The sequence below is a fragment of the Agrobacterium sp. LR_9 genome, assembly GCF_041954855.1.
Classification (GTDB): domain Bacteria; phylum Pseudomonadota; class Alphaproteobacteria; order Rhizobiales; family Rhizobiaceae; genus Agrobacterium; species Agrobacterium leguminum.
This window is the reverse complement of record NZ_JAVAYA010000008.1, coordinates 114,558-211,933: the sequence shown is the minus strand read 5'-3', so window position 1 is coordinate 211,933 and position 97,376 is coordinate 114,558. Positions and strand designations below refer to the sequence as shown.

Annotated in this window: 77 protein-coding genes and 4 pseudogenes (1 of these 81 only partly in view); 45 read left to right on the top strand and 36 right to left on the bottom strand. The window is 59.2% G+C overall.

The annotated features are described in order from the left end of the window. Nucleotides 1-121: pseudogene (locus RAC79_RS12345) on the bottom strand (mannose-6-phosphate isomerase); the annotation flags it as partial. Between the two features lie 287 nt (nucleotides 122-408). Here RAC79_RS12345 and RAC79_RS12340 point away from each other — a divergent pair. Beyond that, nucleotides 409-1,194: a 2-keto-4-pentenoate hydratase gene (locus tag RAC79_RS12340; RefSeq protein ID WP_065655375.1), complete on the top strand. Its 786-nt coding sequence runs from the start codon at nucleotides 409-411 to the stop codon at nucleotides 1,192-1,194. Nucleotides 1,195-1,273: 79 nt separating this feature from the next. On the opposite strand, the gene RAC79_RS12335 is transcribed toward RAC79_RS12340, so the two are convergent. Further along, nucleotides 1,274-2,179 carry a LysR family transcriptional regulator gene (locus RAC79_RS12335; protein WP_065655307.1) on the bottom strand — a complete coding sequence of 302 codons (906 nt, stop codon included), beginning with the start codon at nucleotides 2,177-2,179 and terminating at the stop codon, nucleotides 1,274-1,276. Nucleotides 2,180-2,364: 185 nt separating this feature from the next. Here RAC79_RS12335 and RAC79_RS12330 point away from each other — a divergent pair, with 185 nt between their 5' ends. After that, nucleotides 2,365-3,420 carry an aldo/keto reductase gene (locus RAC79_RS12330; protein ID WP_080820932.1) on the top strand — a complete coding sequence of 352 codons (1,056 nt, stop codon included), beginning with the start codon at nucleotides 2,365-2,367 and terminating at the stop codon, nucleotides 3,418-3,420. A gap of 49 nt (nucleotides 3,421-3,469) precedes the next feature. Here RAC79_RS12330 and RAC79_RS12325 read toward each other — a convergent pair whose 3' ends face one another. From RAC79_RS12325 to RAC79_RS12310, 4 genes are all read right to left on the bottom strand, one after another. Beyond that, nucleotides 3,470-4,420 carry a bile acid:sodium symporter family protein gene (locus tag RAC79_RS12325; RefSeq protein ID WP_374997072.1) on the bottom strand — a complete coding sequence of 317 codons (951 nt, stop codon included), beginning with the start codon at nucleotides 4,418-4,420 and terminating at the stop codon, nucleotides 3,470-3,472. A gap of 244 nt (nucleotides 4,421-4,664) precedes the next feature. After that, nucleotides 4,665-6,329 carry a type IV secretory system conjugative DNA transfer family protein gene (locus RAC79_RS12320; RefSeq protein WP_374997071.1) on the bottom strand — a complete coding sequence of 555 codons (1,665 nt, stop codon included), beginning with the start codon at nucleotides 6,327-6,329 and terminating at the stop codon, nucleotides 4,665-4,667. After that, nucleotides 6,326-6,634, bottom strand: a complete 309-nt coding sequence (locus RAC79_RS12315; RefSeq protein ID WP_120947675.1) for a mobilization protein — start codon at nucleotides 6,632-6,634, stop codon at nucleotides 6,326-6,328. The genes RAC79_RS12320 and RAC79_RS12315 overlap by 4 nt, the downstream gene beginning before the upstream one ends. 185 nt (nucleotides 6,635-6,819) lie before the next feature. Beyond that, nucleotides 6,820-7,746: a nucleotidyltransferase and HEPN domain-containing protein gene (locus tag RAC79_RS12310; RefSeq protein ID WP_080819006.1), complete on the bottom strand. Its 927-nt coding sequence runs from the start codon at nucleotides 7,744-7,746 to the stop codon at nucleotides 6,820-6,822. Between the two features lie 409 nt (nucleotides 7,747-8,155). Between RAC79_RS12310 and traA the strand changes: the two genes are divergently transcribed. Beyond that, nucleotides 8,156-11,893, top strand: coding sequence for a Ti-type conjugative transfer relaxase TraA (traA, locus tag RAC79_RS12305; RefSeq protein WP_374997070.1), 3,738 nt, complete (start codon nucleotides 8,156-8,158; stop codon nucleotides 11,891-11,893). 155 nt (nucleotides 11,894-12,048) lie between these two features. On the opposite strand, the gene RAC79_RS12300 is transcribed toward traA, so the two are convergent. The 7 genes and pseudogenes from RAC79_RS12300 to RAC79_RS12270 form a co-directional block, all read right to left on the bottom strand. After that, complete coding sequence (locus tag RAC79_RS12300) at nucleotides 12,049-12,549, bottom strand: contact-dependent growth inhibition system immunity protein (RefSeq protein ID WP_121490448.1); 501 nt, start codon at nucleotides 12,547-12,549, stop codon at nucleotides 12,049-12,051. Between the two features lie 401 nt (nucleotides 12,550-12,950). Then, nucleotides 12,951-13,733, bottom strand: a complete 783-nt coding sequence (locus RAC79_RS12295) for an IS5 family transposase (RefSeq protein WP_374997069.1) — start codon at nucleotides 13,731-13,733, stop codon at nucleotides 12,951-12,953. An 84-nt stretch (nucleotides 13,734-13,817) separates the two neighbouring features. Then, nucleotides 13,818-14,054: a hypothetical protein gene (locus tag RAC79_RS12290; protein WP_155246237.1), complete on the bottom strand. Its 237-nt coding sequence runs from the start codon at nucleotides 14,052-14,054 to the stop codon at nucleotides 13,818-13,820. A gap of 5 nt (nucleotides 14,055-14,059) precedes the next feature. Continuing rightward, nucleotides 14,060-21,118, bottom strand: a complete 7,059-nt coding sequence (locus RAC79_RS12285) for a hemagglutinin repeat-containing protein (RefSeq protein WP_374997068.1) — start codon at nucleotides 21,116-21,118, stop codon at nucleotides 14,060-14,062. 36 nt (nucleotides 21,119-21,154) lie between these two features. Then, entirely contained in the window at nucleotides 21,155-21,559 is a 405-nt protein-coding gene (locus tag RAC79_RS12280) for a hypothetical protein (RefSeq protein WP_374997074.1), read from the bottom strand. Nucleotides 21,560-21,625: 66 nt separating this feature from the next. Further along, a complete protein-coding gene (locus RAC79_RS12275) occupies nucleotides 21,626-23,545 on the bottom strand; it encodes a ShlB/FhaC/HecB family hemolysin secretion/activation protein (RefSeq protein ID WP_080857965.1) in 1,920 nt (639 codons plus the stop codon). A 489-nt stretch (nucleotides 23,546-24,034) separates the two neighbouring features. Next, nucleotides 24,035-24,377, bottom strand: a pseudogene (locus RAC79_RS12270) (VOC family protein). 264 nt (nucleotides 24,378-24,641) lie between these two features. On the opposite strand from RAC79_RS12270, the gene RAC79_RS12265 reads away from it, so the two are divergent. The 3 genes from RAC79_RS12265 to RAC79_RS12255 all read left to right on the top strand — a co-directional run bounded on the left by RAC79_RS12265 (nucleotide 24,642) and on the right by RAC79_RS12255 (nucleotide 26,262). Continuing rightward, nucleotides 24,642-25,241: a superoxide dismutase gene (locus RAC79_RS12265; protein WP_080857964.1), complete on the top strand. Its 600-nt coding sequence runs from the start codon at nucleotides 24,642-24,644 to the stop codon at nucleotides 25,239-25,241. Nucleotides 25,242-25,345: 104 nt separating this feature from the next. Beyond that, nucleotides 25,346-25,681, top strand: a complete 336-nt coding sequence (fdxA, locus tag RAC79_RS12260) for a ferredoxin FdxA (RefSeq protein ID WP_080857963.1) — start codon at nucleotides 25,346-25,348, stop codon at nucleotides 25,679-25,681. Nucleotides 25,682-25,692: 11 nt separating this feature from the next. Further along, nucleotides 25,693-26,262 carry a flavin reductase family protein gene (locus tag RAC79_RS12255; protein ID WP_162934234.1) on the top strand — a complete coding sequence of 190 codons (570 nt, stop codon included), beginning with the start codon at nucleotides 25,693-25,695 and terminating at the stop codon, nucleotides 26,260-26,262. A gap of 60 nt (nucleotides 26,263-26,322) precedes the next feature. Here RAC79_RS12255 and RAC79_RS12250 read toward each other — a convergent pair. After that, nucleotides 26,323-26,829, bottom strand: a pseudogene (locus RAC79_RS12250) (helix-turn-helix domain-containing protein); the annotation flags it as partial. A gap of 168 nt (nucleotides 26,830-26,997) precedes the next feature. Between RAC79_RS12250 and RAC79_RS12245 the strand changes: the two are divergent. From RAC79_RS12245 to RAC79_RS12215, 7 genes and pseudogenes are all read left to right on the top strand, one after another. After that, a complete protein-coding gene (locus RAC79_RS12245; RefSeq protein WP_080857962.1) occupies nucleotides 26,998-27,645 on the top strand; it encodes a hypothetical protein in 648 nt (215 codons plus the stop codon). Next, entirely contained in the window at nucleotides 27,617-28,696 is a 1,080-nt protein-coding gene (locus RAC79_RS12240) for a hypothetical protein (protein ID WP_374997067.1), read from the top strand. Before RAC79_RS12245 ends, RAC79_RS12240 begins: the two co-directional genes overlap by 29 nt. A gap of 1,335 nt (nucleotides 28,697-30,031) precedes the next feature. Further along, nucleotides 30,032-30,478 carry a hypothetical protein gene (locus RAC79_RS12235; protein WP_162934232.1) on the top strand — a complete coding sequence of 149 codons (447 nt, stop codon included), beginning with the start codon at nucleotides 30,032-30,034 and terminating at the stop codon, nucleotides 30,476-30,478. A 111-nt stretch (nucleotides 30,479-30,589) separates the two neighbouring features. Continuing rightward, nucleotides 30,590-36,178, top strand: a complete 5,589-nt coding sequence (locus tag RAC79_RS12230; RefSeq protein ID WP_174013886.1) for an RHS repeat-associated core domain-containing protein — start codon at nucleotides 30,590-30,592, stop codon at nucleotides 36,176-36,178. Nucleotides 36,179-36,204: 26 nt separating this feature from the next. Continuing rightward, the gene (locus tag RAC79_RS12225; RefSeq protein ID WP_125146017.1) at nucleotides 36,205-36,555 is read left to right on the top strand and encodes a DUF6984 family protein; all 351 of its coding nucleotides are present in this window, start codon (nucleotides 36,205-36,207) and stop codon (nucleotides 36,553-36,555) included. Next, nucleotides 36,527-36,946, top strand: coding sequence for a hypothetical protein (locus RAC79_RS12220; protein WP_125146018.1), 420 nt, complete (start codon nucleotides 36,527-36,529; stop codon nucleotides 36,944-36,946). Before RAC79_RS12225 ends, RAC79_RS12220 begins: the two co-directional genes overlap by 29 nt. A 194-nt stretch (nucleotides 36,947-37,140) precedes the next feature. Further along, nucleotides 37,141-37,278: pseudogene (locus tag RAC79_RS12215) on the top strand (short-chain dehydrogenase/reductase); the annotation flags it as partial. A 104-nt stretch (nucleotides 37,279-37,382) separates the two neighbouring features. Here the strand turns inward: RAC79_RS12215 and RAC79_RS12210 are convergent. From RAC79_RS12210 to RAC79_RS12185, 6 genes are all read right to left on the bottom strand, one after another. Beyond that, nucleotides 37,383-38,168 (bottom strand): inositol monophosphatase family protein, encoded by a 786-nt coding sequence (locus RAC79_RS12210; protein WP_080857958.1) that lies wholly within the window; start codon nucleotides 38,166-38,168, stop codon nucleotides 37,383-37,385. Then, nucleotides 38,165-39,061, bottom strand: a complete 897-nt coding sequence (locus tag RAC79_RS12205; protein WP_080857957.1) for a glycerophosphodiester phosphodiesterase family protein — start codon at nucleotides 39,059-39,061, stop codon at nucleotides 38,165-38,167. Before RAC79_RS12205 ends, RAC79_RS12210 begins: the two co-directional genes overlap by 4 nt. Nucleotides 39,062-39,107: 46 nt before the next feature. Then, nucleotides 39,108-39,971, bottom strand: a complete 864-nt coding sequence (locus tag RAC79_RS12200; RefSeq protein WP_125146020.1) for an ABC transporter permease — start codon at nucleotides 39,969-39,971, stop codon at nucleotides 39,108-39,110. Next, complete coding sequence (locus tag RAC79_RS12195; protein WP_080857955.1) at nucleotides 39,971-40,825, bottom strand: ABC transporter permease; 855 nt, start codon at nucleotides 40,823-40,825, stop codon at nucleotides 39,971-39,973. The genes RAC79_RS12200 and RAC79_RS12195 overlap by 1 nt, the downstream gene beginning before the upstream one ends. Beyond that, a complete protein-coding gene (locus tag RAC79_RS12190; RefSeq protein WP_080857954.1) occupies nucleotides 40,825-41,865 on the bottom strand; it encodes an ABC transporter ATP-binding protein in 1,041 nt (346 codons plus the stop codon). The genes RAC79_RS12195 and RAC79_RS12190 overlap by 1 nt, the downstream gene beginning before the upstream one ends. Before the next feature lie 83 nt (nucleotides 41,866-41,948). Beyond that, entirely contained in the window at nucleotides 41,949-43,178 is a 1,230-nt protein-coding gene (locus tag RAC79_RS12185; protein ID WP_080857953.1) for an extracellular solute-binding protein, read from the bottom strand. 145 nt (nucleotides 43,179-43,323) lie between these two features. On the opposite strand from RAC79_RS12185, the gene RAC79_RS12180 reads away from it, so the two are divergent. The 5 genes from RAC79_RS12180 to RAC79_RS12160 all read left to right on the top strand — a co-directional run bounded on the left by RAC79_RS12180 (nucleotide 43,324) and on the right by RAC79_RS12160 (nucleotide 49,992). Then, nucleotides 43,324-44,472, top strand: a complete 1,149-nt coding sequence (locus tag RAC79_RS12180) for an ROK family transcriptional regulator (protein ID WP_142845176.1) — start codon at nucleotides 43,324-43,326, stop codon at nucleotides 44,470-44,472. Nucleotides 44,473-44,670: 198 nt separating this feature from the next. Continuing rightward, nucleotides 44,671-45,177 carry a sigma-70 family RNA polymerase sigma factor gene (locus RAC79_RS12175; RefSeq protein WP_142845177.1) on the top strand — a complete coding sequence of 169 codons (507 nt, stop codon included), beginning with the start codon at nucleotides 44,671-44,673 and terminating at the stop codon, nucleotides 45,175-45,177. A gap of 84 nt (nucleotides 45,178-45,261) precedes the next feature. After that, a complete protein-coding gene (locus RAC79_RS12170; RefSeq protein ID WP_374997066.1) occupies nucleotides 45,262-46,230 on the top strand; it encodes a FecR domain-containing protein in 969 nt (322 codons plus the stop codon). 109 nt (nucleotides 46,231-46,339) lie between these two features. After that, a complete protein-coding gene (locus tag RAC79_RS12165) occupies nucleotides 46,340-48,769 on the top strand; it encodes a TonB-dependent siderophore receptor (RefSeq protein WP_374997065.1) in 2,430 nt (809 codons plus the stop codon). After that, the gene (locus RAC79_RS12160) at nucleotides 48,769-49,992 is read left to right on the top strand and encodes an MFS transporter (protein ID WP_374997064.1); all 1,224 of its coding nucleotides are present in this window, start codon (nucleotides 48,769-48,771) and stop codon (nucleotides 49,990-49,992) included. Before RAC79_RS12165 ends, RAC79_RS12160 begins: the two co-directional genes overlap by 1 nt. Nucleotides 49,993-50,048: 56 nt before the next feature. Here the strand turns inward: RAC79_RS12160 and RAC79_RS12155 are convergent, their stop codons facing one another. Both RAC79_RS12155 and RAC79_RS12150 read right to left on the bottom strand, forming a co-directional pair. Then, nucleotides 50,049-52,031 carry a phosphatase PAP2 family protein gene (locus tag RAC79_RS12155; protein WP_374997063.1) on the bottom strand — a complete coding sequence of 661 codons (1,983 nt, stop codon included), beginning with the start codon at nucleotides 52,029-52,031 and terminating at the stop codon, nucleotides 50,049-50,051. Between the two features lie 253 nt (nucleotides 52,032-52,284). After that, nucleotides 52,285-53,565 (bottom strand): ABC transporter substrate-binding protein, encoded by a 1,281-nt coding sequence (locus tag RAC79_RS12150; protein WP_031233411.1) that lies wholly within the window; start codon nucleotides 53,563-53,565, stop codon nucleotides 52,285-52,287. Nucleotides 53,566-53,759: 194 nt separating this feature from the next. Here RAC79_RS12150 and RAC79_RS12145 point away from each other — a divergent pair, with 194 nt between their 5' ends. The 6 genes from RAC79_RS12145 to RAC79_RS12120 are packed head-to-tail and all read left to right on the top strand — an operon-like array spanning nucleotide 53,760 to nucleotide 61,903. Next, nucleotides 53,760-56,282 (top strand): hypothetical protein, encoded by a 2,523-nt coding sequence (locus RAC79_RS12145; RefSeq protein WP_374997062.1) that lies wholly within the window; start codon nucleotides 53,760-53,762, stop codon nucleotides 56,280-56,282. A gap of 13 nt (nucleotides 56,283-56,295) precedes the next feature. Beyond that, nucleotides 56,296-57,390 carry a glycoside hydrolase family 88 protein gene (locus tag RAC79_RS12140; protein WP_374997061.1) on the top strand — a complete coding sequence of 365 codons (1,095 nt, stop codon included), beginning with the start codon at nucleotides 56,296-56,298 and terminating at the stop codon, nucleotides 57,388-57,390. 5 nt (nucleotides 57,391-57,395) lie between these two features. Beyond that, nucleotides 57,396-58,748, top strand: a complete 1,353-nt coding sequence (locus tag RAC79_RS12135; RefSeq protein WP_374997060.1) for a glycoside hydrolase family 28 protein — start codon at nucleotides 57,396-57,398, stop codon at nucleotides 58,746-58,748. Then, entirely contained in the window at nucleotides 58,748-59,854 is a 1,107-nt protein-coding gene (locus tag RAC79_RS12130) for an ABC transporter ATP-binding protein (RefSeq protein WP_374997059.1), read from the top strand. The genes RAC79_RS12135 and RAC79_RS12130 overlap by 1 nt, the downstream gene beginning before the upstream one ends. Before the next feature lies 1 nt (nucleotide 59,855). Further along, nucleotides 59,856-60,851, top strand: a complete 996-nt coding sequence (locus RAC79_RS12125; RefSeq protein ID WP_080819041.1) for a carbohydrate ABC transporter permease — start codon at nucleotides 59,856-59,858, stop codon at nucleotides 60,849-60,851. Between the two features lie 2 nt (nucleotides 60,852-60,853). After that, nucleotides 60,854-61,903 (top strand): carbohydrate ABC transporter permease, encoded by a 1,050-nt coding sequence (locus RAC79_RS12120; protein WP_020808844.1) that lies wholly within the window; start codon nucleotides 60,854-60,856, stop codon nucleotides 61,901-61,903. A gap of 9 nt (nucleotides 61,904-61,912) precedes the next feature. Here RAC79_RS12120 and RAC79_RS12115 read toward each other — a convergent pair whose 3' ends face one another. The 10 genes from RAC79_RS12115 to RAC79_RS12070 all read right to left on the bottom strand — a co-directional run bounded on the left by RAC79_RS12115 (nucleotide 61,913) and on the right by RAC79_RS12070 (nucleotide 72,234). Further along, a complete protein-coding gene (locus RAC79_RS12115) occupies nucleotides 61,913-62,959 on the bottom strand; it encodes a LacI family DNA-binding transcriptional regulator (protein WP_338808820.1) in 1,047 nt (348 codons plus the stop codon). 206 nt (nucleotides 62,960-63,165) lie between these two features. Then, nucleotides 63,166-63,951 carry a TIM barrel protein gene (locus RAC79_RS12110; RefSeq protein ID WP_374997058.1) on the bottom strand — a complete coding sequence of 262 codons (786 nt, stop codon included), beginning with the start codon at nucleotides 63,949-63,951 and terminating at the stop codon, nucleotides 63,166-63,168. Between the two features lie 8 nt (nucleotides 63,952-63,959). Further along, nucleotides 63,960-64,970, bottom strand: coding sequence for a Gfo/Idh/MocA family protein (locus RAC79_RS12105; RefSeq protein ID WP_374997057.1), 1,011 nt, complete (start codon nucleotides 64,968-64,970; stop codon nucleotides 63,960-63,962). 10 nt (nucleotides 64,971-64,980) lie between these two features. Next, the gene (locus RAC79_RS12100) at nucleotides 64,981-65,877 is read right to left on the bottom strand and encodes a sugar phosphate isomerase/epimerase family protein (protein WP_003519788.1); all 897 of its coding nucleotides are present in this window, start codon (nucleotides 65,875-65,877) and stop codon (nucleotides 64,981-64,983) included. Nucleotides 65,878-65,923: 46 nt separating this feature from the next. After that, on the bottom strand, nucleotides 65,924-66,832 hold the full coding sequence (locus RAC79_RS12095; protein WP_065655330.1) for a sugar ABC transporter substrate-binding protein: 909 nt from the start codon (nucleotides 66,830-66,832) through the stop codon (nucleotides 65,924-65,926). Between the two features lie 137 nt (nucleotides 66,833-66,969). Continuing rightward, nucleotides 66,970-67,911: a sugar ABC transporter substrate-binding protein gene (locus RAC79_RS12090; RefSeq protein WP_374997056.1), complete on the bottom strand. Its 942-nt coding sequence runs from the start codon at nucleotides 67,909-67,911 to the stop codon at nucleotides 66,970-66,972. Between the two features lie 279 nt (nucleotides 67,912-68,190). Further along, entirely contained in the window at nucleotides 68,191-69,219 is a 1,029-nt protein-coding gene (locus RAC79_RS12085; protein WP_125146036.1) for a LacI family DNA-binding transcriptional regulator, read from the bottom strand. Between the two features lie 399 nt (nucleotides 69,220-69,618). Then, nucleotides 69,619-70,824, bottom strand: coding sequence for a 3-oxoadipyl-CoA thiolase (pcaF, locus tag RAC79_RS12080; protein ID WP_374997055.1), 1,206 nt, complete (start codon nucleotides 70,822-70,824; stop codon nucleotides 69,619-69,621). Nucleotides 70,825-70,834: 10 nt separating this feature from the next. After that, nucleotides 70,835-71,530: a CoA transferase subunit B gene (locus tag RAC79_RS12075; protein WP_059758412.1), complete on the bottom strand. Its 696-nt coding sequence runs from the start codon at nucleotides 71,528-71,530 to the stop codon at nucleotides 70,835-70,837. Further along, nucleotides 71,527-72,234, bottom strand: coding sequence for a 3-oxoacid CoA-transferase subunit A (locus tag RAC79_RS12070; protein WP_374997054.1), 708 nt, complete (start codon nucleotides 72,232-72,234; stop codon nucleotides 71,527-71,529). Before RAC79_RS12070 ends, RAC79_RS12075 begins: the two co-directional genes overlap by 4 nt. 136 nt (nucleotides 72,235-72,370) lie before the next feature. Between RAC79_RS12070 and RAC79_RS12065 the strand changes: the two genes are divergently transcribed. Next, nucleotides 72,371-73,132 (top strand): IclR family transcriptional regulator, encoded by a 762-nt coding sequence (locus tag RAC79_RS12065; RefSeq protein ID WP_374997053.1) that lies wholly within the window; start codon nucleotides 72,371-72,373, stop codon nucleotides 73,130-73,132. Here RAC79_RS12065 and RAC79_RS12060 read toward each other — a convergent pair. Beyond that, nucleotides 73,102-74,025, bottom strand: a complete 924-nt coding sequence (locus RAC79_RS12060; protein ID WP_374997052.1) for a helix-turn-helix domain-containing protein — start codon at nucleotides 74,023-74,025, stop codon at nucleotides 73,102-73,104. The two genes, RAC79_RS12065 and RAC79_RS12060, sit on opposite strands and share 31 nt — an antisense overlap. A 117-nt stretch (nucleotides 74,026-74,142) precedes the next feature. On the opposite strand from RAC79_RS12060, the gene pobA reads away from it, so the two are divergent. Next, nucleotides 74,143-75,315 (top strand): 4-hydroxybenzoate 3-monooxygenase, encoded by a 1,173-nt coding sequence (gene pobA / locus RAC79_RS12055; protein WP_374997051.1) that lies wholly within the window; start codon nucleotides 74,143-74,145, stop codon nucleotides 75,313-75,315. A gap of 198 nt (nucleotides 75,316-75,513) precedes the next feature. Here pobA and pcaQ read toward each other — a convergent pair whose 3' ends face one another. Beyond that, nucleotides 75,514-76,455 (bottom strand): pca operon transcription factor PcaQ, encoded by a 942-nt coding sequence (pcaQ, locus tag RAC79_RS12050; RefSeq protein WP_374997050.1) that lies wholly within the window; start codon nucleotides 76,453-76,455, stop codon nucleotides 75,514-75,516. 94 nt (nucleotides 76,456-76,549) lie between these two features. Here pcaQ and pcaD point away from each other — a divergent pair, with 94 nt between their 5' ends. The 11 genes from pcaD to aroQ all read left to right on the top strand — a co-directional run bounded on the left by pcaD (nucleotide 76,550) and on the right by aroQ (nucleotide 85,140). After that, entirely contained in the window at nucleotides 76,550-77,347 is a 798-nt protein-coding gene (gene pcaD, locus RAC79_RS12045; RefSeq protein WP_374997049.1) for a 3-oxoadipate enol-lactonase, read from the top strand. A 3-nt stretch (nucleotides 77,348-77,350) separates the two neighbouring features. Continuing rightward, nucleotides 77,351-77,770, top strand: coding sequence for a 4-carboxymuconolactone decarboxylase (gene pcaC / locus RAC79_RS12040; protein ID WP_374997048.1), 420 nt, complete (start codon nucleotides 77,351-77,353; stop codon nucleotides 77,768-77,770). Continuing rightward, nucleotides 77,767-78,507, top strand: a complete 741-nt coding sequence (pcaH, locus tag RAC79_RS12035) for a protocatechuate 3,4-dioxygenase subunit beta (RefSeq protein WP_006316548.1) — start codon at nucleotides 77,767-77,769, stop codon at nucleotides 78,505-78,507. The genes pcaC and pcaH overlap by 4 nt, the downstream gene beginning before the upstream one ends. A 2-nt stretch (nucleotides 78,508-78,509) precedes the next feature. Beyond that, nucleotides 78,510-79,130 carry a protocatechuate 3,4-dioxygenase subunit alpha gene (gene pcaG, locus RAC79_RS12030; protein ID WP_374997047.1) on the top strand — a complete coding sequence of 207 codons (621 nt, stop codon included), beginning with the start codon at nucleotides 78,510-78,512 and terminating at the stop codon, nucleotides 79,128-79,130. A gap of 32 nt (nucleotides 79,131-79,162) precedes the next feature. Next, the gene (locus RAC79_RS12025; protein ID WP_374997046.1) at nucleotides 79,163-80,224 is read left to right on the top strand and encodes a 3-carboxy-cis,cis-muconate cycloisomerase; all 1,062 of its coding nucleotides are present in this window, start codon (nucleotides 79,163-79,165) and stop codon (nucleotides 80,222-80,224) included. Between the two features lie 363 nt (nucleotides 80,225-80,587). Continuing rightward, nucleotides 80,588-81,256: an amino acid ABC transporter permease gene (locus RAC79_RS12020; RefSeq protein WP_144576432.1), complete on the top strand. Its 669-nt coding sequence runs from the start codon at nucleotides 80,588-80,590 to the stop codon at nucleotides 81,254-81,256. 10 nt (nucleotides 81,257-81,266) lie between these two features. Then, complete coding sequence (locus RAC79_RS12015; protein ID WP_374997045.1) at nucleotides 81,267-81,917, top strand: amino acid ABC transporter permease; 651 nt, start codon at nucleotides 81,267-81,269, stop codon at nucleotides 81,915-81,917. 40 nt (nucleotides 81,918-81,957) lie between these two features. After that, complete coding sequence (locus tag RAC79_RS12010; RefSeq protein ID WP_063946986.1) at nucleotides 81,958-82,797, top strand: transporter substrate-binding domain-containing protein; 840 nt, start codon at nucleotides 81,958-81,960, stop codon at nucleotides 82,795-82,797. Nucleotides 82,798-82,999: 202 nt separating this feature from the next. Beyond that, nucleotides 83,000-83,758, top strand: a complete 759-nt coding sequence (locus RAC79_RS12005; protein ID WP_374997044.1) for an amino acid ABC transporter ATP-binding protein — start codon at nucleotides 83,000-83,002, stop codon at nucleotides 83,756-83,758. Nucleotides 83,759-83,830: 72 nt separating this feature from the next. Further along, nucleotides 83,831-84,700, top strand: a complete 870-nt coding sequence (locus RAC79_RS12000) for a shikimate dehydrogenase (protein WP_374997043.1) — start codon at nucleotides 83,831-83,833, stop codon at nucleotides 84,698-84,700. Continuing rightward, the gene (gene aroQ / locus RAC79_RS11995; RefSeq protein ID WP_065655344.1) at nucleotides 84,697-85,140 is read left to right on the top strand and encodes a type II 3-dehydroquinate dehydratase; all 444 of its coding nucleotides are present in this window, start codon (nucleotides 84,697-84,699) and stop codon (nucleotides 85,138-85,140) included. The genes RAC79_RS12000 and aroQ overlap by 4 nt, the downstream gene beginning before the upstream one ends. Here the strand turns inward: aroQ and RAC79_RS11990 are convergent. Then, nucleotides 85,115-85,807, bottom strand: coding sequence for a TetR family transcriptional regulator (locus tag RAC79_RS11990; RefSeq protein WP_080857931.1), 693 nt, complete (start codon nucleotides 85,805-85,807; stop codon nucleotides 85,115-85,117). The two genes, aroQ and RAC79_RS11990, sit on opposite strands and share 26 nt — an antisense overlap. 124 nt (nucleotides 85,808-85,931) lie before the next feature. On the opposite strand from RAC79_RS11990, the gene RAC79_RS11985 reads away from it, so the two are divergent. The 7 genes from RAC79_RS11985 to RAC79_RS11955 all read left to right on the top strand — a co-directional run bounded on the left by RAC79_RS11985 (nucleotide 85,932) and on the right by RAC79_RS11955 (nucleotide 95,466). Then, entirely contained in the window at nucleotides 85,932-87,833 is a 1,902-nt protein-coding gene (locus RAC79_RS11985) for a bifunctional sugar phosphate isomerase/epimerase/4-hydroxyphenylpyruvate dioxygenase family protein (RefSeq protein ID WP_065655382.1), read from the top strand. A gap of 476 nt (nucleotides 87,834-88,309) precedes the next feature. Further along, nucleotides 88,310-88,480 carry a hypothetical protein gene (locus tag RAC79_RS11980; RefSeq protein ID WP_158080270.1) on the top strand — a complete coding sequence of 57 codons (171 nt, stop codon included), beginning with the start codon at nucleotides 88,310-88,312 and terminating at the stop codon, nucleotides 88,478-88,480. Next, nucleotides 88,477-90,297, top strand: coding sequence for an ABC transporter ATP-binding protein (locus RAC79_RS11975; protein WP_374997042.1), 1,821 nt, complete (start codon nucleotides 88,477-88,479; stop codon nucleotides 90,295-90,297). Before RAC79_RS11980 ends, RAC79_RS11975 begins: the two co-directional genes overlap by 4 nt. Before the next feature lie 41 nt (nucleotides 90,298-90,338). Further along, on the top strand, nucleotides 90,339-91,874 hold the full coding sequence (locus tag RAC79_RS11970) for an ABC transporter substrate-binding protein (RefSeq protein ID WP_374997041.1): 1,536 nt from the start codon (nucleotides 90,339-90,341) through the stop codon (nucleotides 91,872-91,874). Nucleotides 91,875-91,949: 75 nt separating this feature from the next. Then, nucleotides 91,950-92,873 (top strand): ABC transporter permease, encoded by a 924-nt coding sequence (locus RAC79_RS11965; protein WP_065655348.1) that lies wholly within the window; start codon nucleotides 91,950-91,952, stop codon nucleotides 92,871-92,873. Nucleotides 92,874-92,879: 6 nt separating this feature from the next. Next, entirely contained in the window at nucleotides 92,880-93,728 is an 849-nt protein-coding gene (locus RAC79_RS11960) for an ABC transporter permease (protein WP_374997040.1), read from the top strand. Nucleotides 93,729-93,732: 4 nt separating this feature from the next. After that, the gene (locus RAC79_RS11955) at nucleotides 93,733-95,466 is read left to right on the top strand and encodes a M14 family metallopeptidase (RefSeq protein WP_374997039.1); all 1,734 of its coding nucleotides are present in this window, start codon (nucleotides 93,733-93,735) and stop codon (nucleotides 95,464-95,466) included. Nucleotides 95,467-95,493: 27 nt separating this feature from the next. Here the strand turns inward: RAC79_RS11955 and RAC79_RS11950 are convergent, their stop codons facing one another. Further along, nucleotides 95,494-95,865 carry a hypothetical protein gene (locus RAC79_RS11950; RefSeq protein WP_174040501.1) on the bottom strand — a complete coding sequence of 124 codons (372 nt, stop codon included), beginning with the start codon at nucleotides 95,863-95,865 and terminating at the stop codon, nucleotides 95,494-95,496. Nucleotides 95,866-96,242: 377 nt separating this feature from the next. Here RAC79_RS11950 and RAC79_RS11945 point away from each other — a divergent pair, with 377 nt between their 5' ends. Beyond that, nucleotides 96,243-97,376 carry the 5' portion of an ABC transporter substrate-binding protein gene (locus RAC79_RS11945; RefSeq protein WP_374997038.1) on the top strand. 39 nt of this gene lie beyond the right edge of the window, so the window shows 1,134 of its 1,173 coding nt (coding positions 1-1,134); its start codon is at nucleotides 96,243-96,245; the stop codon falls past the right edge of the window.

Sequence of the window (97,376 nt, the reverse complement as noted above, 5' to 3'; positions counted from 1 at the left end):
TATCCGGCCGGGCCGAACCCGCCTCCCACCACAGGGGCAGGGCGTCCTCATCCAGCCATTTGCGTAATCTTCCGATCTCTTCGGCAAGCGTCTGCGCGATGCTCGGAAATTGCAATGTCATGCCTCAACTCTCTGTTCTACGTCGTGGTAGGGACGAATACGCTAAGGAAACCCAGAAGCAAACGCTTGAATTTATGTTTTGTGACGCTGTCAACCATAAACACTATAATTTGCTCTCTCATAAAGCCCGCGGCATGCGACGCAGCGTACTGGCTCTACAATGCCCCCCTCGCCCGCACATCCTTAATGTCGGCGATGTTGTCAAACCCGGCATTGATGGCCTTGGCAGTGAACGTCAAATCGTGACAACATTTTGGCGTTCGAGAACAAACGGGGACCATGGACGCAATGGTGGCAATCGAAAAACTGGCGGAAAGCTTCATCACAGCGAGCCGCGAGGGGGCGAAGATTTCTCTGGCGGCGGTGCAGGCGGAGGGTCTCATTCCTGCTACGCTTGGAGAGGCTATGGCGGTCCAGCGAGCTTTTGCTGAAAGCCGGGCAGAACCGGTTGCCGGCTGGAAACTTGCCATCCGCGCGGATGGCGAGGCCATCGGGACGCCCATGTTCGATTGTGTGCGGGTCGATGAAGCCAATGCCGCTTCTTTTCCGCATGACGGCACCGAAGGCATCGAGGTCGAGATCTGCTTTACGCTTTCGGCGGATATTCCCGCGGCGGCGGCGGGACCGCTGACCAGGGAGGACCTGATAGGATTTATCGACAAGGTCCATCTTGGTGCTGAACTTCTCCGCTACAGGCTGGTGGAAAAAAATCAGGTGCCGTTTCCGCTTTTTCTCGCGGATCGCCTCGCAAACCACGGTTTCGTCATCGGCCCGGAAGTCGATAAGCACATCGTGGATGTCTTTGCCGGAAATGGCGAGAACCTGCCGCAGCTCACCGTCACCGAGGGGTCGGTATCGCTGTTCGATGCCGGGGTAAAACATCCGAATGGTGATCCGCTCGCGCCGCTGGTCGCCTTTGCCAATGCGGCATTCAACACCGGCGAGATGCTCAAGGCGGGCAATGTCGTAACGACGGGCAGCCTTTGTGGCGCGATACCGAGCACACTTGCCGGCGAGACGCACATAGCGCTGAAATCGGCTGGCGCCTTCACGCTGTCCGGTCCGAGATCATAGGCGTCCGGTCAGCCGGACGTTCTTTTTTTAGCCGCCTGCCGTCTTCATCCCGGCCGCGACTTCCGATGCCATCGGAAGGTCATTTCACTCGCCCGTGCTCGCCGAGAAAAACGAGCAGAGCCCGGATGCGGGCGGGAAGCGGCCCGCGTTGGCCGACATAAACGGCATGAAACATCTCCGTCTCACCCGTATCGAGGTGATCGAGGACCGGTATGAGCCGGCCGGCGGCGATATCCTCCCGCACGGTGAAGGCGGCAAGGCGAACCAGCCCGACGCCGGCAAGGGCAAGACGGCGAAGGCCTTCGCCGTCGCTGACCTGCACGCGCCCCGTCGCCGGAATGACGACGGTCTTTCCGGCATCCCGCAACGGCCATCCGTCCACTGACCGCGCGTAACCGAATCCGAGCCGATTGTGATCTTCCAGATCGGCGATGGTTTGCGGCACGCCGTAGCGCTCCAGATAGGCCGGGGCGGCAGCAATGATCATCCGTGTCTCACCGAGTTTCCGGGCAACGAGAGTTGAGCTTTTGAGCGGTCCGGCGCGCACCGCCACATCCATGCGTTCCGCAAGAAGGTCAACCACCATATCCGTCTGGACGATATCGAGCGTGATGCCTGGATGAAGCGCCAGGAACCGTGGCAGGATGGGCGCCAGAATATGCGTTGCATAAGAAGCGCTGGTGTTGATCCGCACGCGGCCGACAGGCTGTTCGCCCTCACCGGCGGCGAGTTCGGCCTCTTCGAGATCGGCGAGGATACGGGTGGCCCGTTCATAGAAGGCACAGCCCTTCGGCGTGATCTGAAGCTGTCGGGTGGAACGGTTGAGCAGGCGCGCGCCCAGGCGGCTTTCCAGCCGTGCGATCAGCTTGCTCACCGCCGAAGGCGTCATGTTCGCCGCCGCGGCGGCGCGGGAAAAACCGCCGAGTTCGACGACCCGCACGAAGATTTCCATCTCCCCTGCCCGGTTGATCTCCAGTCGCGCCATGATGACTTCATCTCACAAGTGATAGTATTTTCGGCATTCTATTTCATTGAAGAGCGAGCGTCTATCTTCAGACAGCGATTGAAACGCATCGCAATCTTCGTCTCCCAGATCATGACGGGATGGACAGAGCGCGGCGCTACCAGAGCCCCGCCCGCGACCATTTCGAAGCAACAAAGGAACGCCTCATGGAATATCGCCATCTCGGCCAATCCGGCCTGAAAGTGCCGGTCTTGAGTTTCGGCACCGGAACTTTCGGCGGCGCAGGCCCACTCTTCAGCAACTGGGGCAATTCAGACGCCACGGAAGCCCGGCGCCTGATCGATATTTGCCTGGAAGCCGGCGTCAACCTGTTCGATACCGCCGATGTCTATTCCAATGGCGCATCGGAGGAAGTGCTCGGCGAAGCCGTCAAGGGAAGGCGCGACAGCGTTCTCATCTCAACCAAGACCAGCCTGCCGATGGGCGACGGGCCGAACGAGACCGGGTCGTCCCGTTTCCGGCTGCTTCGCGCGGTGGATGACGCCCTGCGCCGCCTTAAGACCGACTATATCGACATCCTGCAACTCCATGCCTTCGATGCCTTCACACCGGTTGAAGAAGTGCTGTCGACGCTCGATACGCTCGTCCGCTCCGGCAAGGTGCGCTATACCGGAGTCTCGAATTTTTCAGGCTGGCAGATCATGAAATCGCTTGCCGTCGCGGACCGATATGGCTGGCCGCGTTATGTGGTCAATCAGGTCTACTATTCCCTGATAGGCCGGGATTACGAGTGGGATCTGATGCCGCTCGGCGTGGATCAGGGTCTTGGTGCAATGGTCTGGAGCCCGCTTGGCTGGGGGCGGTTGACCGGAAAAATTCGCCGCGGCACACCGCTGCCTGAAGGTAGCCGCCTGCATGAGACCGCCAGCTTCGGCCCGCCGGTGGATGATGAACATCTCTATCGCGTGATCGATGCGCTCGACGCTGTCGCGCAAGAAGCCGGCAGGACGGTGCCGCAGGTCGCCCTCAACTGGCTACTCAAACGCCCCACTGTTTCCACGGTCATCATCGGCGCGCGCAATGAGGAGCAGCTTCGCCAGAACCTCGACGCCGTGGGATGGGAACTGACGTCCGCACAGGTCGCGAAGCTGGACGAGGCAAGCGCGACGACTGCTCCCTATCCGCATTTCCCCTATCAGCGCCAAGAGGGCTTTGCCAAGCTTAATCCACCGACCATAACACGTCAGACTATGCCGCTCTAACGCAGGGTCAGGCCGCCTGAACGACGGACGGCCTGACAAATGCAGAGCTTCAGGCGGCTTTGTTGGCGGAGCTTGCGTCCACCCGACCCGAAAACCAGTTCGCCAGGATTGCACCGGAAATATTGTGCCAGACGCTGAAAATGGCGCTCGGAACCGCGGCGAGAGGCGAGAAATAGGCCGTTGCAAGTGCCGCGCCAAGGCCCGAATTCTGCATGCCCACCTCGATCGCAATGGCCTTGCGCTTGGCAAGCGACAGGCCCGTTGCCTTTGCGGCGAGATAACCGAGGAGATAGCCAAGCCCGTTATGCAGGACGACGACGGCAAAAATCATCAGTCCGGACTGGGCGATGGACGCCTTGGATCCTCCCACCACCGCCGAAACGATGAGGACGATGCCGATGACGCTTACCAGCGGCAATGCCGGAACGGCGGTCTTGACGAGACCGGGAAGCAGCTTCTGCAGGGCGGCGCCGAGAGCGAGCGGAACCAGAACGACCTTGACGATGCTGAGGAACATGGCCCAGCCATCAACCGGCAGGAACTGGCTCGCAAACAGCCAGACGAGGAACGGCGTCATCAGCGGCGCGGCAAGCGTGGTGACCGAGGTGCACGCAACGGACAAGGCGACATCGCCCTTGGAGAGATAGGTCATGACATTGGACGATGTGCCGCCAGGGCAGCAGCCGACCAGAATGACACCCGCCGCGACTTCCGGCGGCATGGGAATGATGCGGGTGAGCAGCACCGCCAGAAGCGGCATGATGAGAAACTGGCCGAGCACGCCGATCGTCACATCGAACGGCCTTTTTACGACCTCCCTGAAGGCATCGACCGAAAGTGTGAGGCCCATCCCGAACATGATGATCGACAGAAGCGTGACGATCCACGGCGCAATCTGCTTGAACGTATCCGGAAAAATGAAGCCGAGCACGGCAAACAGGATGACCCAGGCGGCAAAGGTCTTGCCTACAAAAGCCGAAACGGCTGCCAGTGTTTTCATTTCCATACTCCCAAGATGATCATGAAACCTCGTCTAGACTCCTATGGTGCCCTGTCAAGGTCATTACTCCATTGCTAGACCTCGCGGTCGAAAACGATCCCTCGGCCGCGATGCCGCCGTCGCCGCGGGGCTGCAATTTGGACGAAGGCTCATCTATCCGCTTCTCGTTGCGCCGAAGATATCCAAGGGCCTGCGATACAAGGTCCGATGCAGATGCCGGACCGCCTTTTTGTCACGCCTACCGTTAGACTGGGTCGAACATCTCCCTGAACTCCGGATCGGCAAAGTAGGCAAGCTTGTCGGCAAAAATTGGCCGCTGCCCGGCAAGGAACAGCAATTGTCCTTTTGCGGGCAGATTGCGCACCTCATCAGGGGTGAGTAGTGGCCGGCCGGTATGCTGTTGGCTATAGGAGATGCCGGTCTTATCGGAATCGAGCGCTCTGGCCATCGTCTGGAACACGACAGTTTCCTGTCCGAGCAAATCAGAGATTAGACGGGCGCTGTCATGATCGTTGACACCGAAGACCTGCAGCACGCCGGCGTTTGACAAAAAAGTTCCGGCGCGGTGACCGTATGTGGCACGCAGCTGATGGATGTCCTGGAGGATGGGCCAAAGCTGGACACCATAACCCGCCATCAGACCCATCGCGCGTTCGACTGGTGCCAGATGCCCGAGGGATGCGAACTCGTCGAGCAGATAAAGAACCGGTGTCGCCGGCTTTGTCGGATCGCGAGCCATTTCGAGCAGGCTTTGCGAAACAAGCAGGCGCAGCCAGCGCGAATAGGTCGAGAGGCGGTCAGGCGGAAGAACGAGGAACACCGTCATGCTGCTGCGCTTGAGATCGGCAAACCGAAAATCCGAGCGACTGAGGATGGCCGTCATACGCGGTGAATCAAGAAAATGCGTATGGCGTTGAGCCGCGGACAGAACGCCTGCGGCTTCGCGATCGGATTTTCCGAGGTGGCGGTTTGCGGCGCGCGCGACAAGACCGCTCGCCGCATCACTGTCCTGCATACGCTTGAGCAGTGCCGCAAACTGTTCCGGAGCAAGGGTAAGATGCTCGCGAAGTGTTGCGAGGTGTCTGCGTCTCAAAGGCTCCGCTGCAACGATCTCGAGCAGCAATCCGGCAATCAATGCTTTTGCCTCCTCGTTCCAATGCGCCTCGCCCGCCATTCCCGGTTCGTCGAACACTAGAGCGTCAGCGAGGGCACTGGCATCTTCCGCGACATCGAGGCTGTAAGGATCGAGCATGGCCAGCGGATTGAAGGCTGCCGAGGGTCTGCCGGTGATCCCGAAAGGATCGAGCACATGAACCGGACCGAACTTCTGGCGCGCACGGCCGGTGATCCTTGCATTCTCGCCCTTTGGATCGACGCAGATCACGGAACGGTCGGCGGTCAGCAGGTTTGGAATGATCGTGCCGATACCCTTGCCGGTACGCGTCGGCGCCATTGTGAGGAGATGGGCTGGACCGTCATAGCGCAGAGGCTTTGCCGTTTTCGTATCACGACCGATCAGGACGCCGGAGCCGGATGCGGTGAGGGCGGCTATCTCCTTGTCGGTCGCAAAGCGGGCGGAGCCGTGGGTATCATCGTCACTTTCCCCGAAATGCAAAATCAGCGCGCTGGTGATGAACCGGAAGGTGATGACGGCAAGCGCCAGCAAGGTGACGAAATCGGGGAGGATGTAGACAAGCGAGCCGCGCCCGAAACCCGTTTGCTCGAGGAAATGACGGCCACCCATGCCGATCACAAACGTGACGATGATGAGGATGACGACAAATCCGAGAATCGGTTTCCATATCCGGAAGGGCATGGTGATCAAAGCCAGAAATGCCCAAAGAGGATCACGTGCGGCGGCTCGCATCATGTTCTTGAATGCGTCCAAAGAAAGTCGCAACCGGTTCATGGAGCGCCCTGCCCGCTACCATCATTCTCTCCCGTGCCCGGCGGTCCTGGTCCGATCAGGTCGTCAAAGAGCGCCCTGTCATTGTCGCGTGTCAGAAAGCCCGGCAGTTCGCGACGCAGCCATGCACCGAGCTGCTTCTTAAACTCCTGATCATCCGAGGTCTCCAGGTGATGCAGAACCAGCGACCCGATCAGGACCTTGCGGCGCATATCGTTGTTGCGCTCGGTTTTCGAGAGACGGGCCTTGAGTGCAGACCGTTGCGCGTCCAGTTCAGCCAGGCGCTGTGCGATGGTTTTCCTTGCCACGATTATTCCTTTCGATTGCGGCCGCACCGGAACTGCCGCTGTCGACCACGGCTTCGCTCCTGAAAGGCAGACCAGTTTCTATGAGGAGATCGACATAGCGATTGCAAGAAGAGGTTGGACCCAATGGTTCATGACGCCGCGGTGGCTGTTGCCTGAGCTCAAGGTTGTGGAGCCACCCGTGAATCTCAGTCGCTGGAATTTGCGGCCTGTCCCGCGGCCTGTTCCAGCTTTTCGATGTGCTCGCGGCAGAGCGTCTCCACCAGCTTGTGAAGTTCTGCGGTCCGCTCCTGAAGCCAGGTGAGCGCCTCTTCGGAAACCTCGAAACGCTTCGAATAGCGCGCCTTGACGTAGGCCTCATTCAGGATGTTGTACCATGTGGTAAATCGCTGACGGTCGCGCGGCCAGATCTCGATCAAACGGTGATCGCGACCTTCGGAAAGTCCACGCAGGAATTTGAGATTGTGCGACGCTGGCGAATAATTTGTCAGCGTCAGGAGATAGCAGTTGTAGGCGGTCTCAACTGCTTGGTGGAGCAGGAAGACGGCTTTTTTATCCATTTCCTTTCCAGAAGCGATTTCGGCTAGCTCGAGAAACTCGCTTGCGCTCTTCATTTCCCGCTGGAAATGTTCTTCCGCCACTCTTAGTGCATCGTTAGGTCTAAGAGGCTTGGGCCCGGCGAGTTCTCTGTCATCGAATTCGTAGAGGACGATACCCTCGCGAGTGATATCGACGAAGAAGGCCTGCCCATCATTCAAAAAGTTGGTGATCTCCCGAGCGCCGTGCACAATGAGGCCCACGGGCGTCTCGATCTCCTTGTCCCACATCAGCCGGTCTGTCGCCTTGTCCCAGTATTTGGGATCGGCCAGTTCCTTGTTGCTAACGATGACGAGAATGTCGAAATCCGAGCGGTAGCCTTTCGACGTATGCGGTTCATCCACCCAGGTGCCACGTGCGTAAGAACCAAACAGGATGATTTTGAAAATCCGTCCATCCTTCTTGGCGTCAGACTTCGAGCGCTCGACCAGATCAGCAAATTCTTCCTGAATAATTCCGACGACACGCGCAAGCTCGCGTTGCTTACGTTCCGGCAAATGTTCAAGGCTGGTCTTCATGTCTGCTCCGTTTCTGGACGGTATCCTGTATGGGCCATTGTAAACTTCTTTGAAACTCCGATTTTTGGCAGCCGCCAAACGATTGCCTGTCTTACCGGACTATCCACTGCACGTTGCCTGCGCCCGCTTCTGTTTGTCGAGCCGCCTGCAGTGGTTTCTTCCGCTCGGCCAGCTTCCCTTGTCCCTCCTCCGTTGTGCGATCGGCATGCGCCCATCGCCCTCCCCTAGCTGATGCGTTTGTGTCCCTATTCAAACACGAGCAATGACTGGTTGGCGACTACTACTTTTAGTAGTCGAAATGCCTATTCGATGTTGCTAGCGTCGCCACCGGTAAACAGACAAGGGCGCACTTACGACTTGCACCGCAGTTGAGCCCTGAATTTCCCCGTTTGCGGATCGGAGATTTCGGTTGGCGATTTATCATCTCAGCACCAAACCTGTCTCGCGCTCATCCGGCCGCAGCGCTGTGGCATCTGCCGCCTATCGTTGCGCGGTTCTTCTCACCAATCACCGCGATGGTCTCGTGCATGATTTTACCCGGAAAGAAGGAGTGGAGCACATCGAGATCGTGCTGCCGGAAGGTCTTTCTGCCGACTGGGCTTTGGATCGTTCGGCTTTGTGGAACGCTGCCGAGTTTGCAGAAAAGCGAAAAGATGCCCGCGTTGCCCGCGAATTCGAAATCGCGCTTCCGCGTGAGCTTTCGCCAGAGGGGCGACTGAAGGCTGCGCGCGCCTTTGCCCAGGATCTGGCAAACCGCTATGGCGCGGCAGTGGATTTTGCCATCCATTCGCCAGGCGAGCATGGTGACATCCGGAACTACCATGCGCATGTGCTGATGACGACGCGAGAGGTTCGCCGGGTCGGCCTTGGCGAGAAAACTTTTCTGGAGCACAAGAACGCACGGCTGTTGGCAAACGGTATGGCGACGACCGACATGCAGCTTCAAGATATCAGGCAGTCATGGGAAGGCATCGCCATCCGTCAGCTTCAACGCGAAGGCCTGGACGTTCGCATCGATCATCGCTCCCTTGCTCAGCGCGGCCTCGAGTTGTCGCCGACCGGGCATATGGGCGTGCATGCCTCGCAGATGGCACGGCGAGGGATGGCAGTCGAGCGCGGCCGGCTGGATGACAAGGCAGCACGGCAAAATGCCGAGCTGATCCGCCAAAAGCCGGAACAGGTTTTGTTGCTGATCAGCAATGAAAAGAGCGTGTTCGATCGGCACGACATTGCCAGGACCCTGCATCGCTATATAAACGATGACGCGCAGACATTTCGGAACACTTTTGCGGCTGTTATGGCATCACCAGCGCTCGTCGAGCTTCAGGCTGAGCGCATCGATCCTGAGACAGGCAACGTGTCCAATGCGCGCTATTCGACCCAGGAGATGATCGACCTGGAACTCGCGATGGCGCGGTCGGCCAAGCGGTTGCATCAGGCACATTGCCATCGGGTTGATCCCCGCCATGTCGAGCGCGCAATGGAAAGGCAGGATAGCTCTCTTCGGAAAAGCTCCGGCGGAATGGTGGCTGCGAGCGATCCACCAGCAGGATTGTCGGACGAACAGCGTCATGCGATCAAACATGTTACGGGCCCTAAAGGCATCGCGGCTGTGGTCGGGTTCGCTGGTGCGGGAAAGTCCACCATGCTGGCAGCCGCCCGTGAGGCGTGGGAGGCTCAAGGTTATCAGGTCCATGGTGCGGCGCTTGCCGGAAAGGCAGCCGAGGGTCTTGAGGAAAGTTCCGGAATTCAAAGCCGCACCCTGGCGTCATGGACTTACAGCTGGAACCACGGCCGAGATCTGATCGGCCGTGGCGACGTGTTCGTCATCGACGAAGCGGGCATGGTCGGGAGCCGGCAGCTTGCCCGCTTTATCGGCGAGGCTGAAGCGCGTAGTGCAAAGATCGTTCTTGTCGGCGACCATGAGCAGCTCCAGGCGATCGGGGCCGGCGCACCCTTCAGGGCGATTGCCGAGCAGATCGGCCATGTCGAACTTTCCGACATTCGCCGCCAGCACCAGGATTGGCAGAGGCAAGCGTCAGTTGCCTTTGCGACCCACAAGACGGCCGAGGGCCTTGCCGCCTACCGCGATCACGGCGACATCCACTTTGCGGAAAGCCGCGACGCGGCAATGGCAGAGATCGTGCATGAGTATGTTGCCGACAGTGCCAAGCGGCCGGATGGCACCCGGATTGCCATGGCGCATCGCCGCGCCGATGTGCGCGCCCTCAATGCCGCCATTCGCTCCGAGCTTCAGAACAGACAACGGCTGGAGCGCGGCCACGGGCTGAGCGACGGTGGGGACCGTGGGGATGGTGAGGACGGCGGAGAACGCGTGTTCCAGACCAATAACGGCAAACGCGCCTTCGCCCCCGGTGACCGGATCATCTTCCTCGAAAACAACCGCGACCTCCGCGTGAAAAACGGCATGCTTGGCACGGTCGAGCATGTCGAGCCGAATAAGATCATCGCCCGGCTCGATGGCCGAGGTGGCGACAGCGTCAGCATTCCAACAGACAGCTACCAGGCGATCGATCACGGTTATGCGACGACGATTCATAAAAATCAGGGGGCGACAGTCGATCGCGCCTTTGTGCTGGCGTCCGGCACCATGGACCGGCATCTGACCTATGTTGCCATGACCAGGCATCGCGACAGCGTGCAGCTCTATGCCGACAGCCAGGAGTTCACCAAGGCCGGCCGGCTGGTCGATCACGGCGCGGCTCCCTATGAGCATAATCGCCAGGCGCGAGAAAACTATTTTGTGACGCTGGAGAATGACAAGGGCGATCAGCGCACGGTGTGGGGCGTTAATCTCAAGCGGGCCATGCAGGAGGCCTCGCCAAAGATCGGGGACAGGATTGGACTGCAGCATCAAGGAGCCACGCCTGTCAGGCTTCCGGACGGTACGCAGGTCCAACGAAATGCGTGGCGCGTCGTTACGGGTGATGAACTGGCCTACCAGCAGTTAGAAAACCGCCTGTCGCGTTCCGGCGCGAAGGAAACGACGCTGGACTATGTCAGGGACTTTGCCGAGCGGCGGGGCATCGCGGAGAAGCTCGGGGTCAGGAGCGAGATTGAACTTGCTTCCGCCCGGGATGAGCGTCAAGAGGTCCTGTCCCGCGCGGCCCATCCGGTGCGGGAGCAACAGGACCGGCCATCAGAGCGTCAGCAGGTTTACGAGGAACCTGCCGGCGATCTCGCCGGTCCTGTTCGCCGCGAAAATCGTCGCAATGATCTCGTTCCGGATATTAATCACGATCAGCCGGACGGCCAGAGAGCGACGAGGCAAGATTATCGCCGCATCCGGTGGCCCGATCTCATGTCGCAAGACGGCGCCGCCCCTGCCCCGACAGAAGTCGTCGGCCAGCACTCGCCGCTGGAAGCCGGTAAGCCCGGTCCGCTGGTACCAGCGATCACCCGATACGACCGCAGCATCGAACAAATAGCCCGGGAAAGGGCGATATCCGTGATCGATCAGAGGTTCGATACAGTCGAATCTCTGGTGCGGCGCGTGTTCCGTGATCCGGCCGAGGTCTCAGCGAGACTGCGCACCGCGATGACCGAGAAGGAAGGCAACGGCAATATCATGGCGAAGGCCATGGCAGAGCAGCCAGAACGCTTCGGGGAGCTACGTGGCAAGTCGGGGATGTTCGGAAACAACAAGGAGCGGAAAGAGGCGCTGCAATATGCCAGGTCTCTCTCTGCCCATATCGGCTATGTCTCCGAAGCATGGGAGCGCCGGCTTAGCGAAGAACGCGCGAGCGAACAATGGCAACGCGAAAAGCGTGACGTGATCGAGGTGCCCGGCCTCACGCCCCGCGGTGCCGAAATCCTTGCGAAGATGGAGAAGATGCCGGTCGAGAGGCGAAGCAAGTTCATCAAAGAGCTGCGATCGTTACCTGAGGGCCGAGCCGCGCTCGATGAGGCAAAGCTGGTGGCCGAAGCGCTCACCCAGCGGTTCGGAAGCTCCGATCCTCGCAGGATTGCCGAAGAGCTTGCAGCACGCCCGGAGTTCGCAAGGCAGGCCGAGCAGATCCAGACAATCGCCCGCATGGTGCATCGAACACGCCATGCAGAACTCAGCCATGACCACGCGCTGAGACGGCAGCTCAATCGGTCTCGCGGGCTTGGATTGAGCCGATAGTAGGGGCACGGAACGATCGCTGATTTGTCGGGCTTACGGCGTCGAGCCTTTGGCCTACCTGCTGCTCTCAGGCCGTGAAGCTACAAGGCCTGAACGGCCTCAGCTTGTCGCTTACATTCTGGATATCATCTTCATTAGATTAAATGCCTGCCCCTCTAGCCGATGGAACGGCTCAGTGCCAGCCGCACACCTGCGCCTACCTCTTCAGGTGAGCTGTCTGCGGACAAGTGTACATAGTCTTTCTCTCGCCGAAGGGTTGGACCGAACCCGTCGCCCCGCTCGCGCTTTGTAGGACGAATCGTCATCTCGCCGGCCTTGACCTCGACATCGCAGTGCAGCATGCCTTTAAATAGCGCGCTTTTGGTCTTGTAGCCATAAGTCTGCATTAAATCCGCCACCCAGGCGGCGTAGCGCTCCTCAATTTTTGAGTTTTTTGATAATTCAATATCTTCGTCGGGATGGACAAGCCTGCTCTTGGCCAAAGCTGACAATACGACAGAACCTATTTCAAAATCGCTTGTGTCAGGTGGCAAACGACAACGTAAACCCTTTGGGTCAGCGATAAGAAGCCGCCAGCCCGACATTGTGTTTACCGCTATGAACCTCTGGTTCATGAAAACACCACATGCTTGGCGTTTCTCTGGATCTTTGATCATTTGATACCTGTTAGGTCGTGTTGACAAAGTTACATCAGGCGCTTGTGATCTCCGATGACGGAGATATGCTCAGGGAATGATGACTTCTCCTTGTCCTGTCTACCTTTTCAGAAGCGCAGGTTTCGCCCCATCCGGCGATACAGTGGTCAGCGTTGCGCCGCTGGATTGCGTTGTCGCAGTTTACGGTAACGGAGGTGTCATTGGCGAAGGTGGCCTGTCTTCGGCCTTTGGCGGGGCGGCAGTCTTCAAGAACGATGCGTCCGGAGATTGCTTCGTCGGCGTATGGGGAGCACGCAACGCCTCACGTTTCCGCAAGGAGCTTCGGGCTCATATGCAGATTGCGGTTCACAAGGAAGCGCCAGACGCGCGGCTTTCTTTCTGGGGAGCGGAGAAAGAGCGCCCTAAGCCTGTGCGCAAATGAAGGGCAACCAGAGTTTGGCTGAGGCCAACGCCAGGAAGCCAGCAAACGACATCCTCGCCTTGTCATAGCGCGTAGCGATGCGCCTGAACTGCTTCAGCTTATTGAACATGCGCTCGATGCGGTTCCGGTCTTTGTATGCAACGTAATCGCAAGGAGGTGAGCGCTTCCGCGTCGAGCGCGATGGGATGACAGGACGAGTGCCATGCAGCAGGAGTTCTTCGCGAATTGCATCCGCATTATATCCCTTGTCCGCCAGCATTTTGCGCGGTCTGCTGACGGGAATAGCAAGAAGTTGGGGAACGGCCTTGTAATCTGATGCCTCACCGCCGGTCAGGACAAAGCCGAGAGGGCGTCCCTGACCGTCTGCTCGGGCGTGTATTTTTGTCGTAAAGCCGCCGCGTGAATCGACCAAAAGCCTCCTTATCAGTCCCCCTTTTGCGCCAGCAGCCTGCGAATGACCGCGAACGGTCGTGCTGTCGATCATATGCTGCCAGTCGTCGGTTAAGCCAAGCTCCACAAGGGTCTCAAGCAGAGCGTCCCAGACGCCTTGCTCAGCCCACCGTCGGAAACGGACATAGACAGAGTTCCATTTGCCGTAACGTTCGTGCGTGTCGCGCCACGGGCAACCAACGCGCAGGACATGCAGCATCCCGTTCAAAAAGCGCCGATTATCGTGAGCGGGCCGCGATTTGCGTCCCCGTTCTCTGGGTAGGAACGGCTCGATTACACGCCATTCCTCGTCACTCAAATCGCCTCGCGCCAATACTGCCTCCTAAAAAGCAGTCTTGAATCACGCTTCAGCCGATTTGGAATCCACTTTGTCAACACGACCTAGCGTGGATAAGTTTTAATGTCCGGTCGAAAATGGAGGCTGTTCAGATTTATCAAAATTATCTATATAAAAATTGAGCATCTCCAGAAGCTTTATTACTTCCGAATTTTCGCCTCCAATTCTTGTCTCGAATTCAAATGCACCTATGCCATTCAGCACTTCATTTAAGGAAGACGACAGAATAGTTAATTCTTTTCTACTAAATTCGATGCTGATTTTAGCGTTCTTAATTGGCGTTTCCGAAGGGTTCATTGTCCTTACCTCATGTTGTCAAAATACAATTTTCCGTTCTTTGGTTGAAAAATAGTCCCACCGTCTCCTGCTTTGGGGTTGTGTATAATTACCGATTGATACTCGTCGTTCCAGTATGCCGTTCTACCACCACCCAATGCCTTTACATCTGAAGGTTTCCTCATTGTTTCGCTGATAAAGTCGGCAAGTTGCGCCCTAGTTCGTATGCCCATACCAGCCAGTTCGCCTTTTTCAAGTATATGCTTTTGGAATGCGTGACCATCAGCAATTTGTTTCGAAACAATTTCGATTTCTTTGCTGCTGAGCGAGCCGCCTGCCTTGATACCCACGACTCCAATGATTGCTGCGGTAGTGACCCCGACGAGGAGTTTGAGGTCTTTGGTATCCTCAAAGGAAAGACCGTGTTTGGCAGCAATGTCGGCAATCGCCCGCTCGCTGGCCTCCTTGCCCAACGTGCCGGCTGCCGCAAGCGGCTCGAACGCTGCCTTGTATTCCTTGTAGCCTTCCTCACCGAGCGTCAGCCTTATCGTGACATCCCGGATGAACGAGGCCGACATACCGATCGCCTGGAAACCCGCGACCAGCTGTTCGTCCGAACCAACCTTGCGTAACTGTGCCGCAAGTATTTTGACGCTGCCCGGCAGTTCACCCTTGCCAGCCGCACCGGTCACATATTTCTCGGTATAGGTCTCCATCAGCGTCGCCAGCATCTGTATGCAGGCTTCACGCTCATTCGCCGTCAGTTCAGCGATCTCCTTGCCGTTTTTGTCGAACAGGACGCATCCAGATGCATAGGCCGGCGTGAACAAAAGATCGAGGAGATTGAAGCCTTGCCGGCCCGCGCAGGTCGCAAGCGCTGCGATATCGAGTGTGCCGGAATCCAGCGCTTTGGCGACTTTACGGGCTGTCGCCAATTCATCCGGCGTCAGATCACCGGAAGCCGCAAGCTTCGTCCCCAGTGCCTCGAAGGCGTCGCCAAGAGCCTCGCCGACGACGTTGATCCCCTCTGCCGCAGCCTTCAGGCTGTTGGTTGAAAGATAGAAATCGATGCCGACATGTTTGTCCTTTGTGATCTCATGAGCCTTGCCCGGATCACGGTTGAGTTCGGAGAGAGGATTTGTTTCACCGTCGTGCTCAAGTGCCGCCTGCTGGTCGGGATTGCGAACGACGATGTCCCCAGGGCCGACGGTGGCGCGGACGCTCTGGCGGGTATCATCGAGCTGATAGCTGCCTTCGAGCGTGCTGTTGCCGACCGGATTGGCATCGGTTCCTTTGCCGCCGGTGAGATCGAGGCCGAGATTGGCGCTGAAGCCCTCATACTGCTTCTGGCCCTCGAAGTTCTCATGGGTAAGCGTGCCTGTGTCGAGAGTGAGATCGCCCGAGCCGGAGACGATCTTGCCGGCACCGAGATGGGTATTGCCGCCGACGGTGACATTCATCGTGTCCGCGGAAACGAGACCAGACTGCTCGGAAACCCAGTTCGTCGACCCGGACCCCGCACCGCCACCGATCTGAATACCGGAGATGAGGCTCTTCCCCCCGCCGAGGCTAAAGCCGCCAGAGGTGGATTTGTTCGTGGTCTCGCCGGTATCGGGAACGGAGACGATGGTGAGATCGCCGCCGATGTCGGCCGTCACTGTCTCACCGGCAACGAGCGCACCGGCGAGCGTCGTGTTGTTGCCGGACTGGATGACGATGTCGCCGGTACCGCTGACGTGGCTGTTGATCTGGGTAGTTCCGTTGGCGTTCGCCTTGGCCGTGGACGCACTGGCGCCGCCTGTCAGCCCGACGCCGACGCCACCCGACAGGCTGACGCCGCCGCCAATGCCGATACTGGCGCCGGCGGACGTGCTGCTGGACGACGAACTCCGCGTCGCCTCGGCGCTTTTAAGGGTAATATCATTGCCGGCCGAAAGCGTGATATCGCCGGCCTTGTCGTCGGCGCTGTCGACCGGCAGGCCATAAGCATCATAGCCGGCCGAGATTTGCACGCCATGGCCGGTGATATCGCCGGATGCGGCTTCGATCGTTACCGAGCGGCCGGCATTGATTTCGGTGAGAACGGGAACAGAGCCCGTCCCCGCCGCCTTGTCTTTTGTATAGGTGAAGCCGGCGGTGAGCGAGGCCGAAGCGACATTGCCGTTGACGACAGTGTCGAGCGCATCATAGGCCTTGAGCGATGCAAAGGCAGCATTGGCGGCAGAATAGCCGTCGTTGATGGTCGTAAGCTTCTGCGCCGCGTTGCCGACGCTGTCGGCAGCGCTGACCAGCGAGGTCGAGACTGATAGCGTCACGCCGGCAAACATCTCCTCATGCATGTGTTCGTAGTTGGACTTGTCCTGCGCCGAGAGAAGGTTGACGTTACGGTCTGCGAGGATGGCAACATCACGCTCTGCGGACACCTCAGCCGCCTGCAGGTTAGCATCACGACCTGCTGATATCGTGAGGTCACGACCGGCAAACAGGATGGATCTGGCGTTAGTCTCTGATGACTGGCTGGTCTGATCGACCGACTTGCCGTAGCCGATACCGATCGATGCGCTGCCGTTGCCAGATTTCACCTGAATGCCGAAGCCCGAGCGTTTTTCCTTCTCCTGCGATGAGGCACTTTCAGCCCCGGGAGTGATATTGACGTCGCGGGCTGCCTCCAGCGCGATGTCGCGGCCGGCCATGATGGAAGAGCCGATCACATTGACGTCGTTTTCGCGCGCCGTAAGAGTGACATCGGTTCCAGCGCTCAGCCCGGAGCCAACGTTAAGACCGGACGATTGGCTCCTTTCTTTCTGCTCCTTGCCCCATAGCGAGAGGAAACCACCGCCGGAACCGGCGAACAGACCGGACTTCTTGCTCGAGCTTTCCAGCGCATGCTGTTCCTCGGCCCCGATGATGGCGACGCTGTCGCCCGCAACGCCGATCGCATCGCCTGCCGTCACATTCGAGCCGGCGATGACAGCGTTGCCGCCAGCATCCAGCTTGATATTGCCGGACGCGGAAAGCTCGGAGCCGACTGTGGCTTCATCATAGTTGTACTGCGTCGAGCTCTTTTTCGAGAGAAAGCCCTTGGATGAGGAGCTCTGCTCGAACTCCGCCGTATTCTTGCCCGACGCGATCAGCAGATCGCCGCCCGCGCTGACATTGATATCGGCTTTGTCGGTCTCGTCGCCGGCAGTCACCTTCGAGGCGGAGACGACGGTATCTCCACCTGAGATGATGGACACGCCCTTCCCACTGCTAACCGATGATCCGACGACGGTCTGCGTTTCCGTGTGGCTCGTCGTCTGTTTGCTTCCGCCGAACAGACCGCCCTTTTTCCTGTAGGTGTAATCTATCGTGGTGGTGTCGATGGCCTCAGCGATTGTCACATCGCCGGTCGCTTTCAGACCGACCGTTCCATCAGCGGCAATCGTGCTGCCGATGACGTTGAGGTTACCACCTGCATTGGCTGAGACCGATCCGCCCGCGGTGATCTCGGAGCCCTGACTTGTGGTTCTGACAACTGTCGTAGAACTCCGCTTGTCGCGCAAAGTGCTGGTCGTTGACCGTTCGGTGACGGAGATATTGATGTCTCCATTCGACGTCAGGCCGAGATTGCCGCCGGCCGTCACCTTCGCATTGGCGAGCAGAATGCTCTCGTTACCCTTCAGCGAGGCATTGCCACCCGCCGTGAAGGTGCCGCCGATTGCCGCGATCGACGAACCGAAAACGCTAAGATCACCAGTCGATGCAATCATCCCTGATGTTGCAAGCAGGCCGGTATCGATCGTCACCTGATTGCCCGCGATCAGCGCGCCCGCAGAATTCAATCTTTCCCTGTCATTGGCGGCGAGATGCAGTACCGGCGCAAGAACGGTCGTACCGTTCACCGTCTGCCACTCATAAACGACGACGGATTCGGTGAGGCTGGCGATCTCTTCAGCCGTCAGCGGTTGGCCGAACTGGCGCTGGCTCGCTCCCAGATAGGCGGCTCCGTTATCAAGCAGCTGCTTTATCTGGGTAATCGAATCCTGCCCCGTAAAACCGGAGCCTGTCGCCAGCCTGAGCTGCTGCTCAATATATTGGTTCTCGAAATAGGCGTCACCAAGGAACTGGACCTGGCGATCCGGCTGGTAGCCAATGCGGCCAAGGAAATAGCTGGAACCGTAGAATTTCGAGACGTCGAGGAAGGCGGCGCGGGTTTCATAGAGAAAGCTCTGGCCAGGAATGGTGCCGCCAAAACCGCCGGACTGTGGGGTGGCGACGCCGCCAAGCGTGAACAGCGCACCGCTTGCCGTCATACTGGACAGCAATGCGGTCGGATTGTTCGAAGGCGCAGGCGCTGCAACGGCAACACGGTCGGCGATCGTTCCGGCCGAAGCCGTATTGTTGACGGCAGCAAAGCCGGTGATACCAAGTGCTCCGCCCGAGCGGATTGCCGCTGGAACCCCACCGATCGCCTCTACGCTTTCCACGGTTCGTCCGGGGCCGATATCCTTTGACGCATCCCGCGTTCCAAACGGGCTGGGGCCAGGCATGGAAACTTGATATGAGAATTCATGGCCTCCGGTATCGCCGCTGTCCCGCCTTTCTTCCCACTGGAAGATGACATCAGGATAATATTGGCAACCCGAGCTTTGATTGCAGTTGACCGACGTCGTGCGCTGCAGCTGCAAGCCGAGATTTGTCAGCGTGCCTGTGCCAACAAACGTCATGCCGGAGCCGGCTTCAATGTTGCTGTAGGCATTGGTAAGATCGACGGTATCGACAAAAAGCGTATTACCCGCCTTGATCGTCGCCGCGGGGCTTCCAGCCGATGTGAGGCGGTCCTCGGTTACATCACGATAGACATGGCGAATGGGCGCACCAATGACGAACTGCTTATCAGCAAAAGAGACGGAAGATGAACAATCTCCACACAGGCGTGCATAATAAGTGTCATAAGCCGACACGAGTGCGTTTGAGATTTGCTGGCTCGTATAGGTCGGAGCCACGCTTTTCTCGTTACGCAGATTTGCCGTCAGGATCGAGATATTGCGACCAGAGGAAATCAGACCTGAACTGTTGACCGTAGCAGCATTGCGCGCGCCTGAAGCGCTGCCGGCAATCGTGACGTCACGACCTGCGACAATCGCCCCCTGATCATTGGCCAGCACGCCGCCCACGAAAAGTGCGGCATCGTTGCCGGCATAGATCAGCCCCGTGGCGGTGTTGGTCAGGTTGCCGGCGATATTGAGGGTAAGATCATTGCCAGCAGCCAGCTGACCGGAGTTGGCAAGCTGCGAAAGCGACAGCGTCAGATCATGGGCCGCCAGAATATTGGTGGCGCCATTCGCAGTGAGGCTACCCGTTTGGATCGCGATGTCACCTGATCCCTGAGCAGAACCAGCAGTGCTGCTCGCGGTGACAGCATTGAGCCGCGCACCCGTCAGATCTGTCGTTCCAGATGAGGTGAGATCAATACCGCCTGATGTCAGCGTGCTGTTGGTGAGATTGATATTATTGGCATTGATGTAGAGCGTGCCGGATGTGGCAAGTCTGCTCCTGTTATTGGAAAGGTCAGCATTTTGCTGCGTGATCCTGATGTCGCCCCCGGCGGCCGTGCGCTTATCGAAGCTGATGACACCATTTGTCGAAGACAGTAAAACGTCTCCGTTTGCCTCCAGACTGTCATAGCGGATGTCGGCGCCAGCCGAAGCCTGCAAATTCCCTTCTGCAAGCACGAGCCCGGAAATCCCCAGATCAAGGCCGGAGAGCAGAGCCAAATCACCTTTCGAAAGGAGTGAGCCCGCCGTGATCGCTCCTGAGGCCGCCGTAAGCGACATCGCCGCGCCAGACTGGGCCGTGCCGCTGATGGCAATGGAGCCCCCCGACCATAGCGAAACAGGTCCGGCAGCAGACGCGTCGGCCAAGGCAATACGCCCGTCTGCCAGAAGGTTGAGTGCGCCACTCGCCCCGAGAGTACCGGCGACATCGATGAAGCCTGCTCCGCCATTGATCAGGATATCCTCTTCTGCACCGATAGAAGCGACCCTGGCGTCCTTGCCCGCCTTGACCGACACCGATTTTTTCGAGGTCAGACGACCGGCCGAAACACTGCTCTTCGAAGAGATGCTGACGCCGTTATTGCCAGAGGCATTGCCGATCGAAATTTTACCGTCTGCCGACAGCGAGAGCTCACCGGCATTGGCCGCCATGTCGCCGCGCATGCGAACGCCAGCCCCTTTTTCCGTGACAACCATCTTGATGCGGCCGGCCTGCATGGCCCCGAGTGCTGAACCATCGATTGCGTATTCAGGTGTCCCGGAGGTGGCATCGAGCGCTGTTGCCTCCCCGGTGGTATAATCGAACTTGCTCCTACCGGCGGTCAGACGCAGGTCCTCGCCGTAGATCGTTCCGTCGATCTGGATGGTACGGGACACGACATCGAACAGACTGACTGCACCATCACCGAGCGCAAAATTCCCACCCCCAGGGCCGAAAGTGACATCCCCTGCGTTCACCGTGAATCCATTGAGACGTCCATCGGTGCCAATGTCAGGTACACCCGTCGTCAGCGTGGCGCGCGGCGTGTTGATGAAACCGCAGCCGTCGCAGGTGATCCCGTTCGGATTGGCAATGATGACATCGGCCCTGCCACCGAACACTTCGGTTGGACCGAGAAGCGAACTGCGGTTTTGCGACGTGACCTCATTGAGGATGACGGACGCAGGGCCTTTACCTTGGAGATTTGGATTGCCGGGTGTCACGCCACCCAGTTTCGATGTACCGATCTCGCCGTTGAAGTTGTTGAGGATGACGCCCTGTGTGCCGACGTTGAAATTGTTGTATTTGTTGTGCGACAGACCTTGGCTGTTGGGTCCGACGATATCAATGAGCGGCACTCCGTTCGGAGCAGCCCCTATCCCGGGGCGATTTGCCAAAGATCCTCCAACTTCCGGCGATATGTCCTGTGCGTGAAGAAGCGCTGGCTGAAGCAGGAGCGTAAAACTGACAACGGTGGCAATGATTTTTTGAGCCAGCGTCCCAGCACCAGCGAGCAACGCGAGGTCGATTGTCTTGCGTGGAAGACGCTTAAACTGTGATGTCATTGTTGCTCGCCTCTCGTGGCAGACGGAATTTGGGGCTTAGCGGTCTTTTCTGCTCGTGTCGGCCGGGGATGGCTTGCTGTCGAGTTTCTTGTAGACATCTGCCAGCTTCGATTGCGGAGCTGGGCATTTTTTGCTTCTGGCAATCTCGGCAAGGACCTGATTGCGGTTACGCAAGGCGTCGATCTCCAGTTTTTCCGGCGATTTCGGATCCATGAAAAAAAGGGCCGGCCAGAACAGAAGAACACCTGTCGCACCAAGGATCACGTTTTTACCCTGCGCGTCGGATCGTTCTTTCACCGTCGCCAGCACCTGCCGCTCGTTGGCCTCGAACTCGCGCTTTATGCCGGCGCAGTCGAAAGCACTGTCGGCCGGGTTGGTCGAAGACACCGGATGTGCCGCCCGGCCACCGCAACCGGAAACGACAATGGCTGTCGCCACCATGGCGGAGACGAGAGATAATTTAGGGGTGCGAAAAGAAGAGTTGATCATAATATTCTCTTTTGAAGCCTACCAGCGTGCCGTCACGCTGGCGAAAATGAGATTTCCGCGCCCGCCATTGACGCTGCTGGAAAATGCCTGGGAGTAGCCAAAATCGGCGCTGATGTTTCCCCCCACGAGTTTTGCACCAACGGTCCAGCTCGCGAGGTGGCCGTCGGGGATATCGAAGCGATGCTGCGAGAACACCCGGCCGTAATCGAGACCGAGGTAGGGGCGTAGCTCGCCCAGAACGGGCGCAAGAATGGTGCCCTCCCATGGCATTGTCCGCCAGGTCAATTCGTTGCGGCTGAAAAACCCGTTATTGCCGAATATGACGCCTTCCCTCAGGCCGCGTGCGTTGCTGGGGCCACCAAGGCCGATCTGTTCCGCGCCAAACATGTTATCGGGCGAATATTGGGCATTGAGGAGCGTGGTTAACTCGAACCGCTGGCCAGCCGCCTCGAACGGCCGCGTCGCGCTGACGGTCGTGTTGAGTTTCAGGAACCGAGGATCGGCCGTGCCGGCTCCGGGCTCTCCGGCCTCCACCGCGTCAAAGAGATCGAGACCCTTATCAAGGGCAAAATCGAGGGCGATGACGCCACCCAGTATTCTTTGTGAACGCGACAAGCCCAGAGTGCCTATGGTGTATCGGCGGCTTCCGACCTCAATCCGGTTACCGAGAAGGAAGTTGTCGGTCTGCTTGTAGGTGAGACCGCCTCTGAGGGTCGTGATGGAGTCCTTGTCGCGCAGAATGACGCGGTCGATGCCAAATCCAACCTGACCGGAATTACCGGAGGTTTCGATAGACCCGAAATTGCCGGGGATGGCGCTGTCATATTCGTACCAGGAACCATTCGCCGAAAACGTCCAGTAGCCATAGGGTACGCTTGTATTGACCGAATAACTGTTACTGCGCCCGCGACCGTCATCATCCCAGGGGTAGTCCGGGCCGCTACGCCCATAAGATAGCCCCAACTGATCATTGAGACCCAAGAGGTCATCGAAACCCAGGGAAATATTGCTTTGGGAGTAGCCGGTGCTTTGCTGGCCGAGACTATTATTGGAAATGCTCACGTACCAGGGTTTGCCCGGCTTGTTCTCGACGTTGAGAATGGATGTACCATCCGTTTTTCCCGGCAACATCGAAGTCTTGGCGTTATTGGACGACAGACGGTTGATCTGGTCCAGCCCCTGCTCAACATCACGAATGTTGGCAACCTTTCCTTTCATGCCGGGAAAGGCCGTGGCGAATGAACCGTTCTGCTCGGCCGGTTGACCATTGAGGTAGATATCCGCGATCGTGCCTTCGACAACGACCAATCTCAGCAATCCTGTTCCGGCAATATCCTGCGGCGGAACATAGGCGCGTGACGTCACGAACCCCTTGTCTAGATAGATGTCAGTGATGGCCTTGAGGAGGGAGGTGATGTCGGCAACGCCGACGCAACGATCGTTGAAAGGCCGCGTCAGTGTTCCAAGCGTAGCGGCAGACAGATTCGCCGCACCTTCGATCTCCACACGGGAGATATCGAAGCATAAATCATCGGGCTTCGCGTCGCCTCGCGGTGCCTCGCCCTCACGGCCAATGACACTATCAGGGGTTATCTGTTTCAGGTTTTCAAGCCGCTGCAACTGCTGTTGCTGATCCTGTTGGCGGGAAAAATCATCGGCGGGCGACTGGGCACTTGCCGGTTCTGCCGCGAGCAGTCCCGCCAAAAGCAGGGTGGTGACGGCCCATTTGGAACTGTTGGGCGCGGCCCTCGAATTACCCAAGGTATTCCGCTCTGCCTGGATAGCGATCGGGGAATAAGCGGAAACTCGAACCGCCATCACAATTGCGAGACAAAAATCAGGAGGAAGTGGCGATCGGAAACCAGTAATGAAAGCAGCGAGGGGCATGTTTAGGAGGCCTGCATTTGAAATGAAGTTGGTCGCGGCAATGCCGCTCATGCTTCACTGTGCAGCCGTCCTTGCTGTCGATCCCTACCGGGTTAATAGATCAGATCATCTGATCCAAGAAGCGTTAAAGTAGTATATTTTATTACGAAACGATAGTCGTAAGTCATTTGCTCAAAGAGCCGCGCACGTCAAAAATTCACGTAATAATCAATCCTACCAACGTCATGGCAAGATTATCATTTTTCATCCGTGATTTTTCACGACAATCCGCCGAATTTCCCCGCTATGGATCCTTTGATTCAAATAACAACCAGAAGTTATTGCAATACGTATCACCCTGCAAGCCCCTCACAGGTACCAAAGTTAAGGAAAACTAAAATTGCTTCGCAGCCGGCGACATATTTGGGCAATGAGATGGCTCGATCTCGATCGCCGAATTCGGAGTTCATCCAGTGGTCAACCATTGCGGTTGCGGACTAACAAAGGGAATGTTTTAGCCTCACTCACCCCCGGTCCGAGCATTGCGGAGCGCAAACGTCTTCAGGTTCGGGCGGGCTCCCACAATTCCACGGGATTGCCTTCCAGGTCGTGTATCCGGCGAAACGTCCAACCTCCGAATCCCATTCGGCCCGAGTTTCAACCTCTACACCTTCGTCCGTGAGCTTCGCGATGAGGGCATCGAGATCATCCATTGCTGTTCAGCACTGTCGAAATAATCGCTGTCTCTAGCGAAAGGCCCAAAAATCGTCATTCCGGCGTCCTGCTGCCATACCGATTTATGCAGATTGTCGATGCCGAGATGTTTCTTATACCATTCAACCAGGTCAGGGACATCTGCTGCTCTGAAGAATACGCCACCAATTCCAACGGCTCGGCCATGAATTCCTCCCGCTTTGCGAGAACGGACGCAATGTTGCGCCGCCGCGGCGGCAATATCAGGCAGGACCATTGATTACGCCGGTCTCAAATCGCGAAAGGTGAGCTTTGGCACTCCGAAACATTCATCCGTTACTGCGACTGGCGCGCACGACACAGCGCGAAAAAACCGCTTGACCTGAACCATGGTTGAGGTCCTAGAAGTACTGTCACCTTGTTTTCGCAAGGCTCTTTCCATGCTCTTGAGCGAACAGTTGACAAAGGATACCCCATGGCTTTCCAGCTTCCCGACCTCCCCTATGCCCATGATGCGCTCGCCCCCTCGGGCATGTCAGAGGAGACGCTGAAGTTCCATCACGATCTTCACCACAAGGCCTATGTCGATAATCTCAACAAGGCGATCGTCGGCACCGAATGGGAAAACAGGAGCCTCGAAGAGGTCGTTCGGGGCACCTATGAGAAGGGTGCGGTGGCGCAATCCGGCATATTCAACAATGCCTCCCAGCACTGGAACCACAATCTCTTCTGGGAAATCATGGGGCCGGAAAATCATGCGATCCCCAAGGTGCTGGAAGATGCGCTGACGCAGTCCTTCGGCTCGGTCGCGCTGTTCAAGCAGAATTTCGCCCTCTCCGGCGCCTCCCAGTTCGGTTCGGGTTGGGCATGGCTGGTGGTGGATACCGACGGTTCGCTGAAGATCACCCGCACTGAAAACGGGGTCAATCCGCTGTGCTTCGGGCAGAAGGCGCTTCTTGGCTGCGATGTCTGGGAACACAGCTATTACATCGATTTCCGCAACAAGCGCCCCGCTTACCTCGAAAACTTCCTCGACAATCTGGTGAACTGGCAGGCGGTCGCCGCCCGCCTTTGATTTGAGCCCCACCGATCCGGCCGGTCCCGCTGCCCTGGGCGGCCGGCCGGATCAGGCGCAGCCGGACAGCCGCCGTCCGGCTGCAACTCTCTTCGAGCGTCTCAATGCCCTATGTCGTCACCGAAAACTGCATCGCCTGCAAATACATGGACTGCGTGGAAGTCTGTCCGGTCGAATGTTTCTATGAAGGCGAGAACATGCTCGTCATTCACCCCGATCAATGTATCGACTGCGGGATTTGCGAGGCCGAATGTCCCGCCGCCGCGATCCGGCCGGATACCGAAGCGGGGCTGCATGTCTGGCTCGACCTCAATCGCCACTATTCCGGTATCTGGCCGCGCGTGCACGAGAAAAAGTCACCGCCTGACAATGCCGACATCATGAATGGCGCTGCAGCGAAGATGTCCATTTTTTCGAAAAATCCGGGAGCGGGCGGTTAGCTCGGCACATCATGTCTCATAATCTCAGGCTGATTGATGGTGGTGTGGTCAATCACGCGCATGTTCCGCCGAAAGCTTGCGCCTCTCCGATGATCTCTCCGCGTGAATTCAAGGATTCAATGGCCGGCCTAACCTTCACCGTGGCGGTGGCCGCTGCCTGCCACGCCGGAGAGCGGGTTGGACGCACAATCACCTCCTTCATGCCGCTCAGCGCAGAACCGCCGCTTCTGATGATCTCCATCGACGCCAGCAGTCGCATGGTCGATCTCATCGCAGCGAGCCGACGCTTCTCCGTTGCGGCACTGGCTAGAGGACAGGAGGAGGTTGCCGATGTCTTTGCGGGCAAAGGAAATCACCCGGACCGGTTCAGCGTTGGGGACTGGGATGCCTGGCCGTCAGGAAGCCCCAGACTTGCCGATGCGCTTCTGTCCATGGACTGCGAACTTGTCGGTTCCATCGATGCCGCAGACCATATACTGTTCGTGGGCGCCATAACCGAAGCAATATCGGATCGGCTGCGCAAAGCCCTGCTCTGGAGCGAACGCGCCTATACCGGCACGGATCAACGTCACTCCCTCTAGATGGTCGGAAAAGGCTCCTGCCGTCGCCGTGACCTGCACGGCTGAAGAAAATCCGCGCAGTCAGTGCCTGTCGCTGTTCGCACGGGCAAAGCTGCCCGGAGCGACACCCGTTCTCCTGCGGAAAGCGGTGCTGAATGCGCTGGCGGATTCATAACCGATCTCATCCGCAATATCGTCGAGCGACTTCCGCCCGCGCATCAGCGCGTCCCTGGCAAGCGCCATCCGCCAGCGGGCCAGATATTCAACCGGCGCGCAGCCGAGCATTTCATGAAAACGCGCCGCGAAGGCCGAGCGCGACATGCCGGCGATGCCGGCAAGTTCGGCGACAGTCCAGTTCGCGCGGATATTGGCGTGCATGGCGGACAATGCGCGCGCAAGCCCCGGCAGACGCATTCCCTTCACCAGTCCCGCCGGAATTGCCTCGTTGGCCGCATTCGGCCGACGCAGCACTTCGACCAGCAAAACCTCCAGCATACGCCGGATGATCAGTTCTTTGCCCGCATCCTCGCGCGTGCATTCTTCCGCCAGCAACTCGATCAGACGCCCCAGCCGGGATGCTCCGCCCTCTTCCTTTTTTACTCATGTATTTAAACCCAATCTGTGAACGGCCGCGAACAAATGCATTCACAAATTGCAAAACTGTGATTTTCTCCGTTTTGCGCGCAAAATACCATTTCCAAGTGCAGAACGACAGGGAAAAAATGGGAAAAGGGACTTCCCGGAACGACATAGCTCATGCTCTCATATTCCAAACCGAACTCGACCGGTCACCGCGAGTACACGGTTCAACGAACACTGGACTTCTACGGGACCATCCGAACTTATCGTTTTGAAACTGACGGAAAACGAGAGATCCGTCTCGATGAGGGGATTACCCTAAGCGTAAGCAACAACATCCTTATTTATACCCAGATCGGTGGCCCCATTGGTTTCTCAGGCGAAATATCAGCGCTGAGGGTAAAATACGGCCTGACTGATAACTATCGTGACCTGAATTTGTCGGCCGAGTTGGACAAGAAAATGTGGCTCGTCGATACGCAAAATGATGGCGGCGTGATTTCCTATAGCGTCAACAACCTGAAACAATTGCCCCACGTGCCGGGAAGTCAGAGGGCAGCACCGAGAGAGCAACTGATTGCGTCACCTTTGAAGGGACCAGGTATTTTGGTCGCTTCTGGATCACTGGTTCACAATGTAGCGGCGCGCTCAGATGATTCTTCCGATGTCGATGTTCAACAGGAAGACGAAGACATGCCAAGAGCGATGGCTTTGTGCCCGCAAGGCCAACCCTGCCACTGGTCTATTAATTGTGGCATGACCGTCGATTGCTTTTGTGTTCCCAGTGGTAGGCCATATGGAAAGTTTGCTTATTTTGAGTGCTGAATTGCAGGAGCGACCCGTGCAAGCTACCCGACTTCTGCCGAAGGATCAGGCTCCGCCGTTAAGAGTAGGTGGCCCCGCCGCCGTTCTGACAAAATTCGATCGATTGAGCTTCGTAGTTTTGTGGAATCTTGACTGCGGCGGATGCCTTCCTATCGTCCAGGAACTCGCTGAGATCGGTGCTGAACATAACGTGCCGTGTCACGGTGTCGCGGTAATGGTACGGGATACGAACGCTTGCGCATTGGCTATCGAGCAAGGGGCGTCAAAAGCGATACTTGCCTTGGAACAACCCGGCTCGCAGAGTTCGGCGTTATTCCGAGGGTTGGTCACGAGGACGTGGCTGGAGGCGAGTGGACAAGGCGGCCTACCCGCGGGTTTTGTGATCGACAGCTCGAACTCAATTATCTGGATGGGAGACCCGAACGATCTAAAAGCGGATCCTCCATCCATCTTCGACGGAAGCTGGAATGTCGATGCCGCGAGGGAACGATGGGCATCACGGGTGGCCACCAGCGATGTCAGAAAGCTCCAATTGGGCCGGGATCTGTTTGACAGACTTGCCTTCGGAGATTTTAACGAGGCGCTTGAAATCATCGAAATTATGGAACGTGAGCTGCCATCCGTCTCGGGTGAAACTGATTTTTGTATTTTCAAACTGACGGCATTGATCGGATTGGACTACGATACCGCAACAGAATTTTACGAGGATTGTTCGGCACAGTTTATCGGAAACGTCCAAGCTCAAGCCGGATTGGCGAGTTGCATTTTCGCCCGGATGCCATCCAATAAAAAAGCCCTGTCCATTGCGATTTCGCGACTGACGGCCACAGAGGCGACTTTGCAAAACAACACCGATGGCCGTCTCGAAACGGACTATCTTCGTATCACGCTCAGTTTGACGCTGGCAGACGCGCATAAACGGTATGGTTCGAATGAAGCAGAGGATTACTTCGACCGCGCGTTGGTTATGTCGCAGACTGAAAAGGTCCCAGAGCGCGTTCGTTTGAGGATCGCCAATGAAATAGAGAGAATTCAGAATATCAATGTTTGACGTTTGGGCATATGATCCGAAACAAAAACCAAACCGTTTTTGAGCGCGCAAATTGGACACGAAAACTTATTATTCAAGCCGGTGGTTTTCCATTTTTGGAGCGGCAATTTTACTTCCTATGACATGGGTCCTATTCTCTATTTCGACGTTGAGTCATATTTCAGGTGTCTTCTTCGGTCTGCTGTCTTTGATGTTTGCTTGGTTCTCGACGATTTACCTTTCTAGCATATTCAGACGCTCCAAGGTCACCCTCGCGCCAGAAGGGTTCACGGTTCGGCGCGTGTTAAGCAAGCCTGTTTTTGTCGCGTGGCAGGATGTGAAGTCAGTTCATACCATATATATTCGGGGTTTCTTTCCAGTCGTTACATGGCATCCCAAGCGAAAGCCCGAACGGTCACCTGTGTTGAGTTTTTTATTCGATGGTCGAGCGTTCCCGGTCCGCTCAGGGTTTTATGCAAACTCTTTTCTCAAAGAGTTAGAGAAGTTTCACGAGGCTTATGGTGGCCCACACGGCCAAGCGCTCGGAGACCATTAATTCGATACGTGCTGGACATTCGACAGAGCGACGTTCTTGGTCGGGCAGACGCGCCAAATCCTCGTCCAGTTTGCTCAGCCGTATTCATCCATCGAGGTTGATTTTCGTCCTGTTGGTTTGTCCAAATCAGGAGCGTAGCGTATAAAAAGCTTTCCGAGGAGAAGAACCGTGGATTTGTTGAACACGCCGCCTTTGTCAGCTAGTTGAGTGTCATGGAGGTTCGGTTGCCGGCGTTATCATACTGGTAGATCCCGGAGTTGCCCGTAGGATTGGCGTCTCCTCGAATTCCGCCGACGCTGTCGTATGTATAAGTTATCGTTCCCGGTGTCGCAGCTTCGGCGAGTTTAGGCGTAGGTAGAAAAAGATAGCTCACAGCCGCAGTCACGACCGCTGCCGTGCACGTAAGGTAGGGCAAATATTGCCGGATCACTGAGGCACGGTGGGTCATGCGAACTCCTGAAGTTAGCGCGGAACTCTCACAAATATTGCCATTTGAGATCAGGCATCGATCATAGTCCGGAAATGTGTGAAATTCAATCCATCCGTGTAGTCGCTAACTTAATATTCTTTTCTCTAAATACGCGCCACACGATTTGTCTGGCGGATTCGGAAAAATTATATTTTAAATCAATTAGTTGTTGCGAGACTTCGAGTAATTTTTGAATATTTCTTGATCCTGTGTTTTAGCTCAAAGAATATTGAATTCGCGGCCTCAAAATAAAAAATCAACTAAGGATTGACAACGCTTCCGTCATCAGACACCGTATGATCATGTACTAATGAACTTTGGGGGATAGTACATGACACTCCATGCTAAAGCACGAGCCATGCTTGTCGCCGTCACGTTGACGGGGGCATGCACTGCATCCGCACAACAGGCATCAATTCCCGATCAACCGTTAATCGGCAACCTGAAGATGCCGTCGATGACGCCGGAGCAGGCCGAAGAGGTTCTCAAATCTCGAAAACTGCCCCCAATTGACCCAGTGCCTGTCGCGGCTCAGTCGCGAACGGGCAATCAGCCGCTCATGAAATTTAATATCAAAGCTATACTTGGGCATGAGTTGCCGGAAGGCGATACGACGCCACACGGCATGAAGCGCGCCGATTTCGCTATTGCTTCACCCGACGCGCCAGCGCTGGAAAGCAAACTGCGCAACGATGCGCTAGGCCCTGACATTATCATGCGCCCCCTGCCTGCAGGGACCGCCGTTGAGGAAAAGCCTCCGGTAATCGGGCTGCCCTAACCAATTCGTTCCGATCCCGCAGACTTATCAACACTCAAGATCATCAGACCTGTCTAACCCAACGTTGGAGTTCCGGCGATGCGAAGCTGTGCCTTTTCATGCGGAAGATTAATGCTCGCGTTCGTATTGGCCATTACCTCTTTCGTGACAGCGTTCCTGATCCCGACAGAACCAGTCCGGGCGGCTCCCGGCGTCGTCACGCTAAGTTGCACGCCACCGGCAGCCGATCCCGAAATCGCGGAACTGGCCCGGGCGTTGAATTACAACTTAAGTCAAATCTACGAGTACATTTACTACAACATCGAGTTCTCGCCGACCTTTGGGCTCAAAAAAGGGGCATTACAAACGCTTCTCGACAAGCGGGGAAACAATGCGGACCAGAACCAGCTGTTCGTGACGCTTTTGCGTCAGTCCTGCATCACCGCAAACTTCCGTTATGGCAATGCCAATCTTTCCGGAGCAGCAGTTTCGAATCTGCTCGGCGTCGATGATGACGCGGCATTGATTGATCAGGCGCTCGGAAACGGATCTATTCCCAATTGCATCCGCATGACGGTTGGCGGCGCATGTGTGACATCGGGACTCAACCCGGCACAGGTCACGCTTACGATGCTGAACACGGAAGCGACCGTGGGCACGACAACGTACAGACTTGATCCATCATTCAAGTCTTTCCAGTACTATCAGCCGATAGATGTCGCGGCGGCGATGGGTTACGACCGTTCGGCGTTTCTGACTGCGGCGACAGCCGGATCTTCGACCGTCTCGGGCTTGCCTGCAGGTGTCACCTCGCTCAAGAACGTCAACAAGACGAATATCAGTACTCAACTGAACACATACGCAGCTACGCTCGCCAGCTATATCGGGACCAATCACGCTGCCGCATCAATGGCCGAAATCTTCGGCGGCCGCGTTATCACAAATACCAACTATGGCTCGACATTCGACCCGCTGACCTCGACGTGCAGCGAGATATCAGCATGCGGACCAGCGACGAATTCACTCCGCACTGCAATCACGGTCGCAATCTCGGACAATGGTACGAGCCCGACGGTTACGAAGACCTACTTCACCGATGAAATCGCTGGCAAAAGGCTAACGCTAACCTACAGTTCGTCCAAACAACCGATCCTGAAACTCGACGGAACAACAGTGGGCACCGGCACCGCGACGGCTGCAACGTCCCAAACCATTACCTTCACCGTCTCGATGCCATATGCCACCCTGTTCAACAATTACAGCGTCACGGGAAGAGTGTCCGTCGGTACCACTTATGCATATGTTCTGGTGCTCTCGGCCGGTGAGATCGGTCGAGACGCAGTGACGCGTTTTCAGAGAAAGGTTTCAGCGGCGGTAGCGAGTGGTGCGGCATCCACATCCGAGGAGGTAATGGGCGGAAACCTTGCGACCATTAGCGCAGCTTTCTTTGCGCAAGCCTATGAGAGCTCGAGGGTGGCCGACACCTTGTTCAACATCGCAAGAACTGCCCATGCTGATATGGGTATCGTCGGCTGGAACAGCGGCGCGTATATCGATATTCGTGCGAGCCTTGGAAGTTCCAACAAGAAGAAGGCGAGCGTGTCCGATGCGACATGGGCTGGCCTTTTTTATGCTGCCGCAACGCGTATTGCCACGCTTGAATCCTCCACGGTTAAACAGATGCAGTCCGTCGAAGCGGTATCGACGCCGCGTATGTTCGACTACACGAATGGAGCCGGCGCGGGCTTCATTGAGGCAAACGACTCGAACTGGCTTTCGGTTGTCAGACCGCTCCTCAGCGGATGGGCGACTGCCGATCTAAACAACATCGACGCGTTCTTCGCAGCACCGAGCAGCGGGGTGAGGACGCTCGTAATTCCGCAAAATGGCTCCCGAACCGTCAACGCGTGGGTCGGGAATGGCTACTACCAGAAGGAAGAGGTGTATTCGGGCAGCACTTATGTCTCAAGTGCGTATTCAGCGAGGATCGCAGGCGGCTATAAAGGAGGTTACTCTTCTGTACAGACGTCTTTGCGAAACTCCTTTGCTGCGAGCGCATTGACAAACCAGACACAATTCCGGCCGCCGTCGTCTTTAGATCCGATAGATCTTCGTTCGGGGAGTTTCTATTATGACCACGATGATATTTTCGTGGGCTCGCGCGCCTTTCCTTTCGGGCTGACAGTGTCACGGAACTATGACTCTGGTCGCCGCACTAGCAAAACAGCCCTGGGATATGGCTGGCGACACAATTTCATGCTTTCTGCTTACAGAGACAGCGATCCGTACGAAGCTTTTGGAGATCGCAACCCGCTGGCCGCGGTGACGACGGTTGCAGCATCCTACGTCATCGGTGACGTGCATAGCTCTACAGCCACGCCTGAGATAACCCGCGCTGTCACGGCTTCGCTAGCTGCCAGCTGGCTGATGGATCAGTTGGTTGAAAATGCCGTTACCGTTGAGACCAATGAAGGAACACGACGGTTTGTGCGAATTCCAACCGCGTCTGGAACGTTCACCTATGTTCCCCCACCCGGCGACGGTTCGACATTGACTCTGCCCGCGACAGGTAATGCGGCTGTCATCACTGATAAAAACGGCATCGTCACAACCTTTGATACAGATGGCTTTATCGCTTCGTGGAAGGACAAGAACAACAACACAGTCACTTTCACCTATGCGGGATCGGGGGCGAGCAAGAGGCTATCCACCGTCGCAAACGGCATGGGTCGCACGCTGACTTTCAGCTACAACAGCTCAAATCAACTGACGGGAATTACCGACGGAACGCGAACAGTAAACTATACCTACGATTCTGCCGGAAATCTGGCCACGTTCAAGAACGCCCTAACCGCCACGACGACCTATGATTATACCGCCGGTCTTGGGCTTCTCACCAAGGTCTTCAACCCGGCATTTCCGGCATCGCCCTTCGTTACCAATGCTTATGATCCATCCGGCAAAATCCTCACCCAGACCGATGCGCTCAATAACGTCTGGTATTATATGTTTGCCAATGGTTTCCGGGGGCAGGAGGTCGATCCCCTCGGGAATACCCGGGCCCTGTACTATGACCGAAATGGAAACCTTACCGACGACATCGATCAAGCCGGGGGCCATTACATCTACAAATATGATGGCGTTGGCAGGCGCATTCGCACAATCCGGCCGCTCGGGAACTATACGAGCTACACATATGATACGAAATCAAACATCCTGAACCAGACAAAAACGCCGATTCCTGGCTCACTAGACCCACTGACCGGGCTGCCAATGGCTCCGATAACCGAGAGCTGGACTTACACGGCTCTCTCAAAGCCCGATACCTATACAGACCCACGCGGCGGTGTGACGACCTACACCTATGACAGCAATGGCAATCAACTCACCGTCACTCAGCCTGCCGTCTCCAAGCCCGGTGTTTCCGGCACAGTTCAACCTGTGACAACGACGACATACAACGCGCGTGGTCTGCCGTTGACGATCACCGATCCCGAAAGCCGGGTGACCGCCTTCACCTACAACACGACGAACTTCAACCTGCTGACGAAGGTGGAGGATTCCGGGACTGGCCGACTGAACCTGACAACGACCTATACCTATGACACGGTTGGCAACCAGATCACCGTAAAGGACGCGAAGAACAACACGACGACCAATGGTTACGACAATGAAAGACGGCTCACCCAGATCACCCCACCGTCTCCATTCGCGGCGAGCCTGACGCAGTATGTCTATGACACGAATGGAAACAGAACGGATGTAAAGCAGGCAACGGGTATTTCCGGAAGCCCTTGGCTCACCACGACGACCGCATACAATGCCGCGAACAAGCCAACAGTCGTCACCAAACCCGATAGTAGTACGTCGACGACGGCCTATGACGTGGTTGGTCGTGTTTCAACAGTCACGTCATCGTCCGGACGACAAGTGTTGACGGCCTACGATGCCGTGTCACGCATTACACAAATTACCGATCAGGTTTCTGGAGCGCTCGACCCGTCGATTACTGCCAACCTCGGACCGGTCGTGCGAGAAACACGAACATACTTTCAGGGTGGATTGCTTGCGACTCTGAAAGACGGCAAAAACAACACGCTGACCTATCAGTATGATGGCTTCGAGCGGCAGGCGCGGATAAATTATCCCGATATCGCAACCGTTCCGGCTGACTACGAATTCCTTGTCTATGACAAGGCCGACAACCTGCTTGCCTTCCAGCGTCGCGGTGGCTCCCAGATCTGGTACACATATGACGCTTTGAACAGACGATTGAGCAAGGCACCGACAAGCGCGGCCACCATAAGCTATGGATATGACTATAGTGGGCGCATGCTTGCAGCGACGAACGGATCGAGTTCGAGTTCGTCTCTGACATTCGGCTATGATACAGCAGGGCGGCAAACCAGCGAAGTGAGTGGTCTCTTCAGCACCAGTTCGTTTGTTTTGGATGCCAACGGAAATCGAACAAGATTGACTTTGCCCACCTCGGTCGGTACCGCCAACGTTTTCTCGTATGAGTTCGATAATCTGAACCGATTGACGAATGTCTATAACGGCACGGTATCTGCGGCCAATCGTGTCGTCGGTTACACTTACGATACGGTCGGCCGGCGCTCTGCCTCTTCATATGGGCCGAGTTCGGCTCCGGTAAGCTCGACGTCCGCGACCTTTAACGCCGTCAGCCTTCCCGCAACTATCAATTATACATGGAATGGTTCGACGCTTGGTCTTACCTACGCGTACAATGCGGATCAGCAGCGGAAAAGTCTGACGGCGACCGACGACACGTTCTTACCGTCCGGGCTTGCGGCGCTGACAAAATCTTACACGTCGAATGTTCTCAACCAGTATAGCGTCGTATCGGGAACAACCCACACATATGACTCACGCGGCAATCTGACGTCCGACGGCACATGGACTTTCGGTTACAATACTGAAAATCAGTTGGCGACCGCGACCGGTTCCGGCCAGACCATAACCTTCGCTTACGACGCCCTCGGTCGACGCTTCCTGAAACATGTGACCGTCGGTTCCACGACAACGACGACAGGCTGGCTTTCTGTCGGGGATCAGGAAATGGCCGAATATTCCGGCGTTGGCACGATCTCTATCAATCGGCGTTTTGCCTATGGGGTGGGGCTGGATGAGCCCATCGCCAGCTTCAGCACATCAAACGTTCCAACCTACCAATTTAGCGACGCGCTCGGATCGGTGATCGCGCTGACAAACTCCGCGGGTCAGGTCGTTGAGAAGCACGCTTATACAGCCTATGGTATTGAGAAAGTAACCGGCACGAACACTGCTGCTTACCGATTTGCGGGACGGCGGTTGGATCTGGAGACCGGGATCTACTACAATCGTGCGCGGTTTTATTCACCTACGCTTGGGCGATTCCTACAACCGGATCCGATTGGAACTGATGATGACGTTAATCTATATATTTATGTTAAGAATGATCCTGTCAACTTGGTGGATCCCCTTGGATTAAGCGCGGCAAGCTACGACGTTGCAGCCGAGTTTGGGCATGGATCAAGGCATGTTAATCCGGCAATAGTCCCGGGCCTGCAGAGTGCGATCAGTAGAGCGCTCCCACAGACAATGCCGATGGGGATATATGGTGTGGGCGTGATATACTATGGAGGTCAACCGTATGAATTTAGGTATTACGGCCTCGGTAGTTACGTAAATGTTGGAACGTACTTTCCCATTGTGAGATGAGGTAGGGCACTTGTATGTCACGGGACTTGAGCGACGAAGAAAAAAAGCTTTTGCGCACGTTGGTTGGAGAGCGACCGCCGTTTGCCGTAGAATTTGAAAAACAGTTGGAGGGCTGTCTCGCCGATGAAGTGGAGGATGGAGGGTTAGAACTCAAACCCGTTAGAGGCAATAGAATTAAAACTCATGACACTGTCCTTGGAAGTGGCTCGATCTATGATGTTGACGGCGTGCCAGTAATATTTGATCTGCTTCAGTACGATGGATACATTGCTAAATTACTCATTGAAAAAGCAGATTCCAGTCAAATTAAGAGCGTTTTAGATTACCAACAGGTTATGGCACTAGGATATGGAAGAGGGATCACTTTGGAGCGGTAGTCTCATCAACAAAGAAGCAATGAAGGCTGCCATTTTGCAAGGGCATGTTCAACTTGGACCTGAAAAACCCGTAAGCTATCTTCCGCTCAACACGATTGAAAATATGTTGGGGTTAACTGTCGACCGGTACCGAGAAATGCTTCGGGCAGGAGGCAACGAAAGCATGCTATTCGAGGATCAGCAATGCGCGATAAACTCGGGTGCGGTTTACGGTTATAACGTTCCGGCATTGGGAGTACTGCTCAGGCAGTTTAATTCAATACTGATTGCAAATGGCTGGCCGGATGCGCCGGAGCAATTCGTCGAAAAAATTGCACGCAACTGGGTTGAAGACGTTGACGCCCCTCTTCTCTTAATAATCCGCGCCGCATTTGGAGACAACGGAGATTAAACGCGCGACTTTGTGCGTAATGAGCGAATGGCACTGGGATCACTCAGGCCGCTAACGACCGGGAGATAGAAAAAGACGCATATAATCACCATTAAAAATCGCGTTCGCAAAAAAGCTGGACCGTATCGACGTGAGCATTCCTTCCAACGCAACTGAGGGGGCCCGGCTTAGCGGCGCTTGTAGAGAACGAGCTGTACAAATACTTCGCAGGCACAGTCCTCGTATTCCGCTCACGCGTTGCCGAAGCGATCTGGAGCGCCGTCCTTGACCTATCCGGCCAGCTTCGTTTTCCCGCAGGTCCTGACGCAATTGCGCTGTCTCGGGTGAACTGACGATCGATAGCGGCCTGACCGGACATTGCTCGGTTGCGGCGTTTCAGCCGGCGATATGCAGATGGCAGATGTTTCAGCACATCTGCCATCGACTTTACCAAAGGTCACGCAGGTTCCGCCAGCACTCTTCCCGTAATCTCAGGCCACAACCCCTCCGTCACCGCCATCAATGCCGGCGTTGCGGCGGCGACCCACGGGATGCCGCTACCGGGGCGTATTCCGATACGGACATCGAGACCCGCTTCCCTTGCGAGAACGACGCCGCCGGCGATATCCCACATGGTGGTCAGCTTCTGCAGATGGCCGTCGAAGATGCCGCGTGCGGCAAAGGCAAGGCCGATCGATGTCGAGCGGATGGATTCCACTACCCAGCCCGCATGCCGAAGCCCGACGTTGAGGGCCGCCACCTCCGCGGCATCGGCAGCGGCGCTGTCTCCGAGCGACATGACCTGCACATCCTCGAAAGGCACGTGGCGGGCAAGCGGTTTGCCGTTGAGCATCAGCCCGGTCCCATCAGCCGCCGCGTAGATATCCCCGAAGACCGGGATCGCGACAATGCCGAGTTCCGGCCGGCCACTGCGCACGAAACCGAGCGAAATGCCCCAGAGCGGCGAGCCGCGCAGGAAATTGGCGGTGCCGTCGATGGGATCGATGATCCAGTAGGCATCATCGGCCACACCGCCCATTTCTTCGCCCAGCACGGCTTCGCCCGGAAACGCCGCGGCCAGCCGCTCGCGGATGAGTCTTTCGACCGTAGTGTCGGCTTCCGAGACAAAGTCCTGAAAACCCTTCGTCCGGGTGACGATGGCATCGCGCGCCTCGAAAAAGCGAAGGGCAAGGCCCATCGCCTCCTCGATGATGGCAACTGCGCCTTCAAGACGTTCGCTCATCGTGCCCACGCTCTGCCTGTCACACCCGCACCCGCGTTCAACCAGCCGGTGAAGGCTTCCACCTCATCCGTCTGGATCGCACCGACGCCGGCCTCGGCGAGAGCGCCCCACACGGCTTCTGGGTCTGCCAGTGCGCGCGTGTCGTTGAAATCGAGGCAATGGGAGACGTCGAGCGTGTTGATCCAGAGACGGATATTCTGGCGCTCCATCTCGGCACGACCTTCGGCCAGATCGGCTATATCGGTGAATTTCACCTCGATCATCGGCGCACGCAACGCCTCGATACGGCGCAAATCTTCGGCGAACTTGCCCTTCCGCACCGGGAACATCGGCATATGCGGGATCTTGCCAAACCAGTCGGCATCCAGCACCTCGAAACGGCCCGCTTCGGGATCGATATCTGTCTTGACCAGCACCTGATCCTCGACGCCAAGCCGCAGCACGGTTTCCATGACCTGCGGCAGATCGCGGGTGAATTTCGTGTCGATATTGACGGTGATCCTGCCGCGCGCCTCTTCCAGCAATTCTTCCAGCGTCGGCACGCATTCATCGGTCACGTCAGCCGCATCGCCGCCCGCACCGGCCTTCAGCTTCGCTGCGCGGACCACCTCGAACGACAGCGCGCTCACGGTTCCCTTGCCCGTCGTGGTGCGGTCGAGCGTTTCGTCATGAATGACGACCAGCCGGCCATCGGCCGTCGCCTGTGTGTCGATTTCGATCATCTCGACGCCGGCCGCGACCGCAGCGCGGACGGAGGCAAGCGAGTTTTCGGCAGTGGCCGTCCAGAAACCGCGATGGGCGATGGTCAGGATGGCCGGATTGTCGCGCGAGCAGAGTGCGAGCACATTGCAGGGATTGGAGGTCTTTCGGGAGGTGGCAAGGGTCTGGTGCATGGTTTTCACTTTCGGACGTTGCAATTACCGGGTTTGGCTGCCCGGATCAGATTTTTCCCATGCCCGCCGCCATCAGATCGTCGCGCAGGATGCGGCCGGCGATGATGAAAACGACGAGTGCGGGAAGAAGCAGGATAAAAGAGACGATGGCGGCGAGCGGCAGCTGCATCGAATAGGGATCGAGATACATGTAGAGCTTGATCGGCAGGGTCTCGACGACAGGCGCGCCGACGATGAAGGACTTGTCGAATTCCTCGAAGCTGCCGATGAACGACATTAGCCCGCCGGCCAAAAGCCCGGGCACCGCAAGCGGCAATATGATGTGAATGACGATGCCGACTGTGCCCGCGCCGAGCGAGCGCGCGGCATGGATGAGATCGTCGGGAATGGTCTCCAGCGCCGCTGTCATCAGCCGGATCATCAGCGGCAGGGTGCCGACGATCTGCACGAGAATGACCCCCGTTACCGAATAGGCGAGACCGAAAAGCAGGAATACCTGACCGATGCCAACGGCGACGACGAGCCCGGGAATGATGATCGGCGCCAGAATGAAGATTTCCACCAGCCGTTTCAGCCGGAAGGGAAAACGCGCCATGGCCCAGGCGGTGGGCAAGGCGATGGCCGCAGTCAGGAAGGTGACGACGATGGCGATGAGGATGCTGTTGACCGCAGCGCGGATGAGGCTGCCATCGCTCAGGATGCTCGCCCAGCGCGCCGTGGTGTAATCCTTCGGCACGATGAGCGGTGGCGACCAGCCGTCGGCAATGCTCCAGAGAAACATCAGCGCCAGCGGCACGGCGATGGCGAGCGTCAGCGCGCCATACAGCCCGATCGAGACAAAAATCCGGTCCTCGGGCGTGAAGGCGCGGCGGCGGGGAGTGATGGCGGGGTCGATGGTGATAACACTCATCATGCGTCTCCTCGGTTTTGCCCGGGGCCGATGCGGGATGTGAGGGAATAATAAAGAATAAGCACGCAGACCGCGAAGAGGCTCAGCACCATGCCCATGGCATAGACCTGGTTGAAACGTCCCTGGTTGAATTCCTTGACCATCAGCACCGAAAGCGGCCGAGCCGTCGGCGGACCGACGATGTCGGGGATGGCGTAAGAGCCCATGGAACCGATGAAGGTCAGAAGAATGGCGGCGGTGATGCCCGGCATGGCGAGCGGCACTTCCACGAAGAAGAATGTCTTCAACCGCGAAGCGCCAAGCGTGCGCGAGGCGTAACGTATATCCTCGGGAATGGCGGCAAAGGCGCTGGTGATGATCAGCGTCATGAAGGGTATCTGCTTCCAGACGCTGGCGAGGATGACGCCGACGCCCCAGTCGTCGCGTACGAGCTTGGGCAGTTCGAGCCCGAGCGGCGCGACCAACCGGTCGAGGAACCCGCCCCTTTCGAAAACGACGATCACCATCAGGCCGACGATGATGCCCGGCACCGCCATCGGCAGCTTGTAAAGGCCGCTGAACAGTTTTCGCCCGAGAAAGCTCTTGCGTATCAGAAGCGCCAGCGGCACCGAGGCCGCAAGCGAGACGATGACAGGCATGACGCCGTAATAGATGGAGGTCGTAAGACCACGGATCATCGACGCGCGGGTGAAAATCCGCTCATAGAACATCAGCGTGAAACTGCCATCCTCCTGCCTGAAGCTGCCGATCAGCGCCGACAGCAGCGGCCCGCCGAAGAAGACCAGAAGATACCCAACGCCCGGCAAAAGCAGGAATAGAAGCTGGGCCCGCTTGTTTCGAAGGAGCCCGGCCATCATGCCGCCTCCCCCGCCATCCTGTCATCGAGAAGATGGACCGAACCGGGAAATTGCAGGGCCACCCTTTGCCCGGCGTCGATCAGGGTTTCCGCGCCGGACTGGCTGACCCTTATCTGGCGGCCGCCGATCTCGACCGTATAGAGCGCATTGGCGCCCATGAAGGAAACAGCGGAAACCGTGCCCTCACCGGCCTGATCGGCACGGATCTGGATATTTTCCGGACGAACGGAAATCTGGACATTGCCGGCGGCAACCCGATCAAGCGTCACGGACTGGCCCCAGGGCAATTGCGCCTGCTGGCCCTCAGCGGAGACCGGCAAAAGATTGGTTTGGCCGAGGAAGCCGGCGGTAAAGGCGTGTTTGGGTGAGCGGTAAAGCTCGAGCGGCGTGCCGATCTCAACCACCCGACCGGCATTCATGACGACGATCCGGTCCGACATCGCCATGGCTTCGGCCTGATCATGCGTCACATAAAGGCTGGTGGCGCCGATGCGGCGGTGAAGCTCGGTCAGCTCATGGCGCAGCGTATCGCGAAGTTTGGCATCGAGATTGGAAAGCGGCTCGTCGAACAGAAGCAGGCTCGGCTGCATGACAATGGCGCGCGCCAGCGCCACCCGCTGCTGCTGGCCACCGGACAATTGCCGGGGCATGCGATCCACCAGACCGGTGAGATTGCAGATATCAAGCGCATGGGCGATGCGGCGGACCCGCTCATCCTTCGCGACCTTCTTCATCTTCAGCCCGAAGCCGAGATTTTTGGCGACCGACATATGCGGGAAAAGCGCATAGGACTGGAACACCATGGCGATATCGCGCGCTTCCGGCGGCGCCTGATCGATGCGCTTGCCGCCGAGCCGGATTTCACCGCCCGAAGGTTGACTGATACCGGTGAGGATGCGCAAAAGCGTGGACTTGCCGCAACCCGAGGGCCCAAGAATGGTGACGAATTCGCCCCGCTCGACGGCGATCGACACGGGATGAAGCGCCCGGCTCGCCCCGTAGTCCTTGCAGATATTGCTGATCTCAAGTTCGCTCATGGCGAGCCTCCCTCATATTTTTGACCAAGGCTATCCGGACCGTGCAGCCACTTGCGGCACACGATCCGGCAATCCTTGTCGCGTTACTGGTTGAGGACTTTTTCATCGAGCGCTTCGGCAAGCGCTGTCGACATGTCCCAGAAAGCCGGCAGCGACAGGCGCGGATAGACGCTCTGGGGCAGCACATGCTCCTGCACAGCCTTCGGCATCAAATCGTTGGTGACATCGGCGCGTGGAGAACGGGAGGCCTTGTTTTCCAGCTTCCAGAGCTGGAATTCCTTACTCATGGCCATATCGATCAGCAGCAGCGCCGAAGCGACATTGTTGGCGTTGGCCGGCACGAACATGGCGTCCCCAGAGCCAACCTGGCCCTTTTCCAGAAGCGTGACGCGGAAACTGTCGGGCAATTGCTTGGTGCCGAGGAAGCTCATGACCTGATCTTCCCAGACGGTGCCCATGTAAAGCTGCTGATTGTTGATGAGGTTGAGCGTATCGGCATTGCCATTGGTCAGCTCAGCCACGGCCAGAAGACGGCGGTAATAGTCCCAGACAGGCGTAAGGCACTCGGACTCCATCGCCCAGTCTTCGGCCTGCTGCAGCGTCTGGTTATAGTCGGTCAGCTGCTTGCGGCAGTCGCCGGTGAGATAATTGAGAGCCACCGAATAGATAAAACCGCCGCCCGAGCCGCCCTTGGCCGGCAGGGTGACGCCAAGCCGCTTGGGGTTCTTTTCAGCCCAGATGAGAAGATCCTCGAAGCTTTTCGGCACATCCTCGGCCTTCACGAAGGCGGAATCGTAACCTATTGCGGTCTGGTTGAGATGCACCAGCGGGAAGCTGCCGCCATGCGCCTTGCCGAAGACGGTTTCGGCCAGTTCCGGATTGTAGTTGGCCATGTTCGGCAGGATTTTCGTCAGCGCAATATTGCCGACAACACCCTTGGCAGAGAGCAGCGGATAGCTGCCGCCACCGGCGAAATAAGCGTCGACGGGCGAATCCTGCCCTGCCGCGTGCACCGCGATCAGCTGCTGGTTCGCCTGATCGCCCTTCACGTCGCTATAGGCGACCTTGATACCGTATTTGGCTTCGAAACGGGTGATCAGTTCCTTCCACGTATCGGCAAAACTGCCGGCGAAATTATACATCGTCACCGAGCCCTCGGCTTTGGCGGCGGGAACGACGATGTCGTAGAAATTGTCGCGCGTGACCTTCGAAAGATCGAAGTCGAGGTTTTTCATATTGCTGTCAGCGGAAAGGCACGGCGCTGCCGTCGTCGCCAGCGCAAGCGTGGCGATCGCAAGAAATTTCATGCGCATTGAATGGTTCCTCCTGGGGACCCGTTGTAGACCGGCCCCTTATTAATACACTCTAAGTGTAATATTTGTGACAGTCCAGTGAAAAATGCTGTCGCAAACCAATGCCCCGTGTTGCCGCTGCCCCGCACAGCCGTTATCCAAGGCCATGACAACAGATCAGACGCCGCACCAGACCTTCGATCGCCAGCCGCTTGCCAGCGAGAATGAGCGTCTCATTCTGGATATCGTGCGCCGCCATGGGCCCATCGCCCGCGCATCGATCACCGGTCACACGAACCTGACGCAGCAATCCGTGCATCGGCTGATCGAAGGTCTGCTGGAGCGCGGGCTTCTGCGAACCGGCGCGCCGCTCAAGGGCACGCGCGGCCAGCCGAGCCCCACCATCGAACTGGTGCCGGAAGCGGCCTATTCGCTTGGCATTTCCATCAACACCGACTCCGTGGTGATCTGTATCGCCGATCTTCGCTGCGACGTGATCGTCGAGGAAAAACTGAAGATGCTTCCGGAGGACCGGGAGGAGACGCTTGTCGCTTTGTCTCTGGCCCTCGACAGGCTGCTCTCGGAACATCGCATCCCGCGCGAGCGCCTGCTTGGCCTCGGCTTTTCAATGTCCGGCTTCTTCGTGTCTGAGGACCGCGCCTTCAATGCGCCGGAGCCCCTGCGCGACTGGTCGCTGATGGACCTGAAGCCGATCCTTGAGAAACGGTTCCGCCTGCCGGTCTGGCTGGAGAACAACGCCACCACCGGGGCGATCGGAGAAAGCCTTCGCGGTGTCGGCTCCTGGTGCCAGACCTTTGCCTATCTGTCGTTCAATTACGGTTTCGGCGGCGGGTTGATCCTCAGTGGCCAGCCGTTTCACGGCTTTCATGGCAATGCCGGCGAATTCAGCGGCATATACAGCCCGGATGAATCGCCCAAACGCCCGGCCCTGCAATATCTGATCGCCACGCTCCAGAAAAACGGCGTCGACATCCATTCCATCGAAGCGCTCTATCAGCAATTCGACCCCGCATGGCCGGGCGTCGAGGAGTGGCTCGCCGAGACGATGCCGCAGGTGGACAGGCTGGTGGCGAGCCTGATCGCGGTTCTCGATCCGCAGGCTATCGTCTTTGGCGGGCAATTGCCGCGTGCGCTTGGCCGGATGATGATCGAACGCACGCACATGCCCTCCCGGCGCGAACATCGTTACGGTGTCGGGCCGAAGGAGGCGAAGCTGGTTCTCAGCGAAACAAAGGGCGATCCATCCGCCATCGGTGCGGCGCTGCTGCCGCTCAGGGTGCGCTATTTCCTGTAACTCAGCCCAAGCGGCCTGATGTAATCCCGCAACAATCATCACGGAAACGTGAGCCTGATTTCGCCCCCGGTTTTTTACTGGTTGGCAGCTTGCATCCGAAGGCGATAAATATGATTAGAAATATCATGTTTATCGCGACATTGACGCAGCATATCGAGCTGCTTCATGCGCCCAGCCAGTACGTCACCGGGTCGATTGATGAGCAAAGCCCTGTTACAGGTTCTCGATGCGGAGGAGGAAAGCCGCCTGATGCGGTTTTTCCGCCGGCGTTTGCAGAACCGGGAAGACGCTGCCGACGCCATGCAGGAAACCGTGCTGCGGGCGCTGGAGGTTTCTCATGCGACGCTGATCGACAATCCACAGGCCTATCTCTTCCAGATCGCCCGGTCCGTCGCCCGCCTGACGGCCATTCGCCAGTCACGAGAGCGGCCGTTATTCGCACCTTACGAAGACGGCTTCGCCGTTGCCTGCGAAGAACCGGGGCAGGAGCGGATCGTCGCCGGGCGGCAGCACCTTATTTTAATGGCGCGCGCCATCGAGGCACTGCCCAAGCGTTGCCAGCAGGTCTTCGTGCTCAGCCGCCTGCATGGCCATTCCAACGGCGAAATCGCCGCCCTTCTCGGCATTTCCCGCAACATGGTGGAAAAACACATCATCAAGGCGCTGCTGCACTGCCGTCAGGTCCGCGCGCAAATAAAAATGTAGACCGGCATCAGGTGTTCGCATCCTTTTTCACTCTATAAGGGAAAAGGAACACATCTCAGCACGCAACAAACGGCAGATCAGGACATGAACAAGCGCCCGGACGGTCTGAAGGATAACGGCTTGACCGATGACGGTCTGGCCGAAGAGGCCGCGCTGTGGGTGGCGCGCATGCAATCGGCAGACGCGACGGAAGCGGAGCGCGAGGCGTTTCATGTCTGGCTGCGGGCCGATGCCGCCCATGCCAGCGCCTATGAGGACATGCAGAGCCTCTGGGGTGAGCTTGGCGATATCGAGCTTGCGCCGGTCGAGCAGCGAAAACGGCGCGGACCTCGACGGGCAATGCTGGCGGGTATTGCCGGTCTCTGCCTCATCGGGCTTGCAGCGCTGTTTGCGGAGAAAAGCGGATTGAAGGACCGCTGGCAGGCGGATTATTACACCGAAATCGGCGAAACACGCATGCTTTCGCTGGAAGACGGCAGCCGCATCAGCCTGAACACCGACACGGCGATTGCCGTTCATTATTCGCAAAAGGAACGGCGCATCACCCTTCTTCGCGGCGAAGCTTATTTCGATGTCGCCAAAAACCCGGAGCGGCCCTTCATCGTCGAGGATGGAGCGCTGACGGCAAAGGCGCTCGGCACCCATTATTCGGTGCGCACCGGCAATGGCGCGCTGCCGCAGGAGGTGCAGGTGGAGGAAGGCCGGGTGGAGGTGACCACAGGCGCCGAGATCGCCGTGCTGACACCCGGAGAGGCCGTGACCCTTGGTGGCGACGGCAGGCTGGTGCGCGCCCGCAAGGATGTCGCCAACAGCATGGCCTGGCGCGAAGGCAAGCTCGTCTTTTCCGGCCAGCCGCTGCGCGAGGTTCTCGATATTCTCTCGCAATATCGCCGGGGCCGCATCGTCATCCTCGATGAGGCGGCGGCGAGGCAGCACGTCTCCGGCATCTTCGACCTGAAGGACACGGATCAGGCGCTCACCATTCTCGAAGAAAGCCTTCCCGTTTCCGTATCGCGACTTTCCGGAATGCTGGTTTTCGTCCGCTCGCGATAAAATAACTTTTTTCGCAGATCCGACGTCAGGAGTCGGCCCGCCTTTTCACTCTAGGCAATCAGGACCCGTTTAATCGGGGGGCATGAGATCACGAGTGAGAGGGAATGACATGAATTTGGGCAAGCAGGCACGCGGCTGGTTCTGGCTGACGACGACGGCGATCATCGGGGGTATCGTCGCCGCAGGTCCGGGCGCCATGACCGCCAGCGCGCAGACACCGCCCGCCGCAAGCGGCGCACCCGCCACCGTCACCGTGTCCATTCCCGCAGGGCCGCTGGAAAACGCCATTCTGAGCTTCGGCCGCCAGGCCAATCTGCGCATGGTCTACCCCTCCGCGATCACCAGGGGCCGCGGCACGGCCGGCGTCAAGGGCACGCTCAGCGTATCGGCGGCCGTCAGCGGGCTTCTGGCCGGATCGGGACTGAACTACGCATTGGCCGGCGGCAATACCGTCCGCATTTTCGATCCCGCCAGCCAGACCGGCGAAGGCGGCGGTTCGGCTGCCGCCGGCAGCACCCTGCTTGCGCCGATCACCGTGCAGGGCACCGGCCTTGAAGGCGCCAGGGGCATCATCGAGAGCAATGGCTATGTCGGCAAATCCGGCCGCACCGCCACGAAGACCGATACGCCGGTTGCCGAAACAGCCCAGTCGATCACCACCGTCAGCCGCAAGCAGCTCGATGACCTGAAGCCGCAGAACCTCTCGGAAGCGCTGAACTACACGCCCGGCGCGCGCATCGGCCAATATGGCGCGGAGCCGCGCTTCGACGCCTTCAAGGTGCGCGGCACCGATCTCAGCACCACCGGCATCTTCCGCGACGGCCTGCGGCAGGTCAGCAGCCAGAACGGCAGCGCCCGGCTTGAGCCCTATGGCGTGGAAGCGGTTTCCATCCTGCGCGGTCCCGCCGCCTCCATCTATGGTGCCAGCAGCTCCGGCGGCATTGTCGATATCATCTCGAAACGCCCGACCGAAGAGACGCTGCGCGAGGTGGAGCTGCAATATGGCTCCTTCGGACGCGTGCAGGGCGCTTTCGATCTTTCCGGCGCCGTCGATGACGAGAAGACCATGCTTTACCGACTGACCGGGGTGGCCCGCGACGGCCGCAACGAAATCAGCGCCATCAAGGACGACCGGCTGTTCATCGCGCCGGCCTTCACCTTCCAGCCGGATGCCGGCATCAAGCTGACGCTGCTCGGCGAATATATGGACAGCACCACCGGCGGCACCTGGGGATACATCAACAATTACGGCAGCGACGGCAAGTCGATCGGCGCGACGCCGGTTTATGGCGGCGATTCCCGTTTTAATGATTTCGAGCAGAAACAATGGCGTATCGGCTATGAGTTCGAGCATGAAATCAACGACAACGTCACCTTCTACAGCAAGGCGCGTTATTCTGCCCTTTCGGCCGACCAGCAATGGGTCTTCGCCAATTATCCCGGCATCACCATCGAGGACAATGAAGGCGTCTCCGCCGACAATTACCTGAAGACAGAATTCGACACCGGCCCGGCGAAACATACGCTGCTGACGGGTATCGACTTCAGCCATATGTCCTACACCTCGAAACAGGGCAACGGGGCCAGCCCCTTCTCCGACACCTTCACCTATGTGCCCGACGTATCGCTGATACTGAAGCAGAGGATGAACACGCTCGGCATCTATGCGCAGGATCAGGTCGAAATCGACCGCTGGCGCCTGACGGCCGGCATTCGTCACGACTGGCTGGATACCGAATATCAGGCCCAGACCGTCGGAGACGCAACGGCTCCCACCTATGACGGCGATGAAACCAAAACGACCGGCCGCGCCAGCCTCGGTTATGTCTTTGACAGCGGTGTGATGCCCTATGCCAGCTACGGCACCTCCTTCGTCGCCAATCCGGGCGTCATCATCACCACGGGAACGGTTACGGGCCAGGCGCAGCCGACGGTCGGCAAGCAATATGAGCTCGGCGTGAAATATGCCCTGCCGCAATATAACGCCCTGCTGAGCGCCGCCTTCTTCAATCTCGATCAGGACAATGCGACGGTCTATGAGACCTCGTCCGGCATCAACCTGCTGCGCCAGCTCGACCTGCGCTCGCGCGGCGTGGAACTCGAAGCCACGGCCTCGCTCGACAATGGCTGGAGCCTCATCGGCTCCTATTCCTATAACGACGTTGAAATCACCAAACTGACGTCGGAAACGGTGGGCAAGCAGCTCAATTCATCGCCCTATCACACCTTCTCGCTGTGGGCCGATTACGAGTTCCAGAGCGGTGCGCTCGAAGGCCTCGGCATCGGCGCGGGGCTGCGTTATGTCGGATCGAGCTTCGGCGACAACCAGCACACCCCCATTCTCGACAATGAGGCCCGCACCTTCGTCGACGCCTCGCTGCGCTACGATCTCGGCAAGGCCCTGCCCTCGCTGGAAGGCGTGAAACTGCAGATCAACGCCACCAACCTTCTCGACGAGGTGAAACAGGTCTGCACCACGGGCTTCTGCTATTATGACGAAGGCCGCAAGGTCGTCGGCAGCATCCGGTATCGCTTCTGATGCTGCAGCAGAACCCTGCCACAACCAAGCCGTCGCCGGCCGCCGTCTTCGTGGCGGTCGGGGGGCTTTATGTCGGCCAGAGCGTAATTGGCGGGCTGACCTTTCTCGGCCTGCCGGCGGTGCTCAGAACCGCCGGACTGCCGCTCGACCAGATCGGCCTGCTTTATCTCGTCGTTCTGCCATGGGCGCTGAAATTCCTCTGGTCGCCGCATGTGGAGCGTTACCGCCTGCCGCCCGTCGGCAGGAACCGGTCGCGGGTGATCGTCGGCACGGGCATCGCCGCCTGCGCCTTCGGCCTCGCTGTTCTTGCTTTCACCGGCCCGTCGCCGGTTTCCGTCGCAATCGCCATCCTGTCGGTAATCGCGCTGGTGACGGCGACAGTCGACATCGCCTGCGACGGCTATGCGGTCGAAACGCTGGCGGAAGAGCATCATGGCTGGGGCAATGCCGCACAGGTGGGCGGCTCCTATCTCGGCTCCGCCATCGGCGCCGGCCTGTTTCTGGTGCTGGTGGAGCGCGCCGGCTGGACGAGCGCCACGCTGGTCATGGCCGGGCTCGTCATCCTGCTCGCGCTCCCCTTCCTGTTCGGCCCGGCGGCAAGAACGGTCACGCAAACACGGGACCATCTGCCATCGATCAAAAACGCGCTCAAGCGACGGGAAGTCCGCACCGGCCTTCTGGTTGCGGCTGTTTATGTCGCGGCGCAGAAATGGGGTCTGGCAATGCTCGGCCCGTTTCTGGTCGATTACGGTTTCGATCTCGCCACCATCGGCACGCTGAATGGCGTGGGCAGCATGATCGTCGGTTTCGCCGGCGCACTGCTCGGCGGCACGCTGGTACGCCTCTACGGGGCGTCCCGAATCCTGCTCATCGCCATCTTCGTGCAGACGGCGCTGCTCAGCCTTTTCGCCTATTTCAGCGTTCATCGCGATATTTCGCAATGGGTCGTCATGGCGGTTGCGGTGGCTAGCTCGTCGGGCATCATGTCCATCGGCTTCGTCGCGCTTTACGCCTGCTTCATGGGCTGGTCCGACCCCCGGCAGGCCGGGGTCGATTTCACCCTGTTCCAGTGCATGGATGGCGTTGTCGGCATGATCGGCGGGTTGGGCGCAGGCGCGATCGCCGAAAAATTCGGCTATCAGGCCTCCTTCATCATTGCTGCCGTCGTTTCGGTGCTCGCCGCACCGGTCATCTTCCTGCTGATGCGACGGCAGAACTCTTGAACCGAACCTCAGGGCGCGGCGGCTTAAACCGCGCCCGGCAGGCCTCTTGCATCGGCCTATTCGACCACCACAGACAGCGCCGAACCAGTATAGACCGGCCGCAGCTTCACATTGCCCGCATCTATCGAGGTAAAGGTTCCGGTCAGACCGTTGGCGGAGATCACATCGAACCGCGTGCCGGCGGCTGGCGCGCCGCCATCGAAAGCGAGCTTCAGCGTCGCGCCGTCCAGCACCGCATTGCCCTTGATCCGAAGCGCAGCCTTCTGCGGGTCGACCGCCAGCGTGCCGCCCGACTGCGTATAATCGCCGCCGATGACAAGATCCGTCTCTCCGCCGAGCGACAGCGTGCCGCCGCTGACCAGCACGCCGCCGGTTCCAAGCGCATCGGCGGACGACGCCACCAGCGTTCCCTCCCTGAGAATGGTGCCGCCGCCATAGCTGTTATGGCCGCCAAGCGTCAGCGCTCCGCTGCCGGACTTGACGAGACGCCCTGCCCCGGCAATATCGTTCGTCCATCTGTCCGCCGCATTGAACCCGCCGGCGGCAGCGTCCATCGTCACCTCGACATCGCCGTCAAATGCACCGTAACCGCTGGCGGCAGCGACCAGATTGATGCGGCCCCAGCCATTGCTGTCATCCAGCAGCGGATAACCGGCCTTGATGCCGGTGGAAAACAGCACGGCGCGGCGCTGGGCGGCATCGAGATAAGGCAAACGTGTCTCCAGCAGGACCTCCGCCCCCTTCGGCACCACCATCGGCGCATCGCCTGCGGCCCTGTCGCGGCTGAAGGAATAGGTCATGCGCCTGCGATAATCCGCCCCGTTCTTCGCCGCATCGGCAAATTGATCGACATCCGGCTTTGCGCCATGGGCAAAATCGATGAGCGACTGGCCCTGCGGCAGGCGTTTGGCAAAATAGGCCTGCAAGGCCGCATGCGCAGCCTTCTTCACCTCGGCATTTTTGGGGTCCTGCAACATGGCGGCAGCCATGGCGGTTGCGGTGATGCGGCCGCCGATCACGTCGAGCGGTGAATGCATGCCGGCGACGATGCGGCTCTCGCCGAGTTCGGAGGCCGCCGTCAGCAATTCGGAAAAGCGCTCCGGCACCGCATAGGCGTAAGCGATGGCGGCCAGATAGGCGGCATTGGTGTGCCCGCTCGGAAAACCGCCATCCTTGCCGCGACCGCGGGTTTCACGCACATATTTCAGCGCCGGTACGATGACGCCCGGATCGCTTTCATAGCCTTCAAAGCTGCGGTCACCAATCGTTTCCTTGCCGGTCTCGATCACCTCGCCTTTGTCGTTCATGCGCCAGGGCCGTGGCGAGGAATAGAAATATTTCGCCGGTGAGGTCGTACCCTCCGGGCCGCGGATCACCTTCATGAAGGCGACAAAATCCTTCAGTTCGCTATCGGCAGCACCCGCCTCGGTGCCCTTGTCGTCTTCCTTGCGGGCGATGACCTCGTTCGGATCGAAATCAGCGAGCGTATGATTGATCGTCGTCGTTGCACCGGCCCCTTCGCGATACCAGGCGGCAAGCGGCCCCATGCCGTCGATGACGCTGTAACCCTGCGAACGGCGATCATTCATATAGGCTTCGAAAGCGGCAGCGCGCGTGCGGTTTTCACCGGTCACGGACAGCACGTAACGCATGTTTTCCTGCCAGACGGCGGGATCGACGATCTTCACATGGCTGAAATCCGCCGGGCCATCGCCATTGGCGCCGCCATCCGCCCATTTTTCATCGCCAAGCGTCCAGATGCGGTTGAAACCGGTGAGGATTTCAATGATCGGGTTGTCCCGGTCATCATAGGCGCCAACCGCCTCGCCCTTCTCATTCTTGCCGGTCTGGTTGCGATAATTGTCGGCAAGCGGCAGCGGATATGTTGCCGCCGGTTCCGGCACCGTTATGGCATAACCCTGTCCTGCCGGCCCGGTGCGATCGAACGCCTGCGCGCCCGGAACCAGAACCAGCAATGCGACGGAGGCGAGCAGGCTCGAGCGTGCGGAAAAGAAAGACGACATCTTCAGTCTGGCCATGACGAATCCTATGATTTTCAGCGAGTGACGCGTGACGAAAACAGGCGGCGCGGCGTTCCGCGCGCCTCATCGTCAGGTTTAAACGGAGCGTATTTCAGTTTTTCGATGGGCCGCCGGGAACGGCTCCCTGCGGCAGTTCCTCCAGCGAAAATGCGCCGTCTTCGGAAAGAAACGGCGCGATATGCCCGGAGCGCCACTCCGGGCATATCCTTCGAGAACTTCATCGTTCCGCCGGAGGCGGACGGTCGGGCCGTTATTTCTTGACCGCGACAGCCTCGTTGATCTTGGCGACGTCATCTTCCAGAACCTTGTAGGTCTGGTCGAGCGTCAACTCGCCGACGATGAGCTGGCTCATGCGCTGCACGATCTGCTGATACATGGCGCTGCCGCCCTTGGCGCGCTCGAACTCACGGGCGGCCTGCGGCACGTTCTTCTTGTTGTCGAGGAAGACCTTCATCGCCGCCTTGGCGTCTTCGCTCTTCAGCTTGTATTGCGGATCGACGATCTCCGCGCCGGTCAGGATGACGTAGTTCTCGGCGATTTCCCGCTGCACCTTTTCGGAGCCGAGGAATTCGATGAAGTGAGCCACATCTTCGGGATATTTGGTGCGCTTGAAGCCGACAATGGCGGTGCCGCCGGGCATGGCGTAGCATCCGGCCTCACCGCAGGGCGCATTGATCGCCGTCCATTCGAAACTGTCGCCGATCTTGTTCTGGAACGGATTGACCATCCAGTTGCCGGCCAGATAGGTCACGACATTGCCGTTGACGAACTCGTCACCCATGTTCTTGTACTGCGAACCGCCTGCCGCACCCCACATCTCTTTGGGGAAGCTGCCATTCTGCGTCCATGAATAGATATCGGCGATATATTTCTTCGCCGCATCGTCCGGGAAGCTGAACTTGCCGTCCTTCACATAGGTCGCGCCATAAGCAAAGGCGCCGCCGGAGAAGCGGTGGCCGGAACGGTCCATGGTGAAGGGAATCTGCACGCCGGTCGCCTTGGCGACACGGGCGGAAGCCTCGACGATCTCGCTGAATTTCGCGGTCGGGCCGGGCAAGGGTTCGCCCGCCTGCTCGAACAGCGTCTTGTTGACGAAGGGCAGGTTCAGCGTCTGCGATGCCATGTAACCGTTGATCGACTGCGGATCGTTGACATTCGGCAGGCGAAGCTGGTTGAGGCTGGAACCGTGCAGCTTCGCGAAGGCTTCCGCGTCTTTCATATAGGGGCGCATGTCGAGATAATAGGGCGCAAGCTGCCAGTCGGTGATCTTGGCGATATCAGGACCTTCGCCCACCGCAAGCTGCACCGGCAGCTGCTTGGAAACCGCGTCATAACCCGAAGACACGAAATTGATCTTCACACCCGGATTGGCCGTCTCGAACTCCTTGCTGAGTTCCGACATGCGCTGCACATAACCCTGGTCGTCATCCGTAAAAAGGAAAGTAATCGTGCGGGTCTCGGCCTGGGCCGTCGCAAGACCGGCGACAGAGGCCACCACAAGGGCGCTGACGCCCGAAAACAATTTCATCATGCTCATCCTCCCAATGAAAATATTTTCATAAATCGAACGGAAGCTCCTCTGCTTAATTCGATTTATAATGTTTTGCGGCTTGACAGAATAAACGTCAAGCTGTTTGTTTTGCATAAATCGCACAAATCGACGCGGAAAAGCGAAAATCGGATTGTGAAAATAATTTCATAAAGATCGACGGGAGGCGATCCATTATGACGGATGGACCATTTGCGGCGAACGCGTCGCAGCCGACATATACCGTCGCAAACGGCGAAACGGTGACCGCCTGGATCGTCTCCGATCTGGTGGAGACGTCGTTTCCCGGCACCGCAGCCCCCGCCGAAGACCGTGTGAACTATCGCTTCATCAACGGTTTCGTGGATGTGGGCGACCTGCCCTGCCGCAAGGCCTTCCAGCAGACCATGATCGGCCGCGATATCGCACCCGATACCAGCTGGCCGGTATCGCACCTCAACCTGCCGGGCTCCAATCGCCGCGTCGAATTCACCGGTTTCTGGCATGTTCCCACCCATGTGCAGCGCTGGCTGAAGGGCACCTTCCGTAGCGATGCGGCAAGACAGGCGCATTTTCGGCTGCGCACCTGCGGCGGCGTCCGCATCTGGGTAGGCGGCGTCGAACAGGTCCGTTTCGAACCTTTCATCCGCAATGTCGAAAGCAGCCGTGACATCACGCTCGATCTCGCAGCCGGCGATAACGAAGTGCTGCTGCTCTGCGAGGATCTGGCGGAACGCGACATCATCTGGTTCTTCGAACTTGAGGTCGTCGACGCCATGCCGCTGACCGTCGTGCTGCCCGTGCCGCTCGACCGAGAAGAGACGAAGCGTCTCGCCGCGCTGGTGCGCGATGTTCGCCCGGCGCGAGACGTGTTTTCCGGCACAGCCCTCGAACTGGTCTTCGGGGCGGCGCCAGCGAGCGACCTGCCGGTGCACATTGCCGTCAAAAGCCATGGGCATGAGCGCGCTTCGCTCGCGGAAGTGGATACGGTGCTGAAGGCCGGGCAATCCTCGCTGAAGATCCCTGAAACGACAGGCATTTCGGACGGATATCACGGTGTCAAAATCACCATGGGTTCGGGAGCGGGAACGGTAACCCGCGTCATCGACGCGGCGTTCATGCATGATATCGCGCCGGAAGCATCCGATGCCGATATCAACGAGCGAAAAAAAGCCGCTCTCTCCTTCAGCGCCCGTTTCGGTGCCTGGCGCATCGGCCGCGCGCTGGCGATGGTCGCCACCGGCAGCGACGATATCGAGACGATCGGCGGGATCGTCGATGCGACGCTGCATTCCATCGATCGGCGGGAAGACTGCTCCGATTTCGTGATGATCCCGCTTCTGTGGCTGGTGCGCGCCTATGGGGACCGCCTGCCGGCCGAGATGCGGGCGCGGATCGATGCCTCGATCCTCGGCTATCGCTACTGGGTGGACGAACCGGGCAATGACGTCATGTGGTTCTGGAGCGAGAACCATGTTCTCTGCTTCCACACCAGTCAGCTATTGGCTGGCGAATATCTGCCGGATGCCGTCTTCACCGCCTCCGGCCGCACCGGCAGAGAACAGGCGGCGCTGGCGGCAGACCGGCTGGAGCGCTGGTTCGACAGCGTCGAGGCACATGGGCTGGCCGAGTGGAACTCCGCTGCCTATTATCCGGTGGATTTCATCGGCCTTCTCGCCATCGAACATTGGGCGGGACCGGAGCTTGCAGCACGCGCGCGCTATCAGATCGATCTCATCTTCGAAATGATCGCGTTGCACACGCTCGGCGGCGTTCCCTCCGGCTCTCAGGGCAGAGCCTATGACAAGGAGCTGCGCGCCGGGCCGCTGACGGAACTGGCGCCCTTCGCGCAGGTCGCCTTCGGTCAGGGCTGGCTGAACAACGGTGTCGCCTCGCTACCGATGTTCTGCTGCGGCGATTACCTGCCGCCGGCGCATCTCGCCGCCCTTTCACAGTTGACAAGCGGCCGCATGGTCGAGGCGCGTTATGCGCAGGGTCTGGAGCCCGGCAAGCTCGTGCTGTTCAAGAACGAGGCCGCCCAGCTTTCCACCGTTGTCGATCACAAAACCGGCCGCAAGGGCCACCAGCAGCACGTCATGGATATCAAGCTTGCCGGCCATCCGATGGCACGGCTCTGGGTCAATCATCCCGGCGAAGACGATCCGTGGGGCACGCAACGCCCCTCCTATTGGGCGGGAAGCGGCATCCTGCCGCGCGTGGCGCAACATCGCGATCTGGCGATGCTGATCTTCGATACGCACGATCACCGCAACGACTGGACCCATGCCTATCTCGGCCGCGACGGGCTGGACGAGGTGCTGGTGGAGGGCAACTGGCTCATCACCCGCTCGGGCCGAGGCTTTGCCGCACTTTATGCGACGAACGGACTTGAACCCGTCACGTCTGGAGCAACCGCCAACCGCGAAATCAGATCGCCCGGCCGCCGTGCCGGCTGGATCGGCGTTATCGGCTGCGGCGACGCGCAAGCCTTCGCCGGATTTCGTGAGAAAATTCTCGCCACACGGGTCACCTTCGATGCCGAAAGCCGGCTGCTCGCAGTGACACCACCCGGCGGGCCAGAACTTACTCTCAACTGGGACGGCGCTTTCACCATTGGCGGGCAGGCCATGGCCTTCGACCACGACCAGCCCCAGCCGGAAATCACCTTCGACAGTGCCGACCCCGCATCGGGCGGCGCGGCACAACCATTCTACTCCTAAGCGGAATTGACAGATGAACCAGCCAAGCATGGAAAAAGACACTCTCAGGACGACGATCGACAATGTCGCCGCCGCCTTCAGCCGCCTCAAGGGCATTCAGGAAGGTCTGGTCAGCGGCAGTTCCGATGGCAAGATCCAGTTCGACGAATGGGACTGGGAAGTGGGTGTGGGCCTTTACGGCTTCCTGCGCCGGGCGCTGGCCGCCAACGACCGAAAGGCATTGGATGACCTCGTGACATGGTATGGCTGGCAGATCGAGCGCGGCCTGCCGCCGCGCCAGATCAACAGCTCCGCGCCGATGCTGCCGCTCGTCATCCTCATCGAACATGTCGACCGGCCGGATTTCCGGGCGCTGGTGGAAGACTGGGCCGACTGGCTGGTGCATCAATTGCCGAAAACCGAAGATGGCGGCTTCCAGCATGTCGTCAAGGAGCGGCTGAATGAGGGCGAACTCTGGGACGACACGCTGTTCATGGCATGTCTGTTCCTCGCCCGCGCCGGCGTCGTCTGCAAACGTCAGGACTGGATCGACGAGGCGGTTTACCAGTTCATGATCCATACGCGCTATCTCTCGGACCCCGTCACCGGGCTCTGGTATCACGGCTGGACCTTCAACGGACGCCATAATTTCGCTGACGCCTTCTGGGCGCGCGGCAATTCCTGGATCACCGTCGCCATTCCCGAACTCTTCGAACTGGTGCCGACGCTTGGCGAAAAGGACAGGCGTTTCCTCGCCAATGTGCTGGCAAGCCAGGTGCGGTCGCTCAGGCAGTATCAGCGCGAGGACGGCATGTTCCACACGCTGCTCGATGATCCGACATCGCCGGTCGAGACATCGGCGACGGCCGGCATCGCCTATGGCATTCTGCGCGGCATAGAGGCCGGTATTCTCGGCGAAGAAAATCGCCCGCATGCGGAACGCGCACTGAAGGCGGTGCTTGGCAATATCGACGACGAAGGCGTCGTCCACGGCGTTTCCGACGGCACGCCGATGGGCCACGATCTCGACTTCTACCGCCGCATTCCCAATCTGCCCACGCCCTACGGGCAGGCGCTGACCATGCTGCTTCTGATCGACGTTTTTCTGAAAAGGCCAAAGGCATCGTGAGCATCATGAACATCAGTCAGGACATCACAGTCGCGGCAGGTGGCCTTGATGCCACGGCGGCCATCCAGCAGGCTATCGACACCGTTTCAGCCGCAGGCGGCGGGCGCGTGTCTCTCTCGGCCGGGCGTCACGTCAGCGCCGGCCTCCATCTCAAAAGCGGCGTGGAACTGCACCTTGCCGAAGATGCGGTGCTTGCCCCCGTTTCCGATTACGACGCCTATGCCCTGACCCGGGTTTCGGTGATTGCCGAAGACTCCGATCGCGGCATGATCATCGCCAGCGGCGCGCATGACATCGCCGTCACCGGCCCCGGCCGTATCGAGGCCGGCGGTGAAAACTTCATCGTCGGCGACGACAAGGCCATGGGCACCTATGTCCCGGCGAAAAAACGCCCACGCGTGATGGTGCTGGAAAGCTGCCGCAACGTGCGCCTTGAAAACCTCTCCGTCAGTGGTTCGCCGATGTGGACGCTGCACATGGTCGATTGCGAAGACCTTCATTTCCGCAATCTGCGCATCGAAAACGACCGCCGCCTGCCGAATACCGACGGCATCGTGCTCGATGCCTGCCGGCGCGCCCTGATCGAGGATTGCTTTATCTCGACCGCCGATGACGGCATCTGCCTGAAGACCAGCGCCGGGCCGGATGGCAAGGCCGTTGGAGCCTGCGCCGATATCACCGTTCGCCGCTGCACCGTTTCCAGCATGAGCTGCGCGCTGAAGCTCGGCACGGAATCCTTCGGCAATTTCACCGATGTCGCGTTCGAGGATTGCAAAATCGTCCAGTCCAATCGCGGCGTCGGCCTGTTTTCCCGCGATGGCGGCGCGATGCGCAACATCCGCTTTTCAAGGATCGAGACCGAATGCCACGAAACGCCGGGCGGCTTCTGGGGTTCGGGTGAGGCTGTCACCGTCACGGTCGTCGACCGCCGCCCCGAGCGTCAGGCCGGCAGCGTCGACAATCTGGTCGTGGAAGACTTGAGCGGTTCGATGGAAGGCGCGATCAACCTCGTCGCCACATCGAAGGCCGGCATTCACAATGTCCGGTTGGAGCGCATCACGCTGTCGCAGCAACCCGGCAAGCTTGGCACCGGCCTGCAATATGATCTGCGCCCCACAAATGCGGATATTGCGCCAAGCCCCCATGCCGCCGGCCGCGCCAACGCCTGGACGCAGGATGCTGAGGGCAGGATCGTCGGAATGGAGGATTATCCCGGCGGAATGCCGGCGGTTTATCTTGCCGGCGTGGAAGGATTTGCGGCCCGCGATGTCGCCATCAAAAGAACGACGCCCTTGCCCGAGGGCTGGAACAGCCAAGAAATCGTCGCGACGACGAACTTGCCCGAAGGGAGCAGGTGATGGGAAGTCTGAAACTCGAAAACCTCAACAAGGCGTTCGGCGCCGTTCATGTGCTGCATGACATCGATCTTCAGATCGAGAACGGCGAATTCGTCGTTTTCGTCGGCCCTTCGGGCTGCGGAAAATCGACGCTGCTGCGCATCATCGCCGGTCTCGAGGACGTCACCTCGGGCAGCATAGCCATCGGAAACCGCGATGTCAGCGCGCTGTCCCCGGCCGAGCGCAAGATCGCCATGGTCTTCCAGTCCTACGCGCTTTACCCGCATATGAGCGTGCGCAAGAACCTTGCCTTCGGCCTGGAAAACCTGCGTTTCAAGCGGGCGGAAATCGAAAGCCGCATCAACGAGGCGGCCCGGATGCTGGCCATCGAGCCCTATCTCGACCGCAAGCCGAAACAGCTTTCCGGCGGCCAGCGCCAGCGCGTCGCCATCGGCCGCGCCATCGTGCGCGAACCGGATATCTTCCTGTTCGATGAGCCGCTTTCCAACCTCGACGCGGCGCTGCGCGTGCAGACGCGTGCCGAAATCACCCGCCTGCATCGCGATATCAAGACGACGATGATCTATGTCACCCATGATCAGGTGGAAGCCATGACCATGGCCGACAAGATCGTGGTGCTGCGCGCCGGGCGCATCGAGCAGGTGGGCAGCCCGCTCGAGCTTTTCGACAATCCGCGCAATCTCTTCGTCGCCGGTTTCCTCGGTTCGCCGCGCATGAACATGCTGAAGGGCACGATCACCAAGGGCAGCGACGGTAGCATCGCCATCGACGCCGGCTACGGTGTGTCACTGCCCTGCCTTGTCGATCCGGCAGCCGTCAGCTCCGGGCAGGCGGTTCTCGCGGGCATTCGCCCCTCGCATTTCACCATCTCCGACAATGCCGGCTTGCCCTTCGAGGTGCAGTATCACGAAAGCCTCGGCACCGAGACCTATCTCTACGGCAATCTCCAGGGCGAGAAAGAGCAGATCATCGTGCATCAGGCGGGCCATTTTGCCCCCGCTTCCGGCTCGGTGCTGAAGATCATGCCGGCGCGGGAAAAGGTGCATGTCTTCGATCCCGCCACCGAACTGGCGTTGCCGCGCCTGAACAGCGAAGGGAGAGGTTAGCATGGCCAATCCGACGCTTGCGAGACTGTCCGACCGTGCGCTCGATGCCGTGATGGCGATTGCCGAAGTGCCGCTCAACTTCATCGAGCGGCTGATCGGCAAAAGGCGCATGCCTTATATTTTCCTGATGCCGAACCTCGTTCTCTTCGGCATCTTCACCTTCCTGCCGATTGCCATTGCCGTCGGTTACGCCTTCACCGGCGGCACCGAACTTCTCATTACCGACCGCCCCTTTGTCGGCCTGGAAAATTTCGGCAAGCTGCTGGATTGCCAGAGCTACATGGACCCCGGAAGCTGCCGGGAATCGCTGTTCTGGACCGCGATCTGGAACACGCTGTGGTTCGTGGGCTTCAACGTCATCGCCACGCTGCTGGTCGCGCTCATCACCGCCCTCATCCTCAACCGGGCGATTGCCGCGCGCGGTTTCTTCCGCGCCATGTTCTTTTATCCGGTGCTGCTGTCGCCCGTCGTCATCGGCCTCATCTGGAAATGGTTCCTCGACCGCAACGGCCTGCTCAACGCCTTTTTCCAGATGCTCGGCGTGCCTCCGGAAATCTTCCTGCTGGATGTCGGCTGGTCGCGTTTCTTCGTCGTGGTGGTCTCGGTCTGGTTCCACATGGGCTTTTATACGCTGATCCTGCTGGCCGGCCTTCAGGCCATCCCGAAGGACCTTTATGAAGCCGCCGCCATCGACGCCGCCTCGCCCCGGCGCACGCTTTTCCGCATCACCCTGCCGCTTCTCGGCCCCAACCTGCTCGTCGTGCTCATCCTCCTGATGATCCGCTCGGTGCAAATCTTTGATGAGGCATGGGTTCTGACCAATGGCGGTGGACCGGGCACGGCCAATACATTCGTCGTGCAATATATCTACCAGATGGCCTTCGGCAGCGATCTGAGGCTGTTCGGCCTTGCGTCCGCCGCATCGGTTCTGATGGGCCTTGTGCTTCTCGCGCTGACGCTCGTGCAACTGCGCCTCGGCAAAAAGATGGAGTCCTGACCATGTCCAACGCCGTCTCCTTCCTCACGCGCACCCGCCGCCCCGGCCGGATCGGTCTCACCGATATCCTATCATGGGTCTGGCTCATCGGCGGCACGCTCGCCGTCCTCATCCCGGTCGTCTGGGCCGCCATGTCATCGCTGAAACCGGAAGCCGAGATCACCCGGTTTCCGCCGAGCCTTCTGCCGCGCGCCGCCGTGCAGGTGGACGTGCAGGGTTACGACAAGCCGCTCAGCCTCTGGAAAGCCCCCATCGACGGCATGGAGCGGGAAATGGCCATGGTCCGCCGCATCGGGCTGAAAGCCCAGATGGTCGATCCCGCCAATCCCGGCCCGCCCGTCAGCGTTGACACCCGGGAAATAACGCCCGTCCAGAAACTGACTATCGCGACGGAGAACTTCACCGATCCGCTGACCCGGTTCAGCTTCCTGACCTTCCTCAAGAACTCGGTCTTCGTCACCTTCGTCGCAACCGTCCTGACGCTGATCGTCAATGCCATGGCCGCCTTTGCGCTGTCGAAGTACCGCTTCCGCGGCGAGAAGGCGATCTTCGTGCTGATCATCTCTACCCTGATGATCCCGCTCACCGTCGTCATGGTGCCGGCCTATCTGGTCATCGTCGGCGTCGGCCTCGTCGACAATCTCTGGGGCGTCATCATCCCGACGGTGGCGACGCCGACCGGCGTGTTCCTGCTGCGGCAATATATGCTGACCATTCCCGATGAGCTGATCGAGGCGGCCCGCGTCGATGCGGCAAGCGAATTCCGTATCTTCTGGCGCATCATCCTGCCGCTGACGGCGCCGGCGCTTGCGGTTCTCGCCATCTTTTCGGTGCTTTGGCGCTGGAACGACTTCCTCTGGCCGCTGATCGTTCTCAGCAGCCGCGAGAACTTCACGCTGCAGGTGGGGCTGAACGCCTTCCAGGGCGAGTTTTCGGTACAATGGCACTATATCCTCGCCATGACCTTCCTCAGCCTGGCGCCAGTCACCGTCGTGTTCCTGTTCCTGCAGCGTTACATCACGACAGGCATTGCCGGCACGGGGATGAAATAAAACGACAAATCATTTGGGGGGCGGCGCGATGCTGCCCCTCAGCACAAGGCGACAACCGAGTTCCAGCCGGTGCGCCGGGCGGGTGGGATCGGCCGCCACAAGCCGCTGCTCCAGCAGCGCGAGCGCCGCGCCGCCCAGCCTGTCGGCGGGCAACTGGATGGTGCTGAGCGGCGGGGCACTGAAGGCCGCCGGCATGATATCGTCAAACCCCAAGACCGAAACATCGTCCGGCACCCGGATTCCGGCTTCCGTCAGGGCCTTCAGGCAACCGAGCGCCAGATTATCGGCGGCGCAGAAGATCGCCGTGGCGTTTCTGAGCGGTTTTTCCTCGGCCAGCAGGCGGCGGGTGGCGGCCTCACCCCATTCCGGCTCATAGCTCTCCACCTCGATGACCATATCGGCGGGAACAGTGAGGCCTGCCGCGAGATACGCGTCGCTATAACCGTCATATCGGCGGCGGATCGTCGTGCGCCCTTTCCAGGTGATGTGCAGAATATTGCGATGCCCGAGCGACAGCAGATGTTCGATACCGAGCCGCGCGCCAAAACGGTTCTCGGCCGTCACCGTATCGACGATCATGGCGGGGTCCTCGCCATTGATCAGCACCACCGGCCGCGAAAGCGCAGACAGCGCCTCGACCAGTTGCGGCCTGTCATCGTTCAGGATCACGATACCGTCGACATTGTCGGCATCCGCCGCCGCTGCCACCGCAACCGGATCGAGCCGGCTCGTTGTGCTGACATAGGGAACGATGCGAATGCCGCGCCGCTCGCATTCGCGCCTGAAGCCGTTCAGCATCGTCCAGCTGACCATGTTAAGGTCGCTCTGCGGAGCTGCATCATTGGTCATGGCCAGAAGCACGACACGCAAAGTGGCGATCGTCGCCTTCTGTCGCCGGTTTTCGAGATAACCGAGCGCGCGTGCCGCCTCCAGCACCCGCTCGCGCACCTGCGTGGTCAAGGGTGCGGTGCCATTGATGGCGTGCGAAGCCGTGCTCAGCGAAACATTCGCCTCTCGCGCCACGTCCTTAAGCGTCGTTTTCCTGTCTATTTTCATAAAGGGGAAATTCAACCACTCTACTTCGGACGGTGCGGGCAGAAAGCCTGCCTCACGCAGTCGATCTGAAGAATACCCGTGCCTGTTTGCTGCTCTCTCGTCGCTCGAAGACTACAGCATCATCCGTAAATGCGGAATTGATTTCTCTGGGTTTTTAATCCCCCGTAAGAAACGCCGCCCGCAGCGAACCGCGGGCGGCAAGGCGGTCAGAGCGCCTGGGAGATATGGTCGATGCTGCTCTTTACGGCAGCGGCCGGATCCTTCAGCTCGTGCACTTCCGTCGCGAAGGGTTCGAAGCTGTAAGGTCCCTTGTAACCGGCTGCCTCAAGCGTTCTGATCTGGGCGATATTCTCCAGCCGGTCGCCGCCATCCACCAGAACGCGGTGGGCGTCGAGCATGTCAGCGACGGAGACGGCAGGATCGATCACGCCGGAAATATGCACGAGGCCGGTGCGTTCGGGGAAGAACTCCGTCTCGCCTGCGAGATGGTGATGGAAGGTGTCGTGCACCAGCCTGTAGACATCGCCGCCACCGGCCGCATCGATGGCCCTGATCGCTTCGGCCTTGGTGCGCATCGAAGAGACCGGGAAACCGAGCGGCTCGACGAAGCCGATCAGGCCGCGTTCCTTAAGGATCGGCTTCATGGCCTTCAGCGCCGTGACGAGATCGTCAAAGGACACCGGCGTACCGTCGTTGAGCGGGCACATGACCAGCGCTTTCGCACCGCTTGCCGCCGCATAATCGGCCATGGCGACGGCCCGCGCAGGCAGGTCGCCCGACCAGACGTTGAAGGGATAAAGCGCATTGATCGAGATAATCGTCACACCGGCCTTTTCGGCCGCCGCCTTTACCTCGGCCGGCTCCACCGTGCCGACGATATCAGGCAGGTCGTTGCGGATTTCGACTTCGGTAAGGCCGAGTTCGCGGGCCGTCGCAAAGAACGCCTCAAGGGAAAGCTTCGGCGCGGTAATGTGGTTGATGGCAAAACGCATGAAAGACCTCACTGATAAAGGGCGGGACGGGTGGGAAGCTTGATTTCAACTGCTGCCCCGTCCGTTTCCTGCGCGGCCACGCAGGCGTCGGAGGTGATGGCGGCCACGTAGCCGTCCCAGGAGTTGGGTCCCGATGCCGTGCCCTTCGCCGCCGCATGGATGAAGTCCTGCAATTCCACATCGTAGCTGGCGATGAACCGGTCTTTCCAGTCGGTCAGGATATCGTTCTGCAGCTTGGCGCCAAGGCGGGTCTGCACCGACATCGGCTCCGGCAGGCTGGCAATGCCGTCCTCGCCCACCACCTGGCACTGGATATCGTAGCCATAATGGCAATTGACGAAGATTTCGACGTCGATGATCGTGCCCTTCGCCGTCTCCAGAATGACGATCTGCGGGTCCTTCAGCCGCGCATGGCTTCTGGCCGCCGAACGGGGAAAGAGAACCCGCGCCGAAACATAGTCATCGTCGAGCAGCCAGCGCAGCACGTCGATCTCATGGATCATCGTGTCATGGATCGCCATCGGGGTGACATATTGCTCCGGAACCGCCGGGTTGCGGTGGGCGGCGTGCACCATGATCGGCGCGCCGATCCTGCTATCGACGGCCTGTTTCAGCGCCACGTAACCGGCGTCATATCGGCGCATGAAGCCCACCTGAACCAGCCGCTTGCCATGCGCCACCTCGGCGTCGACGATGCGTCTTGCGCCTTCCGCCGTTGTTGCGAGCGGCTTTTCGCAGAAACACGGCTTGCCGGCGGCGATTGCCGCCAGCACATATTGCTCATGGGTTGCGCCCCATGAGGTGACGAGCACGGCATCCACATCCGGCGATGCGATCAGCTCTTCACCGGTGGCGAAAACGACGGCATCCGGGGCGATGTCGTTTTTGACCGCCTCGGCCGAGGCGCGGTTGACGTCGCTCAGCGCAACGATCTTCGCGCCGCCCAGAACCTTGTTGATACGGCGAGCGTGATCACGCCCGATTGCGCCGGTGCCGACGACACCAATTCTGACAGTCATTTGAAAAACCTCATTTCCAGTATTTGGCGACGTATCGCCGGGTTTCGCTGAGCATGAACCGCGCGCTTTCATCGACACGATCTTCCCAGGCAAACACGCAGTTCGAGAGCACGCCGTCGAATTTCATGTCGGCGAGCGTCGCAAAGAAGGTTTCCCAGTCGATCTCGCCCTGGCCGAAATCGGTGTGCTGGTGCACCCTGACCTTGGAACCGGGGGGATTAACGATGTAGCGCAGCTGCGACGACTTGTTGTGGTCATAGGTATCGGCAAGGCGCACATGCACCAGATGGCCCTCGGTGGCACGCAGGTTAGCCACCATGTCCGGCCCGTAAAAGAACGTGTGCGGCGCGATGAAGGAGGCCTTTACCGCCTTGGAATTGATGGTCTTGATGATGTCGATGGCCGGCGCGATCTCCTCGATCCAGTCTTCTGGATGGGCCTCCAGCGACAGCACCAGACCTTCCCGTTCGAGGATCGGCACCAGAATATCCATTGCGCGGAAGAACTGCGCTTCGCAGGTTTCCGGGCGATGCAGGCCGGAACGGTCGTTAAGGCTGCGATCCGGCGAGCCGCCACGGCCGAATTCCGAAACGAACATCGGGCATTCCATTTCGACCGCAATCTCGATGGCACGTTTCCAGTTGTCGATCGCCACCTCCCATTCGTCCGGATAGGGGCTTGCCCAGCGATACATGGGCTGCAGCGTCGCAAGGCCGACACCATGGTCCTTCAGCGCCTTTTTAAATTCGGCGACCCGTTCGGGATAGACCTTCGGCCGGGTCCACCAGGAGAGGAAATCCGGACGGGGTGAAAGTTCGACGTAATCATAACCGAGTTCGGCAACCTTGCGGCAGGTCTCGGCCAGCGAAAGGTGTCGGAACATGTGGGGATCGAGCGTATGTTTCATGGCTGTTTCCAGTGGAGTGATAGATGGACCGGGTCGAAGCCCCCGCTTATTTGGCGTAGGCGGACATGTTTTCCGGGGTCACGAGTTCAAAGGGCACCCAAAGCGTCTTCTCGGTGCCTTGCCCGGCAGCGGCCTTCACCGCCGTCTGAACCGAGACCTCGCCCTGCTTGGTCGCATTCTGGTAGACGGTAATGTCGAGATCGCCGGCCTGCATGGCGGCAAGGCCGTCCGGCGTGGCGTCGATGCCGGCAATGACGACATCCTTCATGGAAACGCCCGCCGCCTTCAGCGCCTGCGCGGCGCCGATCGCCATTTCATCATTATTGGCGATGACGGCATCGAACTGGATGCCCGCCGTCAGCCAGGAGGAAACGAGATCCTGCGCCTGCGTGCGGCTCCAATTCGCCGTCTGCTTTTCGAGGATTTCGATCTTGCAGTCCGGCCGGGCAAACACCGTTTCCACATCCTTGGTGCGCACCAGCGCCGCATGGTTTTCCAAAGGTCCCATCAGGATCACGGCCTTGCCCTTGCCGCCCATCAGCTTGCAGGCGGCTTCCGCCTCCATCGTGCCGGAATCGAGTTCGTTGGAGCCGACGAAGGCCGTGCCATCAGGCAGGCCGGTTTCCAGTTCTGCCGGCGGGTGATTGACATAGACGAGCGGGATTTTTGCGGCGGATGCAGCCTTGGTGATCGCCGAGGTGGCATCGCCATCCACGGCATTGACGATGATCGCATCGACACCGTTGGCGATGAAATTCTGCACCTGATTGAGCTGTTTCGAAGGATCGAGCTGGGCGTCCTCCACCAGAAGCTCGATGTTCTTGTCACGCCCGGCCTCAGCCCTGATACCGTTCAGCAAAATCGTCAGGAACGGATTGTCGAACGATGTCATGGAGACCGCAACACGGGTCTCGGCAAGGGCAGGCGTTGCGAAAATGCAGAGCGCAGTCGCCATCAACAGGTTTTTCAAAGTCTTTCCTCCCGCGGAAAACCTCCGCTGGTTCAATCGCACTGATATCGCTGAAGCCGGAATATCCTCCCCCCGCCTTCAGCGTCTTCGGTCTGTTACATCTTGTCGGGCCCGAACGGGTCTCAGTTCTTGGCCTGATAGTCCTTGAGGTTTGCGGGTGTGACCAGTTCGAAGGGTACGAAAACCTTCTTGTCCACCGCATCCCCCTTTGCCAGTTTCAGCGCCGTATCAACCGCGCCCTTGCCCTGGCCGGCGGCATTCTGGAAAACGCTCACATCCAGCTCACCCGCCGCCATGGCGGCCAGCGCGTCCTGCGTGGCGTCGATGCCGGCGATGATGACGTCATCCATCGACCGGCCTGCCGCCTTCAGCGACTGGATGGCGCCGATGGCCATTTCGTCATTGTTGGAAATCACCGCATCGAACTGCACCCCGGCCGAAAGCCAGTTGGTCATCAGGTCCGAGCCTTGCGTGCGCGACCAGTTGGCGGATTGCTCCTCGACAAGCTTGATGAAGCTGCAATCGGGCGTCGCCACCACATCCTTGATATCCTGCGTGCGCATGCGAGCCGCCTGGTTGGAAAGCTCGCCCATCATCACCACCGCCTTCGCTTCCGCCTTGCCGGCGGCCTTCAGCAGGCGGCAGACTTCCTGCGTCTGCAGGGTGCCGGACTGCTTTTCATCGGAGGCAACGAAGGCCTGTTTTTCCGGCAGGCTGTCGAGGTTGACCGGCTGGCGATTGACATAAACGAGCGGAATGCCGGCGGCAGCGGCAGCCTGCGAAAGCGCCACGGTCGCATCCGTATCCACCGGGTTGACGATGATGGCGTCGACGCCGGCGGCAACGAAGTTCTGCATCTGGCTCAACTGCTTGCCGACATCGTTCTGCGCATCCTCGATCTGCAGCGAAACGCCGCTCATGCCCTTGGAATAATCGATCATGCCGTTGCGCAGCACGGTCAGGAAATTATCGTCGAACAGGGCCATCGAAACGCCGATGGTTTCCGCCGAGGCGGTCGTCGCCAGCATGGTGGCGAGCGCTGCAATCGCGAAATGTCTTTTCATGTCGTTCTCCTCCAAAACCCTTGAAAAGAACCGGCTGCACGGTCCAGCGCCCATCGCGCCGCCACCGTTTGCCGGCAAAAAAGTACCCGTCGCTGCGAAGACAAGTCCGCAGCCTGAAGCAATCCGAAACATCGTTATTATCGTGGATCAGCCTCCTGCCCGCTCCACACGCAGGCAAGATTTCCCAGTCCCGGCCCGGCGTCAACGGGTCAGCGGCAACCGAAACCATCAAGGCTGATAGAAAGAGACTCCGAATTTATGATAGAATATATCAAACCATCAAAGGCTTTCAGGAACCCACAGATGGGCGGGTACAAACCGCTGTCCCGGCGTTTCCGCCATGCCATGTTCGATGCTGTGAACCATGGTGGCGATGAGGTCCGTGCATAATTCACGGAGCGGCGTCTGGAATATGCCGCTGATACGCTTTTCCAGCAGCGCCTGACGGGATTCGGGCGTCAGTTCATTCACAAGACAGACGATGGCCTCCTGCCGGTTTTCCTGCTGCAGGGCCTCGATGACGCCTTCCATGCCGCCGCCGATGCAATAGATGCCGACCAGATCCTTGTGCTTGGCGATGGTGTCCATCACCAGCTCATAGGTCAGCCGCCGGGTTTCCAGTGTGATCAGCGCATCCATCACCTCGAATTCCGGCGCATATTCCCGCATATAGCTGCGAAAGCCGGTTTCGCGCAGCGAATGACCGTGAAAACGGTGGCCGCCGAGCAGCAGAAGCACCTTGCCCCTGCTGCGCGCCAGCCGCGAGATCATCCAGGCCGCCGTGCGCCCGACTTTCATGTTGTTAGCGCCGAGATAAGCTTCCCGCACCCCCTGCGCGAAATCCGAAAGCAGCGAAAATGTCGGAATACCCTTCGCCTTCAGGGCCTCGACGGCGGCGGTGACATCATGATGGTCCGGCCCCGTGGCCGCCACGGCCTGCACGCGTCCCTTCATGCCCGTCAGAAGGGCCGCAAGCTCACTCGGCTCGCCCGACTGAGCAAACTCGATACGCAGATTGAGATGGCGATCCCGGACGTTGCGCGCCGCAAGCTCCAGCTCGTCGGCGAAGGTCTGGTAGAAGGCGTGCCGTTCCTTGCGCAGGATGATGCCGAGACTATAGGAGGGCAGATCGGCCAGCATGCGCTGGCGAATGATATTGGTGGCGTGAAAACCGATCTTCTCCGCCGCCTCGAACACCCGCCGGGAGGTTTCCTCCCGCACCGGCAGGCGACCGTTCAGCACCCGGTCGACGGTGGCGACGCTGACGCCGGCGGCTGTCGCAACATCTGTGATGGTCGGACGTTTCATGCGGGCACCCCGTAGACGGAAAGATTCCTGTCATATCTCGCAAAACATGTCACGGATCATGATGGAATCCAACGCATGCCGGAAGATTTCGTCAGGGAAGGCCATGGAAGTGAATATCAGGCAGGCGCCGAATTTGCGAGATCAGCATTTAAAATGCCGTTGCCTCCCTCATCTCTGCGCTTGTCACAGAGATCCAGCCAGCCCAAGTCCTTGGGCTGAAAAGACTCCTTCCGCCGCGCAGACGCGCGTCGGCTGGATTCACGTGACGAGCACAGGAATGAGGGAGGTACCAAGGCGAGAGAATCGCTAACCGAGTGCCGGACGAGCAGAAGTCGCTCAAGAAGAAATCGAGGCAGCGGCATTCGCACCGTTTTCGCGATGTCGAATGCCGCCAGACAATCAGACCCTTTCCAGCGCCACGGCGATACCCTGCCCGACGCCGATGCACATTGTGGCGAGCGCAAGACGCTTGCCGGTCAGCGAAAGTTCGAGCGCCGCCGTACCAGCAATGCGCGCACCGGACATGCCGAGCGGATGGCCGAGCGCGATGGCGCCGCCATTGGCATTCACCCGCGCATCGTCATCCGCAATGCCGAGCTGCCTCAGCGTCGCAAGGCCCTGGCTGGCGAAAGCCTCATTCAGCTCGATTACGTCGAGCTGCTCCTGCTTCAGCCCGAGCCGGGCCAGCAGCTTTGCGGAGGCCGGGGCCGGGCCGATGCCCATGACGCGCGGCGGCACGCCGGCGGCGGCACCGCCGAGAATGCGGGCAATCGGCGTCAGACCGTATTTCTTCGCGGCCTCCGCCGATGCGACGATGAGTGCGGCCGCGCCGTCATTGACGCCGGACGCATTGCCCGCCGTCACCGTTGCGCCCTCGCGCCTGTTGACCGGCTTCAGCTTCGTCAGCGCTTCAAGGCTCGTGGCGCGCGGGTGTTCATCCTCCGACACCACCAGCGGATCGCCCTTGCGCTGCGGGATGGTCACGGACACGATTTCCCTGTCAAGACGACCATTGGCCTGCGCGTCAGCCGCCTTCTGCTGGCTGCGAACGGCGAAGGCGTCCTGATCCTCACGGGAGACCTGATAGTCAATGGCGACGTTATCACCGGTTTCCGGCATGGAATCGACGCCATATTGCGCCTTCATCAGCGGGTTGACGAAACGCCAGCCGATGGTGGTGTCGTAGATTTCGGCATTGCGCGAAAAGGCGCTCTCCGCCTTCGGCAGAACGAAAGGCGCGCGGCTCATGCTTTCCACGCCGCCGGCGATCATCAATTCCGCCTCGCCCGATTTCACGGCGCGGGCGGCGGCGATGAGGGCATCCATGCCCGAACCGCACAGCCGGTTGATCGTCGTTCCGGTCACGGAAACCGGCAGGCCGGCGAGCAGCAGCGACATGCGCGCCACGTTGCGGTTATCCTCACCCGCCTGGTTGGCGCAACCGAAGATCACATCTTCGACGGCTTCCCAGTCGACGGACGGGTTGCGCTCGACAAGCGCCTTCAGCGGCACCGCGCCGAGATCGTCGGCCCGCACCGAAGAAAGCGCGCCGCCGAAGCGGCCGATGGGCGTGCGGATATAGTCGCAGATGAATGCGTCGGTCATCGGTTTTTCCTCAAAGTTCCGGGGCGACGAGATCGGCAACCTCGCCATCGACCGCCAAAGGCGCGCCGGTCATGGCCTGCAATTCATCGAAGGTCATCGCCGGCAGTTTTTCACGCAGCACGAAACGGCCATCCACCACGTCGATGACAGCATGGCTGGTATAAATGCGGGTGATGCAGCCAACACCGGTCAGCGGAAAAGCGCATTTTTCAACGAGCTTCGGTTCGCCGTTCTTGGTCACATGTTCGGTGATGACGAAGACCTGCTTTGCGCCATGCACCAGATCCATAGCGCCGCCGACGGCCGGCACGCCCTTGGAGCCGACACGCCAATTGGCGAGATCGCCATTCTGCGCCACCTGATAGGCTCCGAGGATCGCCACATCCAGATGCCCGCCGCGCACCATGGCAAAGCTGTCGGCATGGTGGAAGAAGGCCGCACCCGGCTTCAGCGTCACAGCCTTCTTGCCGGCATTGATGAGGTTCCAATCCTCTTCGCCTTCCGGCGGCGCTTCGCCGAAATTCAGGATGCCGTTTTCGGTATGGAAGATCGCCTGACGGCCGGGCGGCTGGTAGCGCGCCACCATTTCCGGAAAGCCGATGCCGAGATTGACGTAAGCGCCATCCTCGATGTCCTGCGCCGCGCGCCATGCGATCTGGGCGTTGGAAAGCTTGATGTCTTCGCGGGTGTCGATGGTCTGGGTCATGCGTAGGCTACTCCCGCGCGAATGAGAACTTCTTCCTGTTGCGGATCGGGGATTTCCACGATGCCGTTCACGAAAATGCCGGGCGTGACGACATGCTCCGGATCGATCTCCCCGGCTGCGACGATTTTCGAGACCTGCGCGATGGTGGTCTTTGCGGCCATGCACATCAGCGGGTTAAAATTGCGGCCCGCCTTGTTGTAGGTGAGGTTGCCATAGGTATCGCCAAGCTCGGCTTTCACGATGGCGAAATCCGCCTTCAGCCAGCGTTCCTGAACGTAAGAGCGGCCGTCGAATTCCGCGATCACCTTGCCTTCGGCCAGTTCCGTGCCGAAGCCGGTGGGGGTGTAGAAGGCCGGAATGCCGGCACCGCCGGCGCGGATGCGCTCGGCAAGCGTGCCCTGCGGCACCAGTTCCAGCTCGATTTCGCCGGCCAGATACCGGTCGGTGAAAGCACGCGGATCGGAAGAGCGTGGGAAGGAGCAGATCATCTTCCTGACCATGCCGGCGTCGATCATCGCGGCGATGCCGATGCGGCCGTTGCCGGCATTGTTGTTGATGACCGTCAGGTTCTTCGGGCCCTTGTCGATCAGCGCGTGGATCAGCTCGATAGGCGCGCCGGAGCCGCCGAAACCGCCGATCATGATGGTTGCACCGTCACCGATGCCGGAAAGCGCCTCTTCCGCACTCTTGATTGTCTTGTCCATTAAAACCTCCATCCAGCCGGACGGATGGAACCCGCAAGGCTGCCTGAGCGTGAGGTAAATCCGAAACCGGCTCGACGGCAAGGATTTTGTGCGCTATATGATTTTTGTTCGTATATCGCACAAATGGAGCCGCGACATGGCTGTCAGCGAAAGAGACATGATGGGCGGTCTCGCCAAGGGATTGCGGGTAATCGAGGCCTTCAGCGCGGAGCGGCCGCGCCTGTCGATTTCCGATGCCGCCGAGATCGCCGGGCTGGACCGCGCCACCACGCGGCGCTGCCTGCTGACGCTTTCGGAACTCGGTTATGCCGCTTATGACGGCAAGTTCTTTACCGTGACGCCGAAGGTGCTGCGGCTCGGCACCGGCTGTCTGGCCACCATGCCGCTGCCGCGCATCGTGCAGCCGCTGCTCGACCGCCTTTCCGAAGAGATCGGCCAGAGCACCTCCGTTTCCATTCTGGATGAGACCGAGATTGTTTATGTCGCCCGCGCCGCGCAGCAGCGGGTCATGTCGATTGCGCTGATGCCGGGTTCGCGCCTGCCCGCCTATTGCACCTCCATGGGCCGCGTTCTTCTTTCGGCGCAGACTGCCGAGCGGCAGCGCGACATTCTCGAAGCCTCCCGGCTGGTGGCGCGCACGGAAAAGACGATCACCAGGATGGACACCCTGCTCGCCGAAATCGAGGCCACCGGCCAACGCGGTTATGCGCTGATCGATCAGGAGGTGGAGATCGGCCTTCGCTCCATTGCAGTACCGCTGAAAACCGTGCGCGGGCAGACGGTTGCCGCCCTCAATGTCGGGCTCGCCGCCTCGGTCGCCTCGATGGAAGACCTCGTGGCGCGATACCTGCCCGCCCTCCTTGCCGTTCAAGGGGAACTGGCAAGAATGCTGGTCTGAAGCGGCGCCTCCCGCGCGCCGGAATCCCCCATTTTCCGCTGCTCCGCCAGCCGCCAGGCGCGCGGGGTCATGCCGGTCTCGCGCTTGAAGAACCGGTTGAAATAGGCCGGATCGGCAAAACCCAGCCCCTCCGCAATCATCTGCACGCTGGAAACGGTAAAGATCAGCTCCTGTTGGGCGATCTCGATCTGACGTTTGGCGATCAGCCGCTGCAGGCTGAGGCCGGAAACGGAGCGGACCAGACGGTTGAGATGCGTCTCGGAAAGACCGAGCTTCTTCGCATAAAACTCCGCCTTTTGCGGCTCGCGAATATGGCGTGCAATCAGTGACAGCAAAAGTTCGAAACGCTGCTCCGCCAAACCTTCGCCGGTTCCTTCCAGGAGAGGCCGCGCCGCCCGCGCCAGAAGCGCCGTCACGATGGCCAGTTGACCTTCGATGATGGCATCCCGGCCCGTTTCGCGTGTTTCATATTCGGCGGAAATCTGTTCGAACCCGCTGCGCAGACGTTCGCCATCGGTAAAATCCCGCAACGGCAACAGGACAGGCCGCTGGAAATTCCGCAGCAGCAGCGCCTGCACCGAAGCCGGCAGGGCGCCCGGCAGCACGGTAACGATCACCCCGCCAATATCGCGCGAAAACCGAAATCCGTGCTCAAACCCCGGCGGCACGACAATGGCGACCGGCGGGCGGATCGCCCCGATACGACCATCCAGCAGCGCATCGCCCTCGCCGCCCCAAATGTACAAGATTTGCTGAAAGGCAGCGTGACGGTGCAGGCCGATTTCAAAGCGGTGCAGGCTGCTTCTGGAAAAAAGCGTCTCGCAATGAAAGCGGAAATCAGTGCCTTGCACCGCTTCTTCGCCATACAAACACTCACTCGCAGCAAGCCGCATGTTCCTTCGCTCCTCCGCACAATGGTCGGATTGTGCAATTTACCGATCAGAAAGTCCATTGAGCTTGCCGCGTCGCTTGGTCAATTTCTTGATAGGAGACAAGTTCGGGAGGAAACAATGCGCACCCAGGTCGTCATCATCGGCTCCGGCCCTTCAGGGCTTCTGCTTGGCCAGCTTCTGGCCAGAGAAGGCGTCGAGACCGTCATTCTCGACCGGGTCAGCAAGGATTACATCCTCGGCCGTGTCCGCGCCGGTGTGCTGGAAGAAGGCACGGTGCAACTCATGGAAAAGGTCGGCGCGGACAAGCGCCTGCACCGGGAAGGCCTGCCGCATGACGGTTTCTCGCTGACCTTTGACGGTCGCGACCACCGTATCGATCTCTTCGACCTGACCGGCGGCAGCCATGTGATGGTTTACGGCCAGACCGAAGTGACCCATGACCTGATGGATGTCCGCGAAGCGGCAAACCTTGTGACCATCTACGACGCCGGCAATGTCGAACCGCATGATTTCGATGGCGCCAGCCCCTATGTCACCTATCAGAAAAACGGCGCAACCCACCGGATCGATTGCGATTTCATCGCCGGCTGCGACGGCTTCCACGGGGTGAGCCGCAAATCCGTGCCTCAGGGCGCGATAAAGGAATTCGAGAAGGTCTATCCTTTCGGCTGGCTCGGCATTCTGGCCGAGGTGCCCCCCGTCAATCATGAACTCATCTATGCCAACCACCCGCGCGGTTTTGCGCTCTGTTCCATGCGCTCGCACACGCGCAGCCGTTATTACATTCAGTGTTCGCTGGAGGACCGGCCGGAGGACTGGAGCGACGAGCGTTTCTGGGACGAAATCCGCCGCCGCCTGCCGGAAAACCATGCGGATGTGATGGTCACCGGCCCGTCCTTTGAAAAATCCATCGCGCCGCTCCGGTCCTTCGTCTGTGAACCGATGCGGTTCGGAAGGCTGTTTCTGGCCGGAGACGCTGCCCACATCGTGCCGCCGACGGGCGCCAAGGGCCTCAACCTCGCCGCCAGCGATGTGCATTATCTGAGCGAGGCGCTAATCGAATTTTATCGCCACCGTTCCGAGGCCGGCATCGACGGCTATTCGCAGAAGGCGCTTTCCCGCGTCTGGAAGGCCGTGCGCTTTTCCTGGTGGATGACGACGATGATGCACCGCTTTCCCGACACAGGAGATTTCGGCCAGCGCATTCAGGAAGCGGAACTGGACTATCTCGTGCAATCGCGCGCCGCTTCGACAGCGCTTGCGGAGAATTATGTGGGGCTTCCGTATTAGGGGCTGCTCCAGACATGCGGCTTTTATCTCTACCGTTTCCACACCCGTCACCCCGGACCTGATCCGGGGTCCAGCGCGATCAAGTCATTGATCGCAAAAGACTCTTTTCACGGCGCAGACGCGCCGTGGCTGGATTCCGGCTCAAGGCCGGAATGACGGAGGAGAGGTTCTCAGACTTTTCCGACCCCCACCCTCATCTCAAGAACCGGCCTCCGCCCGACCATCCAGCAACTCGCCCGCCGCCTCGCGAATAGCCTGCATCAGCAGCGACAGCGGCAGCGAGGGCTGCGTATCGGCCCGGACCGTCAGCCCCACCGGACCGCTGGTATCGCCGGTTTCGACCGGCAGGATGGCCAGAATGCCGTCGGCCACATCCGCCGCCACGACGCCCTCCGAGATGATCCAGATCGCATCGCTGGTGCGCAGGAAAGCGCGGCCGAAGGCGTCGGACACGGTTTCGATGCGGATCGGCAGGGCCGGAACGCCGTTGGCGATCAGGAACTGCTCGACGACGGGGCCGATGACGGATTGTCTTGTCGGCATCAGCACCGGATATTCATGCAGATGGTCGAACACCGAAACACCGGGTGAGAGAAGCGGGTGGCCGGCCCGCACCACGAAGCGCACCCTTTCCGAATAGAGATGCTCGAACGAAAACCCGGCCATCTTCTGCGGCGCCGCCAGACGTCCGACGACGAGATCGAGATCGCCGACACGCAGTTGCTCCAGCAGAACGGCGTTCTCGCCCGTCACGATCTTCACCGGGCTGCCGGTCTTTTCCGCCAGAAAACCGGACATCGCCTTCGGCATAATACGGACCGACACCGTAGGCAAAGCCCCTACCCGCACCGGCGGGCCGGCGCGCGCCGCCTCCTGTGACACCGAATCGACCGCCTGGCGCAGCGCCGTCATCGTCGCGCCGGCGTGACGCAGGAACACCTCGCCATAGCGGCTGATGCGAATGCCACGTCCTTCCCGGTCAAACAGGGAAACGCCGAGAATCTCTTCAAGCTCGCGGATGGTCTTCGTCACCGCCGGCTGGCTGACATGCAGGATTTCCGCAGCGCGGATGACGCTTTTTTGCCGCGCCACCTCCACGAAAGTCTGCAGGTGCCGGAACTTGATACGCTGATCGACCATCGATCGTATAATCCACAGGTTATGATTTTCATCGATAATGTCATTTTACTTAACCGGAACGGGCTTGCAATATCATTCGCAGGAGGAGCATGCCATGCATTTTCTGCGCTGCGGCGAGACTGTGATCCATTATCGCGTCAAGGGATTGGACAGCGGCAAACCAGTCATCGCCTTCATCAACTCGCTCGGTACGGATTTCCGCATCTGGGATGCGGTCATCGAGGTACTGGGCGACGACTATGCTTACGTCCTGCACGACAAGCGCGGTCATGGGCTTTCCGATGTCGGGCGTGCCCCCTATTCGATAGACGATCATGCCGGCGACCTGATTGCGCTCCTCGATCATCTTGGCGTCAAAAACGCCGTCATCTGGGGATTGTCGGTCGGCGGTCTCATTGCGCAGGGCCTTTATGCGCGCCGGCCGGATCTCGTACGCGCATTGGTGCTCAGCAATACCGCGCATAAGATCGGCACAGCCGAAATGTGGAATGCCCGCGTCCACAAGATCGCCGCCGATGGCCTTGCCTCGCTGGTGGATCCCGTCATGGAGCGCTGGTTCACGCCCGCCTTCCGCCGTCGGGACAATGCCGCCTATGCCGGTGCCTGCAACATGCTTTCCCAGCAGCCCGAGGCCGGTTACAGCGGCACCTGTGCTGCCATTCGTGACGCGGATTTCACCGAAGAGGCAGGCCGCATCGCCGTGCCGACGCTTTGTGTTGCGGGCGATCAGGACGGCTCGACCCCACCGGAACTGGTGCAATCGCTGGCGGCTCTCATCCCCGCGAGCCGCTTCCACACCGTCGCCGGCTGCGGCCACATCCCCTGCCTTGAACAGCCGCTTGCCTACACGCAGGCAGTTGGCATTTTTCTGAAGACCTTGCCGGAGCACTGACCGATGGCGGACCATATCAACAAGAACGAACGTTTCGAACAGGGCATGAAAACCCGCCGCTCGGTGCTGGGTGACGCCCATGTCGACCGCGCGCAAACCTTGACGACGGCTTTCGACCAGCCCTTCCAGCAGCTTATCACCGAAGGGGCATGGGGCACGGTCTGGTCCGGAACCCACTTCACGAAGCGTGAGCGCTCGATCGTCACCATCGCCCTGCTGGCGGCACTGGGGCAGGATGAGGAGCTTGCCATGCATGTGCGCGCCACCCTCAATACCGGCGCCACGGAAGCGGATATTCGCGAGGCGCTGATGCATGTGGCGATCTATGCCGGCGTGCCCGCTTCCAACCATGCTTTCAAGATTGCCAAGCTTGCTCTGGCGGGTATGAAAGCTGATAGTTCCAGTGAGGAGGAGACGAAATGAGCAACCAGCCGCCCGAAACGGGACCGTTCTTCGCACGCAACCGCGATATTCACCCGCTGGCCTATGCGCCCGGCTACAAGACCTCGATCCTGCGCTCGCCGCAGCGGGCACTGATTTCGCTTGAGGGCACCAAGAGCGAGATCACCGGACCGGTCTTCGGCCACGGCATGCTGAACCCGCTGGATAACGACCTCATCCTCAACTATGCCCGCCCCGGCGAAATGCCGATCGGTCCACGTATTCTCGTTCACGGCCGAGTGCTGGACGAGCGTGGCCGCGGCGTCGATGGCGCGCTGGTGGAGTTCTGGCAGGCCAATGCCGGCGGTCGTTACCGCCACAAAAAGGAAAGCTATCTCGCCGCCATTGATCCAAATTTCGGCGGCGTCGGCCGCACCATCACGGATGAGAACGGTTATTACTGGTTCAAGACCATCCAGCCAGGCGCATATCCCTGGCCCAACGGCGTCAATGACTGGCGGCCGGCCCACATCCATTTCTCGGTCTTCGGCCATGGTTTCGCCCAGCGGCTGATTACCCAGATGTATTTCGAAGGCGATCCGCTGATCTGGAAATGTCCGATCGTCAAGACCATCCCGGATGAGGATGCCATCAAGCGGTTGATCGCACCGCTGGATATGAATGCCACACTGCCGATGGACATGTTGGCTTACAAGTTCGATATCGTGCTGCGCGGCCGCCGCTCCACCCTTTTCGAAAACCGCATGGAGGGCAACTGACCATGGTTCAGCCGCTCAACTATTTCAAGGAAACCGCCTCGCAGACGGCAGGCCCCTATGTGCATATCGGCTGCACACCCAATTTTGTCGGCATCGAAGGCGTGTTCGAAAAGGATCTCGGTTCCGGTCCCCTTTATAACGACAAGGCCCGCGGCGAACGCATCAGCGTGCGCGGGACGGTTTATGATGGCGCCGGAATGGCATTGAAGGATGCGCTGATCGAAATCTGGCAGGCCGATACCGACGGTTATTACAACAGCCCAAGCGAAACGCGCGGCAAGGCCGACCCGAACTTCATCGGCTGGGGGCGCTCGCCCGGAGACATGGATACCGGCGAATTCGTCTTCGAGACCATCAAGCCCGGCTCGGTGCCGTTCCGCGATGGCCGGCCGATGGCGCCGCACATCACCTTCTGGATCGTCGCGCGTGGCATCAACATTGGCCTGCAGACCCGCATGTATTTCCCGGAAGAACAGGAGGCGAATGCCGCCGATCCCGTTCTCGCCCGCATCGAGCAGAAAAGCCGCATCGCCACGCTCGTCGCCAAAAAAGAGGAAGGCAACGTGTATCGTTTCGATATCCGCCTTCAGGGTGAAGGCGAAACCGTGTTTTTCGATATCTGACGCATATCGCGCAAAAGAAAGCGAGCCGGACGATGAGCCTTTCCCCCTTCGAGCATCCGTTCCTGTCAGGCCTTTTCGGCGATAGCGAAATCGTCGAACTGTTCTCGGCAAGGGCTGATATTGACGCCATGGTCCGTTTCGAGACGGCTCTGTCGCAGGCGCAAGCGGAGACTGGCATCATCTCCGAGGATGTGGCGGAGGCAATCGTCTCGGGGCTTTCTGACTTCGCCGCCGATATGACCGCCCTTCGTCATGGCGTCGCGAAAGACGGCGTGGTGGTGCCTGAACTCGTGCGGCAGATGCGGGCAGCCGTCGCCGCCAAGGCGGCGGACAAGGTTCATTTCGGCGCAACCAGCCAGGATGTCATCGATACCAGCCTGATGCTCCGGTTGAAGGCTGCGGTCGAAATCATCGCTGCCCGGCTCGGCCACCTCATTGACACCCTGGGCGACCTGGCCTCCCGCGATGGCCACAACCCCTTGACGGGTTATACCCGCATGCAGGCCGCCATCGGCATCACGGTGGCCGAGCGCGCGACAAGCTGGATCGCGCCGCTTGAGCGCCACCTGCTCAGACTCGAAACCTTCGCGCAGAGCGATTTTGCCCTGCAATTCGGCGGCGCCGCCGGTACGCTGGAAAAGCTCGGCGACAATGCCGGAACAGTGCGCGCCGACCTTGCAAAACGGCTGGGCCTTGCCGACAGACAGCAATGGCAGAGCCAGCGCGACGGCATCGCCGAATTCGGCAATATTCTCTCGCTCGTGACAGGCTCACTTGGCAAGTTCGGGCAGGATATTGCGCTGATGGCCGAACTCGGCACAGAGATCCGTCTCTCCGGCGGCGGCGGTTCTTCGGCCATGCCGCACAAGCAAAACCCCGTCAATGCCGAGACACTGGTAGCGCTCGCCCGCTTTAACGCCGTGCAAATCTCCGCACTGCACCAGTCGCTTGTGCATGAACAGGAACGCTCCGGGGCAAGCTGGATGCTGGAATGGCTATCGCTCCCGCAGATGGTGACGGCGACCGGCACTTCGCTGTTGATAGCCGATCGTCTGGCGGCGCAGATAGACAAGCTGGGGACGAGCAAAGACTAGCCGGAACTACTTTGGCCTGCTCTTTAAGGTGAAGTTTAGGCGGCGAGCCGCTGCTCGATCGCAGTTCAGGCTCGTGGCAACGAGCAAGTGGAAGTACGCCACTTTAGTTATTGATAATAAACGACTTATTTGCCGATCAATAGTATTTGAAAAACGGTTCCAGGACTGCTTTTTCATCGCATGCACGACTTGACACCAAAATGAACTAACTGGTACAAACATTATTAACAAGCCCATACCCGGACGAGGAATGAGAGTTCCGGGATGAGCAGAACCGGGTGGAGGGCTTCGACGCGAAAAAGGTCGTCGAAGCAGTACGGACAGGAAAATTGCCTGTCCGAGCCCGGATGGGTTGGAGGAAGAATGTCTTACAGTCTCGATTTTTCGGCGGTCATCGAGCGTCTGCCCGAGCTGCTTTTGGCCTGTCTGGCGACAATCGGCCTGGCGATTGCCGGCATGTCGCTTGCTACCGTCATTGGCGTTCTGGGCGTCGTCGCCCGCCGTTCCCGCTTTAAGCTGCTGCGCGGGCTCGTCATCGGTTTTGTCGAAGTCATCCGCAACACGCCGTTTCTGGTGCAGATTTTCTTCATCTTCTTCGCCCTGCCGCAGATCGGTGTCAAACTTAACCCGACGGCCACGGCGATCATAGCGCTTGCCCTGAACGGCGGCGCCTATGCGATTGAAATCATTCGAGGTGGCGTCGATTCCATCCCAAAGGGCCAGGTGGAGGCAGGCCTTGCGCTGGGTCTTCATCGCGCGCAGATCTTCCGCCATATCATCCTGAAACCGGCTCTCAGGGCCGTGTATCCCTCGCTCACAAGCCAGTTCATCATGCTGACGCTGACCACGTCGGTCTGCACCTCGATTGCCGCCTATGAACTTACCTCGGTCGCTCAGAAAATCGAGGCGGATACGTTCCGGTCCTTTGAAGTCTATTTCTCGATCACGCTACTTTATCTGATCATTTCCTCGCTGATGATGGGCATTTTCGCACTCATCTCACGCACATCCTTCAGCTATCCGGTCAAGTGAGGAGAAGACAATGGCATCCATCGGCCCCAACGAACTCTTCTTCCTCATGCAGGGTCTCAAATGGACCCTTGCGCTGACCCTCATCGGTTTCATCGGCGGCGGCATCTTCGGTCTTTGCGTGGCGCTTGCCCGTGTGGCCGACAGGCCGACGGTCCAGCGGGCAAGCGCTGCGTTCATCGCCGTGTTCCAAGGCACGCCGCTTTTGATGCAGCTCTTCGTCGTCTATTACGGCGTGGCGCTTGCTGGCCTCAATGTGGATGCGTGGGTCGCGGTGGCCATCGCCTTCACCCTGCATGCCAGCGCGTTTCTGGGTGAAATCTGGCGCGGCGGCATCCAGGCGGTGCCAAAGGGTCAGACGGAGGCCGCCAACGCGCTCGGTCTTCATTATATGTCTCGAATGAAAGACGTGGTGCTGCCGCAGGCCTTCAAGATTTCGCTGCCAGCCACCATTGGTTTCCTGGTGCAGCTCATCAAGGGCACATCGCTTGCTGCCATTGTCGGCTTCGTGGAGCTCTCCCGCGCGGGCCAGATCGTCTCCAACCAGACGTTCCGCCCCCTCACCGTCTTTGCCATCGTCGGCATCATCTATTTCCTGATCTGCTGGCCGCTTTCCCTGTGGGGCGCCGGTGTTGAAAAGCGGCTGCAGGCCGCGTCCCGCTAATCAAAAATCATCTCATCAGCTTTGTAAGGAGGAGCAAAAGATGAAAACCACCACTATGAAATTCTCACGTCGTGCGATGCTCGCACTCGCGGCGGCAACGGTCGCCCTGCCTTTCGTGGCGCCGGTCGATGCCTTTGCCGGCACCGTGGAAGAAGCCAAGGCCAAGGGCAAGGTCGTCATCGGCATTCAGGGCGACAATTCGCCGTGGGGCTTCGTCAATTCCAGCGGCGTTCAGGACGGTCTCGATGCCGATATCGGCAAGGCTTTCGCCGACTATCTTGGCGTGAAGGTTGAGTTCGTACCGCTCGCTGTCGCCAACCGCATTCCGGCACTGCTGACCGGCAAGGTCGATGTCCTCTTCGCAACCATGGGCATGACCGCAGAACGCGCCAAGACCATCCAGTATTCCAAGCCCTATGCCGGTAACGTGCTCTCCGTCTATGGTCCCAAGGACAAGAAGATTGCTGGTTACGACGATCTGACCGGCGTTGCCGTCGGCGTTCCGAAGTCGAGCGCCATGGATACGGCTATCACCGCCGGCGCCGGCTCCAAGGCCAATATTCTGCGTTTTGACGATGACGCCGCCAATATCCAGGCGCTGATTTCCGGTCAGGTTGAAGTCGTCGGCGGCAACCAGTTCTACGGTGACCGCCTGAACAAGGCTGCTGATGGAAAATACGAATCGAAGTTCGACCTGACGACGCTTTACAATGGCGCCGGCACCCGCCCGGGTGAGAAAGACTGGAACGAAACCATCAACGCCTTCCTCGACAAGATCAAGTCGGATGGCCAGCTCGCCAAGATCTACGACAAGTGGATGAAGCGCGAAGTGCCTGCATTCCCGGAAAGCCTGCCTGATATCCCGTTCACCGTGAAGTGACCCTTCACCCGCGGTGCAAGATCGAAATATCGGGAAACCGATGGGAATCTTCAGACGAAAGACAGCATGCGTAATGCGCTTGCCGTCGGATTGGCAGCTTGCTGCCAATCCTGACGCCTGCGGGTGCAAGTGCCAGAACATTTGAAGAAGACGTCCCCTGCATCGTCAACTGAAACTCCTGCAAAGCATGAAGGAACGTTCCATGCCGCAATCTGCCGAACAGGCTCCGCTGATCGCCCTTGAAGGGGTTGGAAAGTGGTACGGGGCCTTCCACGCGCTTAAAAACGTCGACATGACGGTTCGCAAGGGCGAAAAAATCGTTCTTTGCGGGCCGTCCGGTTCGGGCAAATCCACGCTCATCCGCTGTATCAACCATCTGGAGGAAATCCAGGAGGGCAAGATCACGGTCGAGGGAACGACGCTGTCGGATTCCAGCCGCGCCATCGATGCGGTTCGCCGCGAAGTGGGCATGGTGTTCCAGAGCTTCAATCTCTTCCCGCACAAGACCATCATGGAAAACTGCACGCTCGCGCCCATGCGGGTGAAGGGCCTGTCGAAAGCCGATGCGGAAGCGACGGCGCGCAAATATCTGGAGCGCGTGCGCATTCTCAACCAGGCAGACAAGTACCCGGCCCAGCTTTCCGGCGGCCAGCAGCAGCGTGCGGCCATCGCCCGGGCGCTGTGCATGGAGCCGAAGGCAATGCTGTTCGATGAGCCGACCTCGGCGCTCGACCCGGAAATGGTCAAGGAAGTGCTCGACACCATGATCGGTCTTGCCCGCGACGGCATGACGATGATCTGCGTGACCCATGAAATGGGCTTTGCACGGCAGGTGGCCGACCGGGTGATCTTCATGTCGGACGGCGAGATCATCGAGGAAGGCCCGCCGGAGGAATTCTTCCGCGATCCCAAGCACCAGCGCACGCGCACGTTCCTCGGCGAAATTCTCGCCCACCACTGAGGTTCGCGCGCTCTTAAGACAGGCGGGGATAATCCCGCCTCTCCCACACCGTCCGATGAGCGACACGTGATCATGACAGAGAAAACATCCTTCAAGGTCGGCCTGATTGGCGCCGATATACAGCTTTCCAAATCGCCCGCGCTGCACATGCGCGAAGGGGCGGCGCACGGCCTCGATTATTCCTATGAGCTGGTGGATGTCACCGCCCGCAAGCTGCCGGAAACGGCGCTTCCGGAGCTTCTTTCCGAGCTCGAAGTACGCGGGTTTGCCGGCACCAACATTACCCATCCGTTCAAGCAGGCGGTCATCCCGCATCTGCATGAACTGTCGGACGACGCCCGGATGCTGGGCGCGGTTAATACGGTGGTTTTTCGCGATGGGCGACGGATCGGCCATAATACGGACTGGTATGGCTTTCACGAAAGCTTCGTCCGTGGCCTGCCGGATGCAAAACGGGATCGGGCACTGTTGGTCGGCGCGGGTGGCGCCGGGGTGGCCGTCGCACACGCGGCGCTGAAGCTCGACATTGCCCGTCTCGATGTTTTTGATCGGGATATGGCAAGGGCAGAACGCCTGGCGCAGGACCTCAACGGCCGTTTTGGTGAGGACCGCGCCTTTGCGGTGAAGGACCCGGCTGCGTCCCTGCCCTATGCAGATGGCCTGATCCACGCCACCCCGATGGGCATGCCCGCCCATCCCGGCATGCCTGTTGCCGCCGATCTGATCGAACAGCGACACTGGGTGGCCGACATTGTCTACATGCCGCTTGTGACAGAGCTTTTGGCCACCGCGGCCCAGAAGGGTTGCCGCACCTTGCCAGGCGGCGGCATGACCGTGTTCCAGGCCGTTGGAGCCTTCCGGCTGTTTTGCGGCCGCGAGCCGGATGCCGGGCGCATGACGGCGCATTTCACCGAGCTTTGTATGGCGGAGGGCGTCGCATGAGCCTCTTCACGGTCCTCAACGGTCCCAATCTCAACCTGCTTGGCCAGCGCCAGCCGGAAATCTATGGTTATGAAACGCTTGCCGACGTCGAAGCAAACTGCCGCGCCATTGCCGACGCTGCCGGGCACACACTGTTTTTTGCCCAGAGCAACCGGGAATATGAGATCATCGACTGGATCCATGAAGCCCGCGGCAAGTCCGCGGGCATCGTCATCAATCCCGGCGCGTTCACACACACGTCTGTGGCGATCCTCGATGCCTTGAATACCTTCGAGGCTCCCGTCATCGAGGTGCACATCTCGAACATTCACAAGCGCGAGGCCTTCCGGCACCACTCCTACATTTCGCCCCGTGCAGAGGGCGTGATCGCTGGGTTGGGTATCGAAGGATACGAGGTGGCTCTCAGCCACCTTATCAAGCGTCTTTCACGATCTTCGTGAGATGGGCGGGCGCCAGCACATAACGCAGCACCATGTCGCTGGCGTGCTGCGACAAGGTCTCCTGACCTTCATCGGTAAACAGGCTGTCGCCAAAGATAAACGAGAACGTCGCGACATTAGAGACGTTGAAAAACGACAGGGCGCTGATCTGCCAGTGCAATTCCAAGGCGTCGATGCCCTGCCGAAAGATGCCGCTCTGCTGGCCGCGCACCAGCACGCTCTCCAGCGCCTCGATGGCGGTGCGGTTCAACTCGCGTATCGTCCCGGAAGACTGCATGTGCCGCCCGTGGTGAATATTCTCGATCATCACCATTCGGATGAAGGCCGGGTTACGCCGGTGGTGATCGAAAGTGAACCGACAGAGCTTCTCGAGTGCCGCCACAGGCTCCAGATCATCCAGGCCCAGATCGCTTTCCCCACCGCGTACCTTGGCATATGCCTCTTCGAGCACATGCTGATAAAGGCTCTCCTTGTCGGTGAAGTAATAATAGATCATGCGCTTGGACGTGCGCGTGCGCGCGGCGATCTCGTCGATCCGCGCTCCCGACAGACCGTTTTGCGAAAATTCCTCCATAGCCACGGACAGAATATCGCGCCGCACACCCTCCGGGTCTCTTTTCGCCGGGCGAGTTTCTGCTGTGCCTTTGGAGGTCGCGGTTTTCGTCATGGTCGATCAATCCACCCTTGGGCTTGCGGTTACCGCCCACGCCCGTATTATTAACCAATCAGTACATAAGGCTGAAAAGGAAGGCAATATGGCGAGCTATGACACAGCAGGACACGGCATGCCAATGCGCACATCCATTGCAACCGTATCGATCAGTGGCGAATTCCCCGAAAAACTGGCGGCGATTGCCAAGGCAGGCTTTTCGGGCGTTGAGATTTTTGAAAACGATTTCCTGACCTACGATGCTTCGCCGCGCGAGGTGAAGGCGCTAGCCGCCGATCACGGCCTTGAGATTACCCTCTTCCAGCCCTTTCGCGACTTCGAGGGCATGCCGGAACCCCACCGTGCCCGCGCCTTCGAGCGCGCTCAGCGCAAATTCGACATCATGGGCGAACTCGGCACCGACCTGATGCTGATCTGCTCGAATGTCTCGCCGGTCTCGCTCGGCGGCATCGACCGCGCCGCCGCCGATTTCCATCAGCTAGGCGAGCTTGCGGCAAAACATGGCGTGCGCGTCGGTTACGAGGCGCTGGCCTGGGGCCGCCATATCAGCGATCACCGCGATGCCTGGGAGGTGGTGCGCCGCGCCGATCACGCCAATGTCGGCATCATCCTCGATAGTTTCCACACGCTGTCGCGCAAGATCGATCCCAATTCGATCCGCTCCATTCCCGGCGACAAGATTTTCATCGTGCAGCTTGCCGATGCGCCGCTGATCGACATGGACCTGCTCTACTGGAGCCGCCACTTCCGCAACATGCCGGGCGAAGGCGATCTGCCGGTGGTGGATTTCATGCGCGCCGTGGCGGCAACCGGCTATAGCGGCCCGCTATCGCTCGAAATCTTCAACGACCAGTTCCGCGGCGGCTCGGCACGGCTGCTGGCCGAAGACGGCCACCGCTCGCTCATCAACCTGATGGACCAGGTGCGCCGTCTCGAACCCGACATCCGCATCGATGTGCCCGCCATGCCGGAACGGGTGGAGACGCAAGGAGTGGAGTTCGTCGAATTCACCACGGCACCGGAAGAAAAGCCTAATCTGGAAGCCCTTCTCGCCACGCTCGGCTTTGAAAACACCGCCCGGCACCGCAACCGCGATGTCGATCTTTATACGCAGGGCGATATTCGCATCGTCATCAATACCAGCGATGGTGGCGACAGTTTCGCGGGAGCCTCCTATTCCATCCATGGCACCAATGCTTATGCCTTCGGGCTGAAGGTGGATGATGCCGCAGCAGCGCTGGCACGGGCCGAAGCGCTCGGCGCGCCCACCTTCGCCGAGCCGCGTAAGTCAGGCGAGGTCGCCGTTCCCGCCATTCAGGGCGTGGGCAACGGCGTCATCTATTTCCTTGACGGTTCACCAGAGCTTTCTTCCATCTGGGACAATGAATTCGTGCCGACGGAAGGCCGAACGCCGGAAGGCGACGCCGGCCTCAGGCGGATCGATCATCTTGCGCAAACAACGCATTATGATGAAATGCTGACCTGGCTTTTATTCTACACCTCGCTGTTTGCGACGCGGCGCACGCCGATGGTCGATGTGGTCGATCCGGGCGGGCTGGTGCGCAGCCAGGCGATTGAAAGCGTGCCCTCGCCGCATTTCCGTCTGACCATGAACGGTGCGGACAATCGCAAGACTTTCGCCGGCAAATTTCTGGCCGAGGGCTTCGGCACCAGCATCCAGCACATCGCGTTTGCCACCGACGATATCTTCGCCACAGCCAAAGCCCTGCAGGCGCGGGGTTTCCACGCCCTGCCGATCTCGCGCAATTATTACGACGATCTGGAAGCCCGTTTCGGGCTGGAGCCGGAGTTTTCCGATGCGCTCCGAGCCGCGAGCATTCTTTATGACCGCGACGACAATGGCGAATATTTCCAGATCTACAGCCGCACCTTCGGCGAGGGTTTCTTCTTCGAAATCATCGAAAGGCGCGGAGCCTATGGCGGTTATGGCGCAATGAACGCTCCCTTCCGCATTGCCGCACAAAGACGGCTTGCGCCGCCGGTCGGCATGCCGAAGGAATAACAGCCTGCATGGAAACCGGGTGGCATTGAGCTAAGAGGGTGCTCCTTTCAGCCTGCCGCCACCCTCCCCCTCCTCATCCCTGTGCTTGTCACAGGGATCCAGCCGATGCGCGTCTGCGCGGCGGGAAGAATCTTTTCAACCGAAGGACTTGGGCTGACTGGATCTCTGTGACAAGCACAGAGATGAGGGAGGTGAGTGCAACGAACCACTGCTCGCTGTTTGGTCCCATCCCGGACGAATCCGCGCCAAATTAAAATGCACATTGCGTATTTGTAGAGCAGTACACAAAAATTGTTCAACACTCTGGACATGATTGTTCGGTTTTGTTAGCTTTTTCGGCAAAACAAGGGTGGGGAATTAGAGTTACATGCGCATCGTCGAATCTGCGGCCGACGCAAATCATCCGGCCGGTACCGATGAGGTTGCCTGCGGCGCTTCGGTGACATCGAATGTGCCGTGTCCGCGGGCGACGGCCAATGCGCGTTCCGCTGGCAAAGCGGCCTGAAGACATGCAGTTCTTCGCGAAATCCCCGTCCCTGCCCGTGGCGTCGCCCAGCACGCGCCTGCCCGAGACATTTGCCCCTTCCTCATTTTCACATGGCCGCGCCAGCTTTGCCGCGCAGGCCACGCCGGAGACGCTGACATGACTGCCGCACCCGCAAACGCCCTCCTCTCGGTCGAAGGCCTGAGCGTCGAGTTCGGCAATAGCCGCGTCGTGGACGATATCTCCTTCAGCGTCGAGCCGGGCCGCACTGTCGCGGTCGTCGGCGAATCCGGTTCGGGAAAATCGGTCACCTCGCTTTCCACCATGCGCCTTGCCGACATGATGGGCGCGACCTACCCCACCGGCAAAATCCTGTTTGAAGGCAAGGACTTGCTGAAGGCGTCTCAGAAAGAGATGCGCGCGATCCGCGGCAAGGAGATCGCCATGATCTTCCAGGAGCCGATGACCTCGCTCAACCCGGTCTTCACCATCGGCGACCAGATCTGCGAAGTGCTTGTCCTGCATGAGAAGATGAGCAAGCAGGCAGCGATGGCAGAAGCACAGACGCTGCTCGAAATGGTGCGCCTGCCCGATGCCGCCGAGCTTCTGAAGCGGTATCCGCACCAGCTTTCCGGCGGCATGCGCCAGCGCGTGATGATCGCCATGGCGCTCGCCTGTCGGCCGAAGCTTCTCATTGCAGACGAACCGACAACGGCGCTCGACGTGACCATTCAGGCGCAGATCCTCAACATCATGCGCGACCTGCAAAAGAAGCTCGGCATGGGCATGGTCTTCATCACCCATGACATGGGCGTGGTGGCGGAAATGGCCGATGACGTCGTCGTCATGTGGAAGGGCAAGAAAGTCGAGGAAGGTCCGGTGAAGGATATCTTCGCCAACCCGCAGCACCCTTACACGCGCGCCCTGCTGTCCGCCGTTCCGCGCCTCGGCAGCATGGAAGGCGAAGAGTTTCCCAAGCGCCTGCCGCTCACCGTGTTGCAGGACGGCCAGCCGGTCGTGGTCGGCGAAGAGCGCGTGCAAAACACCGCGAGATATGACGCGAAGCCGCTTTTGTCGGTCAAGGACCTGTTCGTGCGTTTCGATATCCGCAAGAACCTGTTCGGCAAGGCGACGCACCGCCTCAGCGCCGTGCAGAAGGTGAGTTTCGATATTCACGCCGGCGAGACGCTGGCGCTGGTGGGCGAATCCGGTTCCGGCAAATCCACCATCGGCCGCACCATCCAGCAATTGCAGACGGCCATCTCGGGCGAAATTGCCTTCAATGGTCGCAGCTATTCGCAGATGTCGGCGGCGGAGCGTTTCCGCATGCGCCAGGAAGTGCAATATATCTTCCAGGATCCCTTTGCCTCGCTCGATCCGCGCAAGACGGTCGGTTTTTCGATTGCCGAGCCGATCAACACCCACGGTTTGATCAATGATCAGAAGGCCGTAAAGCGGCGGGTGGATGAATTGCTGGAGCGTGTGGGCCTCTCCTCCGAGCACGCCGCGCGGTATCCGCACGAGTTCTCCGGCGGCCAGCGCCAGCGTGTCTGCATTGCCCGTGCGCTCGCTTCCGATCCGAAGCTTATCATTGCAGACGAGGCGCTGTCGGCGCTCGACGTCTCCATTCAGGCGCAGATCATCAATCTGTTCATGGATTTGCAGGCCGAACGCGGGCTCGCCTATCTCTTCATCAGCCATGACATGGCGGTGGTGGAAAAGATGAGCCACCGCGTCGCCGTGCTTTATCTTGGCCAGATCATGGAAATGGGCAGCCGCCGCCAGGTCTTCGAAACCCCGACGCATGATTACACCCGCCGCCTGCTTTCGGCCGTGCCGGTGGCCGATCCGACCATCGAGCGCCGCATCGCGATGATCGAAGGAGAAATACCCAATCCCGTGCGCCGTGTCGGCGATGAGCCGGCCATTCTCGCCCATGAGGAAATCAATCCGGGCCACTTCATCGCGAAGAGCGCCTGAATAACAACCAGAACCACAACCATCTGAAGAGGAACAGGTAGATGACAATAATCAAGAAGGGGATGACGACAACGTTCGTCGCGCTTGCCATGGCCGCCACGGCCTTTACCGCCGCACCGGCTCTCGCCGCCGGCAAGATGACCATTTCCAGCCCGCAGGATCCGGGCAGCTGGGATCCAATCGACACCTTCCTCGTGCAATGGGCGGCTGTCGCCACCAACATCTTCGATGGCCTGACCTATCGTGGCCCGGACCTGAAGGTTGTGCCAGGCCTTGCCGAATCCTGGGAAGAGCTGGATGAGGGCAAGCGCATCCGTTTCAAGCTGCGCCAGAACGTCAAGTTCCACAATGGCGAGCCCTTCAACGCCGCCGCCGTCAAGTTCACCTTCGAGCGCCTTCTCGGCGAACAGGGTGCCAAGGGCCCGCAGCGTTCCAACTACGTCGCCATCGAAAGCGTCGATGTCATCGACGATTACACCGTCGACATGAAGCTGAAGGCGCCCGATCCGGTGCTGCTGACCAAGCTTGCCGGTTATGGCGGCATGATCGTTCCGCCGAAGTACATTCAGGAAAAGGGCGAGGACAATTTCAACCTCAACCCCGTCGGCACCGGCGCGTTCAAATTCGTTTCCTACGCACCGAAGACCAACATCAAGCTGGAAGCCAACCCGGATTACTGGGGTGGTGCACCGAAGCTTTCCGAGCTTGAATACCGCTTCATCGCCGAGCCGGCGACCGCCGTTGCCGAATTGCAGGCAGGCCGCGTCGATCTCGTCATTCCGCCCACCATCCCGATTGGCATGATCCCGGTCATCGAAGGCGATTCCAAGCTTCAGATCGTCAGCGTTCCCGGCCCGACGGTGGATGCGCTGCGCTTCAACACCCGTGACGGCATCACTGCCGATCCGAAGGTGCGCAAGGCCATCATCATGGCGGTCGACCGCGGTACGATCGTCAAGTCGATCCTCGCCGGTCAGGCTTCCGAAATCGCCAGCTTCCAGAGTGCGCTTTCCTTCGGCTATGACGCCGATCTGAAACCGCTGCCCTACGATCCGGAAGGCGCCAAGAAGCTTCTCGCGGAAGCCGGCGTCAAGCCGGGTGCGGCGCTCCAGATCGATATCCGCGGCAATGACGCAACGATGAACGAGGTGGCGCAGGTTATTTCCAGCTACCTCTCCATGGTCGGCATCACCGCCACCATCAAGCCTTACGAAACCAACGTGCTGCTGAACGACATCATACCGCAGGGCAAGACCGGCGCGATGTTCCAGCAGAAATGGGGCGGCTGGACCTTCGATTACGACAACACGGCCTATTCCATGTATCACTCGGGTGAAAAGTGGAACCCCTATGACAAGGACGAGAAGCTGGACAAGCTGCTGGAATCCCAGCGTCCGCTGACCGACCGTGCCGCGCGCGAAAAGATCCTCAAGGAAATCGGCAGCTATACCGCCGAACGCGCGCTGGAAATCCCGCTTTACAACACCAATGCCATTTACGGCATCAACAAGCGGGTCAAGGGTTTCGTCGCACCGCCGGACAACCGCCTGAAGCTGACCGACGTCACCGTCGAATAAGCTGGTTAATCCTCTCATAAGTCGCCTTGCCCGCCACGCGCGGGCAAGGCAGAACTTCTCTTCAAGGTAAAAAACGTGGCCGGTTTCCTCATCAAGCGATTGCTGCAGGCGATTTTTGTCGTCATAGCCATCACCCTTCTCGTTTCTTTCGCCATCCGCCTGACGGGTGACCCCGCCGTCACCATGTTCCAGGGCGGCGGCAGCATGACGGAAGATGATCTGGCGCGCATCCGTGCGGCGCTCGGCACCGACCGGCCGTTCTTCGTGCAATATTTCAGCTTCCTGAAGGGCCTCGTGACGCTCGATTTCGGCCGCAGTTTCACCGGCAGCACGCCGGTCTCGCGCCTCATTGCCGATGCCCTGCCCGCAACGCTGCTTCTCGCCTTCATCTCCATGGCGGTGTCGATTGCGCTTTCCATTCCGCTCGGCATCAAGGCGGCGACCTCGCGCGGCAAGACGGCCGATCAGGTGATCCGCATCTTCTCGCTCATCGGCCTGTCTTTCCCGAATTTCTGGCTGGCCACCATGCTGGTGCTGTTGTTCTCCATCACGCTCGGCTGGCTGCCGCCAAGCGGCATGGGTGGCTTTGCCAGCTACATCATGCCCGCCGTCACCATGGGTGTCATCCTCACCGCCACCAATGTGCGTCTGGTGCGCACAGCCATGCTCGATACGCTGCGCTCGCAATATGTCATGGTGGCGCGCGCCAAGGGCCTCAGCGAAAACAAGGTTCTCTACAAACACGCGCTGCGCAACTGCGCCATTCCGCTCATCACCTATTTCGGCCTGCAATTTGGTGGGCTGCTCGGCGGCATCGTCGTCATCGAACGCGTCTTCAACTGGCCGGGCCTCGGCACGCTGGCTTTCGATGCGGTCGGCGCGCGTGACTATCCCGTGCTTCAGGCCGTCATCACCGTGCTGTCGCTGATGATCGTCGGCATCAACCTTCTGGTCGATATCGCCTATGGGCTTGTCGATCCGCGCATCCGCACGGAGTAAGTGACGATGGCTGCCAAAACCTCGCGTCTCGCGCGCTTCACCAATCTCGAATTCGTCCTCGGCGCGTTCCTCACCGTGGTCATCTGCCTTGCCGTCGTCTTTTCCGATGTGCTGTTTCCGGGCGGCGCGGACAAGATCGACCTGATGGCGCGCCTTTCCAAGCCCTTTGCCAATGCCGCCCATCCGCTCGGCACCGATCCGCTGGGTCGTGACGTGCTCGCCCGTGTCGTCGCCGGCGGCAAGATTTCGCTGCTTGTCGGTTTCACCTCGGTTATCGGCGCGGTCATCTTCGGCGTCGCGGTCGGACTGGTGGCGGGTTATTATCGCGGCTTCTGGGATATGCTGGTCATGCGCTTTGCCGATATCCAGCTCGCCATGCCCTTCATTCTGCTCGCCATCACCTTCATCGCCATTGTCGGCGGCAGCCTCACCAACACCATCATCCTCCTGATCGTCTCGCAATGGGTGCAATATGCCCGCCTCGTTCGCGGCTCGGTGCTGACGCTGCGGGAGCGGGAGTTCATCCTTTCCGCCCGCGCCATCGGCGTGAAGGACTGGCGCATCATTCTTCAGCACCTGCTGCCGAACCTTATCGGCCCGGTCATCGTGCTGATGACGCTCAATGTCGCCAACAACATCCTGCTTGAAAGCAGCCTCACCTTCCTCGGCCTCGGCGTCGATCCGACCATTCCGAGCTGGGGCGGCATGCTGGCGGATGGACGGACCTATCTGCAGACCGCATGGTGGGTCAGCGTCTTCCCGGGTCTTGCCATCCTTCTGACGGTGCTTGGCCTCAACCTTCTCGGCGACTGGCTGCGCGATAGCCTCGACCCCACCGGCAGAACCTCGAGGTAATCAGATGAGCCAGATTTTCGACCAGACTTTCGAACGCACGCTGGATGCGCTTCTCGCCAATGCCGAACCCGGCCAGTCCTTCGAGGCATGGAGCTTCGATGATGCCAAAAGCCGCCGCGAAGCCGAAAACCGGCTGAAGAAAAAAGGCGTCAGCGCCCGCATCCGCAGCGCCTACAAACCGCTTCTCTTCACCTTTATGGAAGAGATCAATCTGGATGGCGTCGATACCATAGAGGTGCGTTACCCGGTGCACGCGAACGCCCCCGCCAATCGTTTCCGGCTGGAAGCCTATCCGCTGGCGGCTCTGGTGGGCGATGCGAAGATCGATTTCGTCGCCAGAAAAGACGACGCCTTCCATTATGATGTTACTCTGAGCCGCAACGGCAAGAGTGAAACCCTGAAGATTCTGGCGCCAAACCGGGTGCACACCGATATCGTCGGCGAAACCAATGTTTCACCCACGGGCTGGTTCCGGCTTGCCGGCGATGCTGTGGGTGAGCGGCTGGAGACGGATTACGAACGGCTTTTCGAAGCGGCGATCCATGCCGTCGCCAACCATGGCTGGGGCGATGAAGAGCCCTATTTCGAGGAACTGAACATCCGCGTCGCGCATCCGGCCAAAGATCTGCCACTTGCCCTCGGCGATGAGGTCGTCAGCCTGCGCGAAGCCCTGCATGAGGATTTCTATTTCTCGCTCCTGGAATTGTTCCAGAAGAAGTCCGGCCGGCCGCTGGGTGACCGGGGCCTGAAGCCCGGCCAGATCGTGCCGGAAATTGTCAAAAGCGAAGGCGAAGTCTCCGTCCGCATCGAGGCGCGCACGCTCACCACCGCCTTTCTCGATGGCCGTGAACAGCAGATCGATACGGCCAGCGAACCGGTTGCTGCAGGCCAGCTCGCAAAACTGCTTGAAGAGATCGGCGGCGAAGCCTTCGAGGCCCATTCCCGTTCCGGCCGTATTCTTGCCGCCCGTTATGTCGCCGGCAGCGATGCCGCCGTGATGATCAGCGGCGGCCAGCATCCCAACGAGACCACAGGCATCGTCGGCGCGATCCGCGCTGCCCGTAAACTTGCCGAGCGCAGGGGCGCACATTTCACCATTTCGCCGCTGGAAAATCCGGACGGTTACGCCCTGCATCAACGGCTGAGAGCCGACAATCCGCGCCACATGCATCACGCGGCGCGTTACACGGCGCTCGGCGACGATCTCGAATATCGCACGCGGGAGAATTCGGGCGTCCATCTCAACGAGAAGGCAATCCGTTTCAGGGCGCAGGAGATGAGCGGCGCCAGCCTGCATGTGAACCTGCACGGTTATCCATCCCACGAATGGACCCGGCCGCTTTCCGGTTATGTCCCGCGCAATTTCGCCATGTGGACGCTGCCCAAGGGTTTCTTCCTCATCATCCGCCACCATGCGGACTGGGAAAGGCAGGCCGAAGCCCTGCTCGACCGGGTAACCCGCCATCTCGGCGCCATTCCCGGCCTGCTCGATTACAATAACCGCCAGATCGCGCTTTATGAAATCCACGCCGGCGAAACCGGTTTCCGCATCATCAACGGCTTCCCGTGCCTGTCCTCCGTCGACGATCGCCACACCGTGCCGATGACGCTGATCACCGAATATCCGGACGAGACGATCTACGGCAACGACTTCATCACCGGCCACACCGCACAGATGGAAACGGTTCTCTCCGCCTATGATGCCTGGCAGGAGATTCTCGTCGGGGAAGTGGCCTGATATTGCGGGCCGCCCTCGGTGGGCGGCCTATTTTCCCGCCGTGCTGGCGAGTTTTTGGTCCCGCTGCTTCTGCAAAAGCCTCTTGCCCTTGCTTAGAATATGCAGATTAGCGGCATCAAGCTTGTTGTACCCGGCCTGAATAATATCGAGATCGGCGACGTGACCGATTGCTGCCAGTTCATGCATCACGTCGCCAATAGCGACATCGACACTCGGCTTTTGCAGGTTGATCACATCCTCCACCGCAGCGTGCATGCCTTGCGCGTCTCCGCCCATGACGTGATACAGCGCCAGCGCCTTGCGAAGAAATGCTTCGCGGCGCTCGATCTTATTGTTGAGTATACTTTCGCCAAGGCGATCTCGCATCAACTCAACAACTCTATTTTGATATTCGCCCATCAGACACCAAATAAAGTTCACAATATGCTTCGCGAGGCTACAAACAATCCCCTTAGAACTGGTTAAGGCACGAGGCTTGCGCGAGTATGACCGTCATTTTCGAAACATGCCACAAAAGCTGGTTTTCATGAGGAAGCATTTCGATACCACGCGCCGCGAAAACACCGGTCGTGATGGCTGCGGCGGCGCTATACATTGAGAATCACGGGATGATCACTATTGTGCGATCTCGCATGAGACAAACCCGGCGGGACGGGTATTGATAACCGTCAGGTTATTTATCACCCCCCTTATTTCATTTTACTTTGGCCACCGCACTCATCAATCTGGCAGCCTGGATCGGTGGATGGGAGCCACGGATCAATTGGGAGGAAATCATGAAATTACGGATCACCGCCGCCATCGCGGCCATCTGCTTCAGTACTGCCGCTTATGCCGATACGATCAAGGTGGGCGTGGTCGGTCCGTTCTCCGGTCCCTTCGCGCTGCAGGGCAAGAACTTCAAGGCCGGCATCGATGCCTGGTTCGCCCTTCACGGCAACAAGGTCGGCGACGATACGGTCGAAGTCGTCTATCGCGACGTGCCGCAGGCCGATCCGGCGCAGTCCAAGGCGCTGGCGCAGGAGCTGGTGGTGAAGGAAGGCGTGCAATATCTTGCCGGCTTTTATTTCACCCCCGACGCCATGGCCGTCACGCCTTTGCTGAAGCAGGGCAACGTGCCGATGGTCATCATGAATGCCGCCACCTCGGCCATCGTGACGAAAAGCCCCTATGTGGTGCGCACCTCGTTCACCACCTGGCAGACCTCCACCCCCATCGCCAAGGTGGCCTTTGATGGCGGCGTGAAAAAGGTCATCTCGCTGGTCAGCGATTATGGTCCGGGCGTCGATGCCGAGAACGCCTTCAAGGCGGCCTTCACCGCCGCCGGCGGCGAGGTTGTCGAAAGCATTCGCATGCCGCTTTCCACAAATGATTTCAGCCCGATCATGCAGCGCGTGAAGGATTCCGGCGCGCAGGGCGTCTTCGCTTTCCTGCCGTCAGGCCCGACCACGCTCGGCTTCGTCAAGGCCTTCAACGATAACGGCCTGAAATCCGCAGGCGTCAAGCTCTTCGCACCGGGCGATCTGACGCAGGAATCCGACCTGCCGGCGCTTGGCGAAGCCGCGCTCGGCATGCAGACGACCTTCCATTACGCCGTCTCGCATGATTCCCCTGAGAACAAGACCTTCGTGGAGGCCGCCGCCAAGGCGATCGGCAACCCGAAGGAGCTCTCCTTCCCTTCCGTCGGCGCCTTTGACGGCATGTATGTCATCAGCAAGATGATCGAGGCCACCGGCGGCAAACAGGATGCGGAAAAGGCGGTGAACGCGGTGAAAGGTCTTTCCTGGACAAGCCCGCGCGGCCCTGTCAGCATCGATCCGGAAAGCCGCCACATCACGCAGAACATCTATCTGCGCGAAGTGGCCAAGGGCGATGACGGCAATTATTACAACAAGGAAGTCCAGACCTTC

Bases quoted from the DNA above. Each gene is read 5' to 3' on its own strand.
- RAC79_RS12165 (WP_374997065.1), top strand. From the start codon at position 46,340: ATGAATTTGGGCAAGCAGGCACGCGGCTGGTTCTGGCTGACGACGACG.
- RAC79_RS12275 (WP_080857965.1), bottom strand. From the start codon at position 23,545: ATGAGCGGCATTGCCGCGACCAACTTCATTTCAAATGCAGGCCTCCTA.
- RAC79_RS12140 (WP_374997061.1), top strand. From the start codon at position 56,296: ATGAACCAGCCAAGCATGGAAAAAGACACTCTCAGGACGACGATCGAC.
- RAC79_RS12075 (WP_059758412.1), bottom strand. From the start codon at position 71,530: ATGACCCAGACCATCGACACCCGCGAAGACATCAAGCTTTCCAACGCC.
- pcaQ (WP_374997050.1), bottom strand. From the start codon at position 76,455: ATGGTCGATCAGCGTATCAAGTTCCGGCACCTGCAGACTTTCGTGGAG.
- pcaH (WP_006316548.1), top strand. From the start codon at position 77,767: ATGAGCAACCAGCCGCCCGAAACGGGACCGTTCTTCGCACGCAACCGC.
- RAC79_RS11990 (WP_080857931.1), bottom strand. From the start codon at position 85,807: ATGACGAAAACCGCGACCTCCAAAGGCACAGCAGAAACTCGCCCGGCG.
- RAC79_RS12085 (WP_125146036.1), bottom strand. From the start codon at position 69,219: ATGAAACGTCCGACCATCACAGATGTTGCGACAGCCGCCGGCGTCAGC.
- RAC79_RS12195 (WP_080857955.1), bottom strand. From the start codon at position 40,825: ATGGCCGGGCTCCTTCGAAACAAGCGGGCCCAGCTTCTATTCCTGCTT.
- RAC79_RS12090 (WP_374997056.1), bottom strand. From the start codon at position 67,911: ATGAAAAGACATTTCGCGATTGCAGCGCTCGCCACCATGCTGGCGACG.
- RAC79_RS12190 (WP_080857954.1), bottom strand. From the start codon at position 41,865: ATGAGCGAACTTGAGATCAGCAATATCTGCAAGGACTACGGGGCGAGC.
- RAC79_RS12115 (WP_338808820.1), bottom strand. From the start codon at position 62,959: ATGAAAATAGACAGGAAAACGACGCTTAAGGACGTGGCGCGAGAGGCG.
- RAC79_RS12245 (WP_080857962.1), top strand. From the start codon at position 26,998: ATGCTCTCATATTCCAAACCGAACTCGACCGGTCACCGCGAGTACACG.
- RAC79_RS12230 (WP_174013886.1), top strand. From the start codon at position 30,590: ATGCTCGCGTTCGTATTGGCCATTACCTCTTTCGTGACAGCGTTCCTG.
- RAC79_RS12265 (WP_080857964.1), top strand. From the start codon at position 24,642: ATGGCTTTCCAGCTTCCCGACCTCCCCTATGCCCATGATGCGCTCGCC.
- RAC79_RS12175 (WP_142845177.1), top strand. From the start codon at position 44,671: ATGAGCAAAGCCCTGTTACAGGTTCTCGATGCGGAGGAGGAAAGCCGC.
- RAC79_RS12240 (WP_374997067.1), top strand. From the start codon at position 27,617: ATGGAAAGTTTGCTTATTTTGAGTGCTGAATTGCAGGAGCGACCCGTG.
- RAC79_RS11960 (WP_374997040.1), top strand. From the start codon at position 92,880: ATGGCTGCCAAAACCTCGCGTCTCGCGCGCTTCACCAATCTCGAATTC.
- RAC79_RS12130 (WP_374997059.1), top strand. From the start codon at position 58,748: ATGGGAAGTCTGAAACTCGAAAACCTCAACAAGGCGTTCGGCGCCGTT.
- RAC79_RS12185 (WP_080857953.1), bottom strand. From the start codon at position 43,178: ATGCGCATGAAATTTCTTGCGATCGCCACGCTTGCGCTGGCGACGACG.
- RAC79_RS12005 (WP_374997044.1), top strand. From the start codon at position 83,000: ATGCCGCAATCTGCCGAACAGGCTCCGCTGATCGCCCTTGAAGGGGTT.
- RAC79_RS12000 (WP_374997043.1), top strand. From the start codon at position 83,831: ATGACAGAGAAAACATCCTTCAAGGTCGGCCTGATTGGCGCCGATATA.
- RAC79_RS12070 (WP_374997054.1), bottom strand. From the start codon at position 72,234: ATGGACAAGACAATCAAGAGTGCGGAAGAGGCGCTTTCCGGCATCGGT.
- RAC79_RS12200 (WP_125146020.1), bottom strand. From the start codon at position 39,971: ATGAGTGTTATCACCATCGACCCCGCCATCACTCCCCGCCGCCGCGCC.
- RAC79_RS12020 (WP_144576432.1), top strand. From the start codon at position 80,588: ATGTCTTACAGTCTCGATTTTTCGGCGGTCATCGAGCGTCTGCCCGAG.
- RAC79_RS12060 (WP_374997052.1), bottom strand. From the start codon at position 74,025: ATGCGGCTTGCTGCGAGTGAGTGTTTGTATGGCGAAGAAGCGGTGCAA.
- RAC79_RS12325 (WP_374997072.1), bottom strand. From the start codon at position 4,420: ATGAAAACACTGGCAGCCGTTTCGGCTTTTGTAGGCAAGACCTTTGCC.
- pcaG (WP_374997047.1), top strand. From the start codon at position 78,510: ATGGTTCAGCCGCTCAACTATTTCAAGGAAACCGCCTCGCAGACGGCA.
- pcaC (WP_374997048.1), top strand. From the start codon at position 77,351: ATGGCGGACCATATCAACAAGAACGAACGTTTCGAACAGGGCATGAAA.
- aroQ (WP_065655344.1), top strand. From the start codon at position 84,697: ATGAGCCTCTTCACGGTCCTCAACGGTCCCAATCTCAACCTGCTTGGC.
- RAC79_RS12065 (WP_374997053.1), top strand. From the start codon at position 72,371: ATGGCTGTCAGCGAAAGAGACATGATGGGCGGTCTCGCCAAGGGATTG.
- RAC79_RS12120 (WP_020808844.1), top strand. From the start codon at position 60,854: ATGTCCAACGCCGTCTCCTTCCTCACGCGCACCCGCCGCCCCGGCCGG.
- RAC79_RS12205 (WP_080857957.1), bottom strand. From the start codon at position 39,061: ATGCACCAGACCCTTGCCACCTCCCGAAAGACCTCCAATCCCTGCAAT.
- RAC79_RS12330 (WP_080820932.1), top strand. From the start codon at position 2,365: ATGGAATATCGCCATCTCGGCCAATCCGGCCTGAAAGTGCCGGTCTTG.
- RAC79_RS12010 (WP_063946986.1), top strand. From the start codon at position 81,958: ATGAAAACCACCACTATGAAATTCTCACGTCGTGCGATGCTCGCACTC.
- RAC79_RS12135 (WP_374997060.1), top strand. From the start codon at position 57,396: ATGAACATCAGTCAGGACATCACAGTCGCGGCAGGTGGCCTTGATGCC.
- RAC79_RS12125 (WP_080819041.1), top strand. From the start codon at position 59,856: ATGGCCAATCCGACGCTTGCGAGACTGTCCGACCGTGCGCTCGATGCC.
- RAC79_RS12145 (WP_374997062.1), top strand. From the start codon at position 53,760: ATGACGGATGGACCATTTGCGGCGAACGCGTCGCAGCCGACATATACC.
- RAC79_RS12210 (WP_080857958.1), bottom strand. From the start codon at position 38,168: ATGAGCGAACGTCTTGAAGGCGCAGTTGCCATCATCGAGGAGGCGATG.
- RAC79_RS12290 (WP_155246237.1), bottom strand. From the start codon at position 14,054: ATGAACCCTTCGGAAACGCCAATTAAGAACGCTAAAATCAGCATCGAA.
- RAC79_RS12150 (WP_031233411.1), bottom strand. From the start codon at position 53,565: ATGATGAAATTGTTTTCGGGCGTCAGCGCCCTTGTGGTGGCCTCTGTC.
- RAC79_RS12025 (WP_374997046.1), top strand. From the start codon at position 79,163: ATGAGCCTTTCCCCCTTCGAGCATCCGTTCCTGTCAGGCCTTTTCGGC.
- RAC79_RS12170 (WP_374997066.1), top strand. From the start codon at position 45,262: ATGAACAAGCGCCCGGACGGTCTGAAGGATAACGGCTTGACCGATGAC.
- RAC79_RS11970 (WP_374997041.1), top strand. From the start codon at position 90,339: ATGACAATAATCAAGAAGGGGATGACGACAACGTTCGTCGCGCTTGCC.
- pcaF (WP_374997055.1), bottom strand. From the start codon at position 70,824: ATGACCGACGCATTCATCTGCGACTATATCCGCACGCCCATCGGCCGC.
- RAC79_RS12015 (WP_374997045.1), top strand. From the start codon at position 81,267: ATGGCATCCATCGGCCCCAACGAACTCTTCTTCCTCATGCAGGGTCTC.
- RAC79_RS12155 (WP_374997063.1), bottom strand. From the start codon at position 52,031: ATGGCCAGACTGAAGATGTCGTCTTTCTTTTCCGCACGCTCGAGCCTG.
- RAC79_RS12095 (WP_065655330.1), bottom strand. From the start codon at position 66,832: ATGGCGACTGCGCTCTGCATTTTCGCAACGCCTGCCCTTGCCGAGACC.
- RAC79_RS12255 (WP_162934234.1), top strand. From the start codon at position 25,693: ATGTCTCATAATCTCAGGCTGATTGATGGTGGTGTGGTCAATCACGCG.
- RAC79_RS12180 (WP_142845176.1), top strand. From the start codon at position 43,324: ATGACAACAGATCAGACGCCGCACCAGACCTTCGATCGCCAGCCGCTT.
- RAC79_RS12300 (WP_121490448.1), bottom strand. From the start codon at position 12,549: ATGATCAAAGATCCAGAGAAACGCCAAGCATGTGGTGTTTTCATGAAC.
- RAC79_RS11975 (WP_374997042.1), top strand. From the start codon at position 88,477: ATGACTGCCGCACCCGCAAACGCCCTCCTCTCGGTCGAAGGCCTGAGC.
- pobA (WP_374997051.1), top strand. From the start codon at position 74,143: ATGCGCACCCAGGTCGTCATCATCGGCTCCGGCCCTTCAGGGCTTCTG.
- pcaD (WP_374997049.1), top strand. From the start codon at position 76,550: ATGCATTTTCTGCGCTGCGGCGAGACTGTGATCCATTATCGCGTCAAG.
- RAC79_RS12320 (WP_374997071.1), bottom strand. From the start codon at position 6,329: ATGAACCGGTTGCGACTTTCTTTGGACGCATTCAAGAACATGATGCGA.
- RAC79_RS12100 (WP_003519788.1), bottom strand. From the start codon at position 65,877: ATGAAACATACGCTCGATCCCCACATGTTCCGACACCTTTCGCTGGCC.
- RAC79_RS12280 (WP_374997074.1), bottom strand. From the start codon at position 21,559: ATGGTGGCGACAGCCATTGTCGTTTCCGGTTGCGGTGGCCGGGCGGCA.
- RAC79_RS12235 (WP_162934232.1), top strand. From the start codon at position 30,032: ATGACACTCCATGCTAAAGCACGAGCCATGCTTGTCGCCGTCACGTTG.
- RAC79_RS11955 (WP_374997039.1), top strand. From the start codon at position 93,733: ATGAGCCAGATTTTCGACCAGACTTTCGAACGCACGCTGGATGCGCTT.
- RAC79_RS12285 (WP_374997068.1), bottom strand. From the start codon at position 21,118: ATGACATCACAGTTTAAGCGTCTTCCACGCAAGACAATCGACCTCGCG.
- RAC79_RS12220 (WP_125146018.1), top strand. From the start codon at position 36,527: ATGGAAGAGGGATCACTTTGGAGCGGTAGTCTCATCAACAAAGAAGCA.
- RAC79_RS12105 (WP_374997057.1), bottom strand. From the start codon at position 64,970: ATGACTGTCAGAATTGGTGTCGTCGGCACCGGCGCAATCGGGCGTGAT.
- RAC79_RS12335 (WP_065655307.1), bottom strand. From the start codon at position 2,179: ATGGCGCGACTGGAGATCAACCGGGCAGGGGAGATGGAAATCTTCGTG.
- RAC79_RS12310 (WP_080819006.1), bottom strand. From the start codon at position 7,746: ATGAAGACCAGCCTTGAACATTTGCCGGAACGTAAGCAACGCGAGCTT.
- RAC79_RS11985 (WP_065655382.1), top strand. From the start codon at position 85,932: ATGCGCACATCCATTGCAACCGTATCGATCAGTGGCGAATTCCCCGAA.
- RAC79_RS11980 (WP_158080270.1), top strand. From the start codon at position 88,310: ATGCGCGTTCCGCTGGCAAAGCGGCCTGAAGACATGCAGTTCTTCGCG.
- RAC79_RS12160 (WP_374997064.1), top strand. From the start codon at position 48,769: ATGCTGCAGCAGAACCCTGCCACAACCAAGCCGTCGCCGGCCGCCGTC.
- RAC79_RS12110 (WP_374997058.1), bottom strand. From the start codon at position 63,951: ATGCGTTTTGCCATCAACCACATTACCGCGCCGAAGCTTTCCCTTGAG.
- RAC79_RS12340 (WP_065655375.1), top strand. From the start codon at position 409: ATGGTGGCAATCGAAAAACTGGCGGAAAGCTTCATCACAGCGAGCCGC.
- fdxA (WP_080857963.1), top strand. From the start codon at position 25,346: ATGCCCTATGTCGTCACCGAAAACTGCATCGCCTGCAAATACATGGAC.
- RAC79_RS11950 (WP_174040501.1), bottom strand. From the start codon at position 95,865: ATGGGCGAATATCAAAATAGAGTTGTTGAGTTGATGCGAGATCGCCTT.